Consider the following 109,513-nt stretch of genomic DNA (forward strand, 5'->3'; position numbering starts at 1 on the left):
GTCGTCCACACCCCCGCCCACGCCAGGTACCGCTGATCGCCAGCACCGATCAGCACCCCGTCCAGCACGAACACCACCCCGCACACCGGCTGGAACAACGCCACCGGCCACAGCACGGCCAGCAGCAGCCCGGCGACGTGCGGATCGGCGTCGAACAACACCGGCAGCACCGGCCGCGCGGCGATCACCAGCAGCCCGAGCACCGCCCCCGACCAGACGCCCCACTGCACCATCCGCTTGGTCGCGGCCCGGGTGGCGGCGACGTCCCCTGCCCCGAGTGAACGCCCGGTGATGGCCTGCCCGGCGATGGCGATGGCGTCCAGGGCGAAGGCGAGCAGTGTCCACACCTGGGTCGCGATGGCGTACGCGGCCAGCTCGGCCTCGCCCATCCGGGTGGCGATCACGGTGGCCACCACCAGCACGACCCGCAGGCACGCCGTACGGATGAGCAGCGCGAACCCGGCCGTGCCCGCCTGCCGGATCCCGCTCAGGTCGGGCGTGAGCGGCGTGCCGAGCCGCCGCGCGCCGCGTGCCACCACGACGAGGTAGACGGCCGCGCCGAGGGTCTGTGCCAGCACGGTTCCCCACGCGGACCCGGCGATTCCCCAGTCCAGCCCGAGCACGAACCACGCGTTCAGCACCGCGTTCAGCGCGAACGACCCCACGGCCACCGCCAGCGGCGTCACCGTGTCCTGCAGCCCGCGCAGCACCCCCGTCCCGGCCAGCACGACCAGCATCCCGGGCGTGCCGAGCAGGCTGATCCGCAGGTACGTCACCGCCTGCTCACTCTGTCCCGGGTTCGCGCCGAACAGCTCCACCACGGGCGGAGCCAGCGGCCAGAACACGGCGATGAGCGCGACGCCGATGCCGAGCGCGAGCCAGATGCCGTCCACACCGCTGCGCATGGCCCGGTCGTGGTTGCCGGCCCCGCTCTGCCGCGCCACGGAGGCCGTGGTGCCGTACGCGAGGAACACGCACAGGTTCACCAGTGTTGCCAGAACCGCCCCTGCGACGCCCAGGGCGCCCACCGCCGTGGTGCCGAGGCCGTGTCCAACGATGGCGTAGTCGGCCAGCAGGAAGAGCGGCTCGGCCACGAGCGCTCCGAACGCGGGCACGGCCAGGCGGAGGATCTCCCGGTCTCGGGCGGTAATAGGCATCGGTCCATTATGCCCATTACGCGGCGTGTCGCGGCAACTTTCTTTCCTCCACAGCCGGTGGACACTGTCTGACCAGGTCAGAGCGCATTCAGTGGATCTCCGCGAGAGTTATCCCCAGCCTCCGTCCACAGGCATTTCACACCCTGGGGGCCGTCGTCCACAGTTCGTCCACAGCTTGACCACAGAGTTGTCCACAGGCCACGTTGCCGTCGGCCCGAGACTCCGCGAAACTGTCACACCGGTCGGCTACAAGTGGGGGTGGTGCGACCGCCTGCAAGTGTGTTCTAGGGGGCGCCGTGACCATTGACGAAGAAGAGGCCGGTGCAGGCCCAGGATTCGAGCGCACGCCGCCCCACAACATCGAGGCGGAGCAGTCGGTGCTGGGCGGCATGCTGCTGTCCAAAGACGCCATCGCCGACGTCATCGAGATCATCCGGGCCGACGACTTCTACCGTCCGGCCCACCAGATGGTCTACGACGTCGTCACCGATCTCTACGGCCGGGGCGAGCCCGCCGACGCCGTCACCGTCTTCGACGAGCTGCAGAAGCGCGGCGAGATGGCCCGGGTGGGCGGCGCCGCCTATCTCCACACCCTGACGGCCGTCGTCCCCACCGCCGCCAACGCCGGCTACTACGCCAAGATCGTCCGTGAGCAGGCCGTCCTGCGCCGCCTCATCGAGGCCGGCACCCGCATCGTCTCCTACGGCTACGGCGGCCAGAACGAAGAGGTCGACGACCTGGTCGACCGCGCCCAGGCCGAGATCTACAAGGTCACCGAGCGGCGCACGTCCGAAGACTACGCGCCACTGGCCGACATCATGCCGGGAGCCCTCGACGAGCTTGAGGCCATCGGCAGCCGCGGCGGCCAGATGGTCGGCGTGCCGACCGGCTTCCAAGACCTCGACTCCCTCACCAACGGCCTCCACCCCGGCCAGATGATCGTCGTGGCAGCCCGGCCCGCCATCGGTAAAAGTACGCTAGGTCTGGATTTCGCCCGTTCTGCGGCGATCAAGCATGGGATGGCCACGGTCATCTTCTCGCTGGAGATGTCCCGCAACGAGATCACCATGCGTCTGCTGTCCGCCGAGGCGCGTGTCGCGCTCCATGCCATGCGCTCGGGCACGATGAGCGACGACGACTGGACACGCCTGGCCCGGCGGATGAGCGAGGTGGCGGAGGCGCCGCTGTTCATCGACGACTCGCCCAACATGTCGATGATGGAGATCAGGGCCAAGTGCCGGCGGCTCAAGCAGCGCAACGACCTGAGGTTCGTGGTGATCGACTACCTCCAGCTGATGAGCTCCCCGAAGAAGACCGAGAGCCGCCAGAACGAGGTCTCGGAGATCTCGCGTGCCATCAAGCTGCTGGCGAAGGAGCTCGAGGTGCCCGTCATCGCGATCTCCCAGCTCAACCGCGGCCCCGAGCAACGCACCGACAAACGCCCACAAGTCAGCGACCTCCGCGAATCGGGCAGCATCGAGCAGGACGCCGACATGGTCATCCTGCTCCACCGCGAAGACGCCTACGAGCGCGAGTCGCCCCGGGCCGGCGAGGCCGACCTGATCGTGGCCAAGCACCGTAACGGCCCCACCGCCACGGTGACGGTCGCGTTCCAGGGCCACTACAGCCGCTTCGTCGACATGGCCCAGCACTGACACGCTCCCCGGGTCCAGTACGCGAGGCCGGCGACCCGGCAACACTCGGCTCCTGGGTCGCGGCGCCCCCAACAGCCGCAGGAGAGGAATAGGCTCAGGCGGAAGTTCGGCGGCCACAGGAGTCAGGAGGGCATGTGAGCGACTCGTTCGTACACCTGCATGTTCATACCGAGTACAGCATGCTCGACGGGGCGGCCAAGATGAAACCGCTGGTCGCAGAGGCCGAGCGGCTCGGTATGCCGGCGATCGCGATGTCCGATCACGGCAACATGTTCGGGGCGTACGACTTCCAGTCGGTCGCCAAGAACAGCTCCGTCAAGCCGATCATCGGGATCGAGGCGTACGTGGCGCCCGGCTCCCGGTTCTTCAAGAAGCCTGTCTTCTGGGGTTCACGCGCGGAGACCGGCGTGGCCGACGTCGAAGGCGGCAAGGACGTCTCCGGCGGCGGCCGGTACACCCACATGACGATGTGGGCGAAGGACGCGACCGGGCTGAGGAACCTGTTCCGCCTGTCCTCACTGGCCAGCTTCGAGGGCTACTACGGCAAGCCCCGCATGGACCAGGAGCTGATCTCCCAGTACGCGGACGGGATCATCGCCACCACCGGCTGCCCTTCCGGTGTCGTGCAGACCCGGTTGCGGCTCGGCCAGTACGACGAGGCCGTCAAGGCCGCCGGCGAATACCAGGAGATCTTCGGCAAGGAGAACTACTTCCTGGAGTTGATGGACCACGGCATCGACATCGAGCGGGAAGTGCGCGCCGACCTGCTCAAGCTGGCCAAGCAGCTCAACATCCCGCTGCTGGTCACCAACGACTCCCACTACGTGACCGAGGACCAGGCCGACGCGCACGACAGCCTCCTGTGCGTCGGCGTCGGCAAGAACAAGGACGACCCGAATCGGTTCAAGTTCAACGGGTCCGGCTACTACCTCAAGACCTCGCAGGAGATGCGGGCGCTGTTCCCCGACATGCCGGAGGCGTGCGACAACACCCTGCTCGTCGCCGACATGATCGGCGACTACAGCGAGGTGTTCGCCGAAGTGAACCGGATGCCGGACTACCCCGACGTTCCCGAGGGCGAGACGCAGGAGTCATGGCTGCGCAAGGAGGTCGAACGCGGCCTGGTCATGCGGTACGGCGACCCGGTCCCCGCCGAGGTGACGGAGCGGTACGAGACCGAGATGAAGGTCATCGGCCCGATGGGGTTCTCCTCCTACTTCCTCGTGGTCGCCGACATCTGCCGGCACGCCCGGGAGAACGGCATCGCGGTCGGTCCCGGCCGAGGATCCGCCACCGGCTCCATCGTCGCCTACGCCACCCGCATCACCGAGCTTGACCCGCTGGAGCACGGTCTGCTGTTCGAGCGGTTCCTCAACCCCGAGCGCATCAACCCGCCGGACGTCGACCTCGACTTCGACGACCGCCAGCGCGACCGCATGGTGGCCTACGTCACCCAGAAGTACGGCAGCGCCATGACCGCCCAGGTCAACACGTTCGGCACGATCAAGGCCAAGGCCGCCGTCAAGGATGCCAGCAGGATCCTCGGTTATCCGTTCGCGGTAGGCGACAAGATCACCAAGGCGATGCCGCCGGACGTCATGGGCAAAGGCGTCCCCCTGGCGGAGCTGTTCAACGAGGACCACCCCCGCTACAACGAGGGCACCGAGATCCGCGCCCTGTACGAGTCCGACGTCGACGTGCGCAAGGTGATCGACACCGGCCGCGGCATCGAAGGACTCATCCGCGGCACCGGCGTGCACGCGGCCGCGGTCATCCTGTCGTCGGACCCGCTGCTCGACCTCATCCCGATGCACATGCGGGACAAGGACAAGGTGATCATCACCGGGTTCGACTATCCGTCGTGCGAAGCGATGGGCCTGGTGAAGATGGACTTCCTGGGCCTGCGAAACCTCGGCATCATCGACCACGCCATCAAGATCATCAAGCAGAACCGGGGCGTCACCCTCGACACCCTGGAACTGCCGCTCGATGACAACAAGACGTACGAGCTGCTCGCCCGCGGCGACACCCTCGGCGTGTTCCAGCTCGACGGCGGCCCCATGCGCCAGCTGCTGAAACTCATGGAGCCGACCCGGTTCGAGGACATCGCCGCCGTGCTCGCCCTCTACCGGCCGGGCCCGATGGCGGCCAACGCGCACACCAACTACGCGCACCGCAAGAACGGCCGCCAGGACATCGAACCCATCCACCCCGAGCTGAAGGACGCGCTGGAGCCGATCCTCGGCCCCACCTTCCACCTGCTCGTCTACCAAGAGCAGATCATGGCCGTCGCCCGGGAACTGGCCGGCTACTCGCTCGGCGGCGCCGACCTGCTCCGCCGCGCCATGGGCAAGAAGAAGCCCGAGATCCTGGCCAAGGAGTTCGCCAACTTCCAAGCCGGCATGCGCGGCAACGGCTACAGCGACGAGTCCATCCAGGCGCTGTGGGACGTCATGCTGCCGTTCTCCGGATACGCGTTCAACAAGTCGCACACCGCCGGGTACGGTCTCGTCGCGTACTGGACCGCCTACCTCAAGGCCAACTACCCCGCCGAGTACATGGCCGCCCTGCTCACCAGCGTGGGCGACGACAAGGACAAGGCGGCCGTCTATCTGGCCGAGTGCCGCAAGATGGGCATCCAGGTGCTGCCGCCCGACGTCAACGACAGCCAGCTCGACTTCGTCGCGGTCGGAGACGACAAGGTCAGGTTCGGCATGGGCGCGGTCCGCAACGTCGGTGAGAACGTCGTCGACGGCATCGTCAAGGCCCGCACGGAGAAGGGCGCCTACCGCGACTTCAACGACTACCTCGACAAGGTGCCGCTCGTCGTCTGCAACAAACGCGTGATCGAGTCGCTGATCAAGGCCGGGGCGTTCGACTCGCTCGACCACCAGCGCAAGGCCCTGCTGATGATCCACGAGCAGGCGGTCGATTCGGTCATCGACATCAAGAAGAACGAAGCCCACGGCCAAGACTCGCTGTTCGGGGGCATCGACGACGACGGAGCCGGCGAAGCGTTCTCCGTCCAGATCCCGGACATGGAGTGGGACAAGAAGACCAAGCTCGACTTCGAGCGGGAAATGCTCGGCCTGTACGTGTCCGACCACCCGCTGGCCGGCACCGAACGGCTGCTCGCCCGTAACCGGGACACCACCATCGTCGACCTGCTCGACAGCGGCCGGGAGGACCGCGGCGACGTCCGCGTGTGCGGCCTGATCACGAAGGTGGACAAGCGCGTCAACAAGGCCGGCAACCTGTGGGCCATCGCCACGGTGGAGGACATGGACGGTGCCGTGGAGTGCCTGTTCTTCCCGAGGTCGTACGAGCTGTACTCGCTGGAGCTCCGCGAGGACGCCGTGGTGTCGGTCGCCGGGCAGATCAACAACCGCGACGGAGCCATCTCGATCTTCGCGACCGAGCTGACACCGATCGACGTGTCGGGAGTCAGCAGCGACTCCGGGCATCCGGTGACCCTGCAGCTGCGTGAGGAACGCATCAATCAGCAGCTGGTGGAAGAACTGCGCAATGTGCTGAAGCAGCACGAAGGACCGGTGCCGGTGCTGGTGAACCTGCGCCGCGCGGCAGGGAAGACGGTCGTGTTGTCGCTGCCGGGATTCCGGGTCAATCCCGAACCGTCGTTCGCCGCCGACATCAAGCAGTTGTTCGGGCCGGAGGCGATCTCCCTTTGACCCAGCGGCGGATCGACATCGTCTCCAGCCAGGAGCCGCCGACGTGCCCCCGCTGCCGTCAGGAGGGGCTGCTGCTGGCGCGGGTGCCGTACGGCTGGACGAACGCCGGCGGCGCCGCGGTGGAAGGCAGGAACGAGGTCGTGCTGTGCGCCGCATGCGACACGAACGCCCCGCACGCGGCCCCGCTCATCGCGTGGTTCCACGTGCGGGGCACCGTCGAGCCCGACTACAGCGAAGAGTTCCTCCGCCTGCTGGCGGGGTGGGCCGAACAGGTTTCTGTTCCGCCGCTCGACCGGCAGCGGCTCGAGACCGAGATCGAGCAGTGGCGGCGCGGACGTACGGTAGCCCGCCGTACATGAGAAGGGGCTCCCCGGCGAGTGGACCCTGGATGTGACAGAACAGACAACCAACACGGGATGAGGGCTGATCGTTTCGGTGCTCTAGCGAGGGACTGAAGCGAAAGGGAAAGAACGCCATGACCATCCTCGTCGCCTACGACGGCTCGGCAGACTCGCGGGCCGCCATCGAGTTCGCGGCACAACACCTCGCGGCCGAGCCCGCGGTCGTCATCACGGTGTGGGAGCCGCTGCTCGTGCAACTCAAGAAGTATCCGCTGGCGGCCGGCTCGATCGACCCCGCCACCGAGGACGAGGCGCACGCCGAGGCCGAGCGGCACGCCAAGGAGGGGGCCGACCTGGCGCTCGCCTCGGGGCTCAGGGACGTCACCTATCGTGCGGTGGCCGACAACGAGTCGATCTGGAAGACGATCGTGGACGTGGCCGACGAGATCGACGCCTCGGTGATCGTGACCGGTTCGCGCGGCCTGGCCGGCGTCAGGTCGGTGCTGCTGGGCAGTGTCTCCAACCACGTGCTGCACCACGCGCACCGGCCGATGCTCATCGTGCCGCCGGCGAAGGCGTGACGCGGCAGTCCTGAGGCGGGCACAGCCGGGTGTCGATGCGCCGCGCACCCGGCCCCTCCTCGCCCAGCCGGTCGTGCGGGTTGGCGACCGGGCACAGGTCGAGCGACAGGCAGCCGCAGCCGATGCAGTCGGTGAGGTCGTCGCGCAGCCGCTGGAGCTGCTCGATGCGGTCGTCGAGCTCGCCACGCCAGGCCGCCGACAGCCGGGCCCAGTCGGCGCGGGTGGGGGTGCGCCCGTCGGGCAGCTCGGCCAGGGCGTCCTTGATGACCTTCAGCGGGATGCCGATGCGCTGGGCGAGCCTGATGAAGGCGACCCTGCGCAGGCTGTCACGGCTGTAGCGGCGCTGGTTGCCGGCCGTGCGCCGGCTGCTGATCAGACCCTTGGACTCGTAGAAGTGCAGGGCGGAGACGGCCACGCCGCTGCGTTCGGCGAGCTGGCCGACCGTGAGTTCCTTGGTGTTCCACGCGACCTTCGACATACCTGAACATTACTTAAGAGTTCGCTCGACGAGCGTCTCCAGGACGACGATCGTCTGCGTCCCGGTCACGCCGTCCACCTCGAAGACCCGGCGCAGGAGGTCCTGCAGCTCGCCGGTGCCCGACGTGCGGACCTTCAGCAGCAGTGACGCCGGCCCCGCGATGACGTGGGCCTCCTCGACCTCCGGGATCGCCGCCAGCGCGGCTCTGCTGCCGCCCATCCACGCGCCGCCGTCGACCAGCACGTACGCCGTCACCGTACGCCCGAGCGCCGCCTGGTCCACCTCGACCGTGGTGCGCCGGATCACCCCGCGTTCGCGCAGTTTCCGTACCCGCTCGTGCGCCGCCCCGCCGGACAGCCCCACGGCCTCTCCCAGCGCCGCGTACGACCGGGTCGCGTCCTCTTGCAGCAGGCCGATCAGCATCCTGTCGATATCGTCCACAACCGAATGATATCTGGCAGTTTTACCAAGACACCGAACAGCGTATGGTTTGCCGTATGGAAACGATCGCCACCGAGTTCGAGGTGCTGGACGAGCGGTTCGCCGGAGTCGGCGGAGACGACCGGATGGAGGTGCTGCACAGAGGCGCCCGCTGGGCGGAGGGGCCGGTCTACTTCCCCGCCGGCCGGTTCCTGGTCTGGAGCGACATCCCCAGCGACCGGCTGCTGCGCTGGGACGAGATGACCGGTGCGGTGGGCCCGTTCCGCAGCCCGGCCGGTTACACCAACGGCAACACGCTCGACCGCGAGGGCCGCCTCGTCTCCTGCGAGCACGGTGGCCGCCGCGTCACCCGCACCGAGCACGACGGCTCGATCACCGTGATCGCCGACCGCTGGCAGGGCAGGCGGTTCAACAGCCCCAACGACGTGGTGGTCCGCTCCGACGGCTCGATCTGGTTCACCGACCCGCCGTACGGCATCCTCAGCGACTACGAGGGGCACGCCGCCGACCAGGAGATCGACGGCTGCCACGTCTACCGGGCCGACCCGGTGACGGGCGAGGTGCGCATGGTGGCCGGCGACTTCGACCGGCCCAACGGCCTGGCCTTCTCGCTGGACGAGCGGCGCCTCTACATCGCCGACACCCCCGGCAAGCATGTGCGGGTGTTCGACGTGGCCGACGACGGCACCCTGTCGGGAGGCAAGGTCTTCGCCGAGGCCGAGGACGGCTTCGACGGCCTGCGCCTCGACAACACCGGCCGCGTCTGGGCCTCGGCCGGCAAATCCGTGCTCTGCTTCGACCCCGACGGCACCGTGATCGGCCGGCTCCGGTTCCCGGAGCCCACGTCCAACCTGGTTTTCGGCGGCCTCAAGCGCAACCGGATGTTCATCACGGCGTGCACCTCGCTCTACTCCCTGATGACCAACGTCACCGGCGCCCGCCCGATCTGGGCACGTCGCTGAGAATCAGACACACGGAGACTGACCAGCGAAAACGTTCGGCGGGTCGTCAGCGGTTCCAGCCTGTCCCACCCTAGTCTGATCATGCACGCCAAGGCAGCCGTGTAATCGAAAGTCACGAGGGCTTCCTCGCGGTGCAGGCGGTCATCCCCTCTGGCCGAATTTCTTTCATTCGGTGATATTCGGTAGGAGGACACTTGTCCGCGCCGTATGCAGACTTCATACCGCTACTCGTGCTGGCCGTCGTCGCGGCGGCCTTCCTCGCTCGCCGGTCCCGCAACCGGTCCTGGCCTCTCAAGGTGCTGCTGGTCACCGGTGCGGCGCTGTGGATGGCCCTGGCCGGAGGGTCGATGTGGCTGATGAGCCACGCGATCGCCGAGAGGCTGCCCAGCGCTCAGGTACCCACACGACACCCCTGCGCCGGGCAGGAGCCCAGGAGATTCGACGTCTCCCTGATCAACGTGCCGCTGTTCGTCAACCGCTTCGGTGACGTGGTGCCCGAAGGACGCATGTACGTCCTCGACAAGAACATCGCGGAGGTGCGCGCCACCTATGCGCAGGCCGCCGACCCGCGACAGGGATCGCTGAACGACCTGATCGAGCCGCTCACCCTGCGCGCCAACCAGGGCGACTGCATCAAGGTGCGCTTCACCAACCGGCTCAACGAACCGGCGCCGCCACTGAACAGGGAGATCCGCGACAACGCGATCTTCACGCTGCCGGGTGAGATCCTGCGGCCCCCCGGTACGGTGACCCGCAGACCGCGGGAGTTCGCGCCCGCCCTGAGCGTTCCGGAGATCGACTTCGACCCCGCGAAGGCCCCGAACGCCTCCATGCACTTCGACGGCCTCGACTACGACGTCAAGCGCTCGGACGGCACCGTGGTGGGCAACAACCCGGACTCCACCGCCCGGCCCGGCGAGACCATCACCTACAGTCTGCACGCCAACACGCAGGGGCAGTTCCAGTTCAAGGACGGGGCGGACTTCACCTCCCAGCAGACCCGGCCGATCGACCGCAACGGCGACGTGCGCTTCATCGGCTCGCACGCGTTCGGCGCGTTCGGCGCGTTCGTCATCGAGGAGCCCGGGGCAAGATGGGTGGACTCCCACACCGGCGAGCCGCTGGAGTCCGGGACGCGGGCCGTCATCAAGCGGCCGAACGGCGTGGACTTCCGTGAGCACGTGCTGTTCATGCACGACGAGGTGGAGGCAGAGCCGGGCATCCTCACCCGGCTCTGCCGCGCCAACGACGATGTGGCACCGTCCAGCTCGGAGTGTGTGCGACCCACGAGAGCGCAGCTCAGGCTGCTGACCAGAGGAACGCTGCCCGGTCTCGGCGGCGGCGACGCCGACGCCCTGGTGCAGGGCGAGATCCCGACCAAGCTCGAGTGGTTCGCCTTCAACTACCGCTCCGAGCCCGCGCACAACCGCGAGGAGGTGGGCTGCCCGGCAGCCAGGCGCGCCGCTCAGGGGTTCGACGCTGAGCGCTGCATCGGTGAGGAGACGTCACTTTCCTCGTGGGCGTACGGCGACCCGGGAGGCGGCGACCTGGTGTTCGAGAACTACCGGGCCGAGCCGACCCAGATCCGGCTGCTGCATCCCGGCGAGTTCGAGACCCACACCTTCCACTGGCACGTCAACCGCTGGCTGTTCGACCCGGAGGACGAGGGCGGTATCGACGAGATCAGCCGGCCCGACCACCTCACGAGGAGGACCAACATCCTCGACGTGCAGGCGGTCTCCCCGGGAAGCCACTACGGCCTGGTGGCCCAGGGTGGCGCGGGGGCGGAGCGTGAGGGCAAGCCGGCGACCTTCGGCGACGTCATCTTCCACTGCCACCTCTATCCGCACTTCTTCGACGGCATGTGGGGTCTCAACCGCACGCTGGACAAGCTGTCGGACGGAACACGGAAGAACCCTGACGGCACACCCGTGCCGCCACTGTTCCCGCTGCCGGACTTCGACTACCAGCTCGATGTCCCCGGGGTTCAGCCACCTCCGGCGCCCACGCCGGAAACCCCGGGCTTCCCGAACTTCGTCCCGGGGGTGTTCGGCTTCAAGGCGCCGAAGCCGCCGCTCGGGGTCGCCGATCGGTCGCCGGGCGGAGTCTTCCCGCCGACCCCTCTGGAGAGGGCGGCGGCCGACCCAGGCGGGCAGCTGCCGGGGGCCTTCTTCCAGGATCCGTGTCCCCCGGGACGTCCCGTCAAGACGTTCAAGGTCGCGGTCATCCAGATCGAGCAGCAGTACAACCCGGAGTTGGAATGGACCAACCCGCAGGCACGTGTCTATGTGCTGCAGTCCGACAAACAGGCGGTGCTGAACGGCAAGAAACCGGAGCCCTTCGCGCCCATCCTCAACGTCGGCGACTGCGTGGTCTACAAGATGACCAACGAGTTGCCGCGAAGATTCGGCGGTACGGTCTTCGACCGCCTGCAGATCACCAATGAAGTCAGCATTCATCAGCACATGGTGCATTTCGACGTGCTGTCGTCCGACGGAGCCGCCAACGGCTGGAACTACGACGAGGGCGCCGACACAGGTCAGACGATCATCTACCGCAATTACGTGCACGAGAACGTGAAGACGAACTCGTTCCACGACCACTTCTTCCCGAACATCCATCAGAAGAACGGGCTTTTCGGCGGCGCGACCATCCACCCGGCCGGGTGCGTGCCCGCACTGCCGCACTCCAGAACGAGGCCGGCCATCGGCACCGTCTTCGACGTGCACTGCGAGCCGACGGTCGACGTCAACAACCGGCCCACGGACGGCGTCGACTACCGCAACTTCTCCCTCTTCATCGAGGACCACGTGCCGTTGTTCCAGCCGAACGACCCGAGGACGCGTGACGACGACAGGTTCGAGACCCCGTTCGGGGTGCCGATCTTCCCGGCCAAGTTCCCGTCGAGCGTCGATGACCAGGGCGGCATGGGGGTCAACTACCGGTTGGAGCCGTTCGAGGCCCGCAGGGACAGGGATCCGGCGACCTTGTTCGACTCGGCGGTCCACGGGGAGCCGTTCACCCCGCTGTTGAAGGCGTTCCAGGGCGATCCGGTGAAGTTCCGGCTCTTCCAGCTCTCGCAAGAGGAGTCGCACGGATTCAACCTCGACCAGTTTCGGTGGAGGTTCGAGCCTGAGGATCCCGCGTCGAACGTCGTCGGAGCACAGCACATCGGCATGCTCGAATACTTCGACGTGGTTCCCCCAGCGGACGAACCACCGCCGCCGACACGGGACATGCGGGTGCTCGACTACCAGTACAACTACGCCGGCGCGGATGACTGGTTCCTCGGGGACTGGGGACTGTTCCGCATCTTCTCCTGCTCCAATCCGAGCTCCGGGAGGGCGCCGATCCGCGAGCTGCCGGACTTCCCGCGGGACACCTGCACGGGTGAGGACGGCGAGCGCGACGACCGGCTGACCGAGTTGGTGTCGGCTCGGCACCAAGCCCGGCCGACACATTGCCGGACCGGCCAGAACCGGACCTTCGACATCATCGCCATGAACAAGGACATCACCTACAACAAGTCCGGCGATCATGACCCGAACGGCCTGATGTACGCGCTGGCGTCCGACGAGCAGGCGCTGCGTGACGGCACGAAGCAACCCGAGCCACTGGTGATCAGAGCGAACGCGGGCGACTGCGTGACGGTCAACTTCACCAACAAACTCGATCCGCGGAAGATGAAACCGCACTGCCACGAGGCGCTGGAACCGGGGCAGCTCGGCTTCAAGGAGAACGAGGTGCGCTTCCCGCAGTGCCTCCAGCGACCGCCCCAGGACGAGGAGAACGTGCCCGGCTTCAAGCCCTTCCCGGTGAGCGCCAAGGCGTCGATCAGCCCGCAACTCGTCCAGGCGCTGCCACCCAAGGCGGTGGCACCCGGGCGCAGCATCCGGTACCACTGGACGCTGCCCAGGGACACGATCGGGATGGCGCTGCTGCGGGATCACGCCGACGTACAGAACCATCTGCACCACGGCCTGTACGGGGCGCTGATCATCGAGGAGCCCGGCTCCGCGTATCTGGACCCGAAGACCGGCCGGCCGCTGAGCAGCGGCACCAGCGCGGTGGTCACCCACCCGGCGAAGCCGGACTTCCGGGAGAACATCGTCCTGATGAACAGCGACCTGGCGCTGTTCCGCAAGGACACGAACAACAACCCGATGGACGACAAGCCGGTGCCGGACAACTTCGACCTGGTGCTCGAGCCGAGCCGGGAGGCCGACGACCCGGAGGACCAGGGGGAGTTCTCCATCAACTACACGAACGAACCCTGGTCCCACCGGTTCGCCGTGGACCAGAACATCACCAACATCTTCAGCTCCATCGTGCACGGTGACCCGGCCACGCCGGTGTTCCAGGCGTACGCCGGCGACAGGACGGTCTTCCGGGTCGGACAGGCCGTGGGCGACCCGCGCTCCACGAGCTTCGCCCTGCACGCGCACACCTGGCGCCGGTCGCCCGCCGACCCGCAGTCCCAGATCGCGGCCACCCAGGGGCAGTTCAACCCGGGCAGTGTCTACAACATCGTTCCGGGAGTGGTCTACGACATCGTCGCCGACCCGGCGAGCACCGGCGGGGCCGGCGGGTACCGCCACGTGCCGGGCGACTATCTCTACCGCTCCAGCACGCTGCCCCGTCACCTCAACGGTGGACAGTGGGGGCTGTTCCGGGTGCACGCCACGCTCCGGCCTGACCTGATCCCGCTGCCCGACCGCCGGACGCGGGAAGGAGACCGGGAGCGGGTCGAGCAGCGGCCGCCGTACGAGCGGGACGATGGCCATGAGCCCACCGAGTCGGAGCTGCCGTACGCGTGGTTCGGCGCGGCGGGGCAGAGTAACGGGCGGCGGTCGCGATGAGGCTGATGAGCAAGCTCAGGCCAGAGCACGACCGGCAGCCCGGTGCGCCGGCGCCGGCCCGCCGACCGGCCCCGGCCGGACGACGCCGGCCGCGCGCATCCGCGGGGCTGACGCCGTTCCGCCACGGCCTGCTGCTCGGCGGCTGCGTCGGGATGACGTTCGCCCTGGCCATCGGGGTGGTCGGCTTCCTCGTCACCCGGCCGACGGCGCCGGTCGCCGGCCCGGCGGCCGGTGCGCAGCCGGCGGCTCTGGGAGCGGCCGCGGCCCGGTCGGCGGCGGCGATCGATGTGACCGCCACCCACCTCGGTGACCTCCAGGTACGGATCGAGGCCCAGGTGAGTGCGCCGCGCACCTACGACCCGATCACCAGGGCGCAGGTCGTCGCCTGGACGGACATGGTCGCCATGCCGATGGCCCACCGGGAGGGGCCCATCGTCATGACCGAGGTGCCCGGGCGACCCGGCACCTACCAGGCGCTCACGAAGGTGGCGATGGTCGGGGAGTACAACATCACCGTCGAGACGCGCCAGCCGATGGCGTCCAAGGCCGACAGGCGGCTGGAAGTGCAGGAGGTGAGTAAGGGGGCTGAGGCCCGCACGCGCTGATGGCGCCGTGGCCGGCCACGGCGCCCTTCTGCTCCGGTCCGTTCCGGGCGCGAGGGCCGCGCCCGGAACGGCTGGGCGCGGGGTGTCAGCGCAGGGTGACGGCGGTGACGCGCCAGGGGTCGCCGCGCTGGTCGCGCTGCAGGGCGACGAACGCGGTCATGGTGAGCGGCCGGCCACGCCAGCCGTCGGCGCCGATCGGGGTGACGGCGAGCTGCCACTGGCGGTAGGCGTGGGTCGCGGTGTCGGGTGGCCGCGTGTCACGGCCTGCGGTCAGGGTCGGCCGCGTGCGCGCGCGGTGGGCGGCCCACGTGGTCCAGGCGGCATCCGTGCCGACCCGCGGTCCGGTCCGCAGGTCCGCCAGGTAGGCCGGGGTCAGCCAGCCGGCGGCGCGCAGGACGGCATCGCGCTGATCGCGGTCGGTGGTGGTGTCGATGCTCCACATGGTGGTCAGGACGGCGGTGCTGACGGCGTCGGCGTCGCGCTGGTCGATCGTGCCGGGATCCGGGGCGGCCGGATCCGGGGCGGCGGTGGTGGCCGCGTGGCCGGGCGCCGCCGAGGGCTGCCGGGCCGGCGTCTCCCGTACGAGGGCGGACTCGGTGGCGACGCATCCGGCGAGCGTGAGTGTCACGGCGGCGACGACGGCCGTGACGGTGGGCGGTACGGCACTTCGGGGCTGCGGGCTCATGCGTACCTCCGGATGGTCCAGGCGGCTGAGGCGAAGGCGCTCAAGGGGGCGATGCGGACGACGTCGCCGGGGCGGGGCGCATGGATCACCTGGCCACGGCCCATGTAGATGACGATGTGGCTGATGCCGCGGCCGTCGCGGTGGTCGATGCCGATGACGTCGCCGGGCAACAACTGGGCGCGGGGGACCGGGGTGCCGTACTCGGTCGCCTGGGCTGCGGCCAGGTGGGGGAGCTGGACGCGACCGCCGGAGGCGGCCCAGACGGCATGGAGGACGAGGCCGCTGCAGTCGAAGCCGACGATGCCGCTGCCCCCGCCGATGCCGGGGGTGGGACCGCCTGGGCCGCCGCCGCCCCAGGAGTAGGGGGTGCCCAGCCAGCGCTGGGCGGTGGCCACCACGGCGGCGCCGAAGCGGGTGGCGCCGATCACCGTGATCGACGTGTCGGTGTAGTGCGCGACGCGGGCGAGGACGCGGCGGACGTACTCCTGGGTCTCCGGATAGTGCGGGATGCCCTTGTGGCGCAGAACCGCGGCGGGGCCGGCGTTGTAGGCGGCGAGCATGTTGGAGGTCACGTCCCCGGGCAGCCGCGCGAGGGTGCGGGCGAGGGCGCAGTCGTACCGCGCCATGGCCATGATCGCATCCTCGGGGTCGTCGGGGCTGGTGACGCCGTCCCCGTCGGCGTCCCGGCCGTAGCCGGTCCAGGTGGCGGGCATGAACTGCGCCATGCCCTGCGCGCCCACGCTGGATCGGGCCGTGGGCCGCCAGCCGCTCTCGGCCTCCACCTGGGCGGCGATGAGCGGTGGGCTGACCTGCGGGCACAGCCGGCCGGCCCGGCTGATCCACGCTTGGTAGGCGGCGGGGACGGTGCCGGGACGCAGCGAGGCCGCCGGGCCCGGCCCCTGCGGACCACCGCTCAGAAGGATCACCAAGCCGATCAGGAGAGCCAGGAATGCGGCCGTCGCCACGATGGCCAGTTTTCCACCCTTATTCATGACGAACGCGCCCCGATGCCTCTTCTCGCCACAATTTCAATTTCATCAACGCGGACTGCCGGCCATTGTGGATGTCGCATCGAAAAAGGTGTCGCTAATGGCCGACCGTGATCCCGCGCAGTAAGGTTTTACCTGGTCAACGGCCCATGTGGCCGGTTATTCGGATGGTCGGCCGCTGCGGGCGCCCCAGTTTTGGGAGAAATAGGGCGGGGCTTGGTCACTTCTCTACAAGCATGGACCCTGGGACACGGTCATGGGGCCGGCGAATTGCACCAGATCATCGCATCTGATCACACCGGAGGACCTTCATGACGTATGTGCTGTCCGATCTGCTCCTGCTCACCGGCGTCCCGGACCCGGGCGTGGGAACGCCGCCTCCCGGATCGGAGAAACTCCTGACGGCGCTGGGCTGGGCGGCGTGGATCGTGACCGGGGTGTGCGTGGCCGGGGTGATGGGCGTGGCCGCCCGGATGGCCCTGGTCCACCACCGCGGCGAGGGCGGCCGGCACGCGGCGGGGTTGGCGTGGGTGATGGCCGCCTGCGTGCTCCTCGGCTCGGCCTCCGGCCTGGTGGGCGCCCTGCTGTCATGACCTCGACCAGCCGAAGATCCGCCGAGTCGCCCGATCTCTCCACCCCGGCGTCTCCGCACGGTCGTGGGGTCTCGCGCGGCGCGGCGTTCTGGGCGGCGGCCGTTTTCGTGGCCCTGCTGGCGGTGCCGACCGTGATCGTGCTCGTACTGCCCGACCGAGACTCCACCGCGGACCGGCCGTTGCCGCCCGCTCCGTCCGGCTCGACCGCGTCGGCGTCGGCGGCGGCGTCGGCGGCCGCCCCGCCGCCCATGCCCTCCACGTCGTCCACCACGGGGCCGGGCCGGTGCCCGGCCACCTCCGGGGCGGCCTCCCGGACGTTGCCGACGCAGCCACCCGACGACGTCGTGTGGACGGTGTTCCACGGGGTCGCCGAACCTGCCTCACGCGAGCACGGCCCGCACCGCAAGGAGGGCGACGTGAACCGCTGCCACACCCGTACGCCGACCGGCGCGCTGATCGCCGCCTGGCAGATCGCCACGAGATTCGTCCTGGCCGATGACTGGCGGCGCGTCGTCAGGCTTCAGGTGATGCCCGGCCCCGGCCGGGACGCCTACGTCGCTCAGCGAAGCCGGGTGCGCACCGACACCGGCCGGACCGCCGGCGGCTACGGACAGCTGGCCGCCTTCGCGATCGCCTCCTACACCCCTGACGTCGCCACCGTCCAACTGGTCTCCCGCTTCGCGGCCACGGGACATCTGCAGGTCAACACCGTCACCGTGGTGTGGAGCGGCGACGACTGGCGATTGCGGTTGCAGCCCGACGGGTCGATCAGCCCGAGCCTGCAGGCGGTGACCTCGCTGGCGGGGTTCGTGCCCTGGGGAGGGGTGTGATCGCGATGCGGTCCGTGCCGGCACTCGCCCCGGACCCGGGCCTGTGCGACCTGCCCGGGGCCGACGCGGTCTGCGCGGGGATCGGCGGCGCCGGCGAGGGCGGCGCCGGCGGCGGCGTGATCGACGAGCTCGCCGCGGCGCTGCAGGAGGCCCAGGTCAAGGTCCTGAGCATGATGGCCGATTTCTCCGCGAGCACCGCCCCGGGGCCGCCCCTGTCCGACAGCGTCGGTCCGGTGGCTTGGCTGCAGGAGCGTACGCACTGGTACGTCGCCCTGCTGGCGGTGCTGGGGCTGATCATCGCCGCGGGCCGGCTCGCCCTGCGGCGGCGGGCCGAGCCCGCCATGCGGGCCATGGCGGGCCTGCTGACCCTGACGGTGGTCACCGGCTGCGGGACGGCGGTGATGTCGCTGCTGGTCGAGGCCGGGGACGCCTATTCCGGTTGGATCATCGGCCAGGCGCTGTCCGGCGCCGATTTCTCCGCCGCGATCACTCGGCTGGCGAGTTTCCAGAGCCTGACACTGCCCCCAGGTCTGATGATCATCTTGGCCTTCGTCTCGATCATCTCCTGCGTCCTGCAGATCATGCTGATGCTGGCGCGCGTCGTCGTGCTCGGGCTGCTGGCCGGGATGTTGCCGATGGCGGCCGCCTTGAGCGGCACCCGGGCAGGGCGCGTCTGGCTGACCCGCATCGCCGTCTGGGCGCTCGCCTTTGCCCTGTACAAGCCCGCCGCCGCGACGGTCTACGGCTATGCCTTCCTGGCGATGGGGACTCCGGCCTCCGAGCTGGCGCAGATGTCCGGGATGTTGATGATCATCCTGGCGGTCGTGGCGCTGCCGGCGCTGATGCGGCTGCTGTCCCCGGCGATCAGCGCGGTCGGCTCCGGCGGCGGCGGTTCCGGCGCCGCCATGACCGTCTGGGGCGTCGCCACCGGAGCCCGGGTCCTGCCCGCGCTCGGCAGGAACCACTCCGCCACCTCCGGCGTGGACGCGGACAGGGGCGGCCGCCCCGCCGGGCCGTGCGGCGCGCGCGCCACCGGACCCGCGACGGACCCCCTGGGCAACGCCCCGGACGCCGCCACGACCACGAAGAGCACCCAGCCACCCGCACGAGAAGGAGGACCGGATGGCGACCACTGACTCCGAGCGCACCTACGGCAACTGGCGTCGCCCCGCCAGCCCGGGGATCGGCGAGCTGGGGTTGATGGGCACCCTGCTGCTCCTCGGTGGCCTGGTCGCCTGCCTGATCACCATGATGGTCTCGCTGCGGGCCGCGTTGGTCCTCGCGGCGGCCATCGCCTTCGTCCTGGCGCCGATGTTGCTGGTGCGCGATCGGCATGGCCGTACCGGCCTGCAGATCGCGGTCGCCCGCCTGTCCTGGCTGCGTGGTCGCGGCCGCGGCCGGCACCTGTACCGGTCCGGGCCGCTCGGCTTCACCCACGCCGGCGCCTTCCAGCTGCCCGGCCTGGCCGCCTGCTCGCACGTCGTGGACGCCACCGACTCCCGCGGCCGCGACTTCGGCCTGATCGTCGTGCCGACGACCGGTCATTACACGGCGGTGTTCGAGGCATCCGTGGACGGGGCCGCGCTGGTCGACGGCGACCAGGTCGACACCTGGGTGGCGCACTGGGGCCAGTGGCTGGCGGGCCTCGCCTACGAGCCGTCCCTCGTGGCGGCCACCGTCACCATCGAGACCGCGCCCGACCTCGGCACCCGGCTCCAGCGCGAGGTCGCCGACAACCTCTCACCCGACGCCCCGGCACTGGCGGCGGCCGTCCTGAACGACGTCGTACGGACCTACCCCGCCGGATCCGCGCAGGTCTCCACCCGGATAGCCGTCACCTATGCCGCGAACCCGCGCGGCGGCCGGCTCCGCACCGCCGACGCCATGACCCGCGAGATCGCCACCCGCCTGCCCGGCCTGACCGCCGGGCTCAGCATGGCAGGCGCGGGCGCCGTCCGGCCCATGACCAGCGCCGAGATCGCCGAGGCCATCCGTATCGCCTACGACCCCGCGAGCCACCGACTGCTGGACGCGGCCCGCTCCGGCGGCGAGCCGCTCGCCCAGCCCTGGGACCAGATCGGCCCGGCCGCCGCCCAGGAGGCCTGGGACCACTACCGGCACGACTCCGGGGCCTCCGTCACCTGGGGGATGAGCGAAGCCCCCCGGGGAGAGGTCCTCTCGCCGGTGCTCACCGATCTGCTCGCACCGCACCGCGACATCACCCGCAAGCGGGTCTCCCTGCTGTACCGGCCCTACGACCCGGGCAGCGCCGCCCGCCTGGTCGAGCGCGACCGCAAGGACGCCCGCTTCCGCCTCGGCGGTGCCAACGCCGCCGCCCGCGACACCGTGGCGGTGGCCGCCGCCGACCAGAGCGCCCGCGAGGAGGCCAAGGGGGCGGGCGTGGTGCGCTTCGCCATGCTCGTCACCGCCACCGTCGCGCGGCCGGAGGACCTGCCCGCGGCCGTCGCCGCGATCGACACACTCGCCCCATCGGCGCGGGTCCGGCTGCGCCGCATGTACGGCGCCCAAGCCGCCTGTTTCGCCGCCGCGCTGCCCCTCGGCCTGGTCCTGCCCGACCACCTTCGGATCCCCACCTTCGTCCGGGAGGCGATGTGACCTCCGCTGAGACCCCAGTCTGGAGAGGACGATCATGCCAGGTACGAAGCACACCTCCCCGCCTCCCGGCCGACGGCCCGGCGCGCGCGGGTACGGCGGGCGCGGCGGCGGCCGCGTACCGTACGTGGAGGCGCCGCCGGAATGGCGCGGCACCACCGTCCAGGTGTGCGGGTTGTGGCCGTTCGGGGTCGGGTCCAGCACACCGGCGATCGGCGTGCCGCTCGGGCGTGAGCTGACCGGCGGCGCGACCCTGTGCTGTGACCCGATCTCGTGGTTCGCCCGCGCCGGGCTGATCCACAACCCCTCCGAGCTCGTCCTCGGCAAGCCAGGCTTGGGCAAGTCGACCCTGGTCCGCCGCCAGGTCGTCGGCCTCGCCGGCTACGGCGTGATCCCCCTGGTGCTCGGCGATCTCAAGCCGGACTACACCGATCTCATCGCCGCCATGGGCGGGCAGATCATCAAGCTCGGCCGCGGACTCGGCGCGCTCAACGTGCTGGACCCCGGCGAGATCGGCGCCGCCGCCGCACGGCTGTCCGGCCTGGACCGCGAACGGCTGCTGGCCGACGCGCACGGCCGGCGTCTCAACGCCGTGGCCGCCCTGATCACCATCGTGCGCGGCCGGCCCGTGGCCGACACCGAACGCACCATCCTGTCGGCGGCGTTGCGGGTGCTGGACGAGCGCCACCAGGGCGTGCCGATCCTGCCCGACCTGATCCACGTCATCGACGTCGGCCCCGACCCGGTACGGGCGGTCACCCTGGCCCGCGGCAGCGACGAGCGCTATCGGCAGGTCGTCGACCCCCTGCACGCCTCCCTGCTCGGACTGCTGGACGGGCCGCTCGGCGACGCCTTCGCCCGTGCCACCACCACCCCGATCCGGCTGGACACCCCGGCCGGGATCTGCATCGACATCTCCGGGATCGACGAAGCCGATCAGGAGCTGCAGGCGGCGGTGCTGCTGGCCTGCTGGTCGGAGGGGTTCGGCGCGATCGAGGCCGCGAACGCCCTGGCCGATGCCCAGCTGGCGCCACAACGACGCTTCTGGGTGGTGCTGGACGAATTGTGGCGCGTACTGCGGGCCGGCCGCGGCCTGGTCGACCGGGTCGACGCGCTCACCCGCCTGAACCGGCAACGAGGCGTCGGCCAGGCGATGATCACGCACACCATGAGCGACCTGCTGGCCCTCACGGAGGAGGCCGACCGGCTCAAGGCCCGGGGCTTCGCCGAACGCGCCGGCATGATCATCTGCGGCGGGCTGCCCGAGGCCGAGATGGCCTCGCTCACCCAGGTCGTGCGGATGTCCGCGCACGAGCAACGCATGATCGTGGACTGGTCCACCCCACCCAGCTGGGACAGTGCCCGAGATCGCGACGGCGAGCCCCCGGGCCGCGGGAAGTTCCTGGTCAAGGTCGGCGGCAGGCCCGGCATCCCGGTCCACATCGACCTCACTCCGGCCGAGCTGGCGGTCAACGACACCAACAAACGCTGGGCCCTCTCGACCCTCCGCTAGGTGTGAACGTCACAGAAGATGTGGTGCTAGGTACAGTGACCTGGAATGTCCGGTTGCCGCACACTGGAGAGCATGCTTCGGAGGTTCGGTCAGCTCGCGGTCCTGCTCGCGCTCGCCGGCGTGCAGGTGCCGGTGGCGGCCCTGGCGGCCGTCATGCTGCTGGTGTCGTTCGCGCTGGGCATGGTCTTCCTGTTCCCGCCACAGGTGAGGATGGTCAGACGGCTCGCCCAGCTGCACCGGCGGCTCGTCGGGCGCTGGACGGGTATGGCCATCGAGCCTCCCTACCTGCCCGCGCCGCCGCCTCCTGTGCCGCAGGCCGACGGGATGTACCGCTCCGACCGTACGCTCTACAAGACGCCCCGCGTGCCGGCCTGGAGCGAGCGGTGGAGATGGATGCTCACCGACCCGGCGACCTGGCGCGACGAGGCCTGGCTGGTGCTGGACCCGCTGGTGAAGGTCGCGCTGGTGCCGTTGTTCCTGGTGATGCCCGAACGCGGCATGCGCGTCTACGCGCTCTGGGCCGACCTGCTGCTCGGCGCGACCGCGGCCAGCCGGCTGGCCGGCCAGGTGACCCACCTGAGGCGCACGCGCACCCTCGCCGCCGACTCCCAGGCCGCCGAGATGCGCCGCATCGAACGCGACCTGCACGACGGCACCCAGGCCAGGCTCGTGGCGATCGGCATGACCCTGGGCGCCGTCGAGCAGCTCGTCGACACCGACCCGAACGCCGCCAAGGCGCTGCTGGCCAAGGCCCGTGACGCCTCCTCCGAGACCCTCACCGAGCTGCGCCGGGTCATCCGCGGCATCCACCCGCCGGTGCTGGCCGAGCGCGGCCTGTCCGACGCCGTACGCGCTCTCGCCATCGACAGCCCGCTGCAGGTCACGGTGGACGTCGACATGCCGCACCGGCCCGACCCGCCTGTGGAGGCCGCGGTCTACTTCGCCGTCAGCGAGTTGTTGTCCAACGCCGCCCGCCACGGGGACGCCCGTACCGCCACCGTGGACGTCAGCGCCAACGGCGGCGCCCTGCGCGTCACCGTCACCGACGACGGCTTGGGCGGCGCCGATCCGTCGAAGGGCAGCGGCCTGGCCGGCATCGAGCGTCGGCTCGCCGCGTTCGACGGCGTGCTCGCCCTGCACAGCCCTCCAGGAGGCCCCACCACGGTGACCATGGAGCTGCCGCGGGTGCTGCCCGAATACTGGGCCGGCGAGCCCGACCTGCCGCGCTGGAAGTCGGCACTGGTCATCGCGTTATGGGCGACGGCCTGGTGCCCGACCTTTCCGCAGGGCCTCGTGGCCGGTGTAATCAAAGTCGCCGGGTACGACGGCGACCCGAGCTGGTTCCTCGCCCTGCGCCTGCCCGAGCCCCTGCAGTGGCCGACGATTCTGGGAATGACCGCGCTCGGTGTCATCATGCATGTCATGGCCGTCCGCATTCCCGCCAGTCACAACCGCGACCACTGGGTCGGACGACTGTTCCCCGGGCCGATCTGCTGATGAACCGCGTACTCGTCGCCGAAGACCTCTACCTGCTCCGCGACGGCCTGGTGCATCTGCTCCAGGCCCACGGGTTCGCGGTCGTGGGGGCCGTGGAGAGCGGCCCCGAGCTGCTGAAGGGCCTGCTGGAGCTGCGCCCCGACGTCTCCATCGTCGACGTACGCCTGCCGCCCACGTTCACCGACGAGGGCCTGCAGGCCGCGCTGGCGGCCAGGAAGCAGGTGCCCGGCCTGCCCGTCCTCGTGCTGTCCCAGCACGTCGAGCAGCTCTACGCCCGTGAGCTGCTGGCCGACGGCTCGGGCGGGATCGGCTATCTGCTCAAGGACCGCGTCTTCAACGCCGACCAGTTCGTCGACGCCGTACGCCGCGTGGCCGCGGGCGGCACCGCCATGGACCCGGAGGTGATCGCCAAGCTCCTGGCCAGCAACGCCCGCAACGAACCGCTGGCCGCGCTCACGCCCCGCGAGCGCGACGTCCTGGAGGCCATGGCCGAGGGCCGCTCCAACGCCGCCATCTCCCAGCGCCTCTTCCTGAGCGAGAGCGCCGTCGCCAAGCACACGGCCTCCATCTTCGCCAAACTCGGCCTGGCTCCTTCGGAAGACGACAACCGCCGCGTCCTCGCCGTCCTCGCCTACCTCAACAACCGCTGATCGCCGGCAGGCGCCCGCCCATCTCCTCCGGACGGCGGGGAGTTGTCGGTGGCACCGGCTATTTTCATAGAGCACGGCGCGCGACGAAGAGGTGGTATCAGGTGAAAATCCGGGTTAACCGCGATGTTCTGGCTGATGCGGTGGCATGGGCCGCCCGCGTCCTGCCGAGCCGCCCCGTCGTCCCCGTTCTCTCCGGGTTGCTGCTGGAGGCGGGCGACGAGTTGACCCTGTCCGCTTTCGACTACGACGTCTCCGCGCGGGCCGCGGTCGACGCCGACGTGGCCGAGGAGGGCAGGGTGCTGATCCCCGGCCGGCTGCTGGCCGAGATCAGCCGCAGCCTGCCCGCCGACGACGTCGAGATCGTCACCGACGGCCAGGAGGCGGTGCTGACCTGTGGGAGCGCGGAGTTCGGCCTGATCACGATGCCGGTCGAAGACTTCCCGACGCTGCCCACGATGCCGCCGGTCGTCGGCGCCGTCGGCGGCGGGGTGTTCGCCTCCGCGGTCGGCCAGGTCGCCCCCGCGGCCAGCCGCGACGACACGCTGCCGATGCTCACCGGCATCCGCATCGACATCGAGGGCGAGTCGGTGGCGATGGCGGCGACCGACCGCTATCGCATCGCCGCCCGCGACTTCACCTGGCGCCCGGTCGGCCCCGACGTCGCCGTCTCGGCCATGGTCCCGGCGAAGGTGCTGGTCGAGGTGGCCAAGTCGCTGCGCGGCGGCGAGGTGGCGGTCGCGATGGGCGACGGGGTGGCGGGGTTCGAGAGCGTCGGGCGCAGCACGACCGTGCGCCTGCTCGACGAGCAGTTCATCGACTACCGCTCGCGGCTGACGTCCGACTGGTCGATCAGGGCCGATGTGGCGGTGGCGCCGTTCGTGGGCGCGATCAAGCGTGTCGCGCTGGTGGCCGAGCGCAACACCGCGATCCGGCTGTCGTTCAGCCAGGGGCAGGTGCTCATTCAGGCGGGCGGCGGCGACGTGGGCCGCGGCACCGAGGTGGTGCCGTGCGAGCTGCGCGGCGACGACATCCAGATCGCCTTCCAGTCGCAGTTCCTGCTCGACGGCCTGACCGGCATCGACACCGAGCTGGCCCGCATCAACCTCGAGTCGCCCACCAGGCCCGCCCTCGTCCAGGACGTCCCGGGCGACGCCCAGCCGGTCTTCCGCTACCTCGTCATGTCGCTGCGTCAGACCTGAGCCCCGCCTGGCGCTCGGCGACCAGCCGGAAGACCCTCTTGAACTCCGCGTACGCCTCCTCGCCCACGGCCCGGGCGTGCTCCGTCTCGATGGCGGCGAGGACGGCGTCCGTCGCGGCCGTCAGTTCGCGCCCTCTCGCAGTGGGCACGACCAGCTTGGCCCGCCGGTCGGCCGGATCGGGCCTGCGCTGGACGTAGCCGAGCGCGACCAGCTCGTCGACGAGGGTGCCGATCACCTGCTTGTGCTGCCCGGACTGCGCGGCCAGGTAGGTGGCCCGGCTGCCGGCGTCGTCAAGGTAGGCCAGCACCGCGCCGTGCCGTGGCCGCAGCCCCGCGTAGCCCAGCTCAGAGATCTTGGTGAACAACTCCCGCTGCAGGCTGAACAGTGTCCGGCTGGACAGGATGCCGAGATCGGGATCCTGCCGCTTGCGTCGGCTCCTGCCCACGGGTGAAGGGGTCAGGCCTCGGTGAGGGCGATGAGGATGTGCTCCATGCAGGCGTGACCCGCCCGCTCGGCCGCCGCCGCGTCGCCGGCCGCGATGGCCCGGGCGATCGCGTCGTGCGGGATGTAGCTCTTGTTCAGCGACGTGCCGGCCGCCGTGATGCTGGCCCGCAGCGCCGCGGAGAAGTCTTCGTACAGGTCGATCAGCACGAGGTTGTGGGTGGCGTGCGCGACCGCCATGTGGAAGGCCAGGTCGGCCTCGACGAAGTAGTCGGGGTCGTCGAGGTCCCAGGCCCGCTCGCGCTCGGCCAGCGCCTCCTCGATGCGGCGGATGTCCTCGTCGGTGCGACGCGTGGCCGCCAGCCGCGCGGACTCGACCTCGAGCGCCCGGCGTACTTCGAGGATCTCGAGCTGCTCGGCCTGGCGCAGCCGGCGCAGCATCGCGCCGGACAGCTCACTCGTCGCCCGGACGTATGTGCCGTCGCCCTGACGGCACTCCAGCAGCCCGGCGTGTGTGAGCGCGCGCACGGCCTCGCGAACGGTGTTACGCCCCACTCCCAGCTGCTCCGCGAGGACAGTCTCCGTGGGGATCTTGCCGTTCATGTGCCAGGATCCTGATGTGATCTGCTCCTTGAGCTGATCGATCACCTGGTCGACGAGCGAAGCCCGCTGCGCCGTACGCAGACTCACAGTCCGCCTCCTCCGGGAAAGCCAATCATCCTATGAGTCAATGACTGGGGGATCCTCATTATTCCAGACTCAATGGGGATTAAATCTGGAGCTCCCGGAGGTTAGCGAGAAACTACGGCGTCGATCGTCACCCCTGCCATGGCGGAGCGAACTCCGGCAGCTTCGAGGGCCTTACGATATGTGGCGGTCTGCTCTGCTCGGCACGCGGCCCTGCCGTAAAGGTCGCCGAGCTCGCGCCAGCAGCGCGCGGCCGGACGGTCGGATCCGAACACCGGGCGGTCGAGCGCGTCGAGCACCTCCTGCGCGCTGCGCAGGTGGCCGAGGGCGTCACCGCCCCGGTCGAGCGTCACCGTGGCCAGCACGAGGTGGGCCTCGGCCGGGGTCGTGCCGGAACGGTCGTGGGCGAGCCCCAGCGCCGAGACGGCCAGCTCGCCGGCGCCCACGGGGTCGCCGGCCCGCAGCCTGACCCGCGCGTGGACGATCAGGCTCTCACCATGCTCGCCCGTGGTCGCGGAGAACGCCGCGAACGCCTGTGCCGCGGCGCCGACGAGCCGCTCGGCCTCGTCGATCTCGACCGTGGCCAGCCTGGCCCAGTGCATCGCCGTACGGGCCAGTCGCAACGCGATCCGGGACTCCCGCCCCGCCATGATCGCGTCGTCGGCCAGCCGCACTGCCAGCGCGGAGTCGTCACCCGCGGCGGCCGCCGAACTCGCCTGCCACAGCGCGGTGATCTCCGCGGAACGGTCCATAACCACGGGGACACCGGCCGCGCCGAGCACCTGCCCGACGTAGGTCATCGCGGGGGAGTCGCCCTCGCGTTCGCTGCGCGCCTCGACCAGGGCCGCGGCCAGGTCGACGGCGATCTCGCCGTGCGTGATCGACAGCCGCTCGGCCTGAGCCAGCGCGGTGGCGGCCAGGTCGCGGGCCCGCAGCCGGTCACCGGCCTGCTGGTAGCAGCGGCTCAGCGCGATCGTGAGCGGCAGGTCGGCCAGCCGCTCGGGGTGGGCCGCGGCCTCGCGGCGCAGCCGTTCGAACGCCTCCACCGCCTGCCCGAGCCGGCCCTGGGCCTCGAACGCGCGCGCCCGGCCGAACCGCGCCTGCGCGGTCAGCATGGCGTTCTCCTCGTCGGCCACCTTCACGATCTCGGTGAAGCGCTCGGCGGCCACGGCCGGGTCGCCGTGGTGGAGCTCGAGCTCGGCGTGACGCAACCCGAGCTCGGTGTCGATGCGCTGCCGAGGCTCGATCCCGTGAAGGAGGAACTCGGTGGTGCATCCGAGCCGCTCGGCGAGTAGCCGGGCGACCACCGGAGTGGGCGTGCGCTTGCCGGACTCGATGAGCGAGACATAACTGTCCGACAGGTCGGGTCCGGCCAACTGGGCCTGAGACATCCGCCTGTTCAGCCGCAGTCCGCGGACGCGGTCACCGATGGTTCCCTGACTCGGCATCTCATCTCTCAAGGCGGGGAAGGGTCAACAACAGGCAATGATTGCATGAAGTAGCCGAATCTGGTATCCCCACATGAAGAATTTGCCACGGGGAGATTAATCGTCGCCGTCGTCCTTGCCGGGGAAAAGCATCTGGCAGACCTCGAGATACAAGGTCTCCGGATACGGAATGTATTCGACCGTTGACAGAGCCTGGTCTTGACCGGCGGACTCGAGGATGAACTCACCGTAACCGAGCATGCGCCCGAGTAGAGATCTTTGGAAGCTCATGTCGGTGACCTTCGCCAAGGGCATCATCGCGACCTTGCGCGTGATCAGCCCGGTGGTCAGCAACATGCGCTTGGAAGTCACCACAAAGTAATCGACCGACCACTCGGCGACTTTCCATACAAAGCGGATCAGCAGCAGCAGCCAAAGCCACCACACGACCACGAGAGCCGTGCCGCCGCCTTCGTTGCTGCCGAAGAACCTGCTGAGCAGCCCGGCGATGATCAGGCCGCCGAGCACCTCGGCGACCGGGCGGAGCAGGATGGCCGGGTGCCGGCGCACCATGATGACTGATTGTTCGTGGGGGAGGAGGTAGCGGTTGACCGACGATGGAGCGGAGTCCCCGTGGGTCACCAGTCTCATGAGAGGTTGTTCACAAATTGAGCCAGCGAGTCGGCTGCGTTGAACACCGTGTCGAACGCTCCTCTCACCGCGTCCGCGGCATCAGCTGGTCGCGCGAACAGGTAGTACGCCACAAACGCGATACCACCGTATGTGAGGACTTTTTTGACCTGCACCGTCGCCTCCGTGCCACTTGCCACTCCACCCGCCAACTACATTACCCACCTGCAAGCCGGGGTAAAGGTAACTTGGCAGGTTAGTTCTGATCTTGCTTAGCCACGTTCGCTGGCCACCAGAGCCAGCACGTGAAGGTGCTTGCGCGCGATGCGCTCCACCAGGCTGGGATGCGCGTAGCCGGTGACCTCCAGCGCGCCGTAGTGCGCTGCTTCCACGCAGCGCGTTACGGTGGCCGCCGAGTGAATGCCGGCGAACTCATCGCACAACACCGCTTCGACCTCCGCGTACGGAGTCGGATCCGGCTGTGTGTGATCGCTCATCGTCGCCCCCAACGCGCGTGCGGAAGTTGCCTTCCGGGTCTGTTCGTACCCACTCAACCACAGTATGTAACGAAGTGGTGACCCCATGTGACGGGAAAGGGGCTTTTCCTGTCAATCGGCCGGGTCAGACGACGCCGTAGAGGCGGTCGCCCGCGTCGCCCAGGCCGGGCACGATGTAGCCGTTCTCGTTGAGGCGTTCGTCGAGGGCGGCGGTGACCACGCGGATGGGCTTGCCGGAGTTGGCGAACACCTTGTCCATGTACGCCAGGCCCTCGGGCGCGGCGAGCAGGCAGATGGCCGTGACGTCGACCGCGCCCCGGTCGAAGAGGAACTGCACGGCCGCCGCGAGCGTGCCGCCGGTGGCGAGCATCGGGTCGACGACGTAGCACTGCCGGCCGGACAGGTCGTCGGGCAGGCGGGTGGCGTACGTCTCGGCCTGCAGCGTGGACTCGTTGCGGATCATGCCGAGGAACCCGACCTCGGCCGTGGGCAGCAGCCTGGTCATGCCGTCGAGCATGCCGAGCCCAGCCCGCAGGATGGGCACGACCAGCGGGTACGGCTTCGCCATCCGCACCCCGCGGGCGGTGGAGACGGGCGTGTCGACGGTGACCTCGGCGACCCGGACGTCCCGCGTGGCCTCGTACGCGAGCAGCGTCACCAGCTCGTCGGCGAGCCTGCGGAAGGTCGGCGAGTCGGTGCGGACATCGCGCAGCGTGGTGAGCTTGTGGGCCACGAGCGGATGATCGACGACGAGGGTCTCCATGGAGGCCAACGCTATCTGGTGCCGCTCTCGGTCGCACCCTCGCCTACCTGCGCGAAATGCGGAATATGACGTGCCGTACGTTGGGCGGGGTGAGGCATGGGAAGGGGCCGTGCGGCTCACGCCATGGGTTTTGATCACAATTTGGTCGGAGAGGCACACGCCGAGTGGCGGGTTCTGGAACGATTGGGTGCTGGTGATATTTGCCGTGTCAGAGGTCGGTTGGAGATGGCGATGACAGACGAAGACGCTCTCGACTTCGCCATCGTGGTTTATCGCGAGGACGACCGCTGGGATGCGGAGATGCTGCCTGTCGCGCTCACGTCGGATCTGAAGGGGCTCATTCACGCCCTGAAGCAGCAGCCGAGTGAGAGCGGCACGATCGGTCTGGTCGCGGTGGGCGACGAGTTCTTCGTGGCGCTGCGGGTGCTGGGCGAGCGGGTCGACGTGTTCCTGTCCGACATCGCCGCCTCGTGGGACTTCCCGCTGGCGCGGGAGGTGCTCGACTATCTCGACGTCCCCGTGCCGGACGAGGAGGAGCTCGACGAGATCCTCCAGGACGAGGAGACCGTGCTCCCTGCCGGAGATCTGTCGATCTTCGCCGATCTCGGGTTGGACGAGATGGAGCTGGGCATCCTCTCCGGCGACATTGACTTGCTGCCCGAAGACGTGTTGTCCAGCATCGCCGCGCGGCTCGGCTTCTCCGAGCCGTTCGAGCGGGCCATCGAATCGGTCTTCGGCTGACCCCCCTGGAGCGCGGACATGGCGTCCAACACCTTCTCTGCGGCGTTCGTCAGGACCACCGACGGCTGGAGCGGCGCCGAAGTCGATCTGACGGATGCCGAGATCGTCGACGACTTCGGTGACGCGGTCACGGAGACGCTGGGGCTCACGGGCGACGAGCTGGCCTTGCTCTGCGTCGAGGTCGAGGACGAATGGTTCGCCATCGTCCGGTACCGGGGCGACGACGAGCCACGGGTCTTCCTGTCGGACGCGCACGCGGTGCCGTCCAACCGTCTGGGCGAGTTGTTCGCCGAGTTCGCCGGCGTGGTGCCCGACAAGGAGGCCAACGAGCTCGGCGTGCGTCCCGCGGGCGACTTCGAGGCGCTCAGCGACCTCGGTGTGAGCAGCGAGGAGCTGCTGGAGCTCAGCATGGAGGAGGGCGTGCTGCCGGCTGACATCCTGTCGGTGATCGCCGAGCGGCTGTCGTTCGCCGACGAGCTCGACCGGCTCAGGTGACCCACGCGGAGGCCATGCGACTGGCCCTGGCGGAGGCCGCCGCGGCCGGCGACAGGGGTGAGATCCCCGTGGGGGCGGTGGTGCTCGGCCCTGACGGCGAGGTGCTGGCCGCCGCGGGCAACGACCGCGAGTCCGCCGCCGACCCGACCGCCCACGCCGAGGTCCTCGCGCTGCGGCGGGCCGCCGCGCGCCGCGGCCGGTGGCGCCTGAACGGCTGCACGCTCGTGGTGACCTTGGAGCCCTGCACGATGTGCGCGGGCGCGGCGGTGCTGGCCAGGGTCGACCGCATCGTGTACGGCGCCGTCGACGACAAGGGCGGTGCCGTGGGCTCGCTCTGGGACGTCGTGCGCGACCGCCGGCTCAACCATCGGCCCGAGGTTGTGATGGGCGTTTTGGCCGAGGAATGCGGTGACGTACTGAAGCGGTTCTTTGCCACTCGCAGAATCCGGTAAGCTCGTGCGCGGTGGTGTCGCCTAGTGGCCGAGGGCGCACGCCTCGAAAGCGTGTGATGGGGCAACTCATCCGTGGGTTCAAATCCCACCACCACCGCCACAGCCGAAAGGGCCCCCGAGATCTCGGGGGCCCTTTCGCTTTCCTTGCTCAGGCGGGCAGTTCGAGGACCCTCGCGTGCAGGATCGAGCGCTGGTGCAGCGCGGCGCGCAGGGCGCGGTGGAGGCCGTCCTCCAGGTAGAGCTCGCCCTGCCACTGCACGACATGGGGGAACAGGTCGCCGTAGAAAGTGGAGTCGGCGGCCAGAAGAGAGTGCAGGTCCAGCATGGCCTTCGTGGTGATCAACGAGTCGAGCCGGACCTGCCGTGGCGGGATCTGAGCCCACTCCCTGGGGGTCAGACCGTGGTCGGGGTAAGGGCGTCCGTCGCCGACAAGCTTGAAGATCACCCCCCTGATTTTAGGAGAGAATCCGACGACTTGCGTTGTCCGATGGCATCAGCCCAGGTCATTGAGGTCGCAGTCGGCTGGGGAGCCGTTCTCGTAGCCGCGCTCGAACGCGTTGACGCGTTGCGCGGAGCTGCCGTGGGTGAACGATTCTGGGTCGACTCTGCCCATGGTGCGCTGCTGGATCCTGTCGTCGCCCACGGCCGCCGCGGCGTCGAGGGCCTGGGCGATCTCCGTCTGGGTGAAGGGTCTTTCGTAGAAGCCGGTCGTGGTCGCGTTGTGCGCCCAGACGCCGGCGTAGCAGTCGGCCTGCAGCTCGACGGGGACCGAGCTGCCCGCGTCGAGCGCGCCGAGCAGGTTCTGCACGTGGTGGCCGTACTCGTGGGCGATCACGTACGCCTGGGCGAACGGGCCGCCCTGCGCGCCGAACTGGCGGTGGAGCTGGTCGAAGAAGCTCAGGTCGAGGTAGACGCGGCGGTCGCCGGGGCAGTAGAACGGGCCGGCGGAGGAGTCGGCGGAGCCGCAGGCGGTGCGGACCTGGCCGGTGTACAGGACGGTCTTCGCTAGCCGATATTCGGATATTTCCTGCTTCCAGTAGTCCTGGATGCTGTTGACCACGCCCACCACCCGGCACCGCTCCGACTGGTCGGCGTCCTTGCCGGTCTGGCACTGCTGCGACAGGTTGGACGGAGGCCGCTGCTGGGCGGGCTCGGCGCCGCCGCCCACGTTGTTCAGGACCATCACGAGCACGAACACGATCAGGCTGACGATGCCGCCACCGCCGATGATCATGCCGCCTGGTGGGCCTGAGAAACCGCCGCCGCCGCCCGCGTCCTCGACCTGGGAGGAGTCGAGGTCGGCCTGGTCCCTGAAGTCCATGTTGACGTCCCTTCTGGGTCATCGTCGCAAGGACGACTTCCCAGAAAAGCCGCGAAATGACGTCAGATGCGGCCGGTGAAGGTGTCGCAGCGTGTCGGGTCGCCGGTGTCGTACCCGATGCCGAACCACCTCGTGCGCTGCTCGGAGGTGCCGTGCGTGAACGCGTCGGGGGTCACGCGGCCCTGGGAGCGGCGCTGGATGCTGTCGTCGCCGACCGCCGCGGCGGCGCTCAGCGCCTGGTCGATGTCGGCCTGCGTGAACGGCGCCTCGTAGAAGCCGGTCTTGACCGCGTTGTGCGCCCAGACACCGGCGTAGCAGTCGGCCTGGAGTTCGAGGCGTACCGACGGGCTGCCGGCGCCGGGACGGTTGTCGCTGCCGACCCGGTTCATGGTGCCGAGCAGGTTCTGGACGTGGTGGCCGTACTCATGGGCGACGACGTACGCCTGGGCGAACGGGCCGCCCTCGGCCCCGAAGTCGCGCTGGAGCGTGTTGAAGAACGACAGGTCCAGGTAGACCTTGCGGTCGGCCGGGCAGTAGAACGGGCCAACGGCGGAGTCGGCCATGCCGCAGGCCGTGTCAACCGCCTGCGAGAACAGCACCGTCCTGGCCGGCGTGTACGTCCGCCCCTGTTCGGCGAACGCCTGCCGCCAGTACGACTGGATGCTGTTGACCGTGCCGACGATGCGGCAGTCCTCCGACTGGTCGGCGTCGGCGCCCGTCCGGCAGCGTTCCGCGAGGTTGCCGGTCGGGGAGGGCGCGGAGGTCGGCGGCGGGCTCGGCATCCGGCCGCCGCCCTGCTGGCCGTCCTCCTCGCCGGGGAACGGTGAGGGCACCACCCCGAACAGCAGCATCCCGACCGCCGCGACGATCAGGATGAGACAACCGCCGCAGCCGCCCCGGCGGCCGATGGGCAGCATGCAGCCGCCGGGCATTCCGCCGGGGCCGCCGCGTGGCGACGGACCGGAGGCCCTGGCGTCCTCGACCTGCGAGGGATCGAGCCGCGCATCGTCGTCGAACTGCATTCCGCGGTTCTTCCCCGTAGTGGGATGAATACGCAGGGCAATAATAGTTGCATGATTTTTTGGGATTTGTCGGATATGTGCCGGTATGACGGGGGGATTGATCGGATCGCGCTGGTTTCTCTGGGCATGGTGCTCACGCCCGGGCCGAACATGATCTATCTGGTCTCCCGGTCGATCACGCAGGACCGCCGCTCGGGGATGATCTCGCTGACGGGGGTCTTCCTCGGCTTCACCGTGTACCTGACCGCGACCTGTCTCGGGCTGACGGCCGTTTTCGCGTACGTGCCGGCCGCGTACACGGCGCTGAAGCTCGCCGGGGCCGCGTACCTGCTCTGGCTGGCCTGGAACGCCGTCAGGCCGGGCGGCGCTTCGGCGTTCGAGCCGCGCGAGCTGCCCGTGGAGCGGCCCGGCAGGCTCTTCTCGATGGGGTTGCTGACCTGCCTGCTCAAACCCCAAGATCGCGATCCTGCACCTGTCGCTGCTGCCGCAGTTCGTCGACCCGTCGATGGGACACGTGTTGCTGCAGAGCCTCGCGCTCGGGTCCGTGCAGATCGCGGTCGGCACGCTGGTCAACGGCCTCATCGTGATCTCGGCGGGTGCGCTGGCCGCCTTCCTGGCCCGGCGCCCGGTCTGGCTACGCGTGCAGCGTTACGTCACCGGGACCGTGCTCGGCGCCTTCGCCGTCAGCATGGCGACCGACCGTTCCAAGGCCGTCGTCAGCGCCTGAGCACGTTCACCGGTCGAACCATGTCGCCGACGACGGCCGGCACAGCAGACCGAACACCGCCCCGGCCATGATCGCGCCCAGCAGGTTGCCGATCGTGACGTCCTGCACGAGCTGCCAGAGACCCAGCAGGGTGATCAGCAGCTCCACCACCAGCCCGGCCGTACGGACCCAGCCGCGCCGCGAGCGCATCCGCAACGCCAGGAACGCGATCAGCAGCAGCGTCGCCAGCGGGACGGCCAGTCCCGCGACCAGCATGCCGGCCAGCGCGACGGGAAACGCGCCACCCAGCAGGACGACCAGCAGCAACACCCCGACCAGCCCCAGGATCGCCTGCACCCACATGCAGAACCGGGCGACGGCGACGGACGGCGGCATCACCTCGACGTCATACGACTCGGACATCTCGCCTCCTCCCTCGGGATCGTGAACGGGAGTGACGAGGGCGGCAAATGCGGACTGGGTATGTGCCGACGTCACGGCGCGGTCGCATAACCGGCCGGCATCAGGGCCTGACGCTTTCACCGGAAAGGGCCCCGGGGAAACTCGTCACAGGGCTATGAGGCCCGCGTTCGTCGGCCGGAACCCGCAGGCGCCGAAGTAGAAGTCCTTCAGGTCGTCGTCGAAGTCGACGTGCAGCCACTCGCAGCCGGCCTCCCGGGCGTTCGCGGCCGCGAGGGCGACGAGCCGCGCGCCGACGCCGGCCCGCCGTAGCCCGCGCGCCACGAGCGTGTCGAGGACGAAGGCATGCACGCCGCCGTCCCAGGCCACGTTGACGAAGCCGACCAGCCTGCCGGAGTCGTTCGCGCACACCCACCCGAGGCTGTGCCGGTTGACCTGACCCCACCAGTCGTCGCCCAGTGGCTCATGGCCGAAGCCTTCGGCGTGCAGCGCGTTGAGCGCGGCGTTCTCGAACCGGCCCCGCCAGGCGTACTCCACCGTCATGCGGCGACGGTAGACGCCGCGCGCCCGCGTGCGCAAAGAGATTTCAGGACGTGGAGTGAGGCGGCGGTATGGCCACCACGCCGAGCATGAGCTGCCGGCGGTCAGGTCCGGGCCCGTTGTCCCTGAGCGACTCGACCAGCTCGCGCATCACCGTGTGGATGCGGGCTACCTCCTCGGCATCCACCAGTGCCTTGGTCAGCAGCTGGCCCGCGTCGAGATGCGGGTCGCCTTCGCCGCGCTGGTCGAGCGCTTCCCCGGCCTGCGCCTGGCCGTACCGCCCGAGGACGTGCCGTTGCGTACCAAGTCGGACTTCTTCGGCGTGCATGCGCTTCCGGTCGCCTGGTAGGGAGCCGGTCTCGGGGGTGCTGTCAGGGGGCGTTCAGGGACGTCCCGGACGCCGTCCCGGCCTGCTTCCTGGAGACTCATGCGCATGAGGAGCTCAGGTGTGGTGGCGGGTTCGGTGGCGCTCGCGGCGGTGTTGACGGGGTGCGGCCTCGCCGGCGCGCTCGAGAAGGACACGGTGTCGTACGACGTCACCGACAAGGTGAGCGCGATACGGATCGAGGCCGACTCGGGCGGCATCGAGGTCGTCGAGTCGGACCGGCAGGGCGTCCACGTGACCGAGCGCCTCACCTGGCGCAAGGACAAGCCCGAGGCCACGCATGAGACGCAGGGCGACACGCTGGTGCTCGGGTTCAGCTGCCCCGGCGGCTGGCTGGGCGGCGGGAGCTGCGACGTCGGCTACGAGGTCGAGATCCCCAAGGGGCTGCGCGTCACCGCCGTCAGCGACTCCGGGAACGTGACGCTGCGGGACCTGTCCGGCGACGTGGACGTCACCAGCGACTCGGGCTCGATCGAGGCCGGCGGGCTGGCGTCCCGGCAGGTCGTCATGGAGAGCGACTCGGGCGCCATCACGCTGGCCTTCACCGCTCAGCCGGACAAGGTCGAGACGTCGGCCGACTCGGGGAGCACGGAGGTGCGCGTGCCGGGCGGGCCGTACAACATCACCACGACCACCGACTCGGGCCGCAAGGAGATCGGCACACCGCACGACGCCTCGGCCCCGCGCTCACTCACCCTGTCCAGCGACTCCGGCGCCATCAAGGTCACCGGATCCTGAACGACCCTTCCATGGCGGACGTGCCGGGGCCGCTTCGGAGGTCTCCGGCATGGTCCCTCCTTTGAACGCGTGAGCGATACGGGGCGGCCGACAGCTGAGCGCTGAACCGGCCGAAAGTACGTGCGAGACCCCGACTTGTGGTCGGTGTCCGCACCGGGCCACATCTCCAGGATGAGGCCCATGCTTCATAAAGATCACGCTTTAGGACTGAACGCCGGAGGTCTGGCCCGCGGTCCCGGTGTCCCCGCCGCCCGCGCCGAGGCGACGGCATGGGAGGCCCCGCGATGACCTCCCCGGGCCGAGCGCGTATCGCCGCGCTCGACGTCCTGCGCGGGTTCACGCTGTGCGAGATCCTGCTCGCCAACATCCAGCTGATAGCCAACGACGGCACCGCCGTCGTGACGCAGCCCATGGGCGACTGGGACCCCTGGCTCGGGCTCCCGATCTTCTCCCTGCTGTTCGGTATCGGGTTCTCGCTGCTGCTGGACTCCGCCGCGAACCGGGTCACCCGCCCATGGCTGGTCCTGCTGCGCCGGCTTGTGGCGCTCCTCGCGATCGGCCTCGTGCATATGCTGCTGTGGCCGGGCGACATCCTGACCAAGTACGCGATCGTCGGCATGCTGGTGTTGTTGCCCTCGACCTGGCTGCCGCGGTGGGCCGTGGCCGGCCTCGCCGCCGCACTCGTCCCGGCCGCGCTCGTCTTCGGCGGGGGTGGACCCTTGCTCATCGCCGGGCTGTTCCTGCTGGGCTCGGCACTCGTCCGATACGGGGTGATCGAGCAGATCGACCGGTCCGCCCGAGGGCCGTTCCTGCTGGGCCTGGTCTTCGCGGCGGGGGCTGTCTCTGCCCTGTGGGTACAGGCAAACGTGCGAACGGGGGCGGACACGGCGCAGCCGTCTTTCACGTCCAGCCTGGCGGATCTGCTGCTCGCCGGTGTGTACGTGTGCGCCCTGCTGCTCCTGCTCAGAACACCGCTGCGACCGGCGCTGCGGGCCGTCTTCGTGCCACTGGGCCGGATGGCACTGACCAATTACCTGACCGCCACACTCCTCGTCCTGGCGGCCACCCACATCCTCGGCCTGCCGATCGGGCGATCCTTGACGGCGGCGTACCTGGTCGCGGGAGCCATCCTCACGGCCCAGTGGCTGTTCGCCACCCTCTGGCTGCGCCGCCACCGCCAGGGCCCCATGGAGTGGCTCTGGCGGTGGGCCACCTGGGGCCACCGCTCGGTCCTGCGCATCCGCACGAACTGAGCCCATTCACGGCGCTGGTCAAGACGCATGCGGGGAGACCGGGAACAGCAGCGATCGTCGAAGTCGGTGCTGTCGAGGTGCTCCGAGCAGGGCGTATCAACGTCGCGACAGGTAATCGCCGAATTGGTCCTCCATGAGATCCCAGCACGATCTGTAGCGGATCTCGCTCGGACGCCAGGACGCGACATCCCATGCCTCCCACGCGCCATCCGGACCGATGACGTGCGGGTTGAGCGGGTACACCTGGCCCTCGTTGTGCTCGGACAGGTAGAGGCTGTCAGACATGGACTCTTCGCCCATAGGGCTGAGGCCCTGTGAGCTCTCTATGTGATCCCAGGACCGGGCGAGTTCCGGGTCGACTTCACGAGTCCAGTCGACTTCGGCCAGGCTGCGCCTGCCGTGGTCCGGCGCTCGGCGTGGCCCCAGGAGAGGTCGTCACCACCGTCGATGCACGGTTGCCTTACCACCGGTCACCAGGCTCGCCGGCGGAACGTCATCGGCCACGACCGCGCCGGCGGCGACCACGGCATCACGGCCGATGCTGACCCCGGGCAGGATCGTGGCACCGGCGCCGATCCACACGTTGTCCGCCACGTCGATGGGCGCGCCGCTCAACCACCCCCGTCGCTCCTCAGGATCGACCGGGTGACCGACGGTGATGAACGTGGCCTTTGGTCCGACCATCACGCGCTCGCCGAGCCGGATGCCGGCGTAGTCGAGGAACGTGCAGTTCTGGTTGATGAACACCTGCTCGGCGAGGTCCAGGTGAAGGCCGTGATCCGTGTAGAAGGGCGGATAGATCGTGACTCTCGCCGGCAGCGGCTTGCCGAGGATCTGTTCGAACAGTTCCGCCTTGCCCGCTTCGTCCTCGAAGGGCAGGACGTTCAGGCGGGAGGTGAGCTCGGTGGCCCGCAGGACCCTCTCGGCCATGGCCTGGAACTCGGCGCCATGGATGCGCATGAGACGGTCACTGGACATGCCACGACCCTTTCTGGTGTACCGGTTACTGGATAAGCGCTGGTGGAGGCTGCTGTCCGCAGCCGGTCGAGTCGCCTCTGTCGGGTTAGGACCTGTGAGCGTGTGCGCTGTCGCCGCGCCGCGGCGTCGTCGCCCAGGACGGGAGCCAGACCGTCTCAGGACAGCCTCGGCAGGCTTCCGAGGTGGGTGATGAGTCCACGGAGTCCTGGGTGTGGATTCGTTCTGGGGAGGATGAGCGAGAGCGGGTAGGCGAGGGTGGGATTCACGATGGGGATGCGGCGCAGGTCGTGGTTCGTCGGCCAGATGTACCGGTCGCGTGCCCCGACGAGGGTGGCCACGTCCGCGGATTCCGCGAGGGTGTCCAGGAGCACCTCGTCTCCGAAGTGCGGGCCTACCGCGTCGATGCGTAGGTCGAATTCGGTGGCGAGCTGATCGTAGAACTCCGCCCATTCGCTTCTGGGCGCGATACCCGGCACCCAAATCCGGTGCTTACGCAGCTGCGGCGGCGTCAGGCTTCGCGCGGAGGCGAGCGGATGTCTCGGGCCGACGAGAAGCTGCAGCGGAGAGCCGAACGCGTGAATCATCCGCACGTCGGGCGGCAGTGTGTGTGGGGCGGTGACGGTGCGGAACGAGGCGTCGATATCGCCTGCTTCGACGGCCGCGGCCGCCACGCGCGGGTCGTCGACCCGGAGAATCACCACGTCGAGGTTCGTTTCGGGATGTAACCGCCAATAGTCGTGCAGAACAACGGCCTGCGCGCTCCGCAGGCCGAGAACGTCGATCCGAAGGGCCCGGAAACCCGGCATGACCGCGGTGATGGCGCGATCGACACCCGCGACGATGCTCCGCGCGTGGGGGAGAAACGCCTGACCGTCGAGCGTCAGCTCAACCCCTCGGGCGGTACGTGTGAACAGACGGACTTCCAGCTCGCGCTCCAGGGCGGCGATCCGCTTGGAGACTGCCTGCTGCGTCACGCCCAGCTCATCGGCCGCATGTTGCAGCTGCCCGAGCCTGGCCGCCCGGACGAACGATCGCAATGCCTCGGTGTCCACCGGCTCACCCTAGGCGCGCACAACTGATCGTTGTGGCTCGCCGTGGATCGGTTGTTTGATCACGCTCCGGCGTGACCGATGTGGTTCGAGCCACCGAACCGCCGGTTGTCCGTCGCGAGTGGCCAAGTGCGCGTAGCAGCACGTCACTCGGTTGTCCGGAACACGGTGGCCATGCGGGTTGACCGCCTGGCCGGATCCGGCCGCAACGTTGGGCGCCCGCCGGCTCCTCGGCCCAGACGACGCTCCTCGGGCAGTCGGAAGATTTGACACAGCCTTGTCACGATGTCGGTAACTATTGGTTGCCGCGTACTCATGCTCTGTTATGGTCCCCACTTGTCCCCAATTGGGGCAACCTTTACTCCTGAGGAGGAACATGAGGAACGCGAAGAAGGTGGCCGTCCTTACCGCTGCCGTGGCGACCGCTACCGCGCCCCTGCTGGCACTCGCCTCCCCGGCGATGGCCGCCCAGCCTGCCACGACCGCTCAGGCCGTGCAGAGCCAGTCACTGGACTGGCTCTCCCTCGACGCGCTCAGCGGCTCGAAGCTGATCCAGCGTGTCAAGGACCTCCTGGGCAAGGGCTACGTTCCCACGGCTCTGAACGTGACCAACGCGGCCAACCCGCAGTACACGTCCCTGTGGACCAAGGACGCCACCCGCAAGGTGAACGTCCTGCAGGGCCTGTCGGCCACGGACCTGCCCAAGCGCATCCAGGAGCAGGCGGCGGCGGGCTTCCAGCCCAAGCTGATCACCGCCACCGGTTCCGGTTCGAGCGCGGTCCTCGCGGCGGTTTTCGAGAAGACCGCTCAGCTGGGCAAGTCCCAGCTGAGCATGAGCAGGGAGACCTTCGTGAAGGTCAACACCGAGCTCACCGCCGCCGGTTACAGCCTCGCGTCGCTGGACGTGTACGGCACGGTCGAGAAGCCCCTCTACGCGGCCGTCTGGGTGACCGGCGCCGTCGCGGGCACCGTCCAGGTGACGCTCGGCCAGACCGTGGAGCAGCGCGGCAAGGAACTGCTGGAGAAGACGAGGCAGGGTCTGCGCCCGGTCCTCATGGCCGTCGAACCCGGCAAGCTGTACACCACCGTGTGGAGCAAGGGCAGCTCGACCGGCCTGAAGGAGTACCTGGGCCTGTCCAAGGTGACCTACACGGTCAAGTCGGCCCAGATGAAGGCGCTCGGTTACCAGCCGCAGATCCTGAGCGCTGAGGACGGCGTCATCGCGTCGGTCTGGAGCAAGAGCTAGAAACCGGAAACGCCGCGACCCGCGATCTTGGGCTGAGTCCGGCACAGGATCAGTGTGCCGGACTCAGCTCAACGGTAGCGCAGGTCAGCGGCGGCTCCGCCGAGGCTGCTCGGCGTGCGAAGCACCGTCGACCGGTCGTGGATGCGGTTCGTGCGCCTCGCCGAAGCCGGCCCGGCCGCGACGGCGTCGGGGCCGCGTCGGTAGCGCTGTGCACGGCGGAAGAGGAAGTCGTCGATGGTCGTGCGGATGACGTCGCGGTCCTGCGCGCAGGAAGACGGCGAGCTCGTCGGCCAGCGTGGTCTGGATTCCTCAAGCCGACAGCGCGGGTTCGACGGCCCTGGGGGATCCGCTCGTCCTGGTGCGTGGAGGGCTCAACTGAGACCCAAACTCGGACGGAAAACCAGAAGGGGTGTGCCGTGATCACGGCACACCCCTTCTGGACTGGCGGAGGATGGGGGATTTGAACCCCCGAAAGGTTGCCCTTTACACGCTTTCCAAGCGTGCGCCCTCGGCCACTAGGCGAATCCTCCGCCGACGAGCTTACCGGACTTCTCGGGGTGTGCGGACCACGATTTCCAGTGGCTTCAGGGTGGAGCGAGCACTGCGCCGTCCGGCTAGACTGTCACTGGACCCCTCGCGCGGCGTCATCCTGTGAACCTCCCCAGGGCCGGAAGGCAGCAAGGATAAGCGGGCTCTGGCGGGTGTGCGGGGGGTCTCTTCGTTGGGAGCCCCCTCGCAGGCGGGATGGTCGCATGAGCCTTGCGCTTTACCGCAAGTACCGACCCGGGACCTTCGCCGAGGTCAAGGGTCAGGAGCACGTCACTGACCCGCTCCGGCAGGCACTGCGTACGGGCCGGATCAACCACGCCTACCTGTTCAGCGGTCCCCGCGGCTGCGGCAAGACCTCCAGCGCCCGCATCCTGGCGCGCTCGCTCAACTGCGAGCAGGGCCCCACGCCCGATCCGTGCGGTGTGTGCGAGTCGTGTGTCGCGCTGGCCCCGACCGGGCCCGGCCACCTCGACGTCATCGAGATCGACGCCGCCTCCCACGGTGGTGTCGACGACGCGCGCGACCTGCGTGAGCGGGCGTTCTTCGCCCCCGTCTCGGCGCGCTACAAGATCTACATCATCGACGAGGCGCACATGGTGACCCGCGAGGGTTTCAACGCGCTGCTCAAGCTCGTCGAGGAGCCCCCGCCGCACCTGAAGTTCATCTTCGCGACGACGGAGCCGGAAAAGGTCATCGGCACCATCAAGTCGCGCACGCACCACTATCCGTTCCGGCTGATGCCGCCGGCGACGCTCCGGGCGCTGATGGAGGAGATCCTCACCTCCGAGAACGTGCCGTACGAACCGACTGCGCTGCCCCTGGTCGTACGCGCCGGGGCCGGGTCCGCGCGTGACACGTTGTCCATCCTCGACCAGCTCCTCGCCGGGGCCGACGACGGCGGCATCACGTACGCCAAGGCCGTCTCGCTGCTGGGCTACACCGACGGCGACCTGCTCGACGAGGTCGTCAACGCGTTCGCGGCCCGTGACGGCGCGCAGGTCTTCCACACGGTCAACCGGGTGATCGAGGGCGGCCACGACCCCCGCCGCTTCGCCGCCGACCTGCTCGAACGCTTCCGCGACCTGGTGATCCTGGCGAACGTTCCGGAAGCGGCCTCCAGCGGGCTGCTCGACCGTCCCGCCGACGAGCTGGAGCGGCTCGTGCAGCAGGCCGCCTCGATGGGGCCCGCCGAGCTGACCCGCGCGGCCGAGGTGTTCAACGCCGGGCTCACCGAGATGCGCGGGGCGACCTCACCGCGTCTGCTGCTGGAGCTGATGTGCGCGCGCGTTCTGCTCCCGGGTGCGGCGCAGGGCGAGGCGGCCCTGCTCGCCCGCATCGAGCGTCTCGAACGCGGCGGCGCCGTCGCCCAGATGGCCGCCCGCGCGCCCTCGTCCCAGGCCCCTGCTCCTCAGCCGCCTGCGCCCAGCGCCCCCGTCATGAACGGCGCGTCGCAGCCTGGTCAGCCGGCAGGTGTTCAGACGCCGGCCGCCCAGGGCGGGCAGCCGGTCCCGTCCGGTACGGCGTCCCATGGCGGCGGTGACGCGGACGGCGGTGGCGCCGCTGCGCCCCGGGCCGCGGCTTCTCCTGGGGCGGACGACTGGCCGGAGGCGGTCAGGCCGGGGAGTCCGGCGCCGGCCCCGAGCGCTCCCGTCCCGTCTCCTCACAGTGGCGCCCCTCAGGGGGCTCCGGCGTCGGCCGGTACGGGTGGCGTTCAGGCTCAGTGGCCCGCCGTGCTCGCCGCGCTCAAGCAGCGCAGCATCGTCGTCTGGGCCAACGTGAGCACCAACGCCCAGGTGGTGGGCGTCGAAGGCAACATCGTGACGCTCGGCTTCACGCAGGTCGGCGCCATGAAGAACTTCACCGGCGGCGGCAAGGACGCCGTGGTGGCCGGGGTGCTGGGCGAGGTGCTCGGCGGCACCTGGAAGGTGGAGGCCGTCGTGGGCGGCTCGCCGGCGCCCTCCGCGTCGCGGGGCCCCGTACGTCCTCCGTCGCACGGAGGTGCGCCCGCAGGGCCGGTGCCCGGCGCCCAGACGGCCCCGCCGGCCGCGGGCCAGGGGACAGCCGGCCCTCAGGGGCGTACGGCGTCGCACGGCGCGCCCCACGACGACAGGGGCGGTGAGGAGGCCGCACAGCCGCCCGCCCCTCCGCCGGGACGTGCCACCACGGACGAGTCCTGGCCTGACGCTCCCGACGATCCCGGTCCTGCCGCCCCGCCCGGCCCCGACCCGACCCGTACCGTCGCCGCCGCTCCGGCGGGAGGCGGGGGAGCGGGTCGCGCCGCCGCGCGTTCGGCGGCTCAGGCGGCCGCCCAGGCGGGCCCGCGCGTGCCCTCCGCACGGGCCGGCGCCTCCGCCCGGGGCGGTGCCTCCGCCTGGCCGGAGGCGATCCCGGGACGCGACAAGAGCGCCGACGTGGACGACGTCGACCCCCTCAACGACGCCGACGCCGACGTGGACGCCGTCTCGGGCATGGCCTTGCTCGAACGCGAGCTGGACGCCCAGGTCATCGGCGAGATCGACCACACCTGACGCACCCCTGAGCGGCGAGCACCCGCCCGTCGTCTCCAGATGAGGCGTGGGCGGGGTCGCGCGCCGCACGGTGGCCATGCGCGCCGCCGTCGATCGACCACGTCCACGCCACGGCACCGCCGAGGTGATCCCCTCTGGCGTCTGACCCCGTCTGCCCACACCGGGTTGCGTCACAGGCACGGCTGTTCCCGCGTACACGGGAACAGCGGTCAGGAGATGCGTTCCGCAGCCGAAGCGGCCGGCCAGCCGCGGCTCGGGTCCGGTAGGTACGGGTGCGCGGCGTTCGCGAGGTCAGGGGAGGAGGCGGGTGCGGGCGGCAGCCGAGCGGAGGTCGGTCGGGGGGAGTTCGGCGAGGCGTTCCAGGATTTCGTAGTCGTCGCGGCCGTTGCAGGTCTGCGCGTACGCCCACAGGTCGTCTGGGGAGCCTCGGCGGAGTAGGCAGGCGCGGACCTGGGCCTCCAGCTCGTCGCGTTCGCGGCGGATCTCCGGTGACTCGGAGCGAGGGAGGAGAGGGCCGCCGTAGGCGGCGGCGACCCTGGCCGGGTCGCCCCCCGCCAGCAGGCGGCGGATCTCCAGGAAGTCGGCCTCCACCGGGCAGGTCAGCCGGTACGGCTTGGCCGCGATCGCGTTGCCGAGTTGGCCGCGCAGCCGGTGGATCTCCGCCCTGATGGTCACCGGGTTGCCGGCGTCGCCGTACAGGTGGAAGGAGAGCTGCTCGGCGGTCAGGCCGTGGCGGTGGAGCGCCAGGAGGGTGAGGATCTCGGCGTGGCGCAGTGACAGGGGACGCTCGATGTCGGCGAGTGACGCGGTCGGCGTGCTCTCCCCCAGGAACGACAGCCGCAGCGACGACGGCATGGCGGCCGGCGCCGGACGCAGCAGGTAGCCGTCGGAGAAGGGTTCGAGGAGGGCGACCGTGCCGTCTCTGAGGATCATGCGCTGGCCGGGCGCGAAGGTCGTCCCGGCGAGGGTGACGCGCCCGCCCAGGCCGCCCGCCGGGTCGCCGGAGATGACGCGGCCGGTGGACGACAGCAGGATGCCGGGCCGGCTGCGCAGTGACTCGTAACGGCGGCGCAGGCGTTCGTCGCGCTGGTGCATGCGCAGGGCGAGCTCGGTCTCGGCGAGCTTGGCCGTCGCGGCGACGAGGGCGACGGTGGCGGGGTGGAGGCTGCGGGAGGTGCCGCTGACGTCGACGCAGCCGATGATGCGGCCGGTGTCGGGGTCGGTGATGGGCGCGGCGCTGCACGACCAGATGTGCAGCGCGCGCATGAGGTGTTCCTCGGAGTAGACGTGTACGGGGCGCCCGACGGCCAGGGCGGTGCCGATGCCGTTGGTGCCGACGCTGTGCTCGGTCCACTGGTGGCCGGTGGCCAGGCCGATGTCGTCGGCGCGGCGCATGATCGAGTGGTTGCCCTCCCGCCAGAGCACCCGGGCGTCGCCGTCAGTGACGATCATGACGTGGCCGGTCTCCTCGGCCAGCCCGGACAGCGTCTTGGCCATCAGCGGCAGCAGCGGCTGCAGCGGATGGTTCTTGCGGATGTCGGTGATGAGCGAGGCATCGTAGACGAGCGGGGCGGACGTGCCCTCCGGATCGATCCCGGCGTCGAACGAACGGCGCCAGGATGCCCTGATGAGTTGTCTGGGCGACTCGGGCCAGAACCGCCCGGACGCTGCGGATTCGTACGCTCCGCGCAGGAGTCGGGAGTAGGCGTCGAGGTGGGCGTAACTCATCGGTCACTCCAAGTAGTCATGTAGAGCATCCGTCTTATGCCCGTTGTGCGCAACCTGTTCAGGGGGATTGCGGAGGGTGATTGAATGAGCGCAACGTGTGTGCAACGTAGGGTGAGTAATTTTTTTGACCAACACGTCGGCGTGGTGCGGCCGCTCCGCCGGCGTGATGGCCGGGTCTCGGGCGCTGGAGGGGGGCCGAGACCCGGCCAGGACATCACGGTTCGCCGCCCCGGCCAAGGGCGCCGGGGCGGCGTTCGCCGGAGGGCCGCGAAGTGGCAGCTGTCCCGGTAAGCGATCCCTGCACGAAACATGGTGACTCCACCAGTACATGACGGCGCCCAAACACCGTAGGCTCGTGGCAGTCAAGAACGCGGAGCCACGAGGAGCGCACGACGGTGAACCCAGGGGATGTCAACCTGCAGCAGCTGCTGGAGCAGGCCCAGCTCATGCAGCAGCAGCTCGTGAGCGCCCAGCAGGAGCTCAACGACGCGCAGATCGAGGGCTCATCAGGCGGCGGCCTGGTCACGGCCGTCGTCAACGGCTCGGGCGAGCTGCTCGAGCTCAAGATCGACCCGAGCGTCATCGACGGCGGTGACCCGCAGGACACCGCCGACACGATCGCCGACCTGGTGATCGCGGCCGTCCGCGACGCCGTGCGCGCGGCCGCCGACCTGCAGCAGGAGAAACTCGGGCCGCTGGCCCAGGGGCTCGGCGGCGGCGGCCTCGGACAGCTGCCAGGGTTCTAGGCGATGTACGAAGGGGTCGTCCAGAATCTGATCGACGAGCTGGGGCTGCTTCCCGGCGTCGGTCCCAAGAGCGCGCAGCGGATCGCGTTCCACCTGCTGGCGGCCGACCCGGCCGACGTGAAACGGCTGGCGCACGCTCTGCTGGAGGTCAAGGAGAAGGTCCGCTTCTGCCGGGTCTGCGGCAACGTGGCCGCCGAGGAGGAGTGCCGCATCTGCCGCGACGCCCGCCGCGACACGCATGTGATCTGCGTGGTCGAGGAGTCGAAGGACGTCGTGGCGATCGAGAAGACGCGCGAGTTCCGCGGCACCTACCACGTGCTCGGCGGCGCGATCAGCCCGATCGACGGTGTCGGCCCCGACGACCTGCGCATTCGCGAACTCATGACGCGGCTGGCCGACGGCCGTGTCACCGAGCTCATCCTGGCCACCGACCCCAATCTGGAGGGCGAGGCCACGGCTACCTACCTTGCCCGTCTGGTCAAACCGATGGGCATCAAAGTGACACGACTGGCCAGCGGTCTGCCTGTCGGCGGTGACCTCGAATACGCTGACGAGGTGACCTTGGGCCGGGCGTTCGAAGGACGGAGGCTGCTGGATGTCTGACGACTGGAGCGCGCTGGCGGAAGAGATCGCCGGGCACGCGCAGGACTACGTGGACGGCATGACCCGGGTGGCGGGCGGCGAGGGCGGAGACGCCGTCTGGTCGCTGCTGCTGGTGGAGGTCGCCCAGGTGTGCCTGGCAGGCGCCAAGCTGGGCGCCCACCGCGACGTGATCCTCGCCGGCAACTACGAGCCGCCCATGAGCGAAGACCCCGACATCGACGGCGTGCGCACGGCGCTGGCCGAGCGGCTGGAGGCGGTCGACGACTACGCGGAGGTGTTCGACCCGTACAAGGACACCGGGGTGACCCCGTACCGGCTGTCGGACGACCTGACGGCGGTCGCCGCCGACCTCATCCACGGCCTGCGTCACTTTCACGCCGGCCGCCCGCACGAGGCGCTGTGGTGGTGGCAGTACTCCTACTTCAACACCTGGGGCAACCACGCGGGCGCCGCGATGCGCGCGCTGCAGGCCCTGGCGGCGCATTCCCGCCTCGACGTGGCCGAGGAAGTCACCACGGCCTGAGCATCCACATAGTGGTACGAGCCATCTGACCCATGAGAAGCCCCCAGTAGACTGGCACCTCACAGTCCAAACCGGGAGACTCTCGTGGCGCTCGTTGTGCAAAAGTACGGTGGTTCGTCCGTCGCCGACGCGTCCTGCATCAAGCGGGTCGCGCAGCGGATCGTCGCGACGAAAAAAGCCGGCAACGACGTGGTCGTGATCGTCTCCGCCATGGGTGACACGACGGACGAGCTGCTCGACCTGGCCGAGCAGGTGTCTCCGCTGCCGCCGGCCCGTGAGCTCGACATGCTGCTGACCTCGGGTGAGCGCATCTCGATGGCGCTGCTGGCGATGGCGATCGCCAACCTGGGTCACGAGGCCCGTTCGTTCACCGGCTCGCAGGCCGGCGTGATCACCGACTCGACCCACGGCAAGGCGCGCATCATCGACGTGACGCCCAGCCGCATCCAGGAGGCGATCGACCAGGGCCACATCGCGATCGTGGCCGGGTTCCAGGGCGTCTCGCAGGACACCAAGGACATCACCACGCTGGGCCGCGGGGGCTCCGACACCACGGCGGTGGCGCTGGCGGCGGCCCTGGAGGCCGACGTCTGCGAGATCTACACCGACGTCGACGGCATCTTCACCGCCGACCCCCGCATCGTGCCCGCGGCCCGCCAGATTCCCCGCATCTCCTACGACGAGATGATGGAGATGGCGGCCTGCGGTGCGAAGATCCTGCATCTGCGCTGCGTCGAGTACGCCCGCCGGTTCGACCTGCCGATTCACGTACGCAGCTCGTTCAGCACCAAGGAAGGCACGTGGGTCGTGTCCGACCCTTACACCGAAGGAACCGAGATGGAGCAGCCGATCATCTCCGGCGTCGCGCACGACCGGAGCGAGGCCAAGATCACTGTTGTCGGGGTGCCCGACAAGGTCGGCGAGGCTGCGACGATCTTCAAAACGCTGGCCGAAGCCGAGATCAACATCGACATGATCGTGCAGAACGTCTCGGCCGCCGCCACGGGCCGCACGGACATCTCGTTCACGCTGCCCACGGCCGACGCCCAGACGGCGCTCGCGTCGCTGAAGAAGATCCAGGCCCGGATCGGTTACGAGTCGTTGCTCTTCGACGACCAGATCGGGAAGGTGTCGCTGATCGGTGCGGGCATGCGGTCGCACCCCGGCGTCACCGCGACGTTCTTCGCGGCCCTCGCCGACGCGGGGGTCAACATCGAGATGATCTCCACCTCGGAGATCCGCATCTCTGTGATCGTCGGGCAGGACGGCGTCGACGCGGCCGTGGCGGCCGCGCACCGCGCCTTCGATCTCGACGCCGACCAGGTCGAAGCCGTGGTGTACGGAGGTAGTGGACGATGAGCATCGTGTCGAGGACGCGTCCAGGAAGAAACGTCAATCTCGCCCTGATCGGGGCGACAGGAGCCGTAGGCTCCGTCATGCGCGACATCGTGTCGACGCGGGAGGACATCTGGGGCGAGATCCGTCTCGTCGCCTCGCCCCGCTCGGCCGGCAAGGTCCTGAGGGTACGCGGCGAGGACGTCGTGGTGCAGGCCCTCGCGCCCGAGGTGTTCGACGGCATCGACATCGCCATCTTCGACGTGCCCGACGAGGTCTCGGCCGTCTGGGTGCCGATCGCGGCCGAGCGCGGCGCGATCGCCATCGACAAGTCGGGCACGTTCCGGATGCAGCCGGACGTGCCGCTGGTGGTGCCCGAGGTCAACCCGCTCGACGCGCGCGACCGCCCGCGGGGCATCATCTCGACGCCCAACTGCACGACGCTGTCGATGATGGCGGCCATCGGCGCGCTGCACGCCGAGTACACCCTCACCGAGCTGGTCGTCGCCTCCTACCAGGCGGTCTCCGGCGCGGGCGTGGCGGGCTCGGCCCGGCTGTACGACGAGGTTGAGGCGCTGGCCGGCGACCGTACGATCGGGCAGGCGGCCGGTGACGTGCGCAAGGCGCTGGCCAACAAGCTGCCCGCCGAGTCGCCGTTCCCGGCGCCGATCGCGTTCAACGTGGTGCCGTGGGCCGGCTCGCTCAAGGACGACGGCTGGAACTCCGAGGAGCTCAAGCTCCGCAACGAGTCCCGCAAGATCCTCGGCATCCCCGACCTGAAGGTCTCCGCGACCTGTGTCCGGGTGCCGGTGATCACGACGCACTCGCTGGCCGTGCACGCGCGCTTCGAGCGCGAGATCACGGTCGCCGACGCGCACCGCGTCCTGGAGGCGGCGCCGACGGTGGTGCTCATGGACGACCCGGCCAACGGCGTCTACCCGACGCCGCTCGACGTGGTGGGCACCGACCCGACCTACGTCGGCCGCATCCGCCAGGCGATCGACTTCCCCAACACGCTCGACCTGTTCGTCTGCGGCGACAACCTGCGCAAGGGCGCGGCGCTCAACGCGGCGGAGATCGCCGAGCTGGTCGCCGCCGAGCTCTGAGGCCAGGCGCGAAGAGGTGACGCCCGTGCACGACGCACGGGCGTCACACCGTTCATCTGCTGTGGGGGCCGCCTCAGCGGAAGAGGATGTCCCAGTGGTCGCCCTCGTCGGCGTAGATCGTCGACCCGGAGCGATAGAGCGTCGCCCCGTCGCCGCGCGCCCCGGTCTTACGGGCGTGCTTGGCGATGTGCCGGTCGATGCACGAGTTATGGGAAATGTCGATCTTGAAGCCGTTCCCGTGGCTGAAGGTGCCCGGCGCGTGGCCCCGCTCGGTGCCGCCCGTCACGGTGATCGGGCAGCCGCTCTGCTGCTTGAGCTCCAGGAGCTTGGCCACCGTCCCGGCACGCACCGAGTCGAGCGAGGTGCAGTTGTGCCGGTGCTTGCTGACGCAGTTGCCCGTCGACTTCATCCGCATGCCCGCTCGGCGTAGCAGGTTCGTGGCGGTGGAGTGGGTGATCTGCACGGCGGCGCTGCGGGGCAGGACGCGCGCCAGATCGACGTGAGAGCGCTTGTGAGCCGTGTGGCGCCGAACCTTGGGGACATGGGGCGTCCCGCCACGTACGGGGCTCTTGCGGGCTTTGGCGGCCGCCGGCCGTTCCTTGGGGCGAACTTTGTCCTCCCGCTCGGGCACGGCGCGCTCGGGTACGGCACGCTCGTGCGTGTGCGGCTCGAAGGACCACCCGGGTCCGTCGGGCCAGCCGAGGTCGCGCCACCTCGGCCAGTCGGGCTCGTCGTGCCACCGCGTCCAGCCGTGGTCACGCCGCATGTCGGGAGGGATCCAGTTGTCCGACCCTTGCGGGCCGGGCTCGTCGTATTCGTACGCCTCCGGTGGCGCCGCGTCCGGGGACGGCCGCCAGTTCTCCGGCCCGTCTTCCCAGAAGCCGGGTCCGGACTCGTTCATGCTGCCCTCGGCCCGCGACCCATCAGGATGGGTGGCGGCGGAGGCGGCCGAGGCCAGCGAGATTATGGTGATCTCTATGCCGAGGAGTGCGACCATGGAGAGCCGCACAGTTCCACGTATCCACATGTCGATGCCTTTTCGCGGAAATAGCCCTTCCGCCTGAAACGACAATCCCACCATTCACAGGAGATAACTCATGCTGCGGGCGCAACTTTGCCTTCAGTCGGCGATCACCGTGCGGCTCCATGACCTTCGCCGTTTCACGACGTAAAGTGACGAACGTGTCCGAAGCCCGAAACCGTGGATCGGAGAGCACCCGAGAGGTCATCGTCGAGACGGCGTTGCGGCTTTTCCGGGAGCGCGGCTTCGAAGCGACCACCATGCGCGCCATCGCCGCCGAGGCCGGGGTCTCCGTGGGCAACGCCTACTACTACTTCGCCGGCAAGGAGGCGTTGATCCAGGCGTACTACGACCGGGCGGTGGTCGAGCACGAGGCCGCCTGCCGGGAGTTCCTGGCCACGGAGGAGTCGTTCGCGGCCAGGCTGAGCGGGGTGCTGCGCGAGTGGGTGCGCGTCTCGGAGCCCTACCACGAGTTCGCCGTGAAGTTCTTCAAGCACGCCGCCGAGCCGACGAACCCGCTGAGCCCGTTCAGCAAGCAGTCGTCGCCGGCGCGGGAGGCGTCCGTCGCGATCTACCGCGAGGTCGTGGAGGGCTCGCGCGACCGCATGAACGCCGAGCTGCGCGAGGAGCTGCCCGAGCTGCTGTGGCTGCTGTCCATGGGCATGGTGCTGTTCTGGGTGCACGACACCTCGCCGGGGTGCGCGCGGACGTACCGGCTGATCGAGGTCACGGTGCCGCTGGTGGACCGGCTGGTCGGGCTGTCTCACCTGCCGGGCCTGCGGGGGATCACGAAGGACTTCATCGCCGCGGTCCACGAGCTGCGGGCCTAGGGGAACATACCGAGCGGTTGGTACGGTGGTCGCGTTCAGCCCGTGAGGACGTGGAGGCCGTTGCATGACGCAGAACTGGGGCATGACCATCCCCTTCTACGACCGCTCGCTGGCGAGCTCGCAGGAGCTGATCGCCGAGTTGCCGGGTCTCGGCTACACCGACGCGTGGTCGGCGGAGGTCAACGGCGTCGACGGCTTCACCCCGCTGGCCCTGGCCGCCCAGTGGGCGCCGGGCGTACGGCTGGGCAGCGCCATCGTGCCCGTCTCGACGCGCGGCCCCGGGCTGCTGGCGATGTCCGCGGCCACGCTGGCCGACCTCGCGCCGGGGCGGTTCACGCTGGGCATCGGCGCGTCCTCGCCGGCGATCGTGGAGAAGTGGAACGCGGGCACGTTCGACAAGCCGTACGCGCGCACGCGTGACACGCTGCGCTTCCTGAAGAAGGCGCTGGCGGGGGAGAAGGTCACGGAGACGTACGAGACGTTCTCCGTCCAGGGGTTCAGGCTGGAGCGGGCGCCGAAGACGCCGCCGAAGATCGTGCTGGCCGCGCTGCGCCCCCGGATGTTGCGCCTGGCCGCCGCCGAGGCCGACGGCGCGATCACGAACTGGCTCTCGCCCGAGGACGTCCGCAAGGTCCGCGCCGAGATCGGCCAGGACACCGAGCTGATCGCCCGCCTGTTCGTCTGCGTGAACGACAACGCCGACCAGGTGCGCGAGATGGGCCGGCGGAGGCTGGCCGGCTACCTGACCGTCCCGGTGTACGCCGCCTTCCACGACTGGCTGGGCCGCGGCGAGGAGCTGCGCCCGATGCACGAGGCGTGGGCGGCCGGCGACCGGCGGGCCGCGCTCAAGGCGATCTCCGACGAGGTGGTCGACGCCCTCATCGTGCACGGCGACGCCGCCACCTGCCGCGCCAGGATCCAGGAGTACGTCGACAACGGGCTCGACACCCCCGTCCTCGCCCCGCTGCCCGGCGGCGAGATCTCCATCGACCAGGCGGTTCGCGAGCTGGCTCCGGAAAGGTAGGCCATGGACGAGTTGCTGAGGCTGGACGCGGCCGGGCAGGCCCAGGCGGTCAGGGACGGCCAAGTCTCGGCCCGGGAGCCGGCCGAGGCCGCCATCGCGCGCATCGAGGCCCTCGACGGAGAGCTGAACGCGGTCGTCCACCGGCGTTTCGAGCGGGCGCTCGCCGAGATCGACGCGATCCCGGCGGAGGCGCCGTTCCGCGGGGTGCCGATCCTGCTCAAGGACCTCGGCTGGCGGCAGGCCGGGGAGCCGTACCACGCGGGGTCGCGGGTGACCGACGGGCGGGCGGACGCGCCGGACGGCTACGGCGTCGTGCGGTTACGCGAGGCCGGGTTCGTCGTCCTCGGGCGGACGAACACGCCCGAGTTCGGCAGCACCATCACCACGGAGCCGGCCGCCTTCGGGGCCACGCGGAACCCGTACGATCCGGCGTACTCGGCGGGCGGGTCCAGCGGCGGCTCCGCGGCGGCGGTCGCCGCCGGGATGGTCGCCCTCGCCACGGCCAGCGACGGCGGCGGCTCGATCCGCATCCCTGCGTCGCTGTGCGGCCTGGTGGGGCTCAAACCGACGCGCGCCAGGGTGAGCCTCGGGCCGGCGCAGGGCGAGGGCTGGAACGGCTTCTCGTGCCCGGGATTCGTCACCCGCACCGTGCGCGACAGCGCGGCGGCGCTCGACGTCGTGTCCGGCACGTGTCCGGGCGACCCGTACGGGGCTCCAGAGCTGCCCGGGCCGCTCGCCGGCGAGGTGGGGCGCGACCCGGGGCGGCTGCGGATCGGGTTCCTCACCGCGCACCCCCGCGACGACATGCCCGAGACCCCCGTGCTGACGGAGGCCGTCACGCGGGCCGCCGCGCTGCTGGAGTCGCTGGGCCACGACGTCGAGCCGGGCGGCCCCGAGGCTCTCGGCGACCCCGGCTTCTCGGTCACCTTCGGCGCGATCGTGGCGAACAACGTCGCCGCGCAGGTCGCCATGCTGGGCCGGCTGCGTGGCAAGCCCGTCGAACCGGACGAGATCGAGCCGCGCAACGCCGCCATGGTCGCCTCGGCGCGCGGGCAGAGCGCGGCCGACCACATCCTGGCCACGCAGTGGATCGACGGCTTCCGGCGCCGCATGGCCGCCTGGTGGAGCGCGGGGCACGACCTGCTGCTGGTGCCCTCGCTGGGGGTGGCGCCGTTCCCGCTGGGGTGGATCCCGTCCGACGACCTCAGCCTCGCCTTCGGGCGTACGGGGCACGCGGTGGCGTACACGTCGCCGTTCAACGCCACCGGGCAGCCTGCCGTGTCGCTGCCGCTGCACAGGGACGCGGCGGGGCTGCCGGTGGGGGTGCAGCTGGTGGCCGCCTACGGCAGGGAGGACCTGCTGGTGCGGGTGGCCGCCCAGCTCGAACAGGCCGCGCCCTTCGAGCATCCCGCCGTCGGCTGAGGCAAGGAACTCGTGACCCCCGGGACGCGTTATATCGTGAAAAACCGGGGGTAGGAGGTCTCGCATGATGGCGAAGGCAGCACGGGCGGCGGCGGCCTGGCGTACGTACCGCGAGGTGACCAGGTCGGGATCGCCCAAACTGATGACGAGGGTCCGGGCCATCCCCCGGATGATCGGCTCGGCCATGCGCGGCCAGTACGCCGGCCTGGGCAAGGGCAGGCTCTCCCTGATCGGGCTCGGCGTGGTCTACCTGGTCTCACCGATCGACGTCGTGCCCGACTTCCTGGCGCTGATCGGCGTGGCCGACGACTTCGGCGTCTTCCTGTGGCTGATGGCCTCGCTGCTCGGCGAGAGCGGCCGCTACGTCGAGCACGAGCGCCGCGTCATCACGGGCCGCCTGGCGGAGCAGGAAGGCTAGAGCTCCTCCCGCAGCAGCCAGGCGCGCGAGGGCAGCGGGTGGCCGAAGAGGCGGGCGGCGTTGCCGTAGGCGACCCTGGCGATGTCGGCGGGCGGGAGCGCGCCGAGGTTGCGCGCCACCGCCTGCTGCGTGTCGGGCCAGGTCGAGTCGGAGTGGGGGTAGCCGCTCTCCTGCAGCACGTGGTCGAGCCCGACCGCGAGCCGCACGCCCGACAGGGCCTGGTCGTCGAGGGTGCCGAAGAAGAAGTTGCGGCGCAGCACCTCGCTGGGCTTCAGGCCGCCCTCCCACTGGGCCTCCCCGGCGACGGGGTGGTCGAGGGCGTAGTCGGCGCGTTCGGCCAGCATGGGCAGCCAGCCCACGCCGCCCTCGACGATGAGGATGCGCAGTGCGGGGAAACGCAGCGGCAGGCCCGACCAGAGCCAGTCGGCGCAGGCGAACATGGCGCTCGTGGGCATCAGCGTGGTGATCGCCTCGATGGGCGTGTCGGGCGACGGCACGGGTGACCAGGACGAGTCGCCGGTGTGCAGGCAGACGACGGTGCCGGTCTCCTCGCACGCGGCGAAGAACGGGTCCCAGTGGCCGGAGTGGATCGAGGGCAGCCGCAGGCGCGTGGGGAACTCGGGGAACACCACGGCCTTGAAACCCCGGGCGGCGTTGGCGCGGATCTCCTTGGCGGCCACGTCGGGATCGGGCAGCCAGGGCAGCTGCAGGCCGATGATGCGCTCGGGGTAGGTGCCGGCCCAGACGTCGATGTGCCAGTCGTTCCACGCCCTGACCAGGGCCAGGCCCAGCTCCTGGTCGCGGGTCCTGGCGAACGGCATGCCGGCCTGGCCGGCCAGCATGCCGGGGAAGCAGAGCGCCGCCCAGATGCCGGCGACGTCCATGTCGTGGATGCGGGCCTCGATGTCGTGGCAGCCGGGGCGCATCTGCTCGAACCGGACGGGGTCGAGCGTCCACTGCTCCCGGGGGAGCCCGGCGCCCACGTCGATGCCGGCGCACGGGTACGTGGCGCCGCCGTAGCGCCAGACCTGGTGACCGGCCTCCGTCTCCACGACCTTGGGCGCGACCTCGGCGTATTTCTCCGGCAGGCGGCCCTCGAACAGGTCGGGCGGCTCGATCAGGTGATCGTCGGCGGAGATGATCACATAGTCGCGCCGCCTGGGGTCAGGATCGGGGAGCAGCGGCGTAGTCACGCACGTTACCGTACGACGGCGGCACGACGTCGAACAAGCTGCGGCGTATCCGTTCGGTGCCTGTGCCCTCCCGGAGGCCCCGACCCGGGACCGCCGGGGAGGGGGACGACGGGCGATCCCGGGAGCGCCGGGCCCGCTGCACGCGGGGCGCCCTCCTACCCTTTCGCGGCCGGTTCAGTCAGCAGATGCGCGCGCAGTTCGGCGATCGCGTCGGCGGAGAGCCCGAGCACCTGGGTGACGTACCGCTCGACGGAGCCGTGCCGGGAGGTGAGGTCGGCGAGGAAGAAGCGCATGGTGTCGGCGGGGGCCAGGCCGAAGCCGGGCCACAGCTCCGCGTCGCCGTGCCGGTGGCGCCAGTCGGCGGTGAAGCGCTCGGTGGCCAGGCCGGTGAGCGCGTAGTCCGCCACGATGTCGTCCTGGCTCACGCCGGTCAGCGACAGCACGAGCGCGGTGAGGATGCCCGTACGGTCTTTGCCGGCGGCGCAGTGGACGACCACGGGAGCGTTGTCGGCCCGCGCGATGGTCTCCAGGGCCGTCCTGAGGTTGCCGACGCCGTCCTCGGCGACCTCCAGGTAGCGGTCGGCGAGGAAGCGGGCGACGCCGAGCTCCTCGGTGTAGGTGGCGACGTCCCAGCGGCGCCCCTCGATCGGCAGGTTGTGGTAGAGCTGGCCCTCCGTCTCGGGCACCCGCCCGTGCTTGTCGACCTCGAACGGGTGACGCAGGTCGATGACGTTGCGGACGCGCAGCGCCCGGAAGGCCGTCAGGTCGTCGTCGGCGAGCGAGCCGAGGGAGTCGGCCCGGTAGAGCCGCTGCCACCGGACGGTGCGGCCGTCCATGGCGGCATATCCACCTACGTCGCGAAAATTGCACAGACTGACGAATTCAATGTGGCGGATCACCCCCCACACCCTAATTGGCGGCGGTCTCCGGCTTCCGGGCCTCGGCGGTCTCGGCCTTGCGCTCGGCCACCTCGCGCCGGATCAGCATGATCCACCCGCCGATGGCGATGCCGATGAACAACCACCACTGGATGCCGTAGGCGAGGTTGAGCCCGCCGCCCGCGCCGACGTCGGGCACGGGCACGGGCGCGGGCGCCGCGGCGGGCTCCGGCCGCTGCTCGGTCAGCTCGACGTAACCGCCCACGAGGGTGTACGGCAGCCCCTTGCCGATGGCGTCGGCGTCGATCAGCAGCACCTGGCCGGGCGGCAGCCCCGAGCGCTCCCTGATGCCGCTGGACTCCTCGGTCTCGCTGGGCCGCAGCCGGCCCGTCACCGTCACCTGGCCGGCGGATGGCGGGGGCACCTCGGGCGGGGCGTCGGCGGTGGGGCCGGCGGGCACCCACCCGCGGTTGACGATCACGGCCGTGCCGTCGCCGGTGACCAGCGGGGTGAGGACGTAGAAGCCGTTGCGTCCCTCCTGGGGACGGCGGCGTACGACGAGGGCGTGGGCCGGGTCGTACGTGCCGGCGACCGTGACCTTCCTGAACCGGTCGTCCTGCCGGACCGGCTGCCCAGGGGCCGCCAGGCGCTCCAGCGGCACGGGCGGCGCCTCGATGTTGGCGGTCACCCGCTCGCTGTTGGCCGAACGTTCCTCGAAGCGCCCGAACTGCCACTGCCCGAGCAGCACGAAGGCGGGGATGACCAGCAGCACCACGACGTGCAGGGCGAGCCATCGGGGCGTCAGCAGGAACCGGTACACGCCTTCCAGAGTAGGCACCGGCAGGGGTGCCCTCGTACGCGACCGCCCTGCTCAGGCGCTTTCGAGACGCTCTCCTGCCCCGGGCAGGGCGGTCACCTCGCGCGGCCCGCCCACCTCGTGGCCGTCGGCGCAGCGGAAGGTCAGCTCGATCGGGGCGCCGCAGTCGCGGTGGGTGAGCAGCACGGGCGGCCCGTCGTCGCCTGCGAGGTACTTGTCGCCCCAGTGCATGAGGGAGACCAGCAGGGGATAGAGGTCGCGGCCCTTGTCGGTGAGCCGGTATTCGTCGCGCTGGCGCTGGCCCGGCTCGCGGTAGGGCTCCTTGCGCAGCAGGCCCTCGTCGACCAGGCGCGCCAGCCGCGCGCTGAGCACCTGGCGCGGGGCGCCGGTGTTGGCCTGCATGTCGGCGAACCTGCGTACGCCCTTGAACGCCTCGCGCAGCACGAGGAAGGTCCACTTCTCCCCGACGATGCCCAGGGTGCGCTCGATCGAGCAGTCGGCCATCCGGAAGGGAACGTTCATCCCCCCATGATACCTGAGTTCATTTGACAGACTCAGATCGCGCGTCCAGGCTGAGTTCATGGAACGAACTCAGATGCGTCCGGCCGGTCCCGACGACGAGGAACGGATCAAGCGCTTCCTCGCCGGGCTGTCGCCGCGCACGCAGACCTTCCGGTTCTTCACCGGCGGCACCGTCCCGGGACTGGCGGGGAGGCTGCTCGCCGTGGACGAGCGCCGTGACGCGATCGTCGCCACCACCGACGCCGGCGAGATCGTCGGCCACGCCATGAGCTACCGGGGCGGCTGCGCCGACGTGGAGATCGCGGTCGTGGTGACCGACGCCTGGCAGGGACGCGGCATCGGCCGCCGGCTGATCGACGCCCTGCTGCGGCGGGCGTCCGTCTGGGGTGCGACGACCGTGGGCATGGACGTCATGGGCGAGAACCGGCGCGTGCTCCGGCTCATCCGCAGGCGCTGGCCGGACGCGAGAATGACGGTGAGTTCCGGTTCGGTGGAAGTCATCGCTATGATCGACGCGGCCCATGCATTTGCGGAACAACGTTCTGGTGGCACACCATTGACAGTGTGAAGAGTGTCAAGAACGGACGCGACGGCCGGACCCGCATCATCGAGGGCGCCCTCCGCCGATTCAGCCAGGACGGCGTCTCCGCCACCACCCTGGCCAGCCTGCGTGAAGAAAGCGGCGTCAGCGTCGGCAGTTTCTACCACCACTTCGCCAGCAAAGAGCACGTCTTCGGGGTCCTGTACGCCGAGATTCTCACCGCCTACCAGGAAGCCTTCCTGGCCGAGCTGGTGAGCCACGACGACGCCCGCGCCGGCATCGAGGCCGTGGTGGCCTTCCACATGCGCTGGGCGGGCGAGCATCCCGAGCGCGCCAGGCTGCTGATCAGCGAGCGGCCCCCGCGCAAGCACGAGCCGGGCGGCGCCGAGGTGGCCGAGGCGCGGCGCGGTTTCTTCAAGAAGGTCTCCGACTGGTGGCGGCCGCACATGAAGAACGGCCTGCTCCAGCCCGTCCACGCCACCATGTGCTACGTGCTCTGGCTCGGCCCGGCGCAGGAGATGTGCCGGCTGTGGTTCGCCGGCGCCCACACGCCCACCGACGAGGAGATCAAGGGCCTCGGCGAGGCGGCCTGGCAGAGCCTGCGTCAGCCCCCCGCCTGATCTCGCCCCGGCGCCTTCACATGTGTTGCCGGACCCTGCTGGGAACGTGCCAAATCGCGTGGTCGAGCGAGATGTCGAGCCGCAGGTCGCCCCGGTGCCTGCGCAGACCGGGTACGCGCAGCCGGTCGTGCACGTCGAACCTGCCGCGGTGGGGGTAGCCGAAGCCCAGCTCGCCGGGCAGCACGCGCAGGTCGTCGCGGTTGCCGCAGTGGGGGCACGTCCAGGACACCAGATCCAGGCCGCGGTTGTAGTCGGAGCAGGCGCTGAAGTATTCGTCGGGGCCGAACCTGGACTCGCAGGCCAAGCACGGGATCAGCATCATCCGCTCCTCGTGTGACGTGGTGACCTCACTAGAGATATCCTGCGCGACTTGTTCCCCGCTTGCAGAAACTCTTCGGTACGCGGGTAACAGTCTGAGCACTGCCGGTATTGGATCATGCGTACGGTTCGGCGGTGAAAGGATGGACTCGTGGAACGACTGCGTGATCATCTCCTCCAATCCGGTTACACGATCGACGGCGTACGCGCGCGGCTCGGCGTCGTGGCCGCCTCGGCGCTGGCCCGTGAGGAGCTGGTGCCGGCGTTGCGCGCCACCGCCGGCGGCGACCCGCTGGCCACGCTGATCCGGCTGTGGTGGCTGGGCGTTCCGGTGCCGGCCAAGGGCGTGGCGCCGGAGGTGCTGGAGTCGGGGCTGGTCACGGCCGACGGCGACCAGGTCAGCGCGACCGTGCATCTGCAGCCGTGGGAGACCGGCGGCTACGTCGTCTCCGACCGGAAAGTACGCCCCGGCGACCCCGCGCTGCGCCCCGACCATGTCGTGGGAGCCGGCGGCGCCTCGGCCAACCTGGCCCAGCTCGTCACCCGCCGCCCCGTGGGCCGCGCGCTCGACCTCGGCACGGGCTGCGGCGTGCAGGTGCTCCACCTGGCCGGCCGCGCCGAGCAGATCGTCGCCACCGACGTCAACCCGCGAGCCCTGGAGCTGGCCCGGCTGAGCTGGGCGCTGTCCGGCGTCACAGGCGTCGACGCGCGCGCCGGCTCGATGTACGAACCCGTCGAGGGTGAGCTGTTCGACCTGGTCGTGAGCAATCCGCCGTTCGTCGTCGCGCCTCCCGGCGAGCGGACGCTGACCTACCGCGAGACGGGCGCCGACGGCGACGCCTTCTGCCGCGACCTCATCCGGCGCACTCCCGGCCACCTCGCCCCCGGCGGCCAGGCCCACTTCCTGGCCAACTGGCTGCACGTCGAGGGCGAGGACTGGCACGACCGGGTGGGCGGCTGGCTGAGCGAGACCGGCTGCGACGCCTGGGTCGTCCAGCGCGACGTGCAGGACCCGGCCGAATACGTCGAGCTGTGGCTCAGGGACGCCGCCGAGCAGGGCACCCGCGCCTACGCCGAACACTACGACCGCTGGCTGGCCTGGTTCGACGAGCAGCGGGTCGAGGGCGTCGGGTTCGGCTGGATCACCATGCGCAACTCCGAGACCCTCGATCCGGTCGTCCGTGTCGAGCACCTCGACCACCAGGTCGTGCTCCCGGTCGGCGACTACGTCGACTCCGTCCTCGACGCCGTCGCGACCGCGCACCGGACGGTCGGGCTGGAGTCGGCGCTGCTGCGCACCGCCGACGGGCTGCTCGACGAGCGCATCGGGCTGCCGGGCGCGGAGGACCCGATCCGCATAGTGCTCCGCCAGACGCAGGGGCTGCGCCGCAGCCGCGAGGTCGGCACGGTGGAGGCCGCGCTGGCGGGCGTGTGCGACGGCCAGCTGGCGCTCGGCCCCTTGCTCAACGTGATCGCCGAGTTGGTGGGCGACGGTGACATCGCCGACGCCGACGCGGTCAGGCCGCTCATCGCCGAGGGATTCTTCCTGCTTTGATCCGGCGTTGATTCGACGTTGACTCAGCGGGTGGAGGGTGTGGGGACGGCACAGCCCTGGGGGGTTCGAGGGCCGTGTCAGGTCCGGCCGGTCGTCTGTGTGAGGCGGCTGGCCGCCGCACGGAGCTTCCGGATGTCCGGGCCCCCTGGCGACGCGCGGCGGCAAGGATGGCCGGCCGGGCTGACGACCGTCGACCAGGAACTCGAGGGAAACGCGAGGGACATGGTGACTCCCCAAGGACAGCCTTGATCAACCATGTGTGGATGACACGTCTGGACGACGAGCTCTATTCAGGCCTCGACGACGGGCTCACCGGCGGGCTCGCCGACGGGCTCACCGACGGTGCTGTCGCTGATGGTGTCGTCGGCGGTGGCGATGCCGTCGAGCAGGACCTTGAGGTCGCCGGCCTCGGGAGCGCCGAGCCGGGAGAAGATCTCGAAGGCCTGCCGTAGGCAGTCGAGGCTCCTCGTCCCGCTGCCGAGCCCGCGCAGCGCCTTGCCGAGCACGGTGAGCGACAGCGCCTCGCCGTACGGGTGGCCGATCTCGCGCGAGACCACGAGGGCCTGCTCGGCATGGCGTACGGCGTCGGGGTAGCGCTCGGCGGCGATGAACGTCTCGGCCAGCCGCGAGCACACCCGCTGCTCCCAGACGCGCTGCTTGCTGGCCCGGAAGAACGCCAGGCACTCGGCGTGGTGGTGGACGGCCTCGGTGAGCCGGCCGACGCGCGACAGGACGATGCCGAGGTGGTAGCGGGCCCGGGCGGTGCCCGCGCCGCTGCCGATCTCGGTGAAGATGGCCAGGCCCTTCTCCGCCGCGGCGATGGCGTCCTCGGGGCGGCCGAGGCCAAGGTGCTCGCGGGCGGAGTAGCTGAGCACCAGCGCCTCGCCCGCGGGCACGTCGTTGTCGCGGTAGTAGCCCATGGCCGCGTCGAACAGGGCCAGGGCCTCGGTGTGGCGGCGCTGCCGGCCGACGACGACGGCCAGGGCGTTCAGCACCTCGCCGGTGACGATCTTCTCGCCGCGGGCCAGCGACAGCTCGTACGCGGTCCTGAAGTGCTCCTCGGCCTCCTTGAGCCGGTTGCCGGCGAACAGCACGCGGCCCAGCACGTAACCGGCGCGCAGCTCGGCGGCCTGGTCGCCGATCCGCCGGGCGGCGGCCAGTACGGCGCGGGTACCCTGGTCGAACTCGCGCGTGTGGGTGCCGGACTCCAGCAGCGGCTCCATGGCCAGCAGCAGGTCGGCGGCGGGCAGCAACTGCTCGGCGGCCCGCGCCGCGGCGGCGGCCTGGTTGATGGCGGCGAACAGCGAGTCGCCCTCGGCCAGCAGCCAGGCGACGGCCTCGTCGGCGGTGCCGAAGGCCCGGCCGCTGCCGACCACCACCAGGTTGCCGGGGATCATGCTGCCCTCGTACGCCAGGCGGTGCGCCGACTGGGCAGAGGCCAGGTAGAAGCCGAGCAGGCGGCGCAGTGCCATCGTCTTGGCCTGGGGGCGTTCGGTGCGGTCGAGCACCCGCCGGGCGAACAGCTTGAGCAGGTCGTGGAAGCGGTAGCGGCCCGGCCCGGGGGCCTCCAGGAGGCTCGCGTCCACGAGCGACTCCAGCACCTCCTCGGCCTCGAACGCGCTCAGCGACAGCACGGCCGCCGCCGCGCCCGCGGAGATGTCGGGCCCGTTGGGCAGCGACAGCAGCCGGAACGCGCGGGCCTGCGCGGGGTCCAGCTGGCCGTAGCCGAGGGCGAACGTGGCCTCGACGGCCATGGTGCCGACCTTCAGCTCGTCGAGGCGGCGCTGCTCGTCGGCCAGCCGCGGCACCAGCGAGGCGACCGTCCACGAGGGCCGCGCGGCCAGCCTGGCGGCCACGATGCGGACCGCCAGCGGCAGGAACCCGCAGGCGGCGACCACGTCCATGGCCGCGCCGTGCTCGGCCGAGACGCGCTCGGCCCCGGCCACCGCGGCGAACAGCGACAGGGCCTCGTCCGGCTCCATGACGTCGAGGTCGACCAGCCTCGCCGACGGCAGGTCGGCCAGCTTGACGCGGCTGGTCACGACGGCCGCGCACCCGGTGGAGCCGGGCAGCAGCGGGCTGACCTGCTCGGCGTCGCGGGCGTTGTCCAGCAGCACGAGGATGCGCCGGTCGGCCAGGATCGAGCGGTAGAGAGCCGAGCGCTCGGCGAGCCCCTCGGGGATGACATCGGGCGGGATGCCGAGCGCGCGCAGGAAGCCGCCGAGCGCCGACTCGGGGGCGGTGGCCTCGTCGCTGTAGCCGCGCAGGTCGGCGTAGAGCTGGCCGTCGGGGAAGACCTCGTCGAGCAGGTGGGCGACGTGTACGGCGAGCGCGGTCTTGCCGACGCCGCCGATGCCGGAGATCGCCACCAGCGGCACGCCCTCGCCCGACAGCAGCGTGCGCAGGCGTACCGCGACCTCCTTGCGGCCGGTGAAGTCGCTGACGGCGGCGGGCAACTGGGCGGGGCGGGGCAGCTCGCGCGCGGGCGGCGGCTGCTCCTCCTCGTCGGGCGCCTGCTCGGCGGGCTGCTCGGCGACGGCGAGGGTGGGGTCGGCGGTCAGGATGCGCTGGTGCAGGGCGCTCAGCTCCGGGCCTGGCTCGATGCCGAGCTCCTCGATCAGGGCCTCGCGCGTCTCGGTGAACACGTTGAGCGCGTCGCCCTGCCGGCCGCAGCGGTAGTAGGCCAGCATGAGCTGGGCGCGCAGGCGTTCGCGCAGCGGGTGGTCGGCGGTCAGCGCGATCAGCTCGGAGACGACCTTGGCGTGGTTGCCCAGCTCCAGGTCGACGTCCATGAGCGTCTCGATGACGCTGATGCGCCGCTCGACCAGCCGGTCGCGCTGGTGCTCGGCGTACGGCCCGACCGCGCCGGCCAGGGGCTCGCCCTCGAAGAGCGCGAGCGCGGTTCGCAGGCACCGGGCGGCCTCGCCCAGCCGGCCGGACTTTCTGGCGGATTCGGCCTCGGCGACGCTGTGTTCGAAGCGGGTCAGGTCGAGTGCGTCGTCGGGCAGGCGCAGCGCGTAGCCGCGGCCGATGGAGGTGAGCAGCTCGGGACGCGAGCGCGCGGGCCGGTCAGGTTCGAGGACCGTGCGCAGCCTGGAGACGTACGTGCGCAGCGCGCCGAGGGCCCGCGGCGGGGCCTCCTCGCCCCAGACCGCGTCGATCATCTCGTTGGGGGTGACCGCGTGGCCTTGGCGCAGGAGCAGCATGCCGAGGATGGAGCGCTGCAGCGGGGTGCCGAGGTCGAGCTCCCGGCCGTCTCGCCACGCGCGGACAGGACCGAGCACGGCGAACTTCAGCCCGCCCTCACCGCTCTGACCAGCCATGCCGTATGTCTCCAAGCCCAATGGAACGATTTGTTACCAAATGATAGATCTATCACTACATGTCACCTAGATCGCCGGATGATCGTTCATCAAAGCGTTGATCCGCCGTTGATCCGGTGTTGAGCCCGCCCTCGGATGCTGGTGTCGCAAGGAGTGACACGCATCGCGGGGGCGTGTGTCATGGAGAGCGCGCGAAGGCGGGAAAAAATACCGGCCCCGCCCTGAAATCAGGGCGGGGCCTCGTGGACGTTTTCTCAGGCGGCCTCGACCAGTCCGAGCCGCATGGCCAGCCGCTCGCGCACGGCCGGCCATTCGGGATTCAGGATCGAGTAGAACGCGGTATCTCGGACCGTGTTGTCGGCGCCTCGGCTGTCCGCTCGCCGCACCCCGTCGAAGTGTGCGCCGAGGGCCTCGATGGCGGCCCGGGATCTGGTGTTGCGTACGTCTGCCTTCAGGGTGACGCGGTGGACGTCCCACGTGTCGAAGGCGTGCGAGAGCAGCAGGAACTTGCTCTCCCGGTTGACCCCCGTGCCCTGGGCGCTCGCGCCCAGCCAGGTGTAACCGATGTCCGCCACGGACGGGATGTCGCCCACCGCACCGCGGGTACCCGGCGGCCAGGGCATGGGGCCCTGCCAGTACTCCAGGTGCATGAGACGGGTGGCACCGACCACGCGGTCGGTGTTCAGCCACCGGATGGCGAAGGGCAAAGTGCGTCCCTCCGCCTGCTCAGCCAGGGCGGCCTCCACGTAGGAGACCACCTCGTCCCGGCCATTCGGGACCCGAGTGAAGGCATAGGTGGAGCGGTCTTCACTCGCCGCGGCGACGAGGTCATCGACGGCCGCGAGGCTGAGAGGTTCCAGGCGCACGGAGCGCCCGGACAGGGTGACGAGTGCGGGCATGAGCACATGATGGAGGGAGGTGGGGGTGCGCGTAACCATGCAGTTCGGGAGATCTTTTCCCGAGTTGCGCGGGCTGTGTGTTTCCGCAGGTCAGAAGGCCCTTTTGGGGAAAGGTAAACCTGCTCTTGGGAAAAGATTCGCCTAACCGTGACTTGGCGTCGAGGCCAGCGCTCCGGCGGTGCCGCGCCGGGTCAGCGACAGCTCCCTCAGACCGGTCGTGAGGAAGTCGAGGTTCTCCGCGATCCACGGCAGCCGCAGGGGATCGGGACTGGCCAGAGCGGCCATGCGTTCCTCCGCCGTGTCGCCGTAGAGCAGGCTCACCGCGACGCGGACGCGGGCCGCCGCGGGGTCGTCGCCGAAGGCGTGCCCGGGCAGCACGCCGATGCCGTGCTCCTCCAGCAGGATCTTGGTGAGCTCGGCGGACCCGCCGAGCCGCAGGTGGCTCAGGTCCGGGTAGAGGTAGAAGCCGCCCTGGGGGGCGTCCACGCGGGCGCCGGCCGCCGTGAACCGCTCGTGGACCGCTCTGGCCACCAGGCCGTGCAGCCGACGGCTGCTCGCGATGCGCTCGGTCAGCTCGGGTGGGTCGCCGAAGGCGTACGCCGCCGCCTCCTGCACGGGTGCCGCGGGGGCCGACCAGATCTCACTGGCCACCGCGAGCAGCTGCGCGCGCAGGTCATGGGCGCCTTCGGGAAGCCGGGCGACGCCGATCCGCCAGCCGCCGAGCGCCAGGCTCTTGCTCAGCCCGGTCGTCACGATCGTCCGCTCGGGCGCGAGGTCGGCCGGCGACGTGTACGGCAGCGCCGGGTCGTGCACGAGGTCGCGGTAGATCTCGTCCGAGATGATCATCAGGTCGAGCTCCCTGGCGACGTCCACCAGGCGGGCGACGGTCTCCGGCGTGGCCAGGCGTCCCGTGGGGTTGTCGGGCAGCGTCACCAGCAGGGAGCTCACGGTCCTGCCCGCCGCGCGGGCGCGGCGTACCTCTCGCGCGACGAGGTCCGGGTCGGGCACCCCGCCCTCTCCTGATGGTGCGGGCACCAGGATCGGGCGCGCGCCCACCAGGTCCGCCTGCGCCGCGTAGCTGACCCAGCTGGGCATGGGCAGGACGATGTCGCCGCCGATCGCCAGCAGCAGCCCGTACAGCAGGGACTTGCTGCCCGGTCCGCTGACGACCAGGTCGGGGTCGGTGATGAGCCCCCGTCGTGTCCAGTAGCCCGCCGCCGCGGCTCGCAGCCCGGACGTCCCCGCGACCGGCCCGTAGCCGTTGCGTTCTGACGCGGCGGCCAGCTTGTCGCGCAGCGCCGGGTGGACGGGCAGACCGGCCTCACCGAAGGCCAGGTGCAGCACGCGTTCCCCGGCGCGCCGTCTTCGGTCGATGTCTTCGTTCGCCGCCAAAGTGGCGGAAAGAGTAACGGCCATGTTTGTCACGTTCCCAGCGTGATTGGATGAAGGCATCAGCACAAGCGAGGCTTTTCGTGGGTAGGCATAAGGAAGTCTGATGCTGGAATTGCGCCGTTTGGTCCTGATCTGCGAGTTCGCGAGAAAGGGCAGCATCGCCGCGACCGCGGAGTCTCTCGGGTACAGTCCGTCGGCCGTCTCCCAGCAACTCGTGGCCCTCGAACGCGAGACCGGCACGGCCCTGATCGACCGCACCGCGCGCAGCGCCGAGCTCACCGACGCGGGCCGCCGTCTGGTCCTGCACGCCGAGCGCATCCTTTCGATGGTCGAGGAGGCCGAGTCCGACCTGTCCGCGCACGCGGGCAAGCCGTCCGGCCGGGTCGTCGTCACCGCCTTCCCCACGGCTGCCGTGGCATTCGCCCCCGCGCTCGCGCGATCACTGCGCCGCCACGAGGAGCTGACGCTGCGGCTGGGACAGAGCAGGTCGGGGCGCGGCATGCGCGAGGTGCAGTCGGGCGAGGTGGACATCGCTCTCGTGGACGACTGGTACGGCCGCGTCCGCGACAGCGAGAGCCTGCGGGTCTTCCCGCTGCTGCACGACCCGCTGGTGCTGGTGGTGCCGCGCAAGCACCGCCTGGCCGACCCCGACGTGCCGCTCGACCTGCGCGAGCTGCGTGACGAGCCGTGGATGGCGACGCCCGACGGCGAGCCCTCCCGCCTGGCCGTGGACCGGCTGCTGGTGGACGTGGGCGGCACCCGGCCGACGCCGTGGGAGTTCGAGGGTCTCGGGACGATCCTGTCGCTCGTCGCCAAGGGCCTCGGCATCGCGGCCGTGCCCGCGCTGGCGCTGGCCGCGGGGGTGCGCGGGCTGGCCGTACGGCGGTTTCCCGGCAACCCGGTCGCGCGGGAGGTGCACGCCGTAGCGCGCGGATCCAGCGTGCACCGGCCGTCGGTGTCGGTGACGTTGCGCGCCGTCCACGTGGCCGCCCGCCTCATCGCCGCCGACCTCGACCCGGTACGCCTCGCAGACCGGCCGCGCGGCGGCAGGCCCGCCGAGGACGACCCGCTGGCCGACTTCCCCGCCGGACCGACGGGCTCGCGGGACAGCTCGGTGGGCCGGTCGTTCGGGGAGTGACCGGCCCCGGGACGCGATAGCGTCTGGCGGCATGGCGCCGACGTACGACATCGAGCACCTGCTGCTCACCCAGCCGAGCACCCGAACGGTTGCGGGCGTCGACGAGGTGGGGCGGGGCGCGTGGGCCGGGCCCGTCACGGTCTGCGCGGTCGTCACCGACCTGTCCGAGCCGCCGGCCGGGCTGACCGACTCCAAGCAGCTGTCCCCGGCCAGACGCGGGCCCCTCGCCGCCGAGCTGGCCGCCTGGGCGGCGGGCGTCGGCTACGGCGAGGCGACCCACGACGAGATCGACACGCTGGGCATGACCGAGGCGCTGCGCCGGGCCGCCCGCCGGGCGCTGGAGGCGCTGCCGGTACGCCCAGACGCGGTGATCCTCGACGGCAAGCACGACTACATCGGCGCGCCCTGGCCGGTGCGGCTGGAGGTCAAGGGCGACGCGGCCAGCGTCTCGGTGGCGGCGGCGTCCGTGCTGGCCAAGGTGCGGCGCGACGCGCACATGGCGACGCTCGGCTGCGACGAGTACGGCTTCGCCGACAACGCCGGATACCCCTCGCCCCAGCACCAGGAGGCCCTGGCGAGGCTGGGGCCGACGTCCCACCACCGGTTGTCGTGGTCGTACCTCGACGACCTGCCGAAGTGGCGGCACCTGAAGCTCCACCGCGACCCGCTGGTGGGCGAGGGCCAGGCGAGCTTGTTCGGGTAGGCGGCGATGCGCATCGGGATCTTCGTCATCGCGGCACGGTTCCCCGGGCAGGAGCCCGGACGGGTGCTGGCGAACGCCGTCGAGCTGATCACGGCGGCCGAGGAGGCGGGTTTCGCCGACGCCTGGATCGCCGAACACCACTTCATGTCGTACGGCGTGTGCCCGTCGGCCACCACCCTGGCCGCGGTCGCCGCCGGGCGTACGTCGCGGATCGGCCTCGGCACGGCCGTCAGCGTGCTGTCCACGCAGCACCCCGTGGCTCTCGCGGAGCAGGCGGCGATGCTGCATCACCTGTCGGGCGGCCGGTTCACGCTGGGCGTCGGCCGGGGCGGGCCGTGGGTGGACCTGGAGGTCTTCGGCACCGGCATCGAACGCTACGAGCGCGGGTTCGCCGAGTCGCTCGACGTGCTGCTCGGCGCGCTGTCCGGCGGCCCGGTCGCGGCCGGCGGGGAGTTCTTCCGGTTCCGTGAGGTCGAGCCGGTGCCGGCCGCGCGGCTGCGCCCGGTGGTGGCGTGCACCTCGGAGGGCACCGTGGCGCTGGCCGCCGAGCGCGGGCTGCCGATGCTGCTCGGCATGCACATCGGCGACGAGGACAAGGCCGCGATGGTGGCGGCGTACGCGGCGCGCGGCGGTGTCGCCAAGGGGCATGTGGCGGCGGGGGTCGGCTACGTGGCCGACTCGACCGGGGCGGCGGTGCGGGAGCTGAAGCGGACGATGCCGCGCTGGCTCGGGCCGGGGCTGGCGGGATACGTGCCGGTGGACGGCCGGTCACGCCCGTCGCGGGACGTGCCGGCCTACGTCGACCTGCTGACGCGCATCCACCCCGTGGGCTCGGCCGAGCACTGCGCCGAGACGCTCGTGCGCACGTCGGAGGCCACCGGGATCGAGGACGTGATCCTCATGGTCGAGGGGCTCGGCGAGCACCGGCGCACCCTGGAGAACATCCGCCGCTTCGGCGCCGAGGTCCTGCCGCTGCTTCCGCGCTGAAGGGACCCGGATGACCGGCGGGCCGGTGCGGCGGCCCGCCGGTCGGGGCTCAGCAGTCCACGAGCTCCGGCTCCTGGTTGAGGATCTGGGCCCGCGGGGTGACGAAGTCGGCCAGGGCCCGGGTGGCCGCCGGGTCGAAGACCGCGACCCGGTGGCAGTTCTGGAACGCCAGGCGCACGCCGAAGTGGCGCTCCAGCGTGCCGCGCATCGCGTCGCTCGCCAGGCAGCGCAGCAGCTGGCCGCGCTCCTCCTCCGACGACGGCGGCACCTGGTTGTCGGCGAACGCGGCCCCGGTTTCCGCCCGCTGCTCGGCCAGGCCGCTGATCAGCGACCACGCGTAGGGAAGGGAGTCACGGACGCAGGCGAGGAACGCCGCATCGTCCACCTCACCGGTCTTGGCCTGGTCGAGCAGATCGTTCGGAACGGTCAGCGACATGCTGTCTCCTCTCGAAACGGGTCGAAACTGACGCTAGATCGGCCGGGGATCGGCCTCATAGATCCCCGGTGGGCACAGTCGTGTGGTCAGGGGCCGTAGACGAACTCGGGGTCGACCTGCTCGGTGAGGTCGCGGCCGGTCTTCGCGTTGCCCCACGCGCGGGCGTTGCGCAGGTGGAACTCGACGGTCTGGCGGCCGAAGCGCGCCCAGTCCTTCTCCTGCTCGTCGAGGGCCTTGCGCAGCACGGTGAGGGCGTCGGCGTTGGCCGGCTCCAGGTCGTCGAGGGCGAACGGGCGGCCCTGCTCCAGGGCCCGGACGGCGGCGGAGTGCTCCATCCAGGTGAGCAGGTCGTCGCCGGCGTGCTCACGCAGGAAGTCGACGTCGGACGGGCCGTGCACCTTGTTGCCGACCACGGCGAGGGCGACGTCGTACTGGGCGGCGTAGTCGCGGTACTGCCGGTAGACGCTCAGGCCCTGCCGGGTCGGCTCGGCGACGAGGAACGTCATGTCGAAGCGGGTGAACAGGCCGGAGGCGAACGAGTCGGCCCCGGCGGTCATGTCGACCACCACGTATTCGTCGGGCCCGTCGATCAGATGATTGAGCAGCAGCTCGACCGCGCCGACCTTGGAGTGGTAGCAGGCCACGCCGAGGTCGTCGTCGCTGAAGGGGCCGGTGGCCAGCAGGCGCAGGCCGTCAGGGGTGGACAGGCCGAGCGGGTCGGCGGCCAGGTCGTCGAAGCTCAGCAGCGTGGAGCCGCGCCCCGCCGGGGTCGTCTTGACCATGGCCTCGGCCGACGGGATGCGCGGGTTGGTGCCGCGCAGCCGGTCCTTGATCTCGGTGAGATGGGCGCCGAGAGGCTCGGGCTGCCGGTCGAGGCCGAGCACGAGGGCCAGATGCTGGTTGATGTCGGCGTCGATGGCGACCACGGGCGCGCCCTGGCTGGCTACGTGTCTCGCGAACAGGGCCGACATCGTCGTCTTGCCGCTGCCGCCCTTACCGACGAACGCCACTCTCACTGCGTCCTCCAAGGTGAGGATGAAAATCGTTTCCGTTGAGAACGGTCACCATCATGCCACACTCCGTGCACGGGAGAACGCCGGATCGGCCCAGGGGCGGCAGGACGGGCCTAGCGGCAGGTCGCGTCGAGGCTGACCGGGGCGTCGTGGCCGGCCGACGGCCCACGCGGTCCGGCCAGGGCCCGGCGCGGCCGATCCTGCTCCCGCAGGGCCTCGCGGACCGTGCGGCGGATGAAGTGCCAGTCCGGGCTCGCGGTGTTGACCAGCGGCGGGACGAAGTTGAGGCTGCGGATCCGCGCGTCCTTGACCCGCTGCGACAGGTCGATGGCGGCCGGCAGGAGGTCCTGCGGCAGGTCAGTGGAGATGGCCCTTTTCGTGGCCGCGGCCAGGCGCTCGAAGCTGTTGAGCACCGTGATCGGGTCGGCCTGCTTGGCGACCGCGTTGAGCAGGCACTTCTGACGTCCCATGCGGACGTAGTCGTCGCTGTCGGTGCGGGAGCGGCCGTACCAGAGGGCCTCCTGGCCCGACAGCTTGCGGGTGCCGGCCGGGAGCACGCCCTCGCGGTACTTGCCGTAGACGATGGGCTCCTTGATGGAGACCCGGACGCCGCCCATGGCGTCGACGATCTCGGCGAAGCCCTTCATGTCCACCATGGCGTGGAAGTGCACGGGGATGCCGAGGATGCCGCCGATGGTCTCCTTGATCAGCTCCGCGCCGCGCCTGCCCTTCGGCACGCCCGGCACCACCTCGGGGTGGTCCTCGCCGTACTGGTAGATCTCGTTGAGCAGGCCGGGGGTGTCGGCGCCGGTGCCGGCGAAGCCCCAGGGGAAGCGGTCCCTGGCCGGGCCCTTGGGCAGCGGCACGCGCTCCAGGTTGCGCGGCAGGCCGAACAGCACGGTCGCGCCGCTGTCGACGGCCACACTGGCCACGGTCATGCTGTCGGTACGCACCCCGGGCCGGCCGGGCGCCGAGTCGCCGCCGAGGAGCAGGAAGTTCACCCGCTCGGCGCCGTTCCAGGGGTCGTGGGCCAGGACGGGCGCGGTGCTGTCGCCGGGGGAGAACAGCGTGTTCACGACGTCGCGCGAGACGTAGGCCAGGCGGGTGGCGTACGCGGTGGGCGCGAGGACGAGCGCGCAGAGGGCGATGGTGAGCGTGGTGGTCAGCGCGCGGCCGACGAGGTCGGAGCGCGGGGGGCGGACGAGGAGGAAGGACCAGACGATCACCGTGATCCAGGCCAGCGCGATCACCACCAGGGCGACGGTGAGCACGGTCATCCAGCGCGGCTGGACGGCCAGCGACAGCAGGTTGACGCTGAACGCCGTGAACATGGTCAGGACGCCCGCCAGCATCAGGACGTACGCCGCCATGAGCGCCACGCCGCTCTTGCGGCGTTCCGCGGCGATGTGCGCGACCCCCCACAACACCGTCGAGGCGACGGTCAGCACGATGCTCGCGCCCAGGCCGAAATCTCGCTCTTTCTCCGTCATGCCGGCCGAACCCCCGTTGTGTGCCGATCCCAGAGACCTTAGTAATGGGATGTGCGTGAGAGCCGGTACGAACGGGAAGGGGTCTGTCAATTCCCCGTCAAAACCACCTTGGACTCCAACGCAACCATGCGTGAACGACACGGCAGTTACGGGTTCGACGCCCCGTGGGCCCTGGCCGGGCTGCTCGCCGGAGCGGTCCTGCTGCTGGCGCTCGCGGCGGTCTCGTTCGTCCTCGACGTGCCGGCGCCGGGCGTCGTCTTCCTGTTCGGGGCCCTGTACACGCTGGCCAGCGCGGCGAGCCAGCTCTACACGACGCGGCGCGGCAAGTTCGCCGTCTGGGACGAGGAGTTGCGGCGGCTGCGCGGCGACGAGCGGCTGCTCGATCTGGGGTGCGGGCGGGGCGCCATGCTGCTGCTCGCGGCCCGGCGGCTGGAGAGCGGCCGGGCCGCCGGCGTCGACCTGAAGCGGCAGCGCGTCGTGCGGGCGAACGCGGAGGCCGAAGGGCTCGCCGACCGGGTGGCGCCGGTCACGGCCGACCCGCGTGACCTGCCGTTCGAGGACGACGTGTTCGACGTGGTGGTCTCCGGGCGCACGCCGTCCGGTGGGGAGCGGGCCGTGGCGGAGGCGTACCGGGTGCTGCGGCCGGGCGGGGTGCTGCTGATCGCCGGCGACGTGCGGCACATCGCCGCGTACGAGGAGGTTCTGCGCCGGCTCGGCGCGCGTGACGTAAGGCGGCGTGACCTGGGGTGGCGCTACTGGCATGGCGGCCCCTGGGCGCGGACGGAACTGGCGGAGGCCGTGAAACCCAGCGAATAGGCCACGTTTGCCAGTCGTCTTCCGGGTATCCGGAGGTGCGTATGAGCGACGTGGAGACCGGCACCATCACCACGAAGGTGCCCGCACGGCTGGACCGGCTGCCGTGGTCCCGCTGGCACTGGATGATCGTCATCGGGCTGGGCACCGTCTGGATCCTCGACGGGCTCGAGGTCACCATCGTCGGCAACCTGTCCGCCCAACTGGCCAAGCCCGGCAGCGGCCTGGACATCACGCAGGCACAGGTCGCGGGCGTGGCCGCCGCGCTCTACGTCGCCGGCGCCTGCTCCGGGGCGCTGTTCTTCGGCTGGCTGACCGACCGGTACGGCAGGAAGAAGCTGTTCATCATCACGCTGGTCGTCTACCTGGTGGCCACGCTGATGACGGCGTTCTCGTTCAGCGCGTGGTGGTTCTTCCTGTTCCGGTTCATGACCGGCTTCGGCATCGGCGGCGAGTACGCGGCCATCAACTCGGCCATCGACGAGCTCATCCCGAGCCGGCACCGGGGCCGCATCGACATCATCATCAACGGCAGCTACTGGCTCGGCGCGGCCGGCGGGGCGCTGCTGACCGTGCCGCTGCTCAACGACCTGCCGCTCAACATCGGGTGGCGGGTCGCGTTCGGTCTGGGCGTGGTGCTGGGCCTGGCCATCCTGCTCGTCCGCCGGCACGTGCCGGAGAGCCCGCGCTGGTTGTTCATCCACGGTCGAGGCCGCGACGCCGAGCAGATCGTCGAGGGCGTCGAGCGCGAGATCGGCACCGAGAAACTGCGGGAGCCCGAGTACGAGATCACCGTGCACCAGCGCAAGTCGATCGGGTTCGTCCGCATCGCGCACACGATGGTCGCCCTCTACCCCAAGCGCACAGTGCTCGGTCTGTCGCTCTTCATCGGGCAGGCGTTCCTCTACAACGCGATCACCTTCGGGTACGCGCAGATCCTGTCCACGTTCTTCCAGATCGACACGTACACCGGTTACTACTTCGCGGTCATCGCGGTGGGCAACTTCCTCGGCCCGCTGTTGCTCGGCCATCTCTTCGACACCATCGGCCGGATCCCGATGATCTCGTTCTGCTACATCGGGTCGGGGGTGCTCCTGCTGGGTACCGCGTGGCTGTTCAACCAGGGCGTGCTCACCGCGGTGACGCTGACCGCGTGCTGGTCGGCAGTGCTGTTCGTGGCCTCGGCGGGGGCGAGCTCGGCGTACCTGACGGTCAGTGAGATCTTCCCCATGGAGACCAGGGCGATGGCCATCGCGTTCTTCTTCGCCATCGGGACGGCGGCCGGCGGCATCGCGGGCCCGCTGGTGTTCTCCACGCTGGTGGAGAGCGGGGTGCCGGGGGACACGGCGCTCGCGTTCGCCATCGGCGGCGTGGTGATGATCGCGGCGGGGCTGGTCGAGGTGCTCCTCGGGGTCAAGGCCGAGCGCAGGAGCCTGGAGTCGATCGCGGCCCCGCTCACGACCGCCGAACGCTGACGCGCTGACGATCTATCATGTGCTGGGTCTGTGGCAGGACCGAGCTTGGAGAGCGTGTGGCGCATCCGCGACCTCTGCGACCCGGCGAGCCCACCCACGTGGGCGACTATCGTCTCGTGGGCTGCCTGGGCGAGGGAGGGCAGGGCGCGGTCTACCTCGCCACCGCACCATCGGGGGAGCAGGTCGCGGTCAAGCTGCTGCGCGCCCGGCTGGGCGGCGACGCCGACGACGGGCTCCTGCGCGAGGCCGAGGCCGCCAGGAAGGTCGCCGAGTTCTGCACCGCCCGGGTGCTGGACGCCGGGGTGAGCGACGGGCTGCCGTACATCGTCAGCGAGTTCATCCAGGGCGAGTCGCTGGACCAGGTGGTGAGGCTGTCCGGGCCGCGGACGGCGGGGGCGCTGGAGCGGCTGGCGGTCGGCACGGCCACGGCGCGTACATGTCGCCCGAGCAGATCTCCGGGCAGCCGGTGGGGCCGGCCTCGGACATGTTCTCCTGGGCCGCGACGATGTTGTTCGCCGCGACGGGGCGGACGGTGTTCGGCGCCGACAACGCGGCGCTGGCGATGCACCGCGTCCTGCACCACGAGCCCGAGATTCCCGCGCTGCCCGGTGAGCTGGGCGATCTCGTACGGCGCTGCCTGGCCAGGCGCCCGGAGGACCGGCCGGCCGCGCACGAGGTCCTCCTGCGGCTGTTGGGCCACGATGCCGCGCGTTCGGACGATCGGCTTCCCGGCGGCGGGGCCCGTACGGACGACCGGCTTTCCGGCGGCGGGACGCGTGCGGCGCGCCCTGCGCGGCGGATGATGGCAGTGGCGTCCCTCGCGCTCGCCGTGGCCGCCGCCGTCGTGCTGTGGCGGCCAGGCTCCGGATGCGGCGCTCATCTCGGCGAGATCCCGAGCGGAACGGACACGGACATCCAGGCGGTAGCCGTCGCCCACGACCAGGGCAGGCCGATCGGCCTCGTCGCCGACGAGGAGTCGCTGACGTTCTGGGACCTGGCCGAGGACGAGAGCCTGTCGATCTCCCACCCCGCGCCTCACCACGGCCCCGTCACGGCCCTCGCCGCGTCCGGTCCGACGGTGCTCACCGGACGCTTCGACGGCACGGTCGAGGTCTGGGACGTACGGACGCACGGCACGGTGATCGACCTCGAAGGCCACGAGGAGCGGGTCGACGCCATCGCGATCGGCACGGCGGGGGGGTGAGACCGTCGCGCTCACCGGCGGGGCCGATCGTTCGATCCGCATGTGGGACGTAGCGTCCGGTGAGCTCATCCGTACCTTCGCCGGCGAGGTGGGCGAGATCGCCGCGCTGGCCCTCATCGACGTGGACGGCACGCCCGTGGCCGCGTCGGTGGACGGCTCCGACAACGTCCTGCGGCTGTGGGACGCGACGACGGGACAGCAGCTCGGCGACCCGCTGGCCACGGAGGCGGGCAACGGGCTGACGGCCGGTCTGCTGGCCGGCGCCCCCGTCCTGGTCTCCAGCGACCTGCGTGTCTGGGACCTGCGGACCCGGTCGCTGATCCGGGAGATCGAGTCCATCGGTGACACCGTGTCGAACGCCGTGGGGGTCGGCGATCTCGGTGGCGTCCCCATCGCCGTGACCGGCGAGTCTCTGGAGGACGACGACGCCATCCAGGTGTGGGACCTGAGCACCGGCCGCCCGTTCGGCCCGCACCTCGTGCCGGACCACCTGCCCGACTCGATGACGATCGGCCGCGTCGGCGAGCGCGTGGTCCTGCTCGCCGAGCAGGTCGACGGCGCGGACATCTGGAGCCTCAGCCCACCCTCCTGAGCCCTGCTCGCATTTTGGGCTCAGTGTCAAAGAGTGACGGATCGGCCACCACGACACCCTGGGTGGCCCGCCTTTCCAGTACAGCGACCTGAAGGGCGGCCACGCGAAAGCCCTGTTCGAACTGGACAACCCTCAGTACGAGATCCCGTAACTCACTCACCCCTTCCAGACGGCGAGCAGGTCGTCGGGCCTCCAGACCTGATCCAGCGGGAGATCGGGAGTCGCGCCGGCACGTGAGACGGCGATGCGGGGGGTGTCGTAACTCGTGCCGGGGACGACAGCGGCGCGGGTGAGCTCTTCTCCGGCCAGGCGTCGTCCGGCAGTGCCCTGGCGAGGGTCTCGCGAACGAGGGGCTCGACGGCCCGTCCGCGCCAGGTCGTCCAGGACCGTTCGATGCGCCGCAGGGCCAGGTCAGGCCGGCCGCGCTCGCTGTCGCCGATCGCGCGCCGCAAAAAACCTGGCCGCCATCGGACAACTGGTGCTCCACGGCGGCCGCGGCCTCGTGCCCGCCGGCTGGATGGAAGAGATGACCCGCCCCCGGGTGACCATCGAGGGCGACTTCGCGTACGGCTACCAGTGGTATGTCACCGGAGCCCGCGACCGGCTGGAGTGCATCGGCAACGGCGGCCGGCGGCTCGTCGTGGTGCCCGGCGAGGACCTGGTCGTGGCGGTGACGGCCGGCGACCACGACAGGGAGCCGGTCGGCACCGCCGCCGTCCTCGAGGCCGTGCTCGGCTAGGATCGCTGCAGCGTCGCGTGCCGGTGACGGGCTGCGTCAGGCATGGAGGCGTCCGACCAGGAAGGCGGTCACGATGACCCTTTCCCCGGCCCCCACCCGTGCGTGAGGGCGAGCACGACAGGCTGATCGCCTGGGACCACGAGCTGAAGGTCGCCCACGGGCGGCTCCGCGAAGCGCTGCGACTCGCGCGCGACTCCCTCGACCGCGGCGACGGCGCTTTCCCGCGTGACCTGCTGCTCTACTGTCACGGCTTCTGCGCCGCCCTCGGCGGGCACCACGTGAGCGAGGACACCGGGCTGTTCCCGGAGCTGGCCGCGCGCCATCCCGGCCTGCGACCCGTCATCGCGAAGCTGGAGCAGGACCACGGCATGATCGCGTGGTTGCTCCAGCAGTTCAAGCAGGCGCTCGACGCGGCCGCGCCCGCGAACGAGCTGCTTTTCCACCTGGACGGACTCTCCGCGATCATGGAGTCGCACTTCCGGTACGAAGAGCGCCGGCTTCTCGGCACCCTGGCGACGCTGGACCTCGACGCGGAACCGGGCGACCTTCTCGGCCCTCCCTGACCCTAGGGCACGAGCAGGACCCGGCCGTCGACGGCACGGCCCTCCACGAGGCGGTGCGCCTCGGCGGCCTGTTCCAGGGGCAGCGTGCGGCCGATGCGCGCCTCGCTGCGGCCGGAGGCCAGCCTGGCCAGCATCGCCGGGTAGTGGATGCCGAACGTCCGGGCGGCCCAGGCAGGCCCGCTGCACCCGATGATCGTCACGCCGCGTTCCATGAGGTCGGCGGCGGTGACGGCGGCGGGCCGGCCGCTCAGCAGCCCGTAGTAGAGCATCCGGCCGGAGCCCGGGGTCAGGCGTGCGAGCACCTGCCCGGCTGACGGCCCGGCGATGGACTCGAAGACGACGTCCACGTCGGGGAGCTGCGCGGGCCAGCCGGGCGTGCCGTGGTCGAGGACGGTGTCGGCGCCGGACGCGAGGGCCCGGCTCCGTTTGCCGGCCGATCCGGCCGTGGCGATGACGTGTCCGGCGCCGAACTCCTTCGCGTGGCGCACGAGGTACGTGCCCACCGTGCTGGTGCCCGCCTCCACCAGCACGGTCTCCCCGCCGTCGAGGCGCGCGCGGTGGAGCAGGGCGAGGGCGATCGCGCCGGGCGCGGCGGCGGCCAGCGCCTGTGACGGGGTGACCCCGTCCGGCACCGGGAACGCCATGGAGGCGGGGAGCGCCACGTACTCGGCGTACGCTCCGACGCCGCCGGTCACGCCCACCACCGTGCGGCCGAGCAGGTCCTGCGCCACTCCCGCCCCGACCTCCACCACCTCGCCGGCCGCCTCCGCGCCGATCACGGCGGGCGGCGACAGCGGGAACGGCAGTACGCCCGCCCTGATCTGGGTCTCGGCGTAGCTGACGCCGACGGCCTGCGCGCGGATGAGGACCTGGCCCTCTCCGGGTCGCGGGCGGGGCAGCTCCGCCGGCTGGAGCCGTTCAGGGCCGCCTGTCTCGGTCAGGACGATCGCGCGCATCGGGAGCTCTCCTTCAAGTGAACCAATGGTCCAGTTAATATATGGACCAGCGGTCAAGTTTGTCCATCGGAAAGAATGGCCGGATGGAACGTCGAGAGCGGGCCGACGCCGCGCGCAACCGGCGGGCGATCCTGCGGGCGGCCGAGGAGCTGCTGCGGCGGCACCCGCCCGAGCAGGTCTCCGTCGAGCGGGTCGCCGCCGCCGCGGGCGTGGGCAAGGGAACGGTCTTCCACCGGTTCGGCAGCCGTACGGGCCTGATGCGCGAGTTGATGAGCGAGCGGGCGCGCGAGCTGGAGGAGGCCGTCACGCAGGGCCCGCCGCCGCTCGGCCCCGGCGCGGCACCCTCCGAGCGGCTGGTCGCGTTCCTCGCGGCGGTGGCCGAGCTGGCGGCGCGCAACGGCAACCTGCTCGCGGCGCACGAGCATGCCGTGATGACGAGGAAGTCCGAGCAGCCGCGGGAGGCGAACCCGATCTACGTGTTCTGGCATCGCCACGCGTCCGGGCTGATCGCCGAGGCGCGGCCGGACGCCGACGCCGAGCTGATCGCCCACATGCTGCTCGGCACACTCCACATGGAGCCGGTCGCGAGCCTGTTGCGTGCGGGCGAGCACGAAAGGCTGGCCGCGAGCTTCGCCGACCTGGTCAGGGGGTTGCTGGAGCCCTGAGTGGTCAGTCGGCGCGCTGGGTGGCGGCGATCAGGCGCATCAGCGACTTGTGGAGGTGTTCCAGCTCTTCGATGTCCATGCCGAGGCGGGCCACGATGGCCGGGGGGATCTTCTCCGCCTCTGCCCTGAGCCGGCGGCCGGCTGGGGTGAGGGTCACGGCCAGGGCGCGCTCGTCCTGGTGGTTGCGCTCGCGGTGGACGTAGCCGAGGGCCTGGAGCCGCTTGAGCAGCGGGGAGAGCGTGCCGGGGTCGAGCTGGAGCAGCTCTCCCAGCTCCTTGACCGACAGCGGCTCGCGCTCCCAGAGCGCCAGCATGACCAGGTATTGCGGATGGGTCAGCCCCATGGGCTGCAGCAGCGGCCGATACAGGCCGATCACGCTGCGCGAGGCGATGCTGAGCGCGAAGCACACCTGCCGGTCCAGCTTCAACAGATCTGTCGCCTCTGTCACAGGCTCCATGTGTCCCTGCCTCCGATGGCCTCTGCTAGATTACTTTGTGTACCAACTAATAGCGTGCAAACAAATGCTACTCCCATCGAGCCCGGGAGGGACCATCCATGTTTCACCGCAAGCCGCTGGAGGAGCGCATCGCGGAGCGCCAGGCCAAGCTGCCTCCCCTGAAGGAGGGCAAGCACTTCGAGCACGGCCCGGCCAAGTTCGTCTTCGTCGCGCTGCTCACCGCGGTGGCGGCCATGCACCTCGTCGGGCTGGCCGTCGTCATGCACTTCACCTGAGAGACAGGCGGGGCACGGCGGCGCGGAAGGCGGCGACCGCCGCGCCGATCGCGGGGTGCTCGCCGTTCCCCCTTCTGAACGCCGCCAGGGTGCGGCGGCCCAGCGGCAGGCGCGTGAGCGTCACGCCGGGCGGCGGGGCGGTGGCGGCCAGGCGCGGGACGATCGCGACCCCCTGACCGGCCGCGGCGAAGGCGAGCACCGTGTCGAAGTCGTCGACGTGGTGGCGTACGTCGGGCTCGAAGCCGGCCGCCTGGCAGGCCCTGATCGCCATGGTGTGGCAGAGCGTGCCCGGCTTGTTGGTGATCCAGGCGTCGTCGCGGGCGGCGGCGATCGAGGGGCGGTCGGTCAGGTACATCGCCTCGCCGAACAGCGGCTCGGCCTCGATGGAGGCGTCGGTGACCGGCGGGACGAAGTCGTACTCGTGCACGAGGGCCACGTCGAGCTCCCCGGCCCGCAGCGCCGCCGAGACGTCGGCCGGGTCGATCTCGGAGACCATGGGCACGAGCCCCGGGTGGGCGCCGGTCAGCTCGGCCAGCGCGGGCGGCAGCAGCACGCGGGCGGCCGTGGGGAACGCGCCGATCCTGATCGGCCCCGACGGCCCGCCGCGGGCGGCGGCGAGCGCGGCGGAGGCGCGTTCGAGCTGTTCGAGCACGGCGTGCGCGTGCTCCACCAGCAGGTGGCCGGCCGGGGTGAGCGTCACCGTGCGGCCTGTGCGCTCCAGCAGCCGCACACCGGCCTCCCGCTCCAGAGCGCTGAGCTGCTGGGAGACCGCCGAGGGCGTGAACGTCACCGCCTCGGCGACGGCGGCGATCGTGCCGCGCCGGGCGAGTTCGCGGAGCAGGTGAAGCTTGCGCGGGTCGAGCATAAGTGAATCTTAAGCTGGAACGAAGAAATCAGCGCTGGACCTAACGGGTTCTGGGGCGGCACGCTCGGAGCATGCTGAGAGGAATCCACGTACCGCTGGTCACCCCGTTCGACGCGTCCGGCGAGGTCGCGCTGGACGCGGTCGAGAAGCTCGCCCACCGGGCGCTCGACGAGGGCGCGGCCGGGCTGGTCGCCCTGGGCACCACCGGCGAGGTGGCCGCGCTCGACCCCGCCGAGCGCGCGCGGGTGATCGAGGTGTGCGCGCGGGTCTGCGCCGAGCGGCAGGCGCTGCTCACGGTGGGCGTGACCGGCAACGACACGCGCTCCACGGCCCGCGCGCTGCGCGAACTGCCCGAGGGGGTGAGCACGGCGCTCGTGACGGTCCCGTACTTCCTGCGGCCGGGCGAGCGCGGGGTCGTCGCGCATTTCGAGGCGCTGGCCGAGGAGACCCCGGTGCCGCTGGTGGTCTACCACATCCCCTACCGCACCGGGCAGGCCGTCGGAGCCGCCACCCTGCGCGAGCTCGGCGCCCACCCGATGGTGGCGGGCGTCAAGTACGCCGCGGGCGGCATCGACCAGGACGCGGTGGACCTGCTCGCCGACTTGCCGGAGGGCTTCGACGTGCTGGGCGGCGACGACGTCTTCGTCTCGCCGCTGCTCGCGCTCGGCGCCTCCGGCGGCATCCTCGCCTCCGCGCACTTCGCCACCAGGTCCTTCGCCGAGCTGGTGGACGCCTGGCAGGCGGGCGACGCGGCCCGTGCCAGAGCGCTCGGGCACCGGCTGGCCCGGCTGTCCGCCGCCCTGTTCACCGCCCCGAACCCGACCGTCATCAAGGGCGTCCTGCACGCCGAGGGTCTCATCCCGACGCCGGACGTACGGCTCCCGCTGGTCCCGGCCGACCCGGAGACCGTCGCCGCGGCCCACGCGGTGGTGCGCCAGGAACACTGATGTTTTACGTGAAACCTCGCCGCAGTTGACCTCAACCGCTCTTGAGGTAGCACGCTCGGACCCATGACCGAAGTGATGAGAGCGGCGGCGTTCGCCGAACCCGGTGGCCCAGAAGCGCTGAAAGTGATGGAGCTGCCCGCTCCCCAGGCGGGGCCCGGACAGGTCCGCGTCCGGGTGCGGGCGGCGGGCGTGCAGCCGTTCGACGCGGCCGTACGGGCGGGGTGGCTGCCTCCGTACCTGCCGGACCTGCCTTACCCGCGCGTCCCGGGCAACGAGTTCGCGGGCGTGGTGGACCAGGTGGGGCCCGGAGTGACCGGGGTCGCGGCGGGCGACGAGGTGCTCGGGTTCTCGCGGTTGTTCGCCTACGCCGAGTGCGTCGTGGTGCCCGCGACCGACGTGGCGCCCAAGCCGGCCGGGGTGCCGTGGGAGGTGGCCGGCGGGCTGACCGCCGCCGTGCAGACGGCGGAGCTGGCGATCGACGGGATCGGCCTGGCCGACGGCGAGACGCTGCTCGTGCACGGCGCGGCCGGCGCGGTGGGCACGGCGGCCGTGCAGATCGCGCGGCGGCGCGGGGCCACCGTGATCGGCACCGCCCGCGAGGCCAACCACGACCACCTGCGCTCCCTGGGCGCCGTACCCGTGGTGTACGGGGAGGGGCTGGCCGACCGGGTGCGCGCACTGGCCACCGGCGGCGTGGACGCGGCCCTGGACGGCGCCGGCGGCCACGCGCTGGACGTCTCGCTGGAGCTGGTCGCCGACCGCCGCCGCATCGTCACGCTGGTCGAGCACGGCAAGGCGGCCCAGCTGGGCGTCCGGGTCGTCCAGGGCGAGCGGACCGCCGAACGCCTCGGCCGCTACGCCGCCCTGTACGCCCAGGGCGAGTTCGTGTTCCCGGTGCGCCGGGCGTACCCGCTGGAGGACGCCGCGGGCGCGCACCGCGAGATCGAGACCGGCCACGGCCGCGGCAAGGTCGTGATCACCATCTGACGCGCGACGCCGCCCCGCGGTCGTCGCGCATCACCGGCGGCTTCTGATCACCATCTGGCCCACAGGGCCTCGGCGACGGCGAGCTGGACCTCGGGCAGCTCGCTGGCGCCGCCCTGGACGTCCCACAGGCAGTTCTGCAGCGCCCGGCCGAGTGTCCAGCCGGCCGCGCGCCGCCGGTCGAGCCCGAGCGCGTCCACCATGAGGTCGAAGCGGCGCAGCACCGCGCGCGGCACGTCGCCGGTCGCGACCGCCTCGTCCCACCGGTTGTGCAGCGCGGGCATCAGGTCGAACCCGGGGTCGCCGGCCAGCGGCTTGGGGTCGATGGCCAGCCACGGCTCCCGGTCGGCGGACAACACGTTCTCGTAGTGCAGGTCCCAGTGGAGCAGCCGGTCACCGGGCTCGTGGACCAGCTCGGCGACCGCCCCGGCGCACCGCCGCAGCCACTGGCGGTCGCTCTCGCGGCGCAGCCGGGCGAGGGCGCCGTCCACGTCGTCGAGCATGCCCTGCGCGATGTCGCCCAGCCGGCGCATCCCCTCGGGCGCGGGATGGGCGACCAGCCGGCGCAGCAGCCCGGTCAGGACCTCCAGCGCCTCCATGACCTCGGGCACGGAGCCGAGTGAGCGGTCGGCTTCGAGCCGTTCGAGCAGCAGGGTGCCGGTCTCGGGGTCGGCGTCGAGCAGCAGCACGCTGCCGTCGCCCGACCACGTGCGCAGCCCCGGGGCCTCGGTGGCGTTCTCGTCGTTGACCGGCTGGAGTTTGAGCGCGGCGCGGGCGCCGTCGGCGCGGACGACGGGCAGCACGAGCGAGACCACGCCGTGCCGCGGCCCGCCGTCCAGCCGCAGCTCCCACTGCTCCAGGTAGCGTTCCGCCAGCGCGGGCAGCCCGGCGGACCAGGCTCGCCCGGCCTCGCCGTCCCACTTGACGTGGGACGCGGTCAGCGCCTCGGGAACCTGGATCCGCATCTAGAAATGCCAGGGGTACGGCGACCAGTCGGGCTCGCGCTTCTCCAGGAACGCGTTGCGCCCCTCGGCCGCCTCGTCCGTCATGTACGCCAGCCGCGTCGCCTCGCCCGCGAACACCTGCTGGCCCACCAGCCCGTCGTCGATCGCGTTGAAGGCGAACTTGAGCATGCGCTGCGCCGTCGGCGACTTGCCGTTGACCTTGCGCGCCCACTCCAGGGCGGTCGCCTCCAGCTCGGCGTGCGGCACCACGGCGTTGACCATGCCCATGCGGTGGGCGTCGGCGGCGCTGTAGGTCTCGCCGAGGAAGAAGATCTCGCGGGCGAACTTCTGCCCGACCTGCCGGGCGAGGTAGGCCGAGCCGAAGCCGCCGTCGAAGCTGGCCACGTCGGCGTCGGTCTGCTTGAAGCGGGCGTGCTCGGCGCTGGCCAGGGTGAGGTCGGCCACGACGTGCAGGCTGTGGCCGCCGCCCGCCGCCCAGCCGGGCACCACGCAGATCACGATCTTGGGCATGAAGCGGATCAGCCGCTGCACCTCGAGGATGTGCAGGCGACCGGTGGCCGCCGAGCCGTCGGCGTACTGGTAGCCGTCCTTGCCCCTGATGCGCTGGTCGCCGCCGGAGCAGAAGGCCCACCCGCCGTCCTTGGGGGAGGGGCCGTTGCCGGTCAGCAGCACGCAGCCGACGTCGGTGGTCTGCCGGGCATGGTCGAGGGCGCGGTAGAGCTCGTCGACCGTCTGCGGGCGGAAGGCGTTGCGCACCTCCGGCCGGTTGAAGGCGACGCGTACGGTGCCCTGGTCGACCGCCCGGTGGTAGGTGATGTCGGTGAAGTCGAATCCCTCGACGGCCTGCCACGCCTTGGGATCGAAGAGCTCGGAGACCATGGCCGAGAGCCTAACCGATCGGACTTTCCCTCCTTTCCTCGCGGCGTGGCACCTCGGCGCCACCGGCCGGCCGGTCCGGTCGGCGACGAGGTGCCCGCGTACGCCGGTCTAGGTGACTTCGGCCCGCAGCTCCGCGAGCAGGGCCCCTTGGTCGGCGAGCATGTCGGTGAGGATGCGCCGGGCGGCGTTGAGCAGATCGGCCAGCTCGGGTGTGGCCAGAGTGTAGACCACGGTGCTGCCCTCACGGATGGCGCTCACGATGCCCGCCCTGCGCAGGACGGCGAGCTGCTGGGAGAGGCTCGAGGCCTCGATGTCGATCTGGGCCAGGAGATCCCTGACGGGAAGCGGCCCTTCCTGGAGTAGCTCCAACACTCGGATGCGAGCGGGGTGGCCGAGCGTTCGGAAGAAGTCGGCCTTGGCCTGATAGACCTCCACGTGCATATCGTCCAGACTAATCCAGCGCAGTTGCATAATTCTTCAAGTCGTAACCTTGTTGGGTAGCATGACAGCGGGGACTAGGGAGTAGCCATGGGTCGAGGAAGAGCCAAGGCGAAGCAGACGAAGGTCGCTCGCCAGCTGAAGTACGCCAACCACAACATCGACTACGACCGGCTCCGTGAGGAGCTGGGCGCCGACGGGCGACGCGAGGAGATCTACCCGCCCACGCCGTCCGAGCAAGACCCCGAACGCATGCGCTGACGCGGGTCCGTTTCGCGGGGCACGGGTTCGCCCGTACGGGCGGTCACCGTGCCCTGAAGCGCACCGCCCCGAAAGGTGCCGTCAGGCGGCGCACGTGTCGTGGGTGGCGTCGAAGCCCTTGATCGCTTCGGTGTCGTCGGCGCGCTGCGCCTTCAAGCCCTTCCAGTCGTCGCCGATCACCAGCACGAGCCGGTTCGTCCGCGCGGCCGGGAGCTTCCTGGGTGTGTCCGCGAGGAGGTCGGCCGAGAGCGTGGGCACCCGGGTCTCGCCGTTGGGGCCGTAGAGGATCGCGGTCCTGGCCTGCGGCTTGCGGGCGGTGTCGCCCACCTTGGCGATGTGGTAGCCGCGCTGTTCCAGGAGCGCGGCCACCTCGGTGGCCAGGCCGGTGCGCCAGGTGCCGTTGCGCACCTCGATGGTGATCTTGGAACGGCCGACCTTGGCCTGGCCGCCCTTGACGCCCTCGACGCTCTGGTCCTTGGCCACGATCTGGAACAACCGGTTGGCCTGCGGCTGCACCCACTCGACCCGCCCCGGCTGGGTGAGCGAGTAGTGCCACGGGGTCGTGATGAAGCGGATCTTCCCGGCGTCGATGCCCTTCAGGCTGCTCGCGAGGTCGAACATGGCGCCCGCGGTCAGGCCGCTGTCGGTCGTGACGGCCTTGGTGCCGGCGTTGAGCACCTCGTAGAGCCGGGCGGGGTTGGTGAGCGTGTCGCCGCTCAGGATCTTCTTGATCATCGAGGCGATGAACATCTGCTGGCGCTGGATGCGCCCGATGTCGGAGCCGTCGCCGAGGCTGTAGCGGGCGCGTACGTAGCCGAGGGCCTGCTCGCCGTCGAGCGTCTGGCGGCCGGCGGGCAGGTGGAGCAGCGCCTTCTTGTCGTCGACCGGCTCGGGCAGGCAGACCTCGACGCCGCCGACGGCGTTGACCATGCTCTTGAAGCCGGTGAAGTCGACCTTCACGTAGTGGTCGATGTGGATGCGGGTGAGCGCCTCGATCGTCTTCCACGTGCAGCCGATGCCGCCGGAGTTGAACGACTCGTTGATCATGCCGAGATGGGCCTGCTGCCCGGGGAAGCTCTTGGTGGCGCGGCAGGCGGGCAGCTGCACCAGCGAGTCGCGCGGGAAGCTGACCACCATCGCGTTGTCGCGCTCGGACGACACGTGGACCAGCATGATCGTGTCGGTGCGCTCGCCCGCGATGTCGTGGCCGTATTTCGCGTTTTTTCCGTCGCGTTGGTCGGAGCCGACGACCAGGACGTTCATCGCGGAGGTCGCGACCTTGGGCGGGCGGGTGGCGCCGAGGTCCTCCGCGCTGACGTCTTCGTGCGTGACGTTGCCGGTCAGCCGGGCGGTGACGCCTACCGCCACCCCGGCGACCAGCAGGACGATCGCCACCGTGACACCGACCGCCCAGCGCAGCCAGCGGCGCCGCCGCCGCAGCGGCGCGCCGGGCTCGGAGGGCGGCGCGTCGACAAGCCCGCTGCTCACGTGACTCCCAAAGGGATGAGGCCCAGGGCCACCGCCCCGAGAGCCGTTGAACGGGGCTGAGTGTACTCAGTCCAGGTCAGCGCCGTGCGCTCAGTCCGGCAGGTCGACCCGCAGCGTCACCGTGCCCCGCATGTCGAGCCAGGCCCTGCCGGGCCCGCGGACGAGCCGCAGGACCACCTCCTCGCAGCCGGGGCAGCGGCCGACCAGGCCGGGGTCCGGGCCGTAGACGTGCAGGGAGCCGATGGGGCCGGTCAGGCCGCAGTTGGCGCAGCGGCCGGTGGCGGTGGTGACGTCCACGGCGAAGAGCTCGCCCAGCGGACCGGCCAGCGTGTTGCCGTCGAGGTGTTCTGCGGTCATGTCAGCCTCCGGTAGGGCCGAAACGCTCGGTTCTGATGCGCTCCGACGCGTGTCCCAGCGCGAGGAGCAGGTCGGCCGCCGCCTCCACGAAGCCGGTCGGCCCGCACACGAAGCAGTCGGGCCCGTGCCCGGCCGGCCAGCCACCCTCGGCCAGGTCGGCCAGCATGATGCGGCCCGCCGGGCGTGACGCGCCCTCGGGCACGGTCCGCGTGTAGAGGAAGGAGACGTCCAGCCCCGGGTCGGGGCGGCGCAGCTCGTCGGCGTAGTAGGCCCAGTCGGGGCCGCGCAGCGAGTACACCAGGCGGAACGGCGCCCGGCTGCCCGCCTGCCGGCGCGTCCTGATCATCGCCATCAGCGGCACGATGCCCGACCCGCCGGCCACCAGCAGCACCGGCCGCTCGTTCTCCGCCCGCCAGACGAACCAGCCGCCCACCGGGCCGCGGATCTCGACCTGGTCGCCGGCCTCCATGATCTCGGTGAGGTACGGCGACACCTCGCCGTCGGGCACGCTCTCCACGGTCAGCTCGACGTACTCGCCGTCGGCGGGACCGGCCAGCGAGTAGCTGCGCTGCGTGCTGTAGCCGTCCTCGGCCGTCAGCCGGACGTCGACGTGCTGGCCCGCGAGGTGTCCCGGCCAGCCGGGCACCCGGAAACGCAGTGTGCGCGCGGTCGCGGTCTCGGGCGTGCTGCCCACGAGCTCGGCCGCCCGCCAGACCAGGCGGCGCACTAGTCGCCCTCGTAGCGCTGCTCGCGCCAGGGGTCGCCGTAGTTGTGGTAGCCCGCGGTCTCCCAGAAGCCGGGGCGGTCGTCGTCCAGCAGGCGGATGCCGCGCACCCACTTGGCCGACTTCCAGAAGTACAGGTGCGGCACGAGCAGCCGGGCCGGGCCGCCGTGCTGCGGCTGCAGCTCCTCGCCGCCGAAGCGGTGCACGATCCACGCCTTGCCGTCGAGCAGGTCCTCCAGCGGCAGGTTGGTGGTGTAGCCGCCGTAGGAGTGGACGAGCGCGTAGTCGGCGGCGGTGTCGACGTTCTCGAGGAGCGTGTCCAGGGAGACGCCTTCCCAGGAGGTGTCCAGCTTGGACCACTCGGTGACGCAGTGGATGTCGACCGTCGGCGTCTCCTGCGGCAGGGCCAGGAACTCCGGCCACGTCCAGCGGTGGGTCACGCCGGCCTCGGTGTCGATGGCGAACTCCCACCGCTCGGGCGGGACGCGCGGGGTCGGCCCCGCCGACAACACCGGGAAGTCCTCGACCAGGTACTGGCCGGGCGGCAGCCGGTCGCCCTCGTCTCTGCGTCTGCCATGGAAACCGCGCGAAATGATGCTCACAAAGCCCCCCATGCCCCTATTTGGGCCGTTTCATCAGGAAGTATCCCTCAGAGGTGTGTGCGCGGGGTCACCAGGCCGGACTCGTACGCGAGGACCACGAGCTGGGCGCGGTCGCGGGCGCCGAGCTTGGTCATCGCCCGGCTGACGTGGGTCTTGGCGGTGGTCGGGCTGATCACCATGTGGGCGGCGATCTCGTTGTTCGACATGCCGCGGGCCACCAGCGCGGTCACCTCCCGCTCGCGGTTGGTGAGCACCTCCAGCCCCTTCGGGTCGGGCTCGGGGCGGCGGGACACGAACTCGCCGATCAGCCGGCGGGTGATCGCGGGCGCCAGCAGGGCGTCGCCGCGGGCCGCCACCCTGACGCCCTGGAGCAGGTCGTCGGGCTCGGTGTCCTTGATCAGGAAGCCGCCCGCGCCCGCCCTGAGGGCGTCGAAGACGTACGCGTCGAGGCCGAAGTTCGTCAGGATCACCACGTGGACGCCGCTCAGCCGCTCGTCCGCGGCGATCCGCCGGGTGGCCTCGATGCCGTCCATCACCGGCATCTGGACGTCCACGAGGGCCACGTCCGGGCGGTGTTCGACGGCGAGCGCGACGGCCTGCGCGCCGTCGGCGGCCTCGGCCACCACCTCGATGTCGTCCTCCGCGTCCAGCAGGGCGCGGAAGCCGGCGCGGATGAGCGCCTGGTCGTCGGCGAGCAGCACGCGGATCACGAGCGGTCTCCCAGCGGCAGTTCGGCGCGTACGGTGAAGCCGCCCTCGGGGCGGGGGCCGGCCAGCAGCCGGCCGCCGAGCGCCGTCACGCGCTCGCGCATGCCGGTCAGGCCGACGCCGGGCACGGGGGGCTCGTCAGGGGTGGCCCGGCCGTCATCCTCCACCTGCACGACCAGCTCGGCTCCGCCGTAGTCGATGCGCACCGACGCGGCGCCGCCGCCCGCGTGCCGGGTGACGTTGGTGAGCGCCTCCTGCACGATCCGGTACGCCGCCCGGTCCACCTCGGCGGGCAGCTCGCGCCGCTCGCCGCGGACCGTCACCGTGGCCGGCAGCCCCGCTGAACAGGCCCGCTTCACCAGGTCGTCCAGCCGGTCGAGCCCGCTCGCGGGATCAGCGCCCGGGTCTTCGGGATCGCGCAGCACCTCCAAGGTCGCGCGCAGCTCGCGCATGGCGTCGCCGCTGGCCTCCTGGATGGCGAGCAGTGCCGCGGGCACCTCGTCGCCGCGCTTGCGCGCCAGGTGCACGGCCACGCCCGCCTGCACCTTGATGACCGAGATGCTGTGGGTGAGCGAGTCGTGCAGCTCTCTGGCGATCCGCAGCCGTTCCTCGCCCGCCCGGCGGCGCGCGGCCTCCTCGCGGGTCCGCTCCGCCTCAAGGGCGCGCTGCTCGGCCTGCTCCAGGTACGCCTGCCGGTGCCGGCTCACCGTCCCCGCCACCCCGGCGGCCACGAACCAGCCGAGCAGCAGCGTCGTGTCCTGGAGGATCCCCAGCGGGTCGCGGTCCGGGGCGGCGGCCAGGTTGCCCGCCAGGCTCGCGCCCAGGAACACCGCCCCCGCGAGCGCCGCGGGCAGCCGCCGACCGGTCAGTACGACGGCGAACACCGACAGCAGCACCGGGAACGCCGCCGTCGGGCCCGGGTCGACGCGCAGCGCCAGGACGAGCATGCACGGCGTGGCGACCAGCAGCGACAGCAGGGGCGCCCGCCGCCAGGCCACGAGCGACGCCGCGCCGACGAGCACCGCCGCCAGGTCGAGGGCCTGCGCGCCGGGGACGGCCAGCACCGTGACCGCGAGCAGGACGGCGACCACGGCGGCGAGGGCGCCGTCCAGGGCCAGGGGGCGCCATCCAGGCAAAGAGGTCATTCTTGAACAGTAAAGCGTGTTCACCGCGAGGTCATCGGCATCGAGACGGAGGCCCGCACTACTCCCGGCGATGTACGTACGCCGCTCGTGCGCCCCCGGCCGTAACCCCAGGTGTCTTCCCCGGCACGATTCCCGGCCGCGGCCCGGGGATCACGATGGCCGTCATGGAGACGATCCGAGCAGGAGGCCGGTGATGGCCGGTCGATTCCGTTACGTCACACCCGTACGGGCGCGGGACGCCACCGGGCGCACCGCCCGCGTCTACGCCCAGGTCGCCGACGACTTCGGCATGGCCCGCATGCCGGTCTTCCGCACGCTGTCGCCGGCGCCGGACGTGCTCGCGGCGACCTGGGCCGTGTTGCGCGAGTCGCTGCTGGCCGGGGATGCGCCCAGGAGCGCGAAGGAGGTCGTCGCGCTGGGGGTGTCGATGGCCAACCGGTGCCCGTTCTGCGTGGACGCGCACACGACGCTGCTGCACGCCACGGGCGACCACCGGCTCGCCGAGGTCGTCGCCGGGGGAGGCACGCCCGACGACCCGTTCCACGCCGCGCTGCTGGCCTGGGCGCGGGACGGCGGCCCGGCGCCAGACCCGGCGGCCGAGTACCTCGGGACGGCGCTCGCGTTCCACTTCATCAACCGGATGGTGTCGGCCCTGCTCACCGAGGATCTGCTGCCTGCCGGGCTGCAGCGCTCGCGCCTGGTCAGGAGCGCGGGCGGCCGGGCGCTGGCCGGCGCCGTACGTCGTGAACCGCCCGCGGGCGCGAGCCTGCCGCTGGTCGAGGGGCTGCCCGCACGTTCCGAGCCTGCCTGGGCGGCCGGCACCCCGCTCGGGGCCGCGTACGCCGTGCTCCGGGCCGTGACGGAGGCGGGCGGGGAGCTGCTCTCCGCCGCCGCCCGCGCCGCCGTGCTCGACACGGTGTCCGGCTGGGACGGGACGCACCCGCCGACGAACCGCGCCTGGCTGAACGGGCCCCTGGCGCCGCTCGACGCGGAGGATCGCGCGGGCACCAGGCTCGCCCTGCTGGTCGCACTCGCCCCGTACCGCGTCACGGACGCCGACGTCGTCGCCTGGCGCGGCGCCCGCCCCGACGAGGACGTGGTGCGCCTGTTCGCCTTCGCGGCCATCACCGCCACCACCGCACTGGAGCCCCGGCTCGCCGCGACGATGCCGTACCTCGGAGGGCGGTCGTGAACGCGCAGCGGGCCGCCCGGGCGGCGTGGGGCGTGCGGTGGCTGCAGGCGCTCAGGGCCGTGGTGGTGCTGCATGTCGCCGCGCTGATGTTCCAGGCCGTCACGGCGGGGATGTTGCTGTCCTCGCCCGGCGGGCGGGCGCTGCACGAGGCGTCGGGGCAGGCGCTGGTCGTCATCGGGCTCGTGCACCTCGTCGTCGCGCTCCTCGTGTGGCGGCCCGGTGGCGGCTCGGTGCGGTTCGCCGGGCCGGCGGCGGCGCTGCTGGTGGTCACGGTCGGGGCGATGGCCCTCGGCATGGCGGGCGTGACCACCCTGCACGTGCCGATGGGGGTGGCCCTGTTCGGCGGCGGCCTCCTGCAGCTCACCCGGGTGATGGCGGCGGCCGGGGCTGCCGGCCCGTGAGTGGCGGTTCTTCCTCGCCGCCCGGCCGGGCGACCCTTCTGACGCTAGAGCGGGCGTGGGCGGTCGGAGGACGGCCAGACGTACTCGAGGTCGTCGGGGGCGTCGCCGAAGAGGTGGCGGTAGTGGGCCGGGTTCTTGCGCAGCAGGGCGGAGCGGTGGCTGAGGTGGAGTTTCTCGTCGCCGAGCCACGGCGGCAGCTCGCCGGCCGCCGCCAGCTCGGCCTGGGTGCGTACGCGCGGCGTGCCCAGGTGTCCGGCCAGCTCGCCCGTCATCGTGGCGGCGCACGTGTCGGGGCGGCCCAGCGCGCACCAGCGGGCGCAGATCTCCAGCCCGTACCGTACGAGGGCCTCCTCGTAGCCGGTCCACATCTTCACGACCGGGTGGTGGCGCCAGCCGTAGCCGGGAACGGTGAGGGCGCGCAGGATCTGCAGGGCCTCGACCCGCTGCTTGCCCAACCGCAGCGGGTCGAGCACCGCGGCCGTGGCCGCGAAATCCGGATAAGGCAGGAACGTTTGCATCAGTACCCCCGCTGACGTGCCCTTTCTCTGCGGATCGTATGGACCGGACGCCGACCGGCGCTCACAATCGGGCCATGGCAGAGGGATATGTCGGCGCGCGGACGCCGCGGCGGGAAGACGCCAGACTGCTGACCGGAAAAGGCAGGTACGTCGGCAACGTCCGGCTGCCCGGCACCGTCCACGCCCACGTCGTACGCAGCCCCATCGCGCACGGCAGGCTGCTCTGCTGCGACGTCAAGGCGGTCCGGGCGGCCGACGGCGTGCTCGACGTCATCACCCGGGTCGACGCGCCCGATCTGCGCCTCCCCTGCGTGAACGTGCTCCCGGGCCAGCCCTTCACCTCCTACCCGGTGCTGGACGACGCCATCAGGTACGCGGGCCAGCCGCTCGCCGTCGTCGTCGCCCGCACGCCGGAGGCGGCCAGGGACGCCGCCGACCTGTTCGACCTGGAGCTGGAGGAGCTGCCCGCGGTCGTCGGGGTGGAGCGGGCGCTCGAGGAAGGCGCGCCGCTGCTCTACCCGGAGGTGGGCGGCAACGTGCTCACCGACTTCACGATGGGTGACCACGACTGCGCGGACGCCGTCGAAGGGGCCGAGCACGTCGTCGAGATGACGTTCCGGATGGGGCGGCTGTCGCCGTACCCGCTGGAGCCGCGCGGCGTGGTGGCGTCGTACGCCGACGACGAGCTGACCGTGCACATCTCCTCCCAGGCGCCGCACCACGTGCGCGAGCACCTGGCGGACGCGTTCGGGCTGGCCCACGACCGGGTGCGCGTCGTCAGCCGCGACACCGGCGGCGGGTTCGGCGCCAAGGAACACGTCTACCCCGACGAGGCGCTCGTGTGCCTGGCCGCGATGCGCGCGCAAGGTCACCCGGTGAGCTGGACGGAGTCGCCAAGTGACCGGTTGTTCGCCACACTGCCCGCCCGTGAGGCGGTGCACCGGGCGCGGCTGGCGCTCGACGGCGACGGGCGGTTCGTGGGCATGGACGTCGACGTGCTCGGCGACCTCGGCGGCCACCTGTCGAACGTCGGCGCCTCGACGTTCGCGGTCACGGCCACGCTGCTTCCGGGACCGTACCGGTTCGACCGGTTCGCCGTACGGGTGCGCGGGGTGGTCACCACCACCACGCCGGCCGGCTCCTACCGGGGATTCGGCCAGCCCGAGGCCACCCTGACCAGGGAGCGGCTGATCGACGAGGCGGCCCGCCGGCTGGGCCTCGACCGGGTCGAGCTGCGGCTGCGCAACATGGTGCGGCCGGAGGAGCTGCCGTACACGACCCGGGTCTTCCAGACGTACGACTCCGGCGACTATCCGAGCGCCCTGCGCACGCTGTGCGACCTCGTGCGGCCGGTCGGCGAGCCCGACGGGCGCAGGCGCGGCGTCGGGTACTCCTGCCACGTCGAGTCCACCGGCATGGGCCCGTCGATGGATCTGAAGGCCATGGGCATGGAGGCCGGCGGCTACGAGACGGCGGTGCTGCGCATGGAGCAGGACGCGTCGGTGGTGGTGTCGTCCGGGGTGGTCTCCATCGGGCAGGGCATCGAGACGACGCTGGCCCAGCTCGCGGCCGAGCACGTGGGGGTGCCCATCGAGCGGGTGCGGGTGGTGCTGGGCGACACGGCGGCGACGCCGTACTCGTCGGTCGGGTCGGTGGCGAGCCGGTCGCTGGCGCTCGGCGGCGCGGCGCTCACCCGGGCCGCCGCCCGGCTGCGCGACAAGCTGCTCGCCATCGCCGCGCACCGGCTGGAGGCCGACCCCGCCGACCTGGAGCTCGACGGCGACGCCGTACGGGTCAAGGGCGACCCCAGGGCGTCGGTGGCGTTGCGGGAGCTGGCCACGTCGGCCTGGCGCGGCTGGGACCTGCCCGACGGGCTCGCCCCGGGTCTGGAGGAACGGGTCAGCTACGACCCGTCGGCCTACACGTTCGCCTACGGCGCCCACGCGGCGGCCGTGGCCGTCGACCCGGAGACCGGGGCGGTCGAGATCGAGGGCTACTGGGTGGTCAACGACTCCGGCGTGCTGGTCAACCCGGCCGTCGTGGAGGGGCAGCTCCTCGGCGGTGTCGTCCAGGGCATCGGCATGGCGCTGACCGAGGAGATCGTCTACACCGACGACGGCCAGCCGATCATCGACTACCTGCCGCCGACCACACGCGAGGTGCCGGACATCCAGGTCGTGATGACCGAGACGCCCTCGGCGGTGACGCCGGGCGGCATGAAGGGCGTCGGCGAGTCGGGCACGATCGGCCCGCCCGCCGCCATCGCGAACGCGGTCGCCGACGCCCTGCCGGAGATCGCGGAACGGATCACGTCCGTGCCGCTCACCCCGGCCGTCGTGTGGTCCCTGCTGGAGGTGTCGGCTCTCCCGGCCTGGGAACGTGGAGCCTGAACGCCGGATCCGGGGGGAACCATGGAATACCGGGAGATGCTCCATGCGATCGGCCGCATGACGGGGCTGGAGGCGGGGCGGGCGCGGGCGGCGGCCGAGGCCACGCTGACCGCGCTGGCCCGCTCGCTCGACGAGGAGGACCGGCGCGAGCTCATCGACGCGCTGCCGCCCGAGCTGACGAACGACTTCGCGCTGGACCGTCCGCGCAACGACGGCACCCAGGAGGGCTTCGTCCGCCAGGTCGCGCTGCTCGGCCGCCGTCCGCCGGAGCAGGCCCGCATCAGGGCGCAGGCGGTGCTCGCGGCGCTCGCGGAGCAGGATCCCGGGTTGGTCGCCCGGCTGCACATCCCCGAGCAGGTACGCGGTCTCTTCGAGCCGCCGGGCAGCCGCGGCGTCACCGGGCCCAAGGGTCACAGCGCCCCGCTGACGGACGACGAGATCGCCTCGGCGCTGGCCACGCTGCCGAGGTGGAGCGGCGACAGGAGCGGGCTGCGGCGGGTCATCTCGCTGCCGCCGGAGAACCTGCGGGCCGTCAAGCGCGCCCTCGACCGGATCAAGGCCGGCACCGGCCGCCAGCCCCTCTGTCAACAGACCTCCGACGGGCTGGTCCTCGTGGTCCGCACGGTGGCGGTCGGCGCTGTGACGGAGCTCGACGTGCGGCTGGCCCGCCGGGTGGACGCCATGATCGAGGAGATAGGCGCCGGCATAGGCCGCCCTCGGGCGTGATCTCACGGCGCCGGGCATGATGAGGGCCGCGGTGGATCCACCGCGGCCGTTGGGTTCCTTTCAGAGGTCAGTCCTGGTCGATGGGCTTGGGGCGAGAGGGCCGCATGCTCTCCGCGAGGCCCGCCTTGCGGCCCTGGCGTCGGTGTTGCTGCATGCGCTCGTTCTCGGTGCGGTCGGGCGCCGGGTCCACGGGTACGGACCGCAGCACCTCGGCGATGCCGGCGTACTCGCCGAGCGGTAGCGACCGCAGGGCGCGTTCGGCGTCCTCGGTGGCACCTCGGGCACGGGCGTGCGCCAGGATGCTCTCCTTGTCGGCCGGGAAATCCATGTCGTTCAGCGCCTCGGTGACGGGACGCGTGTCGTGCAGTCTCATCCTGTCCCCTTGCGGCTCACCCGGCCGTCGGCCGGGTGAGGTCTTCCAGGCTCATGCCGGCCTTGGACAGCGCCTGCTCCAGCGCCTTGCGTCCGGCGGGTACGGGCTCCTGCGTCCGCCGCCCGTTCCCGGACGGCCGGCGGTCGCTCGTGTTCTCGTCAGAACTCATGCCGGTGTCCGTACCCGTCCTTTTCTGGTCTTTTCGGGCGACCGGCAAAAGAACGGTGATTTCTCACCGAAGATTCGACCCGGAAGGGCCTTTCGTGCGTACAGGTTTCGACAGCCGCATACGTCCACCCCTAGGCAGGTCCTCTTGTTGAGCGAAACACGTGTTCGCTGCCAACCCGCACAGGAAAGAGACGCCATGACCAGGCTGCGATCAGCTCGGCTGAGCCGGATGCAGTACGTGTGGCCGTTAGGCGAGGACGCACGGACGGTCCGTCACGCACGTACGATCATTCGCGATGAATTGTCGGCACTCGGCCTTTCTCCAGACCTCGTCGACGACGCCGTGCTCATGGTGAGCGAATTGGTGACCAATGCCCTCATGTACGGCGAGGCTCCGTACGAGCTCGGGCTCCACGTCGACGCGCGGGAGGTCATGTGCGTGGTCGTGGACGGCAGCCCGCTGCTGCCCGAACCGGCCGAGCCCGACGCGACCGCCGAGCACGGGCGCGGGCTGAGCATCGTCGCCCGGCTCTCCGACGGCTTCCACGGCTGCCACCCGCAGCGCTACGTCACCCACCCCCACCTCGTCGGCAAGGCCACCTGGTTCGCGCTCCCACGCCAGGGATCGGCCGGGAACGTGGTGCCGATCCGATCCGGCGTCTGACTCGTCTAACGCCGGGTGAAGCTCGCGCGGTAGGCCGTGGGGGTGAGACCGACCCGGGCGACCATGTGCTTGCGCAGGGAGTCCGCGCTGCCCAGGCCGCTTCTGCCGGCCACCTGGTCCATGGACAGCCCGGTGGTCTCCAGCAGCTCCCTGGCCCGATCGACGCGCCGGTGCAGCAGCCACTGGAGCGGGCTCTGCCCGGTCTCGGCGTGGAAACGCCTGGTCAGGGTCCGCACGCTCATCCTGGCGTGGCCGGCCAGGTCGGCCAGGGCCAGCGGGCGGTCGAGGCGCGCGAGCGCCCAGGCCCGGGTGTCGGCGAGCGAGAGGCCGCGCTCCGGAGGCAGCGGAGTCTCGATGAACTGCGCCTGGCCGCCCGGGCGTACGGGAGGCACGACCGCGAGCCGCGCGGCGGCGTTGGCGACCGCCGCGCCGTGGTCGACCCTGACCAGATGCAGGCACATGTCGATGGCCGCCGCCGCGCCCGCCGAGGTGAAGATGCCGCCGTCCTCGACGAAGAGCAGGCCGGGCTGGACGTCGATCGCCGGGAAGCGGGTGGCGAGGTCCTCGGCCAGCGCCCAGTGGGTGGTGGCGCGCCGCCCGTCGAGCAGACCCGCCTGGGCCAGGACGAACGCGCCCGTGCACAGGGACGCGATGCGTGCGCCGCCGCCCGCGGCCGTCCTGAACGCGTCGAGGACCTCCGCGGGGGCCTGTTCGCCGCCGCTGCCGACGGCGATCACCGTGTCGGCGCCCTCCACCGCGTCCAGCCCGTCCGTCACCACGATGTCGGGGCCGCCGACGGTCGGCACCGGGCCGGGCCGCGCCGTACAGACCCGCACGTCGTAGCGGTCGACGCTGTTGAACACCATGAGCGGGATCGAGACGTCGAAGCTCAGCACGGGAGGCACGATCACGGCGGCGACGCGGTGCATGGCCAGATCCTCCGGATAGTCGGCATTCTGGCCACTATTGCAGAAGATCGCGGCTCGGCACCGTGGTGTCATGACCTTTCACGTGATCGTGGGACGCGGGGCCACCGCGTCGAAGACCGCTCTGCTGCTGGCCGAGGACGGCGAGCGGGTACGGATGATCAGCCGCTCCGGCGGCGGGCCCGAGCACCCGCTCGTCGAGAGGGTCGCCGCCGACGCGACCAGCGCCGACCGGCTCACCGAGCTGACCGAGGGGGCGGACACGCTGTTCACCACCGCCGCGCCGCCGTACCACACCTGGCCGCAGCAGTTCCCGGTCCTGTCGGCGTCGCTGCTCACCGCCGTACGGCGGACCGGGGCCGCGTACGTCATGCTCGGCAACCTCTACGGCTACGGGCCGGTGGACGGGCCGATCACCCCCGACCTCCCGCTGGCCGCGACCGGGCCCAAGGGCCGGGCCAGGGCGCGGGTGTGGGAGGAGGCCGCCGCCTCGGGGGTGAAGGTCACGGAGGTGCGGGCCGCGCAGTTCTACGGCGCCGGCGCCTTCTCGGTGTTCACCCTCATGGTGTGGCGGCAGGTCCTCGAAGGCCGGCTCGCCCTGGTGCCGCAGGAGCTCGACGTGCCGCACGGCTACTCGTCGATCGGCGACACCGCACGCACGCTGGTCGCCGTGAGCCGCGACGAGCAGGCGTACGGGCGGGCCTGGCACGCGCCCGCCTCGACCGTGTCGGTACGGGAGCTGGCCGGCCGGCTCGCCGAGCTGGCGGGCGCGCCGCAGCCGCGGCTGGAGCAGCTGACCGAACGCGACCTGACCCTCCTCGAACTCACCGACCCCTTCTGGGCCGAACTCCACGAGGTGCTGACCAAGCCGGGCCACCCGTTCGCCGTCGACCACTCGGAGACCGAGAAGCTCCTCGGCGTGACCGCCACCCCGGTCGACGACGTGCTCCGCGAAATGCTCCGACGGTAAGGCCCGCACCACCGGGAAGTGGGCGGCGGGCAGGCTGGGGGCGGCTTCGCGGGATCCGTAGCGTCAGGCGGCATGAGGACTTCCATGACGAAACGGCTGCTCGCCCTCGCCTGTGCCGGGCTGGTGCCGGCCACCGCGATCGCCCCGGCGGCGCTCGCCGCGACAGGCTCGGCCGAGTCGACAGTGATCCGCGACCGAGTCGTCTCCGCGACCCTGCTGGCCCGGATGTCGGCCGAGCAGGTCGCCGCCTCTCTCACCGAGACCGGGTTCCCGGTGCCCGACCGGCCGCAGGGCGCCGACCTGTACGCCGTCGCCTACCGCACCGTAGGCGTGACCGGCGGGCCCACCACGGCCAGCGGCGTGGTCGCGCTGCCCGCCCGCTCGCGGAAGGGCCTGTGGACGGTCGTTTACGGACACGGCACCCAGGCCACCAGAGCCGCCGCCGGTTCCGTCGCCGACGGGGACGGGCGGGCGGTGCCGTTGATGTTCGCCTCCGCCGGGTTCGTCGGGATCGCACCCGACTACCTCGGTCTCGGCACCGGGCCGGGCCATCACCCGTACATGGACGCGGCCACCGAGGCGTCGGCCTCCGCCGACCTGCTGCGGGCGGCCGGCGAGCTGGCCCGGCGGCAGGGGCGTACGTCGAGCGGTGACGTGTTGCTCACCGGCTTCTCGCAGGGCGGCCACGCGGCCATGGCCCTGGGCCAGGAGTTACGGGCCGATCCCGCGCTGCGGACGGCGTTCCGGCTGCGGGCGGTGGCGCCGATCGCGGGGCCGTACCACGTGCGGCGGGCCCAGCTGCCCGCGACGCTCGGCGACCGTCTCGACCCGCGCGGCTCCGCCTTCTACCTGGCGTACTGGACGGTCTCCATGAACCGCCTGCACCACTTCTACGACTCCCCGTCGGAGGTGTTCCGCGACCCGGGCGTGGAGCGGCTGTTCGACGGTCACCACAGCTTCGACGAGATCGCCGCCGCGCTGCCCGCCTCGCCACGCGACCTGGTGACCGCCGCCTACCTGCGGCGCGTCGCGAAGCCCTCGGGCGCGATCCTCCGGGCGCTGGAGGCCAACGACCGGACCTGCGCGGGCTGGCGTCCCGGCGTGCCCGTACGGTTGTACGCCGCCGGCGGGGACCGGGACGTGGACTTCGGCAACTCCCGCCTGTGCCTGCGCGACCTGCGGGCCGGCGGCGTGGAGGCGTCCCTCACGGACGTCGGCGACGCCGACCACACGACCTCGGCACTCCGCTCGCTGCCCGAGATCCTCGACTGGTTCACGGACGTGCGCCGCCGATAATCGAGGTCTTCGCCATGGTCGAGCGGTCGTTCGCCCCATTCGTCCGCGACGGCGCCTGCATGGACCTCGTACGCGGACGGGCGATCGCCAGGAGGCCGTTCGGCGACCACGAGAGCGGGCGGCAGATCGCCGCCGCCATCCTCCTGCTGGCCGAGAGCGCACCGGCCGCCCAGCGGACCCGCTGGCAGGCCATGGTCAAGGGCTGGGCGGCGCGCGACACCGTACGGCCCATGCTGGAGCACGCCGAGCCCGCCTTCCACGCCCGTCTGGCGACGATCATGGACGCCGCCGCCGTGCCCGCCGCGCCCGAGCCGGTCGGCCACCGGCTGCTGCCGATGAGCGCCAGGGCGGTGCACCGCAGGCCGGGCTGGTGCGCGGCGCTCAGCATGGCCTCCCATCGGATCGGCCACTACGAGCACGGCAACGGCGAGAACCTGCGCGGCTGGCACACCGGCTCGGGGATGCTCTACTGGTGGGCCGAGGGCTACGGCGACCACTACTCCGACGCCTTCTGGGCGACCGCAGACCCCTACCGGTTGCCCGGCACGACGGTCTCCACCCGGCGGTTGCCCGACGGGGCGGGCGAGGCCTGGGGCGACACCCGTACGCCCTGGCGGTGGGTCGGCGGCGCGACGGACGGCACGTACGCCGCGGTGGGTCAGCACCTGAGCGGCCTCGACAGCACGATGGAGGCGTTCAAGTCCTGGTTCTTCCTCGACGACGCCGTCGTCTGCCTGGGCGCGGGAATCTCCGGCGCGGACGGCGCGGCCGTCGAGACCGTCGTGGACAACCGCAGGACCGGAGCCCCGCTCACCGTGGGGACGGGATGGGCACACCTCGACGGCCACGGCGGCTACCTCCTGCCCGGCGGACAGGAGCCGCGCACGCTGCGCGAGAGCAGGACCGGCGGCGGGGCGACCCGCGACTACGTGACGCTCTGGCTGGACCACGGCGTCGACCCGCGCTCGGCCGGCTACGTCTACGTGCTGCTGCCGGGTGCGAGCCGCGAAGAGACGCGTGCCCGCGCCGCCCCGGGGTGGCTGCGCGTCCTGGCGAACACCTCCCGCCTGCAGGCCGTCCACGTGCCGGGGCCGGGCGTCACAGCGGCCTGCTTCTGGAACGCCGGGACCGTGGGCGGCCTGACCGCTTCGGCCCCGTGCGCGGTGCTGGTCAGAGAGCGTCCTGACGGCACGGCGACGATCACCGTCGCGGATCCCCGGTGCGACCTCGGCGGGTTGTCCGTGACCTGGTCGAGGCCGGTGGCGGAGGTGCTGGACGGCGACGCGCGCCTGTCCGGGAACACGCTCGTGTTCGGGCGCCTGGCCGGCCTGGAGGGCGCTTCGGTGACGGTCACCGTACGAATGACGCTCTAGCGAATAATGGGGTGATTCGTACGGAGGAGGGCCTAATGGGCGGCGACAGGCAGGCGTTGGTGCTGGGCGGCGGAGGGATCGCCGGGATCGCGTGGGAGACGGGGGTGCTGGCGGGTCTCGCGGACGCCGGCGTCGACGTGACGGCCGCCGACCGGATCATCGGCACGTCGGCGGGTTCCACCGTGGGCGCCCAGGTCACCAGCGGCCTGCCGCTGGCGCGGCTGCTCGCCCGGCAGACCGATCCCGCGCTCCAGACGCCCGAGCTCGCCCCCGGGGTGGCGACCGAGGAGCTGTGGGAGAAGCTCCAGCGGATCGCCGAGGGCTCGGGCGACGCCGCCGAGCAGCGGCGCGAGATCGGCGCGATGGCGCTGGCCGCCGCCACCGTCCCCCCGGAGCAGCGGCGCGAGGTGATCGCGGCGCGGCTGCCCGTGCACGAGTGGCCGCGGCGTGACCTGGTGGTCGTCGCGGCGAACGCGCTCACCGGCGAGCCCCGGCTGTTCACGGCCGGTTCCGGCGTGGAATTGGTGGACGCGGTGGCGGCCAGCTGCGCGGTGCCGGGCGTGTGGCCGTGCGTGACCATCGACGGGGTCCCGTACATGGACGGCGGCGTGCGCACGATGACCAACGCCGACCTCGCGGCCGGGTTCGACCGGGTGCTGGTGCTGGCGCCGATGGCCGAGCCGGGCGAGCCGGCGTGGGCGAAGCTGGACGGCGTGGTCGAGGTGATCACGGCCGACGACGCCTCGCTGGCCGCGTTCGGCTCCGACCCGCTCGACCCGGCGGTGCGCACGCCCAGCGCCGAGGCCGGCCACGCGCAGGGCCGCGAGGTCGCCGCCCGCGTCGCCGCGATGTGGCGGTAGCTATCCGGCCAGCACCTTCCGCAGCACGCCGGCGAACTCCTCCGCCCCGCCCATGAACCCGCCGTGGTCGCCGGGGAACTCCACCGGCTCCGTGCCGAGCAGCCCGGCCAGCGCCACCGACGTCCGGTACGTCAGCAGCCGGCCGGACTCGGCGCCGATCCCCACGACGATCCGGCAGGGCGCGGCCTTCAGCGCCGCCACGTCGGGCACGTACCGGGTGGTGCCGCGCAGCTCGTGGGCGAGGAACCGCGCGATGTTGGCCATGTCCTGCTCCGACGGCTCGCCGGGAGGTCCGGCGGGCTGGTCGAATCCGGCGTTGGCCATGAACGTGGCGAACGCCGGCCCGGGCCCGTCCCGGTGGAAGGTCTCGATGATGTCCTCGACGACGGCCCGCTGCTCGGCGGCCTCGGGCAGCAACTCCACGCAGGGCGGCTCGTGCGCCACGAGCGTACGGACCCGGCTGGGGTGCCGTTCGACCAGCGACAGCCCAGTGACGGCGCCGCCGCTGCTGCCGAACACGTCGGCGGACTCGGCGCCCAGCGCGTCGAGGATCGCGGCCAGGTCGTCGGCGCGCAGCTCAGGTGTGGAGTCCTCGGCGGGGTCGTCGAGGACGCTGCCCGAGATGCCACGGGGGTCGTGCGTCACGACGGTGTGGTCGCCGGCGAGCGCGTCGGCCAGCGCCGCGAACTCCGCCGCCGCCATCGGCGCGCCGGTCACCACCAGCAACGGCCCCGACCCGCGCACCTCGTAACGCAGCCGTACACCGGGGCGTTCGAGGAAATGGCTGGTGATCATGATCGTCCTTTCCTTGGCGCAGACTCTGTCCAGGCGTGCAGACCACCGCGGGGCAGGAAAGTCACCGGATGCCGTTCAGATTCACCACGACCTGTTCGTCGCCGCGCTTGTACCAGATCATCCTTTCCTTCACATGGAGGGTGGGAGAGGGCTTCCGCCCCGCCGCCGTCCGGATCGGCCCCAGGACGCCGGTGCGGCCTGTGGCGAGGTCGTGAACGGCGCTCGCCTGCCGGCCCTCGCGATCCGACTGCCGCAGCAGGAGGAACCGGCCGCCGGACAGGAGCACGGGCAGCCCGCCGTCCAGGCCGGGCAGCCTCCGCAGCCGGGTGCCGTCGCGCCGCCACGACGCGGTCCCGTCGGAGCACCACGTCACCCCGCAACCGATCCACGAGGTCCGCCCCGGGGGAAGGACCACGTCGGGCAACCGCTCGCCCGTCCGGACGTCGATCAGTCGCTCGTTGGGGCGGACCGACTGATGCCGCGTCTTCGGTCGCGCGGCGTACGGCCAGGCGAGCAGGTGGTAGCCCTCCGTCCCGGGCATCAGCTCGGCGTCGCCGCCGGTCAGGGGCGCGCGGTGGACGCCGCCGTCCGCCGGTGTCCACACAGCCATGTCGTCCACGATGGCCAGGTCGACGCCCTCGTAAAGGTCGTCCCTCAGCACCGCGGGAGTGGTGGCGACCAGGTGGGGCGTACCGCCCTTCAGCGGCACGGCCCAGATCTCCGTCTTCCGGTCGCGGTACGCGTGCCAGGCCACGTACCCGCCGCCCACGGCCACGGAGCCCGCCACGGCCGTGTCCTTCAGTGGTGTGATCCTGGTGAAGGAGCGCCGCACGAGATCGTACGACCAGATCCCGTCGAGCCGGTTCCTGGTCAGCCCGCGCCCCACGACGACGCGGCCGGTCGCGAACGCCTCCGGCGTGAACACCCGGCCGCCGGGCCCGGTGGCGGGGATCTCGTGCACCGCGTCCGGCCACACCTGGTCGATCGGCGGTGCCAGCGGCCCGACGTACCGTTCCGTGGGCATGACCGTCGCCGAGGGCGTCGGCCCGACGGCGGGCTCAGCCCGCGGCACCAGGCGCGTGCCCACGACCGTCGCCGCCACCACGACCACGATCGCGGCCGTGACCGCCACCGGCGCCCGCCACGGCGGACGCCTGCGGGGGGCCGGCAGCGCCCGCGGCACGCCGTCGTCCACCACGCCCGCCGCCCTGGCCGTCAGCGCGTCCCTGAGCCGGTCCTCGATACCGGTCATGCCGTGCCTCCCAGTTCGCTCTGGAGCCGGTCGAGGGCCCGCGCGACGGTGGAGCGCACGGTGCTCGGCCTGACGCCGGTCACCGCCGCGATGTCGGTGTCGGACAGGTCGAGGTAGTAACGCAGCACGAGCATCTCGCGCTGCCGCCTCGGCAACCGGGCGAGCGCGGTCAGCATCTCCTGCCGCGACTCGCCCAGCAGCGCCACCGTCTCGGCGGAGTCCTCCGCCTCGCCGCCGGACGACCCGGAAACGAGCGCCGCCCACCGTGCCGCCACCCCGCGCCGCCGCAGGACGGAACGGGAGGCGTTCAGCACACAGGTCCGGACGTACGCCAGCGGCGGCGCCTCCACACTCTTGCCGTGCAGTCGGGAGAAGACGTCCTGGACGATGTCCTCGGCGCTCTCGGGGTCGCCGACGAGCAGCACGGCGAGCCTGACCAGCCCGAGCCGGTGCTCGCGGTACAGGGCCGCCAGCGGCGGCCCGGACGCGCGCGGGAGCGTCTCACCGTTCATGTCCCATGTACGCGCGACGGCCCGGATCCGCTGCTTCACGTGAAACTCAGGCGGAGGTAGGCGGCCGCATGCGGCCGATCAGCGCCAGGCGTGCGCCGATCACGCCGAACGGCAGGCCGAGCAGCGGCACCACCGGCAGCAGCCAGAGGAACTCGGCGAGGGACGCCTCGACCGTCAGGCCGGGTTCGCCGTCGAAGAAACGCCCGTGAGCCCGTCTCCACCCAGGTGACTGTGGCCAGGACCCCGCCCAGGAACATCAGTGGGGTGCCGAGCGCCGTGCCCCAGAGCGCGGCCCGCACTCCCGCCCGGAACGAGCGGCCGACCGCCGCGGCCGCCGCCGACCAGAGCGCGAAGACCACGACCGGGCCGAGCATCAGGAAGAAGAACGCCCCCTCCGGCGCGGCCGGGTCGCCGAGGTGGGGGGAGAGCAGCAGGACCAGCCCGAGCGTCACCGCCGCGCCCGGCCCCACTCCCGCCGCTCGTACGGCAGGGCCGCGGTCACGAGCCGCAGCAGCCGGGCGGGCCCGTCACCGTGTCCGGTGGCCCGCCACACCAGCGACAGCGCCACCGCCCACGGGAGCGCCAGGACGAATAACGGCAGGTGGCTCATGTCAGGTCGCCTCCAACGGCCGCAACCGGGTGAGGGGAGCACGGGAGGCGGCCAGCTCGGCGGCGAGGCTCAGGCCGGGGCCGGTCAGCCGGTACAGGTGCCTGGGAGGGCGGCCTTGGGGCGGCTCGCTCTCCCAGGTCGTCTCCAGCAGCCCGCGGTCGGCCAGGCGTATGAGGATCGGATAGACCGAACCCGCCCGCAGGCCGAGCCGCCGGCACAGCTCGTAGCCGTACTGCCAGGAGGACGGCTCCTCCGCCAGCGCCAGCACCACCGCCGTGGTCTGCGCCGACGGCCGCCGCGTACGCGTCATGCCTTAACTCTATATAGGTAGAGTTGCCCGGTCCAGCCCCTGATCCGGCAGCGGCCGCGTGCTCAGGCGCCTTGGCCCTCGACCTGCCAAAGGACGCCTCTCCCTCGCTGAGACGCCCGTGTCATGGCTCTGTGCCACTTCAGGTGCTTGTCCGTGTCGATGACCCACGACCCGCAGTCGGGGCACTCATAGCCCGCCGGTCGCGGTGCCGGCTCGGACGGGAGCGCTCCGATCGGGCGGTCGTACTCCTGCGCGGCCAGCCACAGCTGCCGCCACAGGAGATCGACGTCGTCCTGGCGGGCCCCGAACAACCGCAGGAGAGGGTCCAGGAGCTCCCACTTGGGCGCGCGCTGGCCCTTGAAGACCCCTGACAGGGTCGCCGGGGAGGCCGGAAGCGGATGCAGCTGCTCCTGGAGGACTCGGTATCTCGGTTTGCCCGCCCTGCGGTGCGCGCGTGCCAGCTCCTGGGCGAGATGCCGCCGGGGGTCAGTCCCCGGCGGCATCTCCATCGCGGGGGGCGGCAGGACCGCCGTCGTCATGCTCACGACCTTCACAGGGGGAGCGAGGGTGTCCTCCTGAGCGATGGCGAGCGGCACTTTCGGCGCCGGGTAACGCGACCGGCCGACGTCTGAGCCGCGCTCCGCCGTGGCCATGCCGATGGCCCTCACGACCCTGAAGGCCGCCGTCAGCGGGATCGCGACCTCCATGGCCAGGTGCTGCGCGGCCTCGTTGTACTCCTCCATGTGTCTGCCTTGGGAGACGACATCGCGAACCATCCGCTGGGAGCGTACGGAGACCCGCAACGGCTCCCGCACCCCCAGGGAATCCCTGCCTCCCTTGAGCGCCTCGACGAAAAGGCGCACATCGGCCCCGCTGTCGTGCCCCATCGACGAGCGCTCCTCCAGGAACGACACGCACAGGCCGAGGGCGTCCTCCGCGATGAGGCAGTACGCGGTCCGCATCGTCCGGGTCGGCAGCTGGGTGACGAGCAGGCGCGGGGGCACTACGGTGCTCCATCCCGCGCGTCGATCCCCTGCCTGCGGGTGTCCGCGACGACGGCTCGCACCCACGACGCCGCCAGCCGGCCGACGAACGAACGGGGCGTCGCCGCCATGCCGCGCCCCACCGACGTGAGGGTCACCGTCCGCGTGACCTGGCCCGCGACCAGGGACGTCGTGGTCGCGGCGGCCAGGGCGACCCACAGGTCGTATCCCTGGGGAAGCAGCATGACCACGAAGGTCACGTACGTGACCAGCACTCCCACGAAGACGACCACCCAGGCAGCCCGCTGCTCCCTGGGATGCCGTCCGGCGGACGGCTGGCTTCGGCGAGGGGCGCGAGCGCGCTCCCTGCCGGAAGATCCGGGCGACGTCGCCATCAGCGACCTCCTTGACTAATATTGATCTTGTTGACTCCAGGTGGGGGCGCCGAATGCGGCACGTGGATATGGCCGCTATTGGCGCTGGCTTACCAGGAACTCCGGGATACAACGCCTGGGCAAACAGGTGTGTGAGAGTTCCTCGTCGAGAGCAAGCATGGCACGGGCGATCGCCCTCGCGCCACTTGACCGGGCCATGAACGATCGCGCGGTCTGGGAAAGGCAGGGCGTGACGCATATTCGTCGGCGGCCGGAAATACGCTCTCCGGTCGCGCGCATGTCCGCGCTCCTGTCGGAGGAAATGACGAAGGGGCCCCTGTTTGCCCAGGAGGCCCCTTCGTTTTTCACTGGTTCCGACGCCCCACCTGGAGTCAGCAGATAGTCGCCTCGGAATCTCGGAGGGGCGGGAACGGTCTCTCACTTTGAAAAACCTTCTGGAGTGCCCCTCCTCGACTTGCGGTCACGATATTGGAACCGCAAGCTCAATCACCATGATTGTACATGTGGGTACAAGCCGCAGGGGTCCGGACCCATCAGATCGCGAAGCACCTGCTCCAGGCGGGGGCATCGCGGGGTGACAGGGCCTCTGTCGCATGACAATTAGAGGGATTACGGCCTAGATCGGGCAAGTGATGAAACGGAACGAAACCGAATGAAACGATGTTGAACTCAATCAAACTATATGGAATCTTACGAAAGGGTAACACGGACTTTCGGGCGCCTCTCCCTCCATTATGTCACGTCCTTAAATCGTTCCTGCCCGGACCCGAAATCGATCGCCCGACACCCCGCCGAGCCGATCCAGTATGCCGGGCCTTGTATGTGACTCTCCATATCCGTTGCACCGGGGATCACGATGATCAGGAAATTCGCCTTTCCGGATCGACGGCGTCATGCCTCTGCGAGTCTTATCGACGATGCGCCTGTTCCGCCATGGACGGATTCTCTCGATGTTTGCCGGAGTGCGCCCCTGGATATGTGGGACCCGATGCCGAAGAATGGCGCGCATCGACGGTCATCTTCCATTAAAGCCCGGCGTGTCGTCGTGTTCGGGGCCGCGATGCCATCACTATTCGTGATCTCTGTGTCACACAAAGTCAGCACGGAACTTGACACCGCATCCGGAAACGCTGCCACGTATGCGTACGCGGTCAGGCGTAGTAGACGCCGATCCTGGCAGAGCACCATGGCCACGCGCCGCCCAGATCGCATCACCGGCCGGGGGGAGCCGGCGGCTCCAGATGGTGAACGAGGTGCGAGGTCACCGAGTCGGCCATCATCGCGGCGGCCACCGACAAAGGAGGCTCAGCCGTGCTCCGCGTGCTGCCCGTGGTCGGAGACCTGGGCGTCGAACCAGGCGTGCAGCGCCTTCACCAGGGCGGTGTCCGACGTGACGTACGAGATCTGGGCCCCGTCGGCCGTCTCCGTGTAGCGCACGTCGATGCGGTCGTGACCCGCTTCGAGGTCGCGCAGGCCGGGCATCTCGCCGCCGTGGATGGAGGCGGGGTCGCCGTAGTCGCCTTGGGTGAAGCGCGCGCTCTCCTCGGTGAGGTGCTCGCGGATGAGCGTGATCTGCCGTGCGTCGGCGGGGTCGTCGGAGGAGACGGTCTGCAGGCCGCCGGTGGCCCCCTTGGCGAAGCGGTGTGTGGTGCGGTCGAGGTCGAACGGCATCACCTGCCGGCTCCTGGCCGCGACCTCGGCCTGGCGCTCGGCCGACGTGTCCTGGCCGACGAGCACGTACGCGCCCGCAGCGACGGCGACGGTGGCGAGCCCGGCGACGAGCAGCCGGTGGCTTCTGGCGTTCCTAGGGTTCATCCACTGCCTCCGTGAGGACTTGGAGGGCGTGCAGGACGGTGGCACGCTCGCCCTCCGGCACCCGGTCGAGGAGCGCCGCGAAGCGCGCCGCCCTGGC

118 protein-coding genes, 2 tRNA genes, 1 other RNA gene and 2 pseudogenes (1 of these 123 cut by a window edge) are annotated in these 109,513 nt (G+C 71.0%); 62 read left to right on the forward strand and 61 right to left on the reverse strand.

Going from position 1 to position 109,513, the window contains the following annotated elements:
• A partial coding sequence (locus tag E1286_RS01735) for an MATE family efflux transporter (protein WP_132608471.1) occupies window positions 1-1,157 on the reverse strand: 1,157 nt, incomplete at its 3' end.
• A 302-nt stretch (window positions 1,158-1,459) separates the two neighbouring features.
• Here E1286_RS01735 and dnaB point away from each other — a divergent pair.
• The 4 genes from dnaB to E1286_RS01755 all read left to right on the forward strand — a co-directional run bounded on the left by dnaB (window position 1,460) and on the right by E1286_RS01755 (window position 7,423).
• The gene (gene dnaB, locus E1286_RS01740; protein ID WP_397057938.1) at window positions 1,460-2,812 is read left to right on the forward strand and encodes a replicative DNA helicase; all 1,353 of its coding nucleotides are present in this window, start codon (window positions 1,460-1,462) and stop codon (window positions 2,810-2,812) included.
• 134 nt (window positions 2,813-2,946) lie between these two features.
• On the forward strand, window positions 2,947-6,501 hold the full coding sequence (gene dnaE, locus E1286_RS01745; RefSeq protein WP_132608475.1) for a DNA polymerase III subunit alpha: 3,555 nt from the start codon (window positions 2,947-2,949) through the stop codon (window positions 6,499-6,501).
• Window positions 6,498-6,860, forward strand: coding sequence for a DUF6300 family protein (locus E1286_RS01750; RefSeq protein WP_132608477.1), 363 nt, complete (start codon window positions 6,498-6,500; stop codon window positions 6,858-6,860). Before dnaE ends, E1286_RS01750 begins: the two co-directional genes overlap by 4 nt.
• Window positions 6,861-6,976: 116 nt before the next feature.
• Window positions 6,977-7,423: a universal stress protein gene (locus tag E1286_RS01755; RefSeq protein ID WP_132608479.1), complete on the forward strand. Its 447-nt coding sequence runs from the start codon at window positions 6,977-6,979 to the stop codon at window positions 7,421-7,423.
• On the opposite strand, the gene soxR is transcribed toward E1286_RS01755, so the two are convergent.
• Complete coding sequence (gene soxR / locus E1286_RS01760; RefSeq protein ID WP_132608481.1) at window positions 7,398-7,901, reverse strand: redox-sensitive transcriptional activator SoxR; 504 nt, start codon at window positions 7,899-7,901, stop codon at window positions 7,398-7,400. The two genes, E1286_RS01755 and soxR, sit on opposite strands and share 26 nt — an antisense overlap.
• A 9-nt stretch (window positions 7,902-7,910) precedes the next feature.
• The gene (locus E1286_RS01765; RefSeq protein WP_223189438.1) at window positions 7,911-8,342 is read right to left on the reverse strand and encodes an Lrp/AsnC family transcriptional regulator; all 432 of its coding nucleotides are present in this window, start codon (window positions 8,340-8,342) and stop codon (window positions 7,911-7,913) included.
• 56 nt (window positions 8,343-8,398) lie between these two features.
• Here E1286_RS01765 and E1286_RS01770 point away from each other — a divergent pair, with 56 nt between their 5' ends.
• From E1286_RS01770 to E1286_RS01780, 3 genes are all read left to right on the forward strand, one after another.
• Window positions 8,399-9,304: an SMP-30/gluconolactonase/LRE family protein gene (locus tag E1286_RS01770; protein ID WP_132608483.1), complete on the forward strand. Its 906-nt coding sequence runs from the start codon at window positions 8,399-8,401 to the stop codon at window positions 9,302-9,304.
• 194 nt (window positions 9,305-9,498) lie between these two features.
• On the forward strand, window positions 9,499-14,163 hold the full coding sequence (locus tag E1286_RS01775) for a cupredoxin domain-containing protein (protein WP_132608485.1): 4,665 nt from the start codon (window positions 9,499-9,501) through the stop codon (window positions 14,161-14,163).
• A 5-nt stretch (window positions 14,164-14,168) separates the two neighbouring features.
• On the forward strand, window positions 14,169-14,768 hold the full coding sequence (locus tag E1286_RS01780; protein WP_132608487.1) for a hypothetical protein: 600 nt from the start codon (window positions 14,169-14,171) through the stop codon (window positions 14,766-14,768).
• 85 nt (window positions 14,769-14,853) lie between these two features.
• Here E1286_RS01780 and E1286_RS01785 read toward each other — a convergent pair whose 3' ends face one another.
• Both E1286_RS01785 and E1286_RS01790 read right to left on the reverse strand, forming a co-directional pair.
• Entirely contained in the window at window positions 14,854-15,453 is a 600-nt protein-coding gene (locus E1286_RS01785) for a hypothetical protein (RefSeq protein WP_132608489.1), read from the reverse strand.
• Window positions 15,450-16,418 (reverse strand): C40 family peptidase, encoded by a 969-nt coding sequence (locus E1286_RS01790; RefSeq protein WP_165969523.1) that lies wholly within the window; start codon window positions 16,416-16,418, stop codon window positions 15,450-15,452. Before E1286_RS01790 ends, E1286_RS01785 begins: the two co-directional genes overlap by 4 nt.
• A 335-nt stretch (window positions 16,419-16,753) precedes the next feature.
• Here E1286_RS01790 and E1286_RS01795 point away from each other — a divergent pair, with 335 nt between their 5' ends.
• The 8 genes from E1286_RS01795 (at window position 16,754) to dnaN (ending at window position 25,337) form a co-directional block, all read left to right on the forward strand.
• On the forward strand, window positions 16,754-17,035 hold the full coding sequence (locus E1286_RS01795; protein ID WP_132608493.1) for a hypothetical protein: 282 nt from the start codon (window positions 16,754-16,756) through the stop codon (window positions 17,033-17,035).
• Window positions 17,032-17,865 carry a DUF8175 domain-containg protein gene (locus E1286_RS01800; RefSeq protein WP_132608495.1) on the forward strand — a complete coding sequence of 278 codons (834 nt, stop codon included), beginning with the start codon at window positions 17,032-17,034 and terminating at the stop codon, window positions 17,863-17,865. Before E1286_RS01795 ends, E1286_RS01800 begins: the two co-directional genes overlap by 4 nt.
• Window positions 17,862-19,001 (forward strand): hypothetical protein, encoded by a 1,140-nt coding sequence (locus tag E1286_RS01805; RefSeq protein ID WP_132608497.1) that lies wholly within the window; start codon window positions 17,862-17,864, stop codon window positions 18,999-19,001. Before E1286_RS01800 ends, E1286_RS01805 begins: the two co-directional genes overlap by 4 nt.
• The gene (locus E1286_RS01810; protein WP_132608499.1) at window positions 18,988-20,481 is read left to right on the forward strand and encodes an SCO6880 family protein; all 1,494 of its coding nucleotides are present in this window, start codon (window positions 18,988-18,990) and stop codon (window positions 20,479-20,481) included. Before E1286_RS01805 ends, E1286_RS01810 begins: the two co-directional genes overlap by 14 nt.
• 34 nt (window positions 20,482-20,515) lie before the next feature.
• A complete protein-coding gene (locus E1286_RS01815; RefSeq protein ID WP_132608501.1) occupies window positions 20,516-21,991 on the forward strand; it encodes an ATP/GTP-binding protein in 1,476 nt (491 codons plus the stop codon).
• A gap of 72 nt (window positions 21,992-22,063) precedes the next feature.
• Window positions 22,064-23,488 (forward strand): sensor histidine kinase, encoded by a 1,425-nt coding sequence (locus E1286_RS01820; protein ID WP_132608503.1) that lies wholly within the window; start codon window positions 22,064-22,066, stop codon window positions 23,486-23,488.
• Window positions 23,488-24,138, forward strand: a complete 651-nt coding sequence (locus tag E1286_RS01825; RefSeq protein ID WP_132608505.1) for a response regulator transcription factor — start codon at window positions 23,488-23,490, stop codon at window positions 24,136-24,138. Before E1286_RS01820 ends, E1286_RS01825 begins: the two co-directional genes overlap by 1 nt.
• Before the next feature lie 101 nt (window positions 24,139-24,239).
• Window positions 24,240-25,337, forward strand: coding sequence for a DNA polymerase III subunit beta (gene dnaN / locus E1286_RS01830; RefSeq protein WP_132608507.1), 1,098 nt, complete (start codon window positions 24,240-24,242; stop codon window positions 25,335-25,337).
• On the opposite strand, the gene E1286_RS01835 is transcribed toward dnaN, so the two are convergent.
• The 7 genes from E1286_RS01835 to upp form a co-directional block, all read right to left on the reverse strand.
• Window positions 25,315-25,782: a MarR family winged helix-turn-helix transcriptional regulator gene (locus tag E1286_RS01835; protein ID WP_132608509.1), complete on the reverse strand. Its 468-nt coding sequence runs from the start codon at window positions 25,780-25,782 to the stop codon at window positions 25,315-25,317. The two genes, dnaN and E1286_RS01835, sit on opposite strands and share 23 nt — an antisense overlap.
• An 11-nt stretch (window positions 25,783-25,793) precedes the next feature.
• A complete protein-coding gene (locus E1286_RS01840) occupies window positions 25,794-26,468 on the reverse strand; it encodes a FadR/GntR family transcriptional regulator (RefSeq protein WP_132608511.1) in 675 nt (224 codons plus the stop codon).
• Between the two features lie 101 nt (window positions 26,469-26,569).
• Window positions 26,570-27,913, reverse strand: a complete 1,344-nt coding sequence (locus E1286_RS01845; RefSeq protein ID WP_132608513.1) for a helix-turn-helix domain-containing protein — start codon at window positions 27,911-27,913, stop codon at window positions 26,570-26,572.
• A gap of 96 nt (window positions 27,914-28,009) precedes the next feature.
• On the reverse strand, window positions 28,010-28,543 hold the full coding sequence (locus tag E1286_RS01850; RefSeq protein ID WP_111176071.1) for a PH domain-containing protein: 534 nt from the start codon (window positions 28,541-28,543) through the stop codon (window positions 28,010-28,012).
• Window positions 28,540-28,698 (reverse strand): hypothetical protein, encoded by a 159-nt coding sequence (locus tag E1286_RS47465; protein WP_165969524.1) that lies wholly within the window; start codon window positions 28,696-28,698, stop codon window positions 28,540-28,542. The genes E1286_RS01850 and E1286_RS47465 overlap by 4 nt, the downstream gene beginning before the upstream one ends.
• A gap of 96 nt (window positions 28,699-28,794) precedes the next feature.
• The gene (locus tag E1286_RS01855) at window positions 28,795-29,019 is read right to left on the reverse strand and encodes a hypothetical protein (protein WP_132608515.1); all 225 of its coding nucleotides are present in this window, start codon (window positions 29,017-29,019) and stop codon (window positions 28,795-28,797) included.
• A 124-nt stretch (window positions 29,020-29,143) separates the two neighbouring features.
• The gene (upp, locus tag E1286_RS01860) at window positions 29,144-29,782 is read right to left on the reverse strand and encodes a uracil phosphoribosyltransferase (RefSeq protein ID WP_132608517.1); all 639 of its coding nucleotides are present in this window, start codon (window positions 29,780-29,782) and stop codon (window positions 29,144-29,146) included.
• Window positions 29,783-30,007: 225 nt separating this feature from the next.
• On the opposite strand from upp, the gene E1286_RS01865 reads away from it, so the two are divergent.
• The 4 genes from E1286_RS01865 (at window position 30,008) to E1286_RS01880 (ending at window position 31,570) form a co-directional block, all read left to right on the forward strand.
• Window positions 30,008-30,523 carry a tRNA adenosine deaminase-associated protein gene (locus tag E1286_RS01865; protein WP_397057421.1) on the forward strand — a complete coding sequence of 172 codons (516 nt, stop codon included), beginning with the start codon at window positions 30,008-30,010 and terminating at the stop codon, window positions 30,521-30,523.
• Window positions 30,524-30,541: 18 nt separating this feature from the next.
• Complete coding sequence (locus E1286_RS01870; protein ID WP_132608521.1) at window positions 30,542-31,018, forward strand: tRNA adenosine deaminase-associated protein; 477 nt, start codon at window positions 30,542-30,544, stop codon at window positions 31,016-31,018.
• A complete protein-coding gene (gene tadA / locus E1286_RS01875; RefSeq protein WP_281282609.1) occupies window positions 31,015-31,470 on the forward strand; it encodes a tRNA adenosine(34) deaminase TadA in 456 nt (151 codons plus the stop codon). The genes E1286_RS01870 and tadA overlap by 4 nt, the downstream gene beginning before the upstream one ends.
• 10 nt (window positions 31,471-31,480) lie before the next feature.
• Window positions 31,481-31,570: transfer RNA gene (locus tag E1286_RS01880), tRNA-Ser, on the forward strand.
• A gap of 48 nt (window positions 31,571-31,618) precedes the next feature.
• On the opposite strand, the gene E1286_RS01885 is transcribed toward E1286_RS01880, so the two are convergent.
• The 3 genes from E1286_RS01885 to ypfJ (E1286_RS01895) all read right to left on the reverse strand — a co-directional run bounded on the left by E1286_RS01885 (window position 31,619) and on the right by ypfJ (E1286_RS01895) (window position 33,813).
• The gene (locus tag E1286_RS01885; RefSeq protein ID WP_132608525.1) at window positions 31,619-31,915 is read right to left on the reverse strand and encodes a type II toxin-antitoxin system VapB family antitoxin; all 297 of its coding nucleotides are present in this window, start codon (window positions 31,913-31,915) and stop codon (window positions 31,619-31,621) included.
• A gap of 48 nt (window positions 31,916-31,963) precedes the next feature.
• Window positions 31,964-32,791 (reverse strand): KPN_02809 family neutral zinc metallopeptidase, encoded by an 828-nt coding sequence (gene ypfJ / locus E1286_RS01890; protein ID WP_132608527.1) that lies wholly within the window; start codon window positions 32,789-32,791, stop codon window positions 31,964-31,966.
• 62 nt (window positions 32,792-32,853) lie between these two features.
• Complete coding sequence (ypfJ, locus tag E1286_RS01895) at window positions 32,854-33,813, reverse strand: KPN_02809 family neutral zinc metallopeptidase (protein ID WP_132608528.1); 960 nt, start codon at window positions 33,811-33,813, stop codon at window positions 32,854-32,856.
• A 150-nt stretch (window positions 33,814-33,963) separates the two neighbouring features.
• Here ypfJ (E1286_RS01895) and E1286_RS51115 point away from each other — a divergent pair.
• Window positions 33,964-34,194: pseudogene (locus tag E1286_RS51115) on the forward strand (LysE family translocator); the annotation flags it as partial.
• 100 nt (window positions 34,195-34,294) lie between these two features.
• Entirely contained in the window at window positions 34,295-34,540 is a 246-nt protein-coding gene (locus tag E1286_RS51120) for a hypothetical protein (RefSeq protein WP_281282611.1), read from the forward strand.
• Window positions 34,541-34,546: 6 nt separating this feature from the next.
• Here the strand turns inward: E1286_RS51120 and E1286_RS01905 are convergent, their stop codons facing one another.
• Complete coding sequence (locus tag E1286_RS01905; RefSeq protein ID WP_132608529.1) at window positions 34,547-34,942, reverse strand: hypothetical protein; 396 nt, start codon at window positions 34,940-34,942, stop codon at window positions 34,547-34,549.
• Between the two features lie 144 nt (window positions 34,943-35,086).
• Window positions 35,087-35,482 (reverse strand): GNAT family N-acetyltransferase, encoded by a 396-nt coding sequence (locus E1286_RS01910; RefSeq protein ID WP_132608530.1) that lies wholly within the window; start codon window positions 35,480-35,482, stop codon window positions 35,087-35,089.
• A 55-nt stretch (window positions 35,483-35,537) separates the two neighbouring features.
• Here E1286_RS01910 and E1286_RS51855 point away from each other — a divergent pair, with 55 nt between their 5' ends.
• The 3 genes from E1286_RS51855 (at window position 35,538) to E1286_RS01925 (ending at window position 37,855) form a co-directional block, all read left to right on the forward strand.
• On the forward strand, window positions 35,538-35,828 hold the full coding sequence (locus tag E1286_RS51855; RefSeq protein WP_425464732.1) for a cytochrome P450: 291 nt from the start codon (window positions 35,538-35,540) through the stop codon (window positions 35,826-35,828).
• Window positions 35,829-35,912: 84 nt separating this feature from the next.
• A complete protein-coding gene (locus tag E1286_RS01920) occupies window positions 35,913-36,602 on the forward strand; it encodes a DUF4097 family beta strand repeat-containing protein (protein ID WP_132608532.1) in 690 nt (229 codons plus the stop codon).
• Window positions 36,603-36,886: 284 nt separating this feature from the next.
• Complete coding sequence (locus E1286_RS01925; protein WP_132608533.1) at window positions 36,887-37,855, forward strand: DUF418 domain-containing protein; 969 nt, start codon at window positions 36,887-36,889, stop codon at window positions 37,853-37,855.
• Window positions 37,856-37,951: 96 nt separating this feature from the next.
• Here E1286_RS01925 and E1286_RS01930 read toward each other — a convergent pair whose 3' ends face one another.
• From E1286_RS01930 to E1286_RS01940, 3 genes are all read right to left on the reverse strand, one after another.
• A complete protein-coding gene (locus tag E1286_RS01930; protein WP_132608534.1) occupies window positions 37,952-38,140 on the reverse strand; it encodes a hypothetical protein in 189 nt (62 codons plus the stop codon).
• Window positions 38,141-38,290: 150 nt separating this feature from the next.
• Window positions 38,291-38,833, reverse strand: coding sequence for a DapH/DapD/GlmU-related protein (locus E1286_RS01935; protein ID WP_132608535.1), 543 nt, complete (start codon window positions 38,831-38,833; stop codon window positions 38,291-38,293).
• A 155-nt stretch (window positions 38,834-38,988) separates the two neighbouring features.
• Entirely contained in the window at window positions 38,989-39,885 is an 897-nt protein-coding gene (locus E1286_RS01940) for a LysR family transcriptional regulator (RefSeq protein ID WP_246074322.1), read from the reverse strand.
• Between the two features lie 373 nt (window positions 39,886-40,258).
• On the opposite strand from E1286_RS01940, the gene E1286_RS01945 reads away from it, so the two are divergent.
• The gene (locus E1286_RS01945; RefSeq protein ID WP_132608536.1) at window positions 40,259-41,128 is read left to right on the forward strand and encodes a hypothetical protein; all 870 of its coding nucleotides are present in this window, start codon (window positions 40,259-40,261) and stop codon (window positions 41,126-41,128) included.
• A gap of 442 nt (window positions 41,129-41,570) precedes the next feature.
• Here the strand turns inward: E1286_RS01945 and E1286_RS01955 are convergent.
• Window positions 41,571-41,658: transfer RNA gene (locus tag E1286_RS01955), tRNA-Ser, on the reverse strand.
• Between the two features lie 95 nt (window positions 41,659-41,753).
• Here E1286_RS01955 and ffs point away from each other — a divergent pair.
• Window positions 41,754-41,849, forward strand: an RNA gene (gene ffs, locus E1286_RS01960) — signal recognition particle sRNA small type.
• 31 nt (window positions 41,850-41,880) lie between these two features.
• The gene (locus E1286_RS01965; protein WP_132608537.1) at window positions 41,881-44,205 is read left to right on the forward strand and encodes a DNA polymerase III subunit gamma and tau; all 2,325 of its coding nucleotides are present in this window, start codon (window positions 41,881-41,883) and stop codon (window positions 44,203-44,205) included.
• A gap of 291 nt (window positions 44,206-44,496) precedes the next feature.
• Here E1286_RS01965 and E1286_RS01970 read toward each other — a convergent pair whose 3' ends face one another.
• Window positions 44,497-45,933, reverse strand: coding sequence for a helix-turn-helix domain-containing protein (locus E1286_RS01970; RefSeq protein ID WP_132608538.1), 1,437 nt, complete (start codon window positions 45,931-45,933; stop codon window positions 44,497-44,499).
• Between the two features lie 395 nt (window positions 45,934-46,328).
• Between E1286_RS01970 and E1286_RS01975 the strand changes: the two genes are divergently transcribed.
• The 5 genes from E1286_RS01975 (at window position 46,329) to E1286_RS01995 (ending at window position 50,246) form a co-directional block, all read left to right on the forward strand.
• Complete coding sequence (locus tag E1286_RS01975; protein ID WP_111184437.1) at window positions 46,329-46,679, forward strand: YbaB/EbfC family nucleoid-associated protein; 351 nt, start codon at window positions 46,329-46,331, stop codon at window positions 46,677-46,679.
• A 3-nt stretch (window positions 46,680-46,682) separates the two neighbouring features.
• Window positions 46,683-47,282, forward strand: coding sequence for a recombination mediator RecR (recR, locus tag E1286_RS01980; RefSeq protein ID WP_106242960.1), 600 nt, complete (start codon window positions 46,683-46,685; stop codon window positions 47,280-47,282).
• Window positions 47,275-47,805 (forward strand): DUF5063 domain-containing protein, encoded by a 531-nt coding sequence (locus E1286_RS01985; protein WP_132608539.1) that lies wholly within the window; start codon window positions 47,275-47,277, stop codon window positions 47,803-47,805. The genes recR and E1286_RS01985 overlap by 8 nt, the downstream gene beginning before the upstream one ends.
• Before the next feature lie 84 nt (window positions 47,806-47,889).
• Window positions 47,890-49,164: an aspartate kinase gene (locus E1286_RS01990; protein ID WP_132608540.1), complete on the forward strand. Its 1,275-nt coding sequence runs from the start codon at window positions 47,890-47,892 to the stop codon at window positions 49,162-49,164.
• A complete protein-coding gene (locus tag E1286_RS01995; protein WP_132608541.1) occupies window positions 49,161-50,246 on the forward strand; it encodes an aspartate-semialdehyde dehydrogenase in 1,086 nt (361 codons plus the stop codon). The genes E1286_RS01990 and E1286_RS01995 overlap by 4 nt, the downstream gene beginning before the upstream one ends.
• A 73-nt stretch (window positions 50,247-50,319) precedes the next feature.
• Here E1286_RS01995 and E1286_RS02000 read toward each other — a convergent pair whose 3' ends face one another.
• On the reverse strand, window positions 50,320-51,243 hold the full coding sequence (locus E1286_RS02000) for a hypothetical protein (protein ID WP_132608542.1): 924 nt from the start codon (window positions 51,241-51,243) through the stop codon (window positions 50,320-50,322).
• Between the two features lie 185 nt (window positions 51,244-51,428).
• On the opposite strand from E1286_RS02000, the gene E1286_RS02005 reads away from it, so the two are divergent.
• From E1286_RS02005 to E1286_RS02020, 4 genes are all read left to right on the forward strand, one after another.
• Window positions 51,429-52,097: a TetR/AcrR family transcriptional regulator gene (locus E1286_RS02005; RefSeq protein WP_246074326.1), complete on the forward strand. Its 669-nt coding sequence runs from the start codon at window positions 51,429-51,431 to the stop codon at window positions 52,095-52,097.
• 64 nt (window positions 52,098-52,161) lie between these two features.
• Window positions 52,162-53,121 (forward strand): LLM class F420-dependent oxidoreductase, encoded by a 960-nt coding sequence (locus tag E1286_RS02010; protein ID WP_132608543.1) that lies wholly within the window; start codon window positions 52,162-52,164, stop codon window positions 53,119-53,121.
• Between the two features lie 3 nt (window positions 53,122-53,124).
• Entirely contained in the window at window positions 53,125-54,543 is a 1,419-nt protein-coding gene (locus E1286_RS02015; protein WP_132608544.1) for an amidase, read from the forward strand.
• Window positions 54,544-54,607: 64 nt separating this feature from the next.
• Window positions 54,608-54,961, forward strand: coding sequence for a YkvA family protein (locus E1286_RS02020; RefSeq protein WP_246074329.1), 354 nt, complete (start codon window positions 54,608-54,610; stop codon window positions 54,959-54,961).
• On the opposite strand, the gene E1286_RS02025 is transcribed toward E1286_RS02020, so the two are convergent.
• From E1286_RS02025 to E1286_RS02040, 4 genes are all read right to left on the reverse strand, one after another.
• Window positions 54,958-56,154, reverse strand: coding sequence for an amidohydrolase family protein (locus E1286_RS02025; protein ID WP_132608545.1), 1,197 nt, complete (start codon window positions 56,152-56,154; stop codon window positions 54,958-54,960). The genes E1286_RS02020 and E1286_RS02025 overlap by 4 nt on opposite strands.
• A gap of 155 nt (window positions 56,155-56,309) precedes the next feature.
• Window positions 56,310-57,062, reverse strand: coding sequence for a tyrosine-protein phosphatase (locus E1286_RS02030; protein ID WP_342776149.1), 753 nt, complete (start codon window positions 57,060-57,062; stop codon window positions 56,310-56,312).
• A gap of 1 nt (window position 57,063) precedes the next feature.
• Window positions 57,064-57,852 (reverse strand): SURF1 family cytochrome oxidase biogenesis protein, encoded by a 789-nt coding sequence (locus E1286_RS02035; protein ID WP_132608547.1) that lies wholly within the window; start codon window positions 57,850-57,852, stop codon window positions 57,064-57,066.
• A gap of 51 nt (window positions 57,853-57,903) precedes the next feature.
• The gene (locus E1286_RS02040) at window positions 57,904-58,371 is read right to left on the reverse strand and encodes a winged helix-turn-helix transcriptional regulator (protein WP_132608548.1); all 468 of its coding nucleotides are present in this window, start codon (window positions 58,369-58,371) and stop codon (window positions 57,904-57,906) included.
• A gap of 58 nt (window positions 58,372-58,429) precedes the next feature.
• Here E1286_RS02040 and E1286_RS02045 point away from each other — a divergent pair, with 58 nt between their 5' ends.
• Both E1286_RS02045 and E1286_RS02050 read left to right on the forward strand, forming a co-directional pair.
• Entirely contained in the window at window positions 58,430-58,939 is a 510-nt protein-coding gene (locus tag E1286_RS02045) for a GNAT family N-acetyltransferase (RefSeq protein ID WP_132608549.1), read from the forward strand.
• Window positions 58,936-59,532: a TetR/AcrR family transcriptional regulator gene (locus E1286_RS02050; RefSeq protein ID WP_111176852.1), complete on the forward strand. Its 597-nt coding sequence runs from the start codon at window positions 58,936-58,938 to the stop codon at window positions 59,530-59,532. The genes E1286_RS02045 and E1286_RS02050 overlap by 4 nt, the downstream gene beginning before the upstream one ends.
• Window positions 59,533-59,548: 16 nt before the next feature.
• On the opposite strand, the gene E1286_RS02055 is transcribed toward E1286_RS02050, so the two are convergent.
• Window positions 59,549-59,851, reverse strand: coding sequence for a hypothetical protein (locus tag E1286_RS02055; protein WP_132608550.1), 303 nt, complete (start codon window positions 59,849-59,851; stop codon window positions 59,549-59,551).
• Window positions 59,852-60,001: 150 nt separating this feature from the next.
• Here E1286_RS02055 and E1286_RS02060 point away from each other — a divergent pair, with 150 nt between their 5' ends.
• The gene (locus tag E1286_RS02060; protein ID WP_132608551.1) at window positions 60,002-61,405 is read left to right on the forward strand and encodes a DUF7059 domain-containing protein; all 1,404 of its coding nucleotides are present in this window, start codon (window positions 60,002-60,004) and stop codon (window positions 61,403-61,405) included.
• A 290-nt stretch (window positions 61,406-61,695) separates the two neighbouring features.
• On the opposite strand, the gene E1286_RS02065 is transcribed toward E1286_RS02060, so the two are convergent.
• The 3 genes from E1286_RS02065 to E1286_RS02075 form a co-directional block, all read right to left on the reverse strand.
• Window positions 61,696-64,728, reverse strand: coding sequence for an AfsR/SARP family transcriptional regulator (locus tag E1286_RS02065; protein ID WP_132608552.1), 3,033 nt, complete (start codon window positions 64,726-64,728; stop codon window positions 61,696-61,698).
• Window positions 64,729-64,982: 254 nt separating this feature from the next.
• A complete protein-coding gene (locus E1286_RS02070; protein ID WP_132608553.1) occupies window positions 64,983-65,627 on the reverse strand; it encodes a GNAT family N-acetyltransferase in 645 nt (214 codons plus the stop codon).
• 141 nt (window positions 65,628-65,768) lie between these two features.
• Window positions 65,769-67,043 carry a pyridoxal phosphate-dependent aminotransferase gene (locus E1286_RS02075; RefSeq protein WP_132608554.1) on the reverse strand — a complete coding sequence of 425 codons (1,275 nt, stop codon included), beginning with the start codon at window positions 67,041-67,043 and terminating at the stop codon, window positions 65,769-65,771.
• A gap of 79 nt (window positions 67,044-67,122) precedes the next feature.
• Between E1286_RS02075 and E1286_RS02080 the strand changes: the two genes are divergently transcribed.
• From E1286_RS02080 to E1286_RS02090, 3 genes are read left to right on the forward strand one after another with little or no spacing between them, the layout of a single operon-like run.
• Window positions 67,123-68,157: a LysR family transcriptional regulator gene (locus E1286_RS02080; RefSeq protein ID WP_246074332.1), complete on the forward strand. Its 1,035-nt coding sequence runs from the start codon at window positions 67,123-67,125 to the stop codon at window positions 68,155-68,157.
• A gap of 31 nt (window positions 68,158-68,188) precedes the next feature.
• Window positions 68,189-68,860, forward strand: coding sequence for a ribonuclease HII (locus E1286_RS02085; protein WP_132608555.1), 672 nt, complete (start codon window positions 68,189-68,191; stop codon window positions 68,858-68,860).
• Window positions 68,861-68,866: 6 nt separating this feature from the next.
• Window positions 68,867-69,847 (forward strand): LLM class flavin-dependent oxidoreductase, encoded by a 981-nt coding sequence (locus tag E1286_RS02090; RefSeq protein ID WP_132608556.1) that lies wholly within the window; start codon window positions 68,867-68,869, stop codon window positions 69,845-69,847.
• 49 nt (window positions 69,848-69,896) lie between these two features.
• On the opposite strand, the gene E1286_RS02095 is transcribed toward E1286_RS02090, so the two are convergent.
• The 3 genes from E1286_RS02095 to E1286_RS02105 form a co-directional block, all read right to left on the reverse strand.
• Window positions 69,897-70,283: an SCO5389 family protein gene (locus E1286_RS02095; protein WP_132608557.1), complete on the reverse strand. Its 387-nt coding sequence runs from the start codon at window positions 70,281-70,283 to the stop codon at window positions 69,897-69,899.
• An 86-nt stretch (window positions 70,284-70,369) separates the two neighbouring features.
• The gene (locus E1286_RS02100; protein WP_132608558.1) at window positions 70,370-71,299 is read right to left on the reverse strand and encodes an ATP-binding protein; all 930 of its coding nucleotides are present in this window, start codon (window positions 71,297-71,299) and stop codon (window positions 70,370-70,372) included.
• A gap of 110 nt (window positions 71,300-71,409) precedes the next feature.
• On the reverse strand, window positions 71,410-72,786 hold the full coding sequence (locus tag E1286_RS02105; RefSeq protein WP_246074334.1) for an LCP family protein: 1,377 nt from the start codon (window positions 72,784-72,786) through the stop codon (window positions 71,410-71,412).
• 126 nt (window positions 72,787-72,912) lie between these two features.
• On the opposite strand from E1286_RS02105, the gene E1286_RS02110 reads away from it, so the two are divergent.
• Together E1286_RS02110 and E1286_RS02115 are read left to right on the forward strand one after the other, a co-directional pair.
• Window positions 72,913-73,602, forward strand: coding sequence for a class I SAM-dependent methyltransferase (locus E1286_RS02110; protein ID WP_132608559.1), 690 nt, complete (start codon window positions 72,913-72,915; stop codon window positions 73,600-73,602).
• Window positions 73,603-73,643: 41 nt separating this feature from the next.
• Entirely contained in the window at window positions 73,644-75,074 is a 1,431-nt protein-coding gene (locus tag E1286_RS02115) for an MFS transporter (protein WP_132608560.1), read from the forward strand.
• Between the two features lie 151 nt (window positions 75,075-75,225).
• On the opposite strand, the gene E1286_RS47470 is transcribed toward E1286_RS02115, so the two are convergent.
• A complete protein-coding gene (locus E1286_RS47470) occupies window positions 75,226-75,495 on the reverse strand; it encodes a hypothetical protein (protein ID WP_223189451.1) in 270 nt (89 codons plus the stop codon).
• 12 nt (window positions 75,496-75,507) lie between these two features.
• Here E1286_RS47470 and E1286_RS02125 point away from each other — a divergent pair.
• The 4 genes and pseudogenes from E1286_RS02125 to E1286_RS02145 all read left to right on the forward strand — a co-directional run.
• Window positions 75,508-76,278: pseudogene (locus E1286_RS02125) on the forward strand (protein kinase domain-containing protein); the annotation flags it as partial.
• A gap of 40 nt (window positions 76,279-76,318) precedes the next feature.
• Window positions 76,319-76,870 carry a WD40 repeat domain-containing protein gene (locus E1286_RS02130; RefSeq protein ID WP_132608562.1) on the forward strand — a complete coding sequence of 184 codons (552 nt, stop codon included), beginning with the start codon at window positions 76,319-76,321 and terminating at the stop codon, window positions 76,868-76,870.
• Between the two features lie 478 nt (window positions 76,871-77,348).
• On the forward strand, window positions 77,349-77,609 hold the full coding sequence (locus E1286_RS02140; protein WP_132608563.1) for a serine hydrolase domain-containing protein: 261 nt from the start codon (window positions 77,349-77,351) through the stop codon (window positions 77,607-77,609).
• A gap of 98 nt (window positions 77,610-77,707) precedes the next feature.
• Window positions 77,708-78,172 carry a hemerythrin domain-containing protein gene (locus tag E1286_RS02145; protein WP_132608564.1) on the forward strand — a complete coding sequence of 155 codons (465 nt, stop codon included), beginning with the start codon at window positions 77,708-77,710 and terminating at the stop codon, window positions 78,170-78,172.
• Window positions 78,173-78,174: 2 nt separating this feature from the next.
• On the opposite strand, the gene E1286_RS02150 is transcribed toward E1286_RS02145, so the two are convergent.
• Window positions 78,175-79,128, reverse strand: coding sequence for a quinone oxidoreductase family protein (locus E1286_RS02150; RefSeq protein ID WP_132608565.1), 954 nt, complete (start codon window positions 79,126-79,128; stop codon window positions 78,175-78,177).
• 83 nt (window positions 79,129-79,211) lie between these two features.
• Here E1286_RS02150 and E1286_RS02155 point away from each other — a divergent pair, with 83 nt between their 5' ends.
• A complete protein-coding gene (locus tag E1286_RS02155; protein WP_187368102.1) occupies window positions 79,212-79,793 on the forward strand; it encodes a TetR/AcrR family transcriptional regulator in 582 nt (193 codons plus the stop codon).
• A gap of 4 nt (window positions 79,794-79,797) precedes the next feature.
• Here the strand turns inward: E1286_RS02155 and E1286_RS02160 are convergent, their stop codons facing one another.
• Window positions 79,798-80,250, reverse strand: a complete 453-nt coding sequence (locus tag E1286_RS02160) for a MarR family winged helix-turn-helix transcriptional regulator (protein ID WP_132608567.1) — start codon at window positions 80,248-80,250, stop codon at window positions 79,798-79,800.
• A 98-nt stretch (window positions 80,251-80,348) separates the two neighbouring features.
• Here E1286_RS02160 and E1286_RS47475 point away from each other — a divergent pair, with 98 nt between their 5' ends.
• Entirely contained in the window at window positions 80,349-80,525 is a 177-nt protein-coding gene (locus E1286_RS47475; protein WP_165969527.1) for a hypothetical protein, read from the forward strand.
• On the opposite strand, the gene E1286_RS02165 is transcribed toward E1286_RS47475, so the two are convergent.
• A complete protein-coding gene (locus E1286_RS02165; RefSeq protein WP_132608568.1) occupies window positions 80,518-81,390 on the reverse strand; it encodes a LysR family transcriptional regulator in 873 nt (290 codons plus the stop codon). The genes E1286_RS47475 and E1286_RS02165 overlap by 8 nt on opposite strands.
• Window positions 81,391-81,461: 71 nt before the next feature.
• Between E1286_RS02165 and dapA the strand changes: the two genes are divergently transcribed.
• A complete protein-coding gene (gene dapA / locus E1286_RS02170) occupies window positions 81,462-82,337 on the forward strand; it encodes a 4-hydroxy-tetrahydrodipicolinate synthase (protein ID WP_132608569.1) in 876 nt (291 codons plus the stop codon).
• Between the two features lie 75 nt (window positions 82,338-82,412).
• On the forward strand, window positions 82,413-83,324 hold the full coding sequence (locus E1286_RS02175) for an NADP-dependent oxidoreductase (protein ID WP_132608627.1): 912 nt from the start codon (window positions 82,413-82,415) through the stop codon (window positions 83,322-83,324).
• A 47-nt stretch (window positions 83,325-83,371) separates the two neighbouring features.
• Here the strand turns inward: E1286_RS02175 and E1286_RS02180 are convergent, their stop codons facing one another.
• From E1286_RS02180 to E1286_RS02190, 3 genes are all read right to left on the reverse strand, one after another.
• The gene (locus E1286_RS02180; protein WP_132608570.1) at window positions 83,372-84,286 is read right to left on the reverse strand and encodes an aminoglycoside phosphotransferase family protein; all 915 of its coding nucleotides are present in this window, start codon (window positions 84,284-84,286) and stop codon (window positions 83,372-83,374) included.
• The gene (locus tag E1286_RS02185) at window positions 84,287-85,165 is read right to left on the reverse strand and encodes a 1,4-dihydroxy-2-naphthoyl-CoA synthase (protein ID WP_132608571.1); all 879 of its coding nucleotides are present in this window, start codon (window positions 85,163-85,165) and stop codon (window positions 84,287-84,289) included.
• Window positions 85,166-85,273: 108 nt separating this feature from the next.
• The gene (locus tag E1286_RS02190; protein ID WP_132608572.1) at window positions 85,274-85,606 is read right to left on the reverse strand and encodes an ArsR/SmtB family transcription factor; all 333 of its coding nucleotides are present in this window, start codon (window positions 85,604-85,606) and stop codon (window positions 85,274-85,276) included.
• 87 nt (window positions 85,607-85,693) lie between these two features.
• On the opposite strand from E1286_RS02190, the gene E1286_RS02195 reads away from it, so the two are divergent.
• On the forward strand, window positions 85,694-85,864 hold the full coding sequence (locus E1286_RS02195; protein WP_111176810.1) for a DUF3073 domain-containing protein: 171 nt from the start codon (window positions 85,694-85,696) through the stop codon (window positions 85,862-85,864).
• Between the two features lie 81 nt (window positions 85,865-85,945).
• Here E1286_RS02195 and E1286_RS02200 read toward each other — a convergent pair whose 3' ends face one another.
• The 6 genes from E1286_RS02200 to E1286_RS02225 all read right to left on the reverse strand — a co-directional run bounded on the left by E1286_RS02200 (window position 85,946) and on the right by E1286_RS02225 (window position 90,887).
• On the reverse strand, window positions 85,946-87,352 hold the full coding sequence (locus tag E1286_RS02200) for an LCP family protein (protein ID WP_132608573.1): 1,407 nt from the start codon (window positions 87,350-87,352) through the stop codon (window positions 85,946-85,948).
• Between the two features lie 90 nt (window positions 87,353-87,442).
• Window positions 87,443-87,709 (reverse strand): DUF6510 family protein, encoded by a 267-nt coding sequence (locus tag E1286_RS02205; RefSeq protein ID WP_132608574.1) that lies wholly within the window; start codon window positions 87,707-87,709, stop codon window positions 87,443-87,445.
• Between the two features lies 1 nt (window position 87,710).
• Window positions 87,711-88,436: a ferredoxin reductase gene (locus tag E1286_RS02210; protein ID WP_223189453.1), complete on the reverse strand. Its 726-nt coding sequence runs from the start codon at window positions 88,434-88,436 to the stop codon at window positions 87,711-87,713.
• Window positions 88,436-89,035 (reverse strand): sulfite oxidase-like oxidoreductase, encoded by a 600-nt coding sequence (locus E1286_RS02215; protein WP_132608575.1) that lies wholly within the window; start codon window positions 89,033-89,035, stop codon window positions 88,436-88,438. The genes E1286_RS02210 and E1286_RS02215 overlap by 1 nt, the downstream gene beginning before the upstream one ends.
• Window positions 89,036-89,082: 47 nt before the next feature.
• Window positions 89,083-89,745 carry a response regulator gene (locus E1286_RS02220; protein ID WP_132608576.1) on the reverse strand — a complete coding sequence of 221 codons (663 nt, stop codon included), beginning with the start codon at window positions 89,743-89,745 and terminating at the stop codon, window positions 89,083-89,085.
• The gene (locus E1286_RS02225; RefSeq protein WP_132608577.1) at window positions 89,742-90,887 is read right to left on the reverse strand and encodes a sensor histidine kinase; all 1,146 of its coding nucleotides are present in this window, start codon (window positions 90,885-90,887) and stop codon (window positions 89,742-89,744) included. Before E1286_RS02225 ends, E1286_RS02220 begins: the two co-directional genes overlap by 4 nt.
• 193 nt (window positions 90,888-91,080) lie before the next feature.
• Between E1286_RS02225 and E1286_RS02230 the strand changes: the two genes are divergently transcribed.
• Entirely contained in the window at window positions 91,081-92,079 is a 999-nt protein-coding gene (locus E1286_RS02230; protein ID WP_132608578.1) for a carboxymuconolactone decarboxylase family protein, read from the forward strand.
• Window positions 92,076-92,480 (forward strand): hypothetical protein, encoded by a 405-nt coding sequence (locus E1286_RS02235; protein ID WP_223189455.1) that lies wholly within the window; start codon window positions 92,076-92,078, stop codon window positions 92,478-92,480. The genes E1286_RS02230 and E1286_RS02235 overlap by 4 nt, the downstream gene beginning before the upstream one ends.
• A gap of 44 nt (window positions 92,481-92,524) precedes the next feature.
• On the opposite strand, the gene E1286_RS02240 is transcribed toward E1286_RS02235, so the two are convergent.
• The gene (locus tag E1286_RS02240; protein WP_132608579.1) at window positions 92,525-92,998 is read right to left on the reverse strand and encodes an MSMEG_6728 family protein; all 474 of its coding nucleotides are present in this window, start codon (window positions 92,996-92,998) and stop codon (window positions 92,525-92,527) included.
• A gap of 74 nt (window positions 92,999-93,072) precedes the next feature.
• Between E1286_RS02240 and E1286_RS02245 the strand changes: the two genes are divergently transcribed.
• On the forward strand, window positions 93,073-95,388 hold the full coding sequence (locus E1286_RS02245) for a xanthine dehydrogenase family protein molybdopterin-binding subunit (RefSeq protein WP_132608580.1): 2,316 nt from the start codon (window positions 93,073-93,075) through the stop codon (window positions 95,386-95,388).
• Between the two features lie 21 nt (window positions 95,389-95,409).
• Window positions 95,410-96,114, forward strand: a complete 705-nt coding sequence (locus E1286_RS02250; RefSeq protein WP_132608581.1) for a DUF2267 domain-containing protein — start codon at window positions 95,410-95,412, stop codon at window positions 96,112-96,114.
• Window positions 96,115-96,181: 67 nt separating this feature from the next.
• Here the strand turns inward: E1286_RS02250 and E1286_RS02255 are convergent, their stop codons facing one another.
• Window positions 96,182-96,487: a DUF2795 domain-containing protein gene (locus tag E1286_RS02255; protein WP_132608582.1), complete on the reverse strand. Its 306-nt coding sequence runs from the start codon at window positions 96,485-96,487 to the stop codon at window positions 96,182-96,184.
• Between the two features lie 16 nt (window positions 96,488-96,503).
• Window positions 96,504-96,656, reverse strand: a complete 153-nt coding sequence (locus E1286_RS47480; protein ID WP_165969528.1) for a hypothetical protein — start codon at window positions 96,654-96,656, stop codon at window positions 96,504-96,506.
• 228 nt (window positions 96,657-96,884) lie between these two features.
• On the opposite strand from E1286_RS47480, the gene E1286_RS47485 reads away from it, so the two are divergent.
• Window positions 96,885-97,319, forward strand: coding sequence for an ATP-binding protein (locus E1286_RS47485; protein ID WP_281282612.1), 435 nt, complete (start codon window positions 96,885-96,887; stop codon window positions 97,317-97,319).
• A 5-nt stretch (window positions 97,320-97,324) separates the two neighbouring features.
• On the opposite strand, the gene E1286_RS02265 is transcribed toward E1286_RS47485, so the two are convergent.
• Window positions 97,325-98,248: a GlxA family transcriptional regulator gene (locus E1286_RS02265; RefSeq protein ID WP_132608584.1), complete on the reverse strand. Its 924-nt coding sequence runs from the start codon at window positions 98,246-98,248 to the stop codon at window positions 97,325-97,327.
• A gap of 70 nt (window positions 98,249-98,318) precedes the next feature.
• On the opposite strand from E1286_RS02265, the gene E1286_RS02270 reads away from it, so the two are divergent.
• The 4 genes from E1286_RS02270 to E1286_RS02285 all read left to right on the forward strand — a co-directional run bounded on the left by E1286_RS02270 (window position 98,319) and on the right by E1286_RS02285 (window position 102,744).
• A complete protein-coding gene (locus E1286_RS02270) occupies window positions 98,319-99,215 on the forward strand; it encodes a Rossmann-fold NAD(P)-binding domain-containing protein (RefSeq protein WP_132608585.1) in 897 nt (298 codons plus the stop codon).
• A 72-nt stretch (window positions 99,216-99,287) separates the two neighbouring features.
• Entirely contained in the window at window positions 99,288-100,511 is a 1,224-nt protein-coding gene (locus E1286_RS02275; RefSeq protein WP_132608586.1) for an alpha/beta hydrolase family protein, read from the forward strand.
• A 14-nt stretch (window positions 100,512-100,525) separates the two neighbouring features.
• Window positions 100,526-101,884: a polysaccharide lyase family 8 super-sandwich domain-containing protein gene (locus E1286_RS02280; protein WP_132608587.1), complete on the forward strand. Its 1,359-nt coding sequence runs from the start codon at window positions 100,526-100,528 to the stop codon at window positions 101,882-101,884.
• 35 nt (window positions 101,885-101,919) lie between these two features.
• A complete protein-coding gene (locus tag E1286_RS02285; protein WP_132608588.1) occupies window positions 101,920-102,744 on the forward strand; it encodes a patatin-like phospholipase family protein in 825 nt (274 codons plus the stop codon).
• Here the strand turns inward: E1286_RS02285 and E1286_RS02290 are convergent, their stop codons facing one another.
• The 10 genes from E1286_RS02290 to E1286_RS02330 form a co-directional block, all read right to left on the reverse strand.
• A complete protein-coding gene (locus E1286_RS02290) occupies window positions 102,745-103,539 on the reverse strand; it encodes an alpha/beta fold hydrolase (RefSeq protein WP_132608589.1) in 795 nt (264 codons plus the stop codon). It abuts the gene before it with no gap.
• Window positions 103,540-103,600: 61 nt separating this feature from the next.
• Window positions 103,601-104,791: a TolB-like translocation protein gene (locus E1286_RS02295; RefSeq protein ID WP_132608590.1), complete on the reverse strand. Its 1,191-nt coding sequence runs from the start codon at window positions 104,789-104,791 to the stop codon at window positions 103,601-103,603.
• Complete coding sequence (locus E1286_RS02300) at window positions 104,788-105,342, reverse strand: RNA polymerase sigma factor (protein WP_246074340.1); 555 nt, start codon at window positions 105,340-105,342, stop codon at window positions 104,788-104,790. Before E1286_RS02300 ends, E1286_RS02295 begins: the two co-directional genes overlap by 4 nt.
• Entirely contained in the window at window positions 105,339-105,755 is a 417-nt protein-coding gene (locus E1286_RS02305; protein ID WP_132608591.1) for a hypothetical protein, read from the reverse strand. Before E1286_RS02305 ends, E1286_RS02300 begins: the two co-directional genes overlap by 4 nt.
• Window positions 105,752-105,913: a hypothetical protein gene (locus tag E1286_RS47490; RefSeq protein WP_165969530.1), complete on the reverse strand. Its 162-nt coding sequence runs from the start codon at window positions 105,911-105,913 to the stop codon at window positions 105,752-105,754. Before E1286_RS47490 ends, E1286_RS02305 begins: the two co-directional genes overlap by 4 nt.
• Before the next feature lies 1 nt (window position 105,914).
• The gene (locus E1286_RS02310; protein WP_132608592.1) at window positions 105,915-106,223 is read right to left on the reverse strand and encodes a PadR family transcriptional regulator; all 309 of its coding nucleotides are present in this window, start codon (window positions 106,221-106,223) and stop codon (window positions 105,915-105,917) included.
• Between the two features lie 62 nt (window positions 106,224-106,285).
• A complete protein-coding gene (locus E1286_RS02315; protein WP_132608593.1) occupies window positions 106,286-107,227 on the reverse strand; it encodes a hypothetical protein in 942 nt (313 codons plus the stop codon).
• Window positions 107,227-107,499 carry a hypothetical protein gene (locus E1286_RS02320; RefSeq protein ID WP_132608594.1) on the reverse strand — a complete coding sequence of 91 codons (273 nt, stop codon included), beginning with the start codon at window positions 107,497-107,499 and terminating at the stop codon, window positions 107,227-107,229. The genes E1286_RS02315 and E1286_RS02320 overlap by 1 nt, the downstream gene beginning before the upstream one ends.
• A 1,407-nt stretch (window positions 107,500-108,906) precedes the next feature.
• The gene (locus tag E1286_RS02325) at window positions 108,907-109,416 is read right to left on the reverse strand and encodes an aspartate carbamoyltransferase (RefSeq protein WP_132608595.1); all 510 of its coding nucleotides are present in this window, start codon (window positions 109,414-109,416) and stop codon (window positions 108,907-108,909) included.
• Window positions 109,406-109,513, reverse strand: the end of a protein-coding gene (locus tag E1286_RS02330; RefSeq protein WP_132608596.1) for a MarR family winged helix-turn-helix transcriptional regulator. The gene runs 315 nt beyond the window's last position; the window shows 108 of its 423 coding nt (coding positions 316-423); its start codon lies beyond the right edge, outside the window; its stop codon occupies window positions 109,406-109,408. The genes E1286_RS02325 and E1286_RS02330 overlap by 11 nt, the downstream gene beginning before the upstream one ends.

It is taken from the genome of Nonomuraea terrae, assembly GCF_004348995.1.
Taxonomy (GTDB): Bacteria; Actinomycetota; Actinomycetes; order Streptosporangiales; family Streptosporangiaceae; genus Nonomuraea; species Nonomuraea terrae.

Bases quoted from the DNA above. Each gene is read 5' to 3' on its own strand.
- E1286_RS01965 (WP_132608537.1), top strand. From the start codon at position 41,881: ATGAGCCTTGCGCTTTACCGCAAGTACCGACCCGGGACCTTCGCCGAG.
- E1286_RS01945 (WP_132608536.1), top strand. From the start codon at position 40,259: ATGAGGAACGCGAAGAAGGTGGCCGTCCTTACCGCTGCCGTGGCGACC.
- E1286_RS02085 (WP_132608555.1), top strand. From the start codon at position 68,189: ATGGCGCCGACGTACGACATCGAGCACCTGCTGCTCACCCAGCCGAGC.
- E1286_RS02225 (WP_132608577.1), bottom strand. From the start codon at position 90,887: ATGACCTCTTTGCCTGGATGGCGCCCCCTGGCCCTGGACGGCGCCCTC.
- E1286_RS02190 (WP_132608572.1), bottom strand. From the start codon at position 85,606: ATGCACGTGGAGGTCTATCAGGCCAAGGCCGACTTCTTCCGAACGCTC.
- E1286_RS02090 (WP_132608556.1), top strand. From the start codon at position 68,867: ATGCGCATCGGGATCTTCGTCATCGCGGCACGGTTCCCCGGGCAGGAG.
- E1286_RS02110 (WP_132608559.1), top strand. From the start codon at position 72,913: ATGCGTGAACGACACGGCAGTTACGGGTTCGACGCCCCGTGGGCCCTG.
- E1286_RS01930 (WP_132608534.1), bottom strand. From the start codon at position 38,140: ATGTCTGACAGCCTCTACCTGTCCGAGCACAACGAGGGCCAGGTGTAC.
- E1286_RS02000 (WP_132608542.1), bottom strand. From the start codon at position 51,243: ATGGTCGCACTCCTCGGCATAGAGATCACCATAATCTCGCTGGCCTCG.
- E1286_RS02045 (WP_132608549.1), top strand. From the start codon at position 58,430: ATGGAACGAACTCAGATGCGTCCGGCCGGTCCCGACGACGAGGAACGG.
- E1286_RS47475 (WP_165969527.1), top strand. From the start codon at position 80,349: ATGTTTCACCGCAAGCCGCTGGAGGAGCGCATCGCGGAGCGCCAGGCC.
- E1286_RS02295 (WP_132608590.1), bottom strand. From the start codon at position 104,791: ATGACCGGTATCGAGGACCGGCTCAGGGACGCGCTGACGGCCAGGGCG.
- E1286_RS02115 (WP_132608560.1), top strand. From the start codon at position 73,644: ATGAGCGACGTGGAGACCGGCACCATCACCACGAAGGTGCCCGCACGG.
- E1286_RS02180 (WP_132608570.1), bottom strand. From the start codon at position 84,286: ATGCGGATCCAGGTTCCCGAGGCGCTGACCGCGTCCCACGTCAAGTGG.
- E1286_RS02065 (WP_132608552.1), bottom strand. From the start codon at position 64,728: ATGGCTGGTCAGAGCGGTGAGGGCGGGCTGAAGTTCGCCGTGCTCGGT.
- ypfJ (WP_132608528.1), bottom strand. From the start codon at position 33,813: ATGCAGTTCGACGACGATGCGCGGCTCGATCCCTCGCAGGTCGAGGAC.
- E1286_RS02105 (WP_246074334.1), bottom strand. From the start codon at position 72,786: ATGACGGAGAAAGAGCGAGATTTCGGCCTGGGCGCGAGCATCGTGCTG.
- E1286_RS02285 (WP_132608588.1), top strand. From the start codon at position 101,920: ATGGGCGGCGACAGGCAGGCGTTGGTGCTGGGCGGCGGAGGGATCGCC.
- E1286_RS01865 (WP_397057421.1), top strand. From the start codon at position 30,008: ATGGCGATGACAGACGAAGACGCTCTCGACTTCGCCATCGTGGTTTAT.
- E1286_RS02070 (WP_132608553.1), bottom strand. From the start codon at position 65,627: ATGCCCGCACTCGTCACCCTGTCCGGGCGCTCCGTGCGCCTGGAACCT.
- E1286_RS01780 (WP_132608487.1), top strand. From the start codon at position 14,169: ATGAGCAAGCTCAGGCCAGAGCACGACCGGCAGCCCGGTGCGCCGGCG.
- E1286_RS02245 (WP_132608580.1), top strand. From the start codon at position 93,073: ATGGCAGAGGGATATGTCGGCGCGCGGACGCCGCGGCGGGAAGACGCC.
- E1286_RS02230 (WP_132608578.1), top strand. From the start codon at position 91,081: ATGGCCGGTCGATTCCGTTACGTCACACCCGTACGGGCGCGGGACGCC.
- E1286_RS47485 (WP_281282612.1), top strand. From the start codon at position 96,885: ATGCAGTACGTGTGGCCGTTAGGCGAGGACGCACGGACGGTCCGTCAC.
- E1286_RS02160 (WP_132608567.1), bottom strand. From the start codon at position 80,250: ATGGAGCCTGTGACAGAGGCGACAGATCTGTTGAAGCTGGACCGGCAG.
- E1286_RS01910 (WP_132608530.1), bottom strand. From the start codon at position 35,482: ATGACGGTGGAGTACGCCTGGCGGGGCCGGTTCGAGAACGCCGCGCTC.
- soxR (WP_132608481.1), bottom strand. From the start codon at position 7,901: ATGTCGAAGGTCGCGTGGAACACCAAGGAACTCACGGTCGGCCAGCTC.
- recR (WP_106242960.1), top strand. From the start codon at position 46,683: ATGTACGAAGGGGTCGTCCAGAATCTGATCGACGAGCTGGGGCTGCTT.
- E1286_RS02265 (WP_132608584.1), bottom strand. From the start codon at position 98,248: ATGCACCGCGTCGCCGCCGTGATCGTGCCTCCCGTGCTGAGCTTCGAC.
- E1286_RS01815 (WP_132608501.1), top strand. From the start codon at position 20,516: ATGCCAGGTACGAAGCACACCTCCCCGCCTCCCGGCCGACGGCCCGGC.
- E1286_RS02095 (WP_132608557.1), bottom strand. From the start codon at position 70,283: ATGTCGCTGACCGTTCCGAACGATCTGCTCGACCAGGCCAAGACCGGT.
- E1286_RS02020 (WP_246074329.1), top strand. From the start codon at position 54,608: ATGATGGCGAAGGCAGCACGGGCGGCGGCGGCCTGGCGTACGTACCGC.
- E1286_RS02165 (WP_132608568.1), bottom strand. From the start codon at position 81,390: ATGCTCGACCCGCGCAAGCTTCACCTGCTCCGCGAACTCGCCCGGCGC.
- E1286_RS02290 (WP_132608589.1), bottom strand. From the start codon at position 103,539: ATGATCACCAGCCATTTCCTCGAACGCCCCGGTGTACGGCTGCGTTAC.
- E1286_RS01755 (WP_132608479.1), top strand. From the start codon at position 6,977: ATGACCATCCTCGTCGCCTACGACGGCTCGGCAGACTCGCGGGCCGCC.
- E1286_RS02280 (WP_132608587.1), top strand. From the start codon at position 100,526: ATGGTCGAGCGGTCGTTCGCCCCATTCGTCCGCGACGGCGCCTGCATG.
- E1286_RS02130 (WP_132608562.1), top strand. From the start codon at position 76,319: ATGTGGGACGTAGCGTCCGGTGAGCTCATCCGTACCTTCGCCGGCGAG.
- E1286_RS02325 (WP_132608595.1), bottom strand. From the start codon at position 109,416: ATGAACCCTAGGAACGCCAGAAGCCACCGGCTGCTCGTCGCCGGGCTC.
- E1286_RS02240 (WP_132608579.1), bottom strand. From the start codon at position 92,998: ATGCAAACGTTCCTGCCTTATCCGGATTTCGCGGCCACGGCCGCGGTG.
- E1286_RS02310 (WP_132608592.1), bottom strand. From the start codon at position 106,223: ATGACGCGTACGCGGCGGCCGTCGGCGCAGACCACGGCGGTGGTGCTG.
- E1286_RS01850 (WP_111176071.1), bottom strand. From the start codon at position 28,543: ATGAGACTGGTGACCCACGGGGACTCCGCTCCATCGTCGGTCAACCGC.
- E1286_RS02155 (WP_187368102.1), top strand. From the start codon at position 79,212: ATGGAACGTCGAGAGCGGGCCGACGCCGCGCGCAACCGGCGGGCGATC.
- E1286_RS01810 (WP_132608499.1), top strand. From the start codon at position 18,988: ATGGCGACCACTGACTCCGAGCGCACCTACGGCAACTGGCGTCGCCCC.
- E1286_RS02255 (WP_132608582.1), bottom strand. From the start codon at position 96,487: ATGAGACTGCACGACACGCGTCCCGTCACCGAGGCGCTGAACGACATG.
- E1286_RS01820 (WP_132608503.1), top strand. From the start codon at position 22,064: ATGCTTCGGAGGTTCGGTCAGCTCGCGGTCCTGCTCGCGCTCGCCGGC.
- E1286_RS02175 (WP_132608627.1), top strand. From the start codon at position 82,413: ATGAGAGCGGCGGCGTTCGCCGAACCCGGTGGCCCAGAAGCGCTGAAA.
- E1286_RS02040 (WP_132608548.1), bottom strand. From the start codon at position 58,371: ATGAACGTTCCCTTCCGGATGGCCGACTGCTCGATCGAGCGCACCCTG.
- E1286_RS02150 (WP_132608565.1), bottom strand. From the start codon at position 79,128: ATGCGCGCGATCGTCCTGACCGAGACAGGCGGCCCTGAACGGCTCCAG.
- E1286_RS02055 (WP_132608550.1), bottom strand. From the start codon at position 59,851: ATGCTGATCCCGTGCTTGGCCTGCGAGTCCAGGTTCGGCCCCGACGAA.
- E1286_RS47490 (WP_165969530.1), bottom strand. From the start codon at position 105,913: ATGAGCCACCTGCCGTTATTCGTCCTGGCGCTCCCGTGGGCGGTGGCG.
- dapA (WP_132608569.1), top strand. From the start codon at position 81,462: ATGCTGAGAGGAATCCACGTACCGCTGGTCACCCCGTTCGACGCGTCC.
- E1286_RS47480 (WP_165969528.1), bottom strand. From the start codon at position 96,656: ATGAGTTCTGACGAGAACACGAGCGACCGCCGGCCGTCCGGGAACGGG.
- E1286_RS01795 (WP_132608493.1), top strand. From the start codon at position 16,754: ATGACGTATGTGCTGTCCGATCTGCTCCTGCTCACCGGCGTCCCGGAC.
- E1286_RS01845 (WP_132608513.1), bottom strand. From the start codon at position 27,913: ATGCCGAGTCAGGGAACCATCGGTGACCGCGTCCGCGGACTGCGGCTG.
- E1286_RS02075 (WP_132608554.1), bottom strand. From the start codon at position 67,043: ATGGCCGTTACTCTTTCCGCCACTTTGGCGGCGAACGAAGACATCGAC.
- E1286_RS01920 (WP_132608532.1), top strand. From the start codon at position 35,913: ATGAGGAGCTCAGGTGTGGTGGCGGGTTCGGTGGCGCTCGCGGCGGTG.
- E1286_RS02205 (WP_132608574.1), bottom strand. From the start codon at position 87,709: ATGACCGCAGAACACCTCGACGGCAACACGCTGGCCGGTCCGCTGGGC.
- E1286_RS02250 (WP_132608581.1), top strand. From the start codon at position 95,410: ATGGAATACCGGGAGATGCTCCATGCGATCGGCCGCATGACGGGGCTG.
- E1286_RS01770 (WP_132608483.1), top strand. From the start codon at position 8,399: ATGGAAACGATCGCCACCGAGTTCGAGGTGCTGGACGAGCGGTTCGCC.
- E1286_RS02195 (WP_111176810.1), top strand. From the start codon at position 85,694: ATGGGTCGAGGAAGAGCCAAGGCGAAGCAGACGAAGGTCGCTCGCCAG.
- E1286_RS02010 (WP_132608543.1), top strand. From the start codon at position 52,162: ATGACGCAGAACTGGGGCATGACCATCCCCTTCTACGACCGCTCGCTG.
- E1286_RS01800 (WP_132608495.1), top strand. From the start codon at position 17,032: ATGACCTCGACCAGCCGAAGATCCGCCGAGTCGCCCGATCTCTCCACC.
- E1286_RS01785 (WP_132608489.1), bottom strand. From the start codon at position 15,453: ATGAGCCCGCAGCCCCGAAGTGCCGTACCGCCCACCGTCACGGCCGTC.
- E1286_RS01855 (WP_132608515.1), bottom strand. From the start codon at position 29,019: ATGAGCGATCACACACAGCCGGATCCGACTCCGTACGCGGAGGTCGAA.
- E1286_RS01935 (WP_132608535.1), bottom strand. From the start codon at position 38,833: ATGTCCAGTGACCGTCTCATGCGCATCCATGGCGCCGAGTTCCAGGCC.
- E1286_RS01925 (WP_132608533.1), top strand. From the start codon at position 36,887: ATGACCTCCCCGGGCCGAGCGCGTATCGCCGCGCTCGACGTCCTGCGC.
- E1286_RS01995 (WP_132608541.1), top strand. From the start codon at position 49,161: ATGAGCATCGTGTCGAGGACGCGTCCAGGAAGAAACGTCAATCTCGCC.
- E1286_RS01870 (WP_132608521.1), top strand. From the start codon at position 30,542: ATGGCGTCCAACACCTTCTCTGCGGCGTTCGTCAGGACCACCGACGGC.
- E1286_RS02080 (WP_246074332.1), top strand. From the start codon at position 67,123: ATGCTGGAATTGCGCCGTTTGGTCCTGATCTGCGAGTTCGCGAGAAAG.
- E1286_RS02270 (WP_132608585.1), top strand. From the start codon at position 98,319: ATGACCTTTCACGTGATCGTGGGACGCGGGGCCACCGCGTCGAAGACC.
- E1286_RS01905 (WP_132608529.1), bottom strand. From the start codon at position 34,942: ATGTCCGAGTCGTATGACGTCGAGGTGATGCCGCCGTCCGTCGCCGTC.
- E1286_RS01985 (WP_132608539.1), top strand. From the start codon at position 47,275: ATGTCTGACGACTGGAGCGCGCTGGCGGAAGAGATCGCCGGGCACGCG.
- E1286_RS02015 (WP_132608544.1), top strand. From the start codon at position 53,125: ATGGACGAGTTGCTGAGGCTGGACGCGGCCGGGCAGGCCCAGGCGGTC.
- E1286_RS01970 (WP_132608538.1), bottom strand. From the start codon at position 45,933: ATGAGTTACGCCCACCTCGACGCCTACTCCCGACTCCTGCGCGGAGCG.
- E1286_RS02275 (WP_132608586.1), top strand. From the start codon at position 99,288: ATGAGGACTTCCATGACGAAACGGCTGCTCGCCCTCGCCTGTGCCGGG.
- ypfJ (WP_132608527.1), bottom strand. From the start codon at position 32,791: ATGGACTTCAGGGACCAGGCCGACCTCGACTCCTCCCAGGTCGAGGAC.
- upp (WP_132608517.1), bottom strand. From the start codon at position 29,782: ATGGAGACCCTCGTCGTCGATCATCCGCTCGTGGCCCACAAGCTCACC.
- E1286_RS01825 (WP_132608505.1), top strand. From the start codon at position 23,488: ATGAACCGCGTACTCGTCGCCGAAGACCTCTACCTGCTCCGCGACGGC.
- E1286_RS02185 (WP_132608571.1), bottom strand. From the start codon at position 85,165: ATGGTCTCCGAGCTCTTCGATCCCAAGGCGTGGCAGGCCGTCGAGGGA.